Annotated in this window: 105 protein-coding genes, 3 tRNA genes, 3 rRNA genes and 1 pseudogene (2 of these 112 running past the window's edge); 48 read left to right on the forward strand and 64 right to left on the reverse strand. The window is 68.2% G+C overall.

Annotation, left to right across the window (positions count from 1 at the left end; all coding sequences use genetic code 11):
• The 5 genes from mmsB to LQ938_RS10775 all read right to left on the reverse strand — a co-directional run.
• Positions 1–1,206, reverse strand: the 5' portion of a protein-coding gene (mmsB, locus tag LQ938_RS10755) for a multiple monosaccharide ABC transporter permease (protein ID WP_223720593.1). It extends 39 nt beyond the left edge of the window; 1,206 of the gene's 1,245 nt are visible here — the first part of the coding sequence; its start codon is at positions 1,204–1,206; its stop codon lies beyond the left edge, outside the window.
• Between the two features lie 23 nt (positions 1,207–1,229).
• Positions 1,230–2,759, reverse strand: a complete 1,530-nt coding sequence (gene mmsA, locus LQ938_RS10760; RefSeq protein WP_223720592.1) for a multiple monosaccharide ABC transporter ATP-binding protein — start codon at positions 2,757–2,759, stop codon at positions 1,230–1,232.
• Between the two features lie 84 nt (positions 2,760–2,843).
• A complete protein-coding gene (gene chvE / locus LQ938_RS10765; protein ID WP_269216542.1) occupies positions 2,844–3,968 on the reverse strand; it encodes a multiple monosaccharide ABC transporter substrate-binding protein in 1,125 nt (374 codons plus the stop codon).
• 65 nt (positions 3,969–4,033) lie between these two features.
• Positions 4,034–4,726 (reverse strand): L-ribulose-5-phosphate 4-epimerase, encoded by a 693-nt coding sequence (locus LQ938_RS10770; protein ID WP_223720867.1) that lies wholly within the window; start codon positions 4,724–4,726, stop codon positions 4,034–4,036.
• Between the two features lie 170 nt (positions 4,727–4,896).
• Positions 4,897–5,913, reverse strand: coding sequence for a LacI family DNA-binding transcriptional regulator (locus tag LQ938_RS10775; protein WP_223720591.1), 1,017 nt, complete (start codon positions 5,911–5,913; stop codon positions 4,897–4,899).
• 174 nt (positions 5,914–6,087) lie between these two features.
• Between LQ938_RS10775 and LQ938_RS10780 the strand changes: the two genes are divergently transcribed.
• Positions 6,088–6,639 (forward strand): hypothetical protein, encoded by a 552-nt coding sequence (locus LQ938_RS10780; protein WP_223720590.1) that lies wholly within the window; start codon positions 6,088–6,090, stop codon positions 6,637–6,639.
• On the opposite strand, the gene LQ938_RS10785 is transcribed toward LQ938_RS10780, so the two are convergent.
• Positions 6,623–7,951 (reverse strand): M20/M25/M40 family metallo-hydrolase, encoded by a 1,329-nt coding sequence (locus LQ938_RS10785; protein WP_223720589.1) that lies wholly within the window; start codon positions 7,949–7,951, stop codon positions 6,623–6,625. The two genes, LQ938_RS10780 and LQ938_RS10785, sit on opposite strands and share 17 nt — an antisense overlap.
• A gap of 41 nt (positions 7,952–7,992) precedes the next feature.
• Between LQ938_RS10785 and LQ938_RS10790 the strand changes: the two genes are divergently transcribed.
• Positions 7,993–8,991, forward strand: coding sequence for a Gfo/Idh/MocA family protein (locus LQ938_RS10790; RefSeq protein WP_223720588.1), 999 nt, complete (start codon positions 7,993–7,995; stop codon positions 8,989–8,991).
• 2 nt (positions 8,992–8,993) lie between these two features.
• A complete protein-coding gene (locus tag LQ938_RS10795; protein WP_223720587.1) occupies positions 8,994–9,857 on the forward strand; it encodes an NYN domain-containing protein in 864 nt (287 codons plus the stop codon).
• Between the two features lie 62 nt (positions 9,858–9,919).
• On the opposite strand, the gene LQ938_RS10800 is transcribed toward LQ938_RS10795, so the two are convergent.
• On the reverse strand, positions 9,920–11,443 hold the full coding sequence (locus LQ938_RS10800) for a CitMHS family transporter (RefSeq protein ID WP_223720586.1): 1,524 nt from the start codon (positions 11,441–11,443) through the stop codon (positions 9,920–9,922).
• Positions 11,444–11,597: 154 nt separating this feature from the next.
• Here LQ938_RS10800 and LQ938_RS10805 point away from each other — a divergent pair, with 154 nt between their 5' ends.
• Together LQ938_RS10805 and LQ938_RS10810 are read left to right on the forward strand one after the other, a co-directional pair.
• Positions 11,598–13,274, forward strand: a complete 1,677-nt coding sequence (locus LQ938_RS10805; RefSeq protein ID WP_223720585.1) for a sensor histidine kinase — start codon at positions 11,598–11,600, stop codon at positions 13,272–13,274.
• The gene (locus LQ938_RS10810) at positions 13,271–13,924 is read left to right on the forward strand and encodes a response regulator (protein ID WP_223720584.1); all 654 of its coding nucleotides are present in this window, start codon (positions 13,271–13,273) and stop codon (positions 13,922–13,924) included. Before LQ938_RS10805 ends, LQ938_RS10810 begins: the two co-directional genes overlap by 4 nt.
• Before the next feature lie 12 nt (positions 13,925–13,936).
• Here the strand turns inward: LQ938_RS10810 and LQ938_RS10815 are convergent, their stop codons facing one another.
• The 4 genes from LQ938_RS10815 to LQ938_RS10830 all read right to left on the reverse strand — a co-directional run bounded on the left by LQ938_RS10815 (position 13,937) and on the right by LQ938_RS10830 (position 18,436).
• Positions 13,937–14,326 (reverse strand): DoxX family protein, encoded by a 390-nt coding sequence (locus tag LQ938_RS10815; protein ID WP_223720583.1) that lies wholly within the window; start codon positions 14,324–14,326, stop codon positions 13,937–13,939.
• A 126-nt stretch (positions 14,327–14,452) separates the two neighbouring features.
• On the reverse strand, positions 14,453–14,848 hold the full coding sequence (locus tag LQ938_RS10820; protein ID WP_223720866.1) for a DoxX family protein: 396 nt from the start codon (positions 14,846–14,848) through the stop codon (positions 14,453–14,455).
• Between the two features lie 35 nt (positions 14,849–14,883).
• A complete protein-coding gene (locus tag LQ938_RS10825; RefSeq protein ID WP_223720582.1) occupies positions 14,884–15,744 on the reverse strand; it encodes an LLM class flavin-dependent oxidoreductase in 861 nt (286 codons plus the stop codon).
• Between the two features lie 148 nt (positions 15,745–15,892).
• The gene (locus LQ938_RS10830; protein ID WP_223720581.1) at positions 15,893–18,436 is read right to left on the reverse strand and encodes an ATP-dependent Clp protease ATP-binding subunit; all 2,544 of its coding nucleotides are present in this window, start codon (positions 18,434–18,436) and stop codon (positions 15,893–15,895) included.
• A 141-nt stretch (positions 18,437–18,577) separates the two neighbouring features.
• On the opposite strand from LQ938_RS10830, the gene LQ938_RS10835 reads away from it, so the two are divergent.
• Positions 18,578–19,378, forward strand: a complete 801-nt coding sequence (locus LQ938_RS10835) for an EI24 domain-containing protein (RefSeq protein ID WP_223720580.1) — start codon at positions 18,578–18,580, stop codon at positions 19,376–19,378.
• A 65-nt stretch (positions 19,379–19,443) separates the two neighbouring features.
• On the forward strand, positions 19,444–19,599 hold the full coding sequence (locus LQ938_RS10840; RefSeq protein WP_223720579.1) for a hypothetical protein: 156 nt from the start codon (positions 19,444–19,446) through the stop codon (positions 19,597–19,599).
• A gap of 44 nt (positions 19,600–19,643) precedes the next feature.
• On the opposite strand, the gene LQ938_RS10845 is transcribed toward LQ938_RS10840, so the two are convergent.
• Both LQ938_RS10845 and LQ938_RS10850 read right to left on the reverse strand, forming a co-directional pair.
• Positions 19,644–20,108, reverse strand: a complete 465-nt coding sequence (locus LQ938_RS10845) for a DUF3817 domain-containing protein (protein WP_223720578.1) — start codon at positions 20,106–20,108, stop codon at positions 19,644–19,646.
• Between the two features lie 65 nt (positions 20,109–20,173).
• The gene (locus LQ938_RS10850; protein ID WP_223720577.1) at positions 20,174–20,629 is read right to left on the reverse strand and encodes a MarR family winged helix-turn-helix transcriptional regulator; all 456 of its coding nucleotides are present in this window, start codon (positions 20,627–20,629) and stop codon (positions 20,174–20,176) included.
• 52 nt (positions 20,630–20,681) lie between these two features.
• Between LQ938_RS10850 and LQ938_RS10855 the strand changes: the two are divergent.
• A pseudogene (locus tag LQ938_RS10855) lies at positions 20,682–21,793 on the forward strand (class I SAM-dependent methyltransferase).
• A 406-nt stretch (positions 21,794–22,199) separates the two neighbouring features.
• Here the strand turns inward: LQ938_RS10855 and acs are convergent.
• The gene (acs, locus tag LQ938_RS10860; RefSeq protein ID WP_223720576.1) at positions 22,200–24,185 is read right to left on the reverse strand and encodes an acetate--CoA ligase; all 1,986 of its coding nucleotides are present in this window, start codon (positions 24,183–24,185) and stop codon (positions 22,200–22,202) included.
• 358 nt (positions 24,186–24,543) lie between these two features.
• Between acs and LQ938_RS10865 the strand changes: the two genes are divergently transcribed.
• A complete protein-coding gene (locus LQ938_RS10865; protein WP_223720575.1) occupies positions 24,544–24,798 on the forward strand; it encodes a DUF4287 domain-containing protein in 255 nt (84 codons plus the stop codon).
• 49 nt (positions 24,799–24,847) lie between these two features.
• Positions 24,848–25,003 carry a hypothetical protein gene (locus tag LQ938_RS10870; RefSeq protein ID WP_223720574.1) on the forward strand — a complete coding sequence of 52 codons (156 nt, stop codon included), beginning with the start codon at positions 24,848–24,850 and terminating at the stop codon, positions 25,001–25,003.
• Between the two features lie 209 nt (positions 25,004–25,212).
• Here the strand turns inward: LQ938_RS10870 and nrdF are convergent, their stop codons facing one another.
• Genes nrdF through nrdH form a run of 4 tightly spaced genes read right to left on the reverse strand, consistent with a single transcriptional unit; the run spans position 25,213 to position 29,070 of the window.
• A complete protein-coding gene (nrdF, locus tag LQ938_RS10875) occupies positions 25,213–26,187 on the reverse strand; it encodes a class 1b ribonucleoside-diphosphate reductase subunit beta (protein ID WP_223720573.1) in 975 nt (324 codons plus the stop codon).
• A 28-nt stretch (positions 26,188–26,215) separates the two neighbouring features.
• Positions 26,216–28,372 (reverse strand): class 1b ribonucleoside-diphosphate reductase subunit alpha, encoded by a 2,157-nt coding sequence (nrdE, locus tag LQ938_RS10880; RefSeq protein ID WP_223720572.1) that lies wholly within the window; start codon positions 28,370–28,372, stop codon positions 26,216–26,218.
• Positions 28,354–28,833, reverse strand: a complete 480-nt coding sequence (gene nrdI, locus LQ938_RS10885) for a class Ib ribonucleoside-diphosphate reductase assembly flavoprotein NrdI (RefSeq protein WP_223720571.1) — start codon at positions 28,831–28,833, stop codon at positions 28,354–28,356. The genes nrdE and nrdI overlap by 19 nt, the downstream gene beginning before the upstream one ends.
• Before the next feature lie 3 nt (positions 28,834–28,836).
• A complete protein-coding gene (nrdH, locus tag LQ938_RS10890; protein ID WP_223720570.1) occupies positions 28,837–29,070 on the reverse strand; it encodes a glutaredoxin-like protein NrdH in 234 nt (77 codons plus the stop codon).
• A gap of 397 nt (positions 29,071–29,467) precedes the next feature.
• Here nrdH and LQ938_RS10895 point away from each other — a divergent pair, with 397 nt between their 5' ends.
• The 4 genes from LQ938_RS10895 to LQ938_RS10910 all read left to right on the forward strand — a co-directional run bounded on the left by LQ938_RS10895 (position 29,468) and on the right by LQ938_RS10910 (position 33,718).
• Positions 29,468–30,673: an MFS transporter gene (locus LQ938_RS10895; protein WP_223720569.1), complete on the forward strand. Its 1,206-nt coding sequence runs from the start codon at positions 29,468–29,470 to the stop codon at positions 30,671–30,673.
• 119 nt (positions 30,674–30,792) lie between these two features.
• A complete protein-coding gene (locus LQ938_RS10900; protein ID WP_223720568.1) occupies positions 30,793–31,551 on the forward strand; it encodes an alpha/beta fold hydrolase in 759 nt (252 codons plus the stop codon).
• Complete coding sequence (locus LQ938_RS10905; RefSeq protein WP_223720567.1) at positions 31,548–32,717, forward strand: acyl-CoA dehydrogenase family protein; 1,170 nt, start codon at positions 31,548–31,550, stop codon at positions 32,715–32,717. Before LQ938_RS10900 ends, LQ938_RS10905 begins: the two co-directional genes overlap by 4 nt.
• On the forward strand, positions 32,714–33,718 hold the full coding sequence (locus LQ938_RS10910) for an aldo/keto reductase (RefSeq protein WP_223720566.1): 1,005 nt from the start codon (positions 32,714–32,716) through the stop codon (positions 33,716–33,718). The genes LQ938_RS10905 and LQ938_RS10910 overlap by 4 nt, the downstream gene beginning before the upstream one ends.
• A gap of 10 nt (positions 33,719–33,728) precedes the next feature.
• Here LQ938_RS10910 and LQ938_RS10915 read toward each other — a convergent pair whose 3' ends face one another.
• Complete coding sequence (locus LQ938_RS10915; RefSeq protein ID WP_223720565.1) at positions 33,729–34,001, reverse strand: metal-sensitive transcriptional regulator; 273 nt, start codon at positions 33,999–34,001, stop codon at positions 33,729–33,731.
• Positions 34,002–34,033: 32 nt separating this feature from the next.
• On the opposite strand from LQ938_RS10915, the gene LQ938_RS10920 reads away from it, so the two are divergent.
• Genes LQ938_RS10920 through LQ938_RS10930 form a run of 3 tightly spaced genes read left to right on the forward strand, consistent with a single transcriptional unit; the run spans position 34,034 to position 36,155 of the window.
• On the forward strand, positions 34,034–35,308 hold the full coding sequence (locus LQ938_RS10920) for a DUF445 domain-containing protein (RefSeq protein ID WP_223720564.1): 1,275 nt from the start codon (positions 34,034–34,036) through the stop codon (positions 35,306–35,308).
• A gap of 17 nt (positions 35,309–35,325) precedes the next feature.
• A complete protein-coding gene (locus LQ938_RS10925; protein WP_223720563.1) occupies positions 35,326–35,688 on the forward strand; it encodes a gamma-glutamylcyclotransferase family protein in 363 nt (120 codons plus the stop codon).
• Positions 35,685–36,155: a SixA phosphatase family protein gene (locus LQ938_RS10930; RefSeq protein ID WP_223720562.1), complete on the forward strand. Its 471-nt coding sequence runs from the start codon at positions 35,685–35,687 to the stop codon at positions 36,153–36,155. The genes LQ938_RS10925 and LQ938_RS10930 overlap by 4 nt, the downstream gene beginning before the upstream one ends.
• Positions 36,156–36,160: 5 nt before the next feature.
• Here LQ938_RS10930 and LQ938_RS10935 read toward each other — a convergent pair whose 3' ends face one another.
• From LQ938_RS10935 to galU, 8 genes are all read right to left on the reverse strand, one after another.
• Positions 36,161–36,958 carry a methyltransferase domain-containing protein gene (locus LQ938_RS10935; RefSeq protein ID WP_223720561.1) on the reverse strand — a complete coding sequence of 266 codons (798 nt, stop codon included), beginning with the start codon at positions 36,956–36,958 and terminating at the stop codon, positions 36,161–36,163.
• Between the two features lie 181 nt (positions 36,959–37,139).
• Positions 37,140–37,256, reverse strand: a 5S ribosomal RNA gene (gene rrf, locus LQ938_RS10940).
• A 106-nt stretch (positions 37,257–37,362) separates the two neighbouring features.
• Positions 37,363–40,460: ribosomal RNA gene (locus tag LQ938_RS10945) — 23S ribosomal RNA — on the reverse strand.
• Between the two features lie 413 nt (positions 40,461–40,873).
• A 16S ribosomal RNA gene (locus LQ938_RS10950) occupies positions 40,874–42,394 on the reverse strand.
• The 16S, 23S and 5S rRNA genes sit together here, the layout of an rRNA operon.
• Before the next feature lie 644 nt (positions 42,395–43,038).
• Positions 43,039–43,114: transfer RNA gene (locus LQ938_RS10955), tRNA-Ala, on the reverse strand.
• Between the two features lie 50 nt (positions 43,115–43,164).
• The gene (locus tag LQ938_RS10960) at positions 43,165–44,052 is read right to left on the reverse strand and encodes a large exoprotein (protein ID WP_223723027.1); all 888 of its coding nucleotides are present in this window, start codon (positions 44,050–44,052) and stop codon (positions 43,165–43,167) included.
• Positions 44,053–44,112: 60 nt separating this feature from the next.
• On the reverse strand, positions 44,113–44,748 hold the full coding sequence (locus LQ938_RS10965; protein WP_223723026.1) for a GNAT family N-acetyltransferase: 636 nt from the start codon (positions 44,746–44,748) through the stop codon (positions 44,113–44,115).
• A gap of 19 nt (positions 44,749–44,767) precedes the next feature.
• Positions 44,768–45,652, reverse strand: a complete 885-nt coding sequence (gene galU / locus LQ938_RS10970) for a UTP--glucose-1-phosphate uridylyltransferase GalU (RefSeq protein ID WP_223723025.1) — start codon at positions 45,650–45,652, stop codon at positions 44,768–44,770.
• Positions 45,653–45,692: 40 nt separating this feature from the next.
• On the opposite strand from galU, the gene LQ938_RS10975 reads away from it, so the two are divergent.
• The 3 genes from LQ938_RS10975 to mscL are packed head-to-tail and all read left to right on the forward strand — an operon-like array spanning position 45,693 to position 47,081.
• Complete coding sequence (locus LQ938_RS10975) at positions 45,693–46,286, forward strand: 5-formyltetrahydrofolate cyclo-ligase (RefSeq protein WP_223723024.1); 594 nt, start codon at positions 45,693–45,695, stop codon at positions 46,284–46,286.
• 20 nt (positions 46,287–46,306) lie between these two features.
• Positions 46,307–46,630 (forward strand): FmdB family zinc ribbon protein, encoded by a 324-nt coding sequence (locus LQ938_RS10980; protein WP_223723023.1) that lies wholly within the window; start codon positions 46,307–46,309, stop codon positions 46,628–46,630.
• A 31-nt stretch (positions 46,631–46,661) separates the two neighbouring features.
• On the forward strand, positions 46,662–47,081 hold the full coding sequence (gene mscL / locus LQ938_RS10985; RefSeq protein WP_223723022.1) for a large conductance mechanosensitive channel protein MscL: 420 nt from the start codon (positions 46,662–46,664) through the stop codon (positions 47,079–47,081).
• A gap of 209 nt (positions 47,082–47,290) precedes the next feature.
• On the opposite strand, the gene LQ938_RS10990 is transcribed toward mscL, so the two are convergent.
• Positions 47,291–51,007 carry an AAA family ATPase gene (locus LQ938_RS10990; RefSeq protein WP_223723021.1) on the reverse strand — a complete coding sequence of 1,239 codons (3,717 nt, stop codon included), beginning with the start codon at positions 51,005–51,007 and terminating at the stop codon, positions 47,291–47,293.
• Positions 51,008–51,184: 177 nt separating this feature from the next.
• Here LQ938_RS10990 and LQ938_RS10995 point away from each other — a divergent pair, with 177 nt between their 5' ends.
• The gene (locus tag LQ938_RS10995) at positions 51,185–51,703 is read left to right on the forward strand and encodes a methylated-DNA--[protein]-cysteine S-methyltransferase (RefSeq protein ID WP_223723020.1); all 519 of its coding nucleotides are present in this window, start codon (positions 51,185–51,187) and stop codon (positions 51,701–51,703) included.
• A gap of 22 nt (positions 51,704–51,725) precedes the next feature.
• On the opposite strand, the gene LQ938_RS11000 is transcribed toward LQ938_RS10995, so the two are convergent.
• Both LQ938_RS11000 and LQ938_RS11005 read right to left on the reverse strand, forming a co-directional pair.
• Positions 51,726–53,342: a solute symporter family protein gene (locus LQ938_RS11000; protein ID WP_223723019.1), complete on the reverse strand. Its 1,617-nt coding sequence runs from the start codon at positions 53,340–53,342 to the stop codon at positions 51,726–51,728.
• Positions 53,339–53,692: a DUF485 domain-containing protein gene (locus tag LQ938_RS11005; protein WP_223723018.1), complete on the reverse strand. Its 354-nt coding sequence runs from the start codon at positions 53,690–53,692 to the stop codon at positions 53,339–53,341. Before LQ938_RS11005 ends, LQ938_RS11000 begins: the two co-directional genes overlap by 4 nt.
• A gap of 132 nt (positions 53,693–53,824) precedes the next feature.
• Here LQ938_RS11005 and LQ938_RS11010 point away from each other — a divergent pair, with 132 nt between their 5' ends.
• Together LQ938_RS11010 and LQ938_RS11015 are read left to right on the forward strand one after the other, a co-directional pair.
• The gene (locus LQ938_RS11010) at positions 53,825–54,682 is read left to right on the forward strand and encodes a LuxR C-terminal-related transcriptional regulator (RefSeq protein WP_223723017.1); all 858 of its coding nucleotides are present in this window, start codon (positions 53,825–53,827) and stop codon (positions 54,680–54,682) included.
• 170 nt (positions 54,683–54,852) lie between these two features.
• Positions 54,853–55,203: a histone-like nucleoid-structuring protein Lsr2 gene (locus LQ938_RS11015; protein ID WP_223723016.1), complete on the forward strand. Its 351-nt coding sequence runs from the start codon at positions 54,853–54,855 to the stop codon at positions 55,201–55,203.
• Positions 55,204–55,290: 87 nt separating this feature from the next.
• On the opposite strand, the gene LQ938_RS11020 is transcribed toward LQ938_RS11015, so the two are convergent.
• From LQ938_RS11020 to LQ938_RS11035, 4 genes are read right to left on the reverse strand one after another with little or no spacing between them, the layout of a single operon-like run.
• Positions 55,291–56,073 (reverse strand): hypothetical protein, encoded by a 783-nt coding sequence (locus LQ938_RS11020; RefSeq protein ID WP_223723015.1) that lies wholly within the window; start codon positions 56,071–56,073, stop codon positions 55,291–55,293.
• A 7-nt stretch (positions 56,074–56,080) separates the two neighbouring features.
• Positions 56,081–57,247, reverse strand: coding sequence for a hypothetical protein (locus tag LQ938_RS11025; protein WP_223723014.1), 1,167 nt, complete (start codon positions 57,245–57,247; stop codon positions 56,081–56,083).
• The gene (locus LQ938_RS11030) at positions 57,247–57,543 is read right to left on the reverse strand and encodes a hypothetical protein (RefSeq protein ID WP_223723013.1); all 297 of its coding nucleotides are present in this window, start codon (positions 57,541–57,543) and stop codon (positions 57,247–57,249) included. The genes LQ938_RS11025 and LQ938_RS11030 overlap by 1 nt, the downstream gene beginning before the upstream one ends.
• On the reverse strand, positions 57,540–57,857 hold the full coding sequence (locus tag LQ938_RS11035) for an SAV_915 family protein (protein WP_223723012.1): 318 nt from the start codon (positions 57,855–57,857) through the stop codon (positions 57,540–57,542). The genes LQ938_RS11030 and LQ938_RS11035 overlap by 4 nt, the downstream gene beginning before the upstream one ends.
• A gap of 160 nt (positions 57,858–58,017) precedes the next feature.
• Here LQ938_RS11035 and treS point away from each other — a divergent pair, with 160 nt between their 5' ends.
• The 3 genes from treS to LQ938_RS11050 all read left to right on the forward strand — a co-directional run bounded on the left by treS (position 58,018) and on the right by LQ938_RS11050 (position 61,635).
• Positions 58,018–60,285, forward strand: coding sequence for a maltose alpha-D-glucosyltransferase (gene treS, locus LQ938_RS11040; RefSeq protein WP_223723011.1), 2,268 nt, complete (start codon positions 58,018–58,020; stop codon positions 60,283–60,285).
• A gap of 75 nt (positions 60,286–60,360) precedes the next feature.
• Positions 60,361–60,567, forward strand: coding sequence for a three-helix bundle dimerization domain-containing protein (locus LQ938_RS11045; RefSeq protein ID WP_223723010.1), 207 nt, complete (start codon positions 60,361–60,363; stop codon positions 60,565–60,567).
• A gap of 15 nt (positions 60,568–60,582) precedes the next feature.
• Positions 60,583–61,635: a glycoside hydrolase family 76 protein gene (locus LQ938_RS11050; RefSeq protein WP_223723009.1), complete on the forward strand. Its 1,053-nt coding sequence runs from the start codon at positions 60,583–60,585 to the stop codon at positions 61,633–61,635.
• On the opposite strand, the gene LQ938_RS11055 is transcribed toward LQ938_RS11050, so the two are convergent.
• Positions 61,607–62,227, reverse strand: coding sequence for a TetR/AcrR family transcriptional regulator (locus LQ938_RS11055; RefSeq protein ID WP_223723008.1), 621 nt, complete (start codon positions 62,225–62,227; stop codon positions 61,607–61,609). The two genes, LQ938_RS11050 and LQ938_RS11055, sit on opposite strands and share 29 nt — an antisense overlap.
• Positions 62,228–62,372: 145 nt before the next feature.
• Between LQ938_RS11055 and LQ938_RS11060 the strand changes: the two genes are divergently transcribed.
• Positions 62,373–63,227, forward strand: coding sequence for an alpha/beta fold hydrolase (locus tag LQ938_RS11060; RefSeq protein WP_223723007.1), 855 nt, complete (start codon positions 62,373–62,375; stop codon positions 63,225–63,227).
• Positions 63,228–63,352: 125 nt separating this feature from the next.
• Here LQ938_RS11060 and LQ938_RS11065 read toward each other — a convergent pair whose 3' ends face one another.
• A complete protein-coding gene (locus tag LQ938_RS11065; protein ID WP_231341321.1) occupies positions 63,353–63,952 on the reverse strand; it encodes a hypothetical protein in 600 nt (199 codons plus the stop codon).
• Between the two features lie 354 nt (positions 63,953–64,306).
• Here LQ938_RS11065 and LQ938_RS11070 point away from each other — a divergent pair, with 354 nt between their 5' ends.
• Entirely contained in the window at positions 64,307–65,854 is a 1,548-nt protein-coding gene (locus LQ938_RS11070; protein WP_223723005.1) for a molybdopterin-dependent oxidoreductase, read from the forward strand.
• A 399-nt stretch (positions 65,855–66,253) separates the two neighbouring features.
• The gene (locus LQ938_RS11075; protein WP_223723004.1) at positions 66,254–66,952 is read left to right on the forward strand and encodes a hypothetical protein; all 699 of its coding nucleotides are present in this window, start codon (positions 66,254–66,256) and stop codon (positions 66,950–66,952) included.
• Between the two features lie 138 nt (positions 66,953–67,090).
• On the opposite strand, the gene LQ938_RS11080 is transcribed toward LQ938_RS11075, so the two are convergent.
• Positions 67,091–67,162 (reverse strand) — tRNA-Arg (locus LQ938_RS11080).
• A 153-nt stretch (positions 67,163–67,315) separates the two neighbouring features.
• A complete protein-coding gene (locus LQ938_RS11085) occupies positions 67,316–68,698 on the reverse strand; it encodes an LLM class flavin-dependent oxidoreductase (protein WP_223723003.1) in 1,383 nt (460 codons plus the stop codon).
• Positions 68,699–68,913: 215 nt separating this feature from the next.
• On the opposite strand from LQ938_RS11085, the gene LQ938_RS11090 reads away from it, so the two are divergent.
• Positions 68,914–69,888: a nuclear transport factor 2 family protein gene (locus tag LQ938_RS11090; protein ID WP_223723002.1), complete on the forward strand. Its 975-nt coding sequence runs from the start codon at positions 68,914–68,916 to the stop codon at positions 69,886–69,888.
• A 129-nt stretch (positions 69,889–70,017) separates the two neighbouring features.
• Here the strand turns inward: LQ938_RS11090 and poxB are convergent, their stop codons facing one another.
• Positions 70,018–71,751 (reverse strand): ubiquinone-dependent pyruvate dehydrogenase, encoded by a 1,734-nt coding sequence (gene poxB, locus LQ938_RS11095; protein WP_223723001.1) that lies wholly within the window; start codon positions 71,749–71,751, stop codon positions 70,018–70,020.
• A gap of 477 nt (positions 71,752–72,228) precedes the next feature.
• On the opposite strand from poxB, the gene LQ938_RS15485 reads away from it, so the two are divergent.
• Entirely contained in the window at positions 72,229–72,363 is a 135-nt protein-coding gene (locus LQ938_RS15485; protein ID WP_263317697.1) for a hypothetical protein, read from the forward strand.
• 107 nt (positions 72,364–72,470) lie between these two features.
• Positions 72,471–72,749 (forward strand): Fe-S cluster assembly protein HesB, encoded by a 279-nt coding sequence (locus LQ938_RS11100; protein ID WP_223723000.1) that lies wholly within the window; start codon positions 72,471–72,473, stop codon positions 72,747–72,749.
• Positions 72,750–72,933: 184 nt separating this feature from the next.
• Here LQ938_RS11100 and LQ938_RS11105 read toward each other — a convergent pair whose 3' ends face one another.
• The 7 genes from LQ938_RS11105 to LQ938_RS11135 form a co-directional block, all read right to left on the reverse strand.
• Complete coding sequence (locus LQ938_RS11105) at positions 72,934–76,338, reverse strand: error-prone DNA polymerase (protein ID WP_223722999.1); 3,405 nt, start codon at positions 76,336–76,338, stop codon at positions 72,934–72,936.
• 61 nt (positions 76,339–76,399) lie between these two features.
• Positions 76,400–78,151 (reverse strand): DNA polymerase Y family protein, encoded by a 1,752-nt coding sequence (locus LQ938_RS11110; protein ID WP_223722998.1) that lies wholly within the window; start codon positions 78,149–78,151, stop codon positions 76,400–76,402.
• Between the two features lies 1 nt (position 78,152).
• Positions 78,153–78,854, reverse strand: coding sequence for a hypothetical protein (locus LQ938_RS11115; RefSeq protein ID WP_223722997.1), 702 nt, complete (start codon positions 78,852–78,854; stop codon positions 78,153–78,155).
• 87 nt (positions 78,855–78,941) lie between these two features.
• Positions 78,942–79,502 carry a cysteine hydrolase family protein gene (locus LQ938_RS11120; RefSeq protein WP_223722996.1) on the reverse strand — a complete coding sequence of 187 codons (561 nt, stop codon included), beginning with the start codon at positions 79,500–79,502 and terminating at the stop codon, positions 78,942–78,944.
• Between the two features lie 60 nt (positions 79,503–79,562).
• Entirely contained in the window at positions 79,563–80,060 is a 498-nt protein-coding gene (locus tag LQ938_RS11125; protein WP_223722995.1) for an HNH endonuclease, read from the reverse strand.
• A 304-nt stretch (positions 80,061–80,364) separates the two neighbouring features.
• Positions 80,365–81,276, reverse strand: coding sequence for a M23 family metallopeptidase (locus tag LQ938_RS11130; protein WP_223722994.1), 912 nt, complete (start codon positions 81,274–81,276; stop codon positions 80,365–80,367).
• Between the two features lie 236 nt (positions 81,277–81,512).
• Entirely contained in the window at positions 81,513–82,214 is a 702-nt protein-coding gene (locus LQ938_RS11135; RefSeq protein WP_223722993.1) for a metal-dependent transcriptional regulator, read from the reverse strand.
• Between the two features lie 100 nt (positions 82,215–82,314).
• Between LQ938_RS11135 and serC the strand changes: the two genes are divergently transcribed.
• Positions 82,315–83,427, forward strand: coding sequence for a phosphoserine transaminase (serC, locus tag LQ938_RS11140; protein ID WP_223722992.1), 1,113 nt, complete (start codon positions 82,315–82,317; stop codon positions 83,425–83,427).
• A gap of 101 nt (positions 83,428–83,528) precedes the next feature.
• On the opposite strand, the gene LQ938_RS11145 is transcribed toward serC, so the two are convergent.
• Positions 83,529–84,302 carry a DUF3027 domain-containing protein gene (locus LQ938_RS11145; RefSeq protein ID WP_223722991.1) on the reverse strand — a complete coding sequence of 258 codons (774 nt, stop codon included), beginning with the start codon at positions 84,300–84,302 and terminating at the stop codon, positions 83,529–83,531.
• On the reverse strand, positions 84,286–84,669 hold the full coding sequence (locus tag LQ938_RS11150; protein WP_223722990.1) for a cold-shock protein: 384 nt from the start codon (positions 84,667–84,669) through the stop codon (positions 84,286–84,288). Before LQ938_RS11150 ends, LQ938_RS11145 begins: the two co-directional genes overlap by 17 nt.
• 110 nt (positions 84,670–84,779) lie before the next feature.
• Here LQ938_RS11150 and LQ938_RS11155 point away from each other — a divergent pair, with 110 nt between their 5' ends.
• The 6 genes from LQ938_RS11155 to LQ938_RS11180 all read left to right on the forward strand — a co-directional run bounded on the left by LQ938_RS11155 (position 84,780) and on the right by LQ938_RS11180 (position 91,495).
• Positions 84,780–85,055 (forward strand): multidrug ABC transporter ATPase, encoded by a 276-nt coding sequence (locus LQ938_RS11155; protein WP_223722989.1) that lies wholly within the window; start codon positions 84,780–84,782, stop codon positions 85,053–85,055.
• A gap of 3 nt (positions 85,056–85,058) precedes the next feature.
• On the forward strand, positions 85,059–86,786 hold the full coding sequence (locus tag LQ938_RS11160) for a helicase-associated domain-containing protein (RefSeq protein ID WP_223722988.1): 1,728 nt from the start codon (positions 85,059–85,061) through the stop codon (positions 86,784–86,786).
• A 55-nt stretch (positions 86,787–86,841) separates the two neighbouring features.
• Complete coding sequence (locus tag LQ938_RS11165) at positions 86,842–88,497, forward strand: DNA repair helicase XPB (RefSeq protein ID WP_223722987.1); 1,656 nt, start codon at positions 86,842–86,844, stop codon at positions 88,495–88,497.
• A 137-nt stretch (positions 88,498–88,634) separates the two neighbouring features.
• Positions 88,635–89,327, forward strand: a complete 693-nt coding sequence (locus LQ938_RS11170) for a response regulator transcription factor (RefSeq protein ID WP_223722986.1) — start codon at positions 88,635–88,637, stop codon at positions 89,325–89,327.
• A gap of 131 nt (positions 89,328–89,458) precedes the next feature.
• Positions 89,459–91,093, forward strand: coding sequence for a sensor histidine kinase (locus tag LQ938_RS11175; RefSeq protein ID WP_223723035.1), 1,635 nt, complete (start codon positions 89,459–89,461; stop codon positions 91,091–91,093).
• Positions 91,094–91,207: 114 nt separating this feature from the next.
• A complete protein-coding gene (locus LQ938_RS11180; RefSeq protein WP_223722985.1) occupies positions 91,208–91,495 on the forward strand; it encodes a WXG100 family type VII secretion target in 288 nt (95 codons plus the stop codon).
• Between the two features lie 60 nt (positions 91,496–91,555).
• Here LQ938_RS11180 and groL read toward each other — a convergent pair whose 3' ends face one another.
• The 5 genes from groL to LQ938_RS11205 form a co-directional block, all read right to left on the reverse strand.
• A complete protein-coding gene (groL, locus tag LQ938_RS11185) occupies positions 91,556–93,175 on the reverse strand; it encodes a chaperonin GroEL (protein WP_223722984.1) in 1,620 nt (539 codons plus the stop codon).
• Positions 93,176–93,549: 374 nt separating this feature from the next.
• The gene (locus tag LQ938_RS11190) at positions 93,550–93,753 is read right to left on the reverse strand and encodes a cold-shock protein (RefSeq protein ID WP_223722983.1); all 204 of its coding nucleotides are present in this window, start codon (positions 93,751–93,753) and stop codon (positions 93,550–93,552) included.
• 192 nt (positions 93,754–93,945) lie between these two features.
• Positions 93,946–94,491 carry a LytR C-terminal domain-containing protein gene (locus tag LQ938_RS11195; RefSeq protein ID WP_223722982.1) on the reverse strand — a complete coding sequence of 182 codons (546 nt, stop codon included), beginning with the start codon at positions 94,489–94,491 and terminating at the stop codon, positions 93,946–93,948.
• A gap of 107 nt (positions 94,492–94,598) precedes the next feature.
• Positions 94,599–94,916 (reverse strand): DUF3263 domain-containing protein, encoded by a 318-nt coding sequence (locus LQ938_RS11200; protein ID WP_374197482.1) that lies wholly within the window; start codon positions 94,914–94,916, stop codon positions 94,599–94,601.
• A 9-nt stretch (positions 94,917–94,925) separates the two neighbouring features.
• Entirely contained in the window at positions 94,926–95,945 is a 1,020-nt protein-coding gene (locus tag LQ938_RS11205; protein ID WP_223722981.1) for a DUF2332 family protein, read from the reverse strand.
• Between the two features lie 96 nt (positions 95,946–96,041).
• Between LQ938_RS11205 and msrB the strand changes: the two genes are divergently transcribed.
• A complete protein-coding gene (msrB, locus tag LQ938_RS11210) occupies positions 96,042–96,452 on the forward strand; it encodes a peptide-methionine (R)-S-oxide reductase MsrB (protein WP_223722980.1) in 411 nt (136 codons plus the stop codon).
• 20 nt (positions 96,453–96,472) lie between these two features.
• A complete protein-coding gene (locus LQ938_RS11215; protein WP_223723033.1) occupies positions 96,473–96,991 on the forward strand; it encodes a nitroreductase family protein in 519 nt (172 codons plus the stop codon).
• Between the two features lie 113 nt (positions 96,992–97,104).
• Here the strand turns inward: LQ938_RS11215 and LQ938_RS11220 are convergent, their stop codons facing one another.
• The 3 genes from LQ938_RS11220 to LQ938_RS11230 all read right to left on the reverse strand — a co-directional run bounded on the left by LQ938_RS11220 (position 97,105) and on the right by LQ938_RS11230 (position 99,210).
• Complete coding sequence (locus LQ938_RS11220; protein WP_223722979.1) at positions 97,105–98,067, reverse strand: DMT family transporter; 963 nt, start codon at positions 98,065–98,067, stop codon at positions 97,105–97,107.
• A 56-nt stretch (positions 98,068–98,123) separates the two neighbouring features.
• Positions 98,124–98,196 (reverse strand) — tRNA-Thr (locus tag LQ938_RS11225).
• A gap of 78 nt (positions 98,197–98,274) precedes the next feature.
• On the reverse strand, positions 98,275–99,210 hold the full coding sequence (locus tag LQ938_RS11230; RefSeq protein ID WP_223722978.1) for a DsbA family protein: 936 nt from the start codon (positions 99,208–99,210) through the stop codon (positions 98,275–98,277).
• A 209-nt stretch (positions 99,211–99,419) separates the two neighbouring features.
• Here LQ938_RS11230 and LQ938_RS11235 point away from each other — a divergent pair, with 209 nt between their 5' ends.
• Entirely contained in the window at positions 99,420–100,523 is a 1,104-nt protein-coding gene (locus tag LQ938_RS11235) for an ABC transporter ATP-binding protein (RefSeq protein ID WP_223722977.1), read from the forward strand.
• A 67-nt stretch (positions 100,524–100,590) separates the two neighbouring features.
• Positions 100,591–101,907: a DUF4032 domain-containing protein gene (locus LQ938_RS11240; RefSeq protein ID WP_223722976.1), complete on the forward strand. Its 1,317-nt coding sequence runs from the start codon at positions 100,591–100,593 to the stop codon at positions 101,905–101,907.
• A 68-nt stretch (positions 101,908–101,975) separates the two neighbouring features.
• On the opposite strand, the gene LQ938_RS11245 is transcribed toward LQ938_RS11240, so the two are convergent.
• From LQ938_RS11245 to cysS, 3 genes are read right to left on the reverse strand one after another with little or no spacing between them, the layout of a single operon-like run.
• Positions 101,976–102,617 (reverse strand): NAD(P)-dependent oxidoreductase, encoded by a 642-nt coding sequence (locus LQ938_RS11245; protein ID WP_223722975.1) that lies wholly within the window; start codon positions 102,615–102,617, stop codon positions 101,976–101,978.
• Positions 102,618–102,632: 15 nt separating this feature from the next.
• A complete protein-coding gene (rlmB, locus tag LQ938_RS11250; protein ID WP_223722974.1) occupies positions 102,633–103,637 on the reverse strand; it encodes a 23S rRNA (guanosine(2251)-2'-O)-methyltransferase RlmB in 1,005 nt (334 codons plus the stop codon).
• Positions 103,627–105,039, reverse strand: a complete 1,413-nt coding sequence (cysS, locus tag LQ938_RS11255) for a cysteine--tRNA ligase (protein WP_223722973.1) — start codon at positions 105,037–105,039, stop codon at positions 103,627–103,629. The genes rlmB and cysS overlap by 11 nt, the downstream gene beginning before the upstream one ends.
• Before the next feature lie 62 nt (positions 105,040–105,101).
• Here cysS and LQ938_RS11260 point away from each other — a divergent pair, with 62 nt between their 5' ends.
• Entirely contained in the window at positions 105,102–106,025 is a 924-nt protein-coding gene (locus LQ938_RS11260; RefSeq protein WP_223722972.1) for a DMT family transporter, read from the forward strand.
• A gap of 3 nt (positions 106,026–106,028) precedes the next feature.
• A complete protein-coding gene (locus LQ938_RS11265) occupies positions 106,029–106,487 on the forward strand; it encodes a GNAT family N-acetyltransferase (RefSeq protein ID WP_223722971.1) in 459 nt (152 codons plus the stop codon).
• Positions 106,488–106,656: 169 nt separating this feature from the next.
• Here LQ938_RS11265 and ispD read toward each other — a convergent pair whose 3' ends face one another.
• Together ispD and LQ938_RS11275 are read right to left on the reverse strand one after the other, a co-directional pair.
• Positions 106,657–107,874 carry a 2-C-methyl-D-erythritol 4-phosphate cytidylyltransferase gene (gene ispD, locus LQ938_RS11270; protein ID WP_223722970.1) on the reverse strand — a complete coding sequence of 406 codons (1,218 nt, stop codon included), beginning with the start codon at positions 107,872–107,874 and terminating at the stop codon, positions 106,657–106,659.
• A gap of 15 nt (positions 107,875–107,889) precedes the next feature.
• On the reverse strand, positions 107,890–108,372 hold the full coding sequence (locus LQ938_RS11275; RefSeq protein WP_047547577.1) for a CarD family transcriptional regulator: 483 nt from the start codon (positions 108,370–108,372) through the stop codon (positions 107,890–107,892).
• 176 nt (positions 108,373–108,548) lie between these two features.
• Here LQ938_RS11275 and LQ938_RS11280 point away from each other — a divergent pair, with 176 nt between their 5' ends.
• Entirely contained in the window at positions 108,549–109,025 is a 477-nt protein-coding gene (locus LQ938_RS11280; protein WP_223722969.1) for a DNA modification methylase, read from the forward strand.
• Positions 109,026–109,084: 59 nt separating this feature from the next.
• Here the strand turns inward: LQ938_RS11280 and LQ938_RS11285 are convergent, their stop codons facing one another.
• Both LQ938_RS11285 and LQ938_RS11290 read right to left on the reverse strand, forming a co-directional pair.
• On the reverse strand, positions 109,085–109,768 hold the full coding sequence (locus LQ938_RS11285) for a response regulator transcription factor (protein ID WP_223722968.1): 684 nt from the start codon (positions 109,766–109,768) through the stop codon (positions 109,085–109,087).
• The gene (locus LQ938_RS11290) at positions 109,765–111,051 is read right to left on the reverse strand and encodes a sensor histidine kinase (RefSeq protein WP_223722967.1); all 1,287 of its coding nucleotides are present in this window, start codon (positions 111,049–111,051) and stop codon (positions 109,765–109,767) included. The genes LQ938_RS11285 and LQ938_RS11290 overlap by 4 nt, the downstream gene beginning before the upstream one ends.
• 166 nt (positions 111,052–111,217) lie before the next feature.
• Here LQ938_RS11290 and phoU point away from each other — a divergent pair, with 166 nt between their 5' ends.
• Positions 111,218–111,880 (forward strand): phosphate signaling complex protein PhoU, encoded by a 663-nt coding sequence (gene phoU / locus LQ938_RS11295; RefSeq protein WP_223722966.1) that lies wholly within the window; start codon positions 111,218–111,220, stop codon positions 111,878–111,880.
• Between the two features lie 66 nt (positions 111,881–111,946).
• Here the strand turns inward: phoU and LQ938_RS11300 are convergent, their stop codons facing one another.
• The gene (locus LQ938_RS11300; RefSeq protein ID WP_223722965.1) at positions 111,947–112,696 is read right to left on the reverse strand and encodes a phosphoglyceromutase; all 750 of its coding nucleotides are present in this window, start codon (positions 112,694–112,696) and stop codon (positions 111,947–111,949) included.
• A gap of 49 nt (positions 112,697–112,745) precedes the next feature.
• Here LQ938_RS11300 and LQ938_RS11305 point away from each other — a divergent pair, with 49 nt between their 5' ends.
• Positions 112,746–113,522: the 5' portion of a class I SAM-dependent methyltransferase gene (locus LQ938_RS11305; RefSeq protein ID WP_223722964.1), read on the forward strand. Its footprint extends 42 nt past the window's final position; the window shows 777 of its 819 coding nt (coding positions 1–777); the start codon lies at positions 112,746–112,748; the stop codon falls past the right edge of the window.

Raw genomic sequence — 113,522 nt, forward strand, 5'->3', positions numbered from 1 at the left:
GACGGCGAGGAGCAGAACGAGGCCCTTGACGGCCTGCTGCCACTCGATGCCGATGCCCATGATCGACATGCCGTTGTTCAGCACACCGATGATCAGACCACCGATGATCGCACCGCCGATGGTGCCGACACCACCCTGCACCGCCGCGCCACCGATGAAGGCGGCGGAGATCGCCTCGAGCTCGAAGCCGTCACCGGCCTTCGGGCCGGCGAGGTTCAGGCGAGCCGTGAAGATGAGGCCGGCGAGCGCCGCCAGGAAGCCCATGTTGACGAACAGCCAGAAGTCGACGCGACGGGTCTTGATGCCCGACAGTTCGGCGGCGTGGCGGTTGCCACCGATCGCGTAGATGTGACGACCGAACACGGTGCGGTTCATCACGATGCCGTAGACCATCACCAGCACCGCGAGGATGATCAGCGTGACCGGGATGCCCTTGTACGAGGCGAGCGCCCAGGCGAACCAGCCGATGACGACCGAGATGAGGGCGAGTTTCAGCACGAACCACGCGAGCGGCTCGGTGTCCTGACCGTACTTCTGTCGGCCCCCGCGTGTGCGGAACTGCTGCACGATGAGCGCGACGATCGCGACCGCGCCCAGCACGAGCGTGAACAGGTCGAGGTCCGCCGCACCGAACACGTCGGTGAGGAAGCCGTTGCCGAGCGCACGGTACTCGTCGGGGAACGAACCGATGTTCGCGTTGCCGAGCACGACGAGCGCGAGGCCGCGGAAGATCAGCATGCCGGCCAGCGTCACGATGAACGCGGGAATGCCGACGAAGGCGATCCAGAAGCCTTGCCACGCACCGACCAGCGCGCCGATGCCGAGCGAGAGGATGACCGACAGCCACCACGGCAGGCCCATCTGCACCGCGAATACGCCCGAGACGGCGCCGACGAACGCGGCGACCGATCCGACCGACAGGTCGATGTGACCGGCGATGATGATCATCACCATGCCGATGGCGAGAACGAGGATGTAGCCGTTCTGCACGACCAGGTTCGAGATGTTCTGGGGCCGCAGCAGGATGCCGTCGGTCATGATCGCGAACAGCGCCACCACCGCGATGAGCGCGATGAAGATGCCGTTCTTGCCGAGGTCGCTGAGCACGTGGGTCAGCCAGCGGGTGAACCGGTTCTCGGTGGGGTTGACGAGGCCGCCGGCGGCGGTCGACGAGTCGCCCGGGGAGGGGGTGATGTCATTCGACATGAGTGTGAGTCTCCTGCAAGCCCCTAGCGGGGCTTCTCCATGGTCATGAGCTTGAGGACGGATTCGGGGGTGGCCTGCTCGATCGGCAATTCACCGGTGATGCGACCCTCGGAGAGGGCGTAGACGCGGTCGGAGATGCCGAGCAGCTCGGGCAGCTCGGAGGAGATCACGATGATCCCCTTACCCGCGGCCGCGAGCTTGTTGATGATCGTGTAGATCTCGTACTTCGCTCCGACGTCGATCCCGCGAGTGGGCTCGTCGAGGATCAGCACGTCGGGATCGGAGTAGATCCACTTCGACAGCACGACCTTCTGCTGGTTGCCGCCGGAAAGCTTGCCGGTCTTGGCGAGCACGTTCGGGGCCTTGATGTTCATGCTTTTGCGGTACTCGTTGGCGACCTTGAACTCTTCGTTGTCGTTGACGAGCCCTGCCTTCTCGAGCTTCTTCAGCGACGCCATCGAGACGTTGCGCTTGATGTCTTCGATGAGGTTCAGACCGTAGGTCTTGCGGTCCTCCGTCGCGTAGGCGAGGCCGTTGTCGATGGCTTCGGAGACCGAGCGCATCTTGACCTCCTTGCCCCGCATGAAGGCCCGGCCGGTGATGCGGGTGCCGTAGCTCTGACCGAACAGACTCATCGCGAACTCGGTGCGGCCGGCGCCCATGAGGCCCGCGATACCGACGATCTCGCCGGCGTTGACGGTGATCGAGACGTCGTCGACGACGACGCGGGTGGGGTCCTGGGGGTGGTGCGCGGTCCAGTTCTCCACGCGCAGCAGCTCTTCGCCGATGTGCGGTTCGTGATCGGGATAGCGGTGCTCGAGGTCGCGACCCACCATGTCCTTGATGATGCGGTCCTCGGTGACGTCCGCCTTCGCGATCGTCTCGATGGTCTTGCCGTCACGGATGACGGTGACGGTGTCGGCGACCTTTTTGATCTCGTTCAGCTTGTGGCTGATGATGATCGACGTGATGCCCTGGCCGCGCAGGCTCAGGATCAGCTCGAGCAGGTGATCCGAGTCGTCGTCGTTGAGGGCGGCGGTCGGCTCGTCGAGGATGAGCAGCTTGACTTCTTTCGAGAGCGCCTTCGCGATCTCGACGAGTTGCTGCTTTCCGACACCGATCTGCTTGACCGGTGTCGTCGGGTTCTCGCGGAGTCCGACGCGCTTCAGCAGCGCGGCGGCCTCCTGGTTGGTCTTGTTCCAGTCGATGATCCCCAGCGCGTTCTTGCGCTCGTTGTTGAGGAAGATGTTCTCGGCGATCGACAGGTACGGGCTCAGCGCCAGCTCCTGGTGGATGATGACGATGCCCTTCGCCTCGCTGTCGCGGAGGTTCTTGAACTGCACCTCCTCGCCCGCGTAGACGATCGTGCCGTCGTACGTGCCGTGCGGGTAGACGCCCGACAGCACCTTCATCAGCGTGGACTTCCCCGCGCCGTTCTCGCCGCAGATCGCGTGGATCTCTCCACGCTCGACGGCGAAGTTGACGTTCGACAGCGCTTTCACGCCGGGGAACGTCTTGGTGATGCCACGCATCTCCAGGATGTGCTCGACCATCCGTACTCTCCTTGCCAGGTTGCCTGGTCGGTCGGGCCCAGCCGGGCGGCTCGCGCCGCCCGGCTGGGCCGTCTCATTGCGGTATTAGCCGCCGATTTCGTCTTCGGTCCAGTAGCCGCTGTCGACCAGCGTCTCCTTGATGTTGTCCTTGACGACGATCTGCGACTCGAGCAGGTACGAGGGAACGACCTTCACGCCGTTGTCGTAGTCCGTCGTGTTGTTGACCTCGGGCTCTTCGCCGTTGAGGATCGCGGCCGCCATGTCGACGGCGACCTTGGCCAGCTCACGCGTGTCCTTGAAGATCGTCGCGTACTGCTCGCCCGCGTTGATCGCCTTGACGGAGTCGAGCTCCGCATCCTGACCCGAGATGATGGGCCACTCTGCGCCGGTCGAGTATCCCGCGCCCTCGAGCGCCGAGATGATGCCTCGCGAGATGCCGTCGTAGGGCGAGAGGATCGCGTTGACCTGCGTGCCGTCCGAGTAGTTCGCCGTGAGGATGTCTTCCATGCGGCTCTGGGCGGTCTCGCCGTCCCAGCGGAGCGTGGCGACCTGCTGGAAGTCCGTCTGACCCGACTTCACGACGAGCGTGTCGTCGTCGATGTAGGGCTGGAGGACGTCCATCGCACCGTTGAAGAAGAACGTGGCGTTGTTGTCGTCGGGCGAACCGGCGAACAGCTCGATGTTGAACGGGCCCGCGGGGGCGCCGTCGATCGGGGTGCCGTCGAGCTCGACGAGTCCGAGACCGTTGAGAACCGACCACGCCTGCTGCTGACCGACGACGAAGTTGTCGAAGGATGCGTAGTAGTTGACGTTCTCGCTGTCGCGGATGAGGCGGTCGTAGGCGATGACGGGGATGTCGGCGTCTGCGGCACTCTGCAGCACCTCGGAGAGCGTGGTGCCGTCGATCGAGGCGACGATCAGGGCCTTGGCGCCCTTGGTGATCATGTTCTCGATCTGCGAGACCTGCGTGGGGATGTCGTCTTCTGCGTACTGCAGGTCGACGGTGAACCCCTGGTCCTCGAGCTGGCTCTTGACGGCGTCGCCGTCCTGGATCCAGCGCTCGGAGCTCTTGGTGGGCATTGCGACGCCGATGAGGCCGCCGTCGCTCTCGCCACCGCTGCCTCCGGTCGAGCCGCCGCCGCATGCGGAGAGCATGAGGGCGCCGGCGGTGAGGGTGGCCGCAGCGAAGAGGATCTTCTTGGCTTTCACTGTCGTTCCTTTCCAGGTGACTGCACTGTCTTGGTGGGTGTTTCGGGTGACCGCGCCCAGGTGGGCTACCGGCGGTCGTCGGTGTTCTGTCCGTACACGTTCTGGTATCGGGAGTAGAGCGCGTCGATCCGTTCCTGAGGGAGCGGGACGAGCGCACCGCCCTCACGGGCGATGTGTACGGTTCGGGCGGCGTCCTCGCACATGACGGCCGCTTTCACGGCGTCTCGCGGGCTGACGCCGATCGTGAAGGGGCCGTGGTTCTGCATCAGCACGGCGCGGGAGCGGTGACCGCGGAGAGTGTCGACGATCCCGCGGCCGATCGAGTCGTCGCCGATGATCGCGAACGGTCCGACCGGGATGGGCCCCCCGAACTCATCGGCCATGCCGGTGATGACGCAGGGGATCTCTTCACCGCGCGCGGCCCACGCGACGGCGTAGGTCGAGTGCGTGTGCACGACCCCGCCGACCTCGGGCATGTTGCGGTAGACGTAGGCGTGTGCGGCCGTGTCGCTCGAGGGAGCGCGGTCGCTACCCGGGGTGCCCTCGACGACCGCGCCGTCGAGCGTGCACAGGATCATGTTCTCGGGGGCGAGGTCATCGTAGGTCACGCCGGAGGGCTTGATCACGAAGAGATCGGCACCGGGAACACGGCCGGAGACGTTGCCGCCGGTCCAGACGACGAGGCCGTTGCGCACCAGTTCGGCGTGCAGCGACGCGACATCGGCGCGGACCCGGGCGATCGCCACTTCGGTCTTCACCCCGGTGACGTAGAGGTCGCGCTCGTCGGCGGATGCGGACACGGGTTGACTCCTTCGTCTGTCGTAACCCCGGTGTGACGATCAATGTGACCGTTCACATTGCGCCACTGTAGCCCACGACCGCGGGCGGGTTTCAACCTGTGCTGGTCTCGGATTGATAACGGCCGGAATCAGCGCGGGAGAAGCGCCGCGGACGAACCGCGCACGATCAATTCCGGCACGATCGTGCTCGCCGCCGGCTCCACGCCGTCGGCAGGACCGAGCAGCAGATCGACGCAGCGACGCCCGAGTTCCGCGAAATCCTGCCGCACAGAGGTCAGCGGCGGCCAGAAGTGCGCGGCCTCCGGGATGTCGTCGAACCCCACGATGCTGATGTCGCCGGGCACGTCCAACCCCTCCGCCCGCACGGCGTGCATGAGCCCGAGTGCCATCTGATCGTTCGAGGAGAACACCGCGGTGAAGTCACGAACGCGCAGCAGTTCCCGGCCCGCGTAGTACCCGAAGTCCGCCGTCCAGTCCCCCAGGATCGGCGCCGTCGTGGGAATGTCGTGGGCGCTCATCTCCTCGAGGAATCCCCGCATCCGCGCCTCGGCCTCGATCCAGTCCTGCGGGCCGGCCAGGTGGTAGATGCTGCGATGCCCGAGTTCGATCAGGTGCCGCGTGGCGAGGCGCGCGCCCGCGATCTGGTCGACCGACAGCGCGTGCTGGGGATCGAGCTCGGGCGACTGCAGGGTCACGTACGGAATGTCGAGGGGCTGGGCCTCGAGGGCCCGAAGAACGCGCACCTGGGGCGCGATCACCACCAGGCCCTCGATCGACTGCGCCGTCAGATGCGCGAGGCCCGCGGGAATCGATGCCGGGTCGTTCGGCACGATGTTCGCCGTGCTCACCCAGTAGCCGCGGGCTCGCGCGGCTTCTTCGATCGCCGCGATGCTCGACGCGGGGCCGTACTGCGTGCTGGAGGCGGAGAGGATTCCGATGGTCTGCGACCTGCTCGTCACCAGGGCACGAGCGGCGCGGTTCGGGCTGTACTGCAACCGCGTCATCACCTCGATGACGCGCTCGCGCGTCTCGGGCCGGATGCTCGGGTGGTTGTTGATCACGCGCGAGACCGTTTGGTGCGAGACCGCCGCGAGGCGCGCGACATCGCGGATGCTGGGTCTGCGACCCGCCGCCTCGTCGCTCATGGGGTCGGTCTCCGTTGATGGGGGATGTGCACGGTCACACGCCTGCACACATTATGCACAGATCACCGTATCCCGGCTCCGGAATGTGACAGTCACACGGCCGAGCCGCCTGTGGAGGAATCGAATGTGACTTGTCACATTCCGCCGCCGCGACCGGAGGCGTAGCCTGTGCACATGGCGGACTTCGCCCAGCATCTTCCTCTCAGCCAGCGAGCCGGCGTCGACGAATCGAACGTCAGCTCGGATCGTCGCGCGGCTGTCGCAGACGTCGTCGTCGAGGCCGCCCGCATCCTGGGCATCGCCACGCACGACGACGCGGCGCACCAGGCGCGTGCGCGTCGCTTCCTCGACGAAGCCGGTCTCGGCACCGGTGCCACGGGCGGCTCGGCGACCGACCTCCGGCATCTCGCGGAGACGCTCCGGACGGGCCGGCGCCGCCGCATCGGGATGCTGGTGAACGCCGTGCGGGCGCTTCTGGTGCTCGCCGACACGGTCGGTGTCGCACCGCACCTGGATCCCGCCGTCAGCGGAGCGGTCGCTCTCGCCGCCGAGGGCAAGGCCGCCTTCGCGCGACGCGCGGTCCTGCGCGGCCACACGGTGCGGGCCACCGACGAGGGCTGGGGCTTCGGCTACGGGCCGGTGCTGCAGGGCACGGGGCGCAGCATCCTGCGCTTCATCCTCGAGCTCGAGGACACCCCGCCGCAGCCGCTCAACTCGCCGCGATGAGGTCCCGGTAGAAGCCGATCCCGCGAAGCCACACGTCGACGCGGATGCTCTCGTCGTGCGCGTGCAGTGCGTCGCGTTCGGAGCGCGTGAGGTGGAACGGCGTGAAGCGGTAGACGTGCGGGCTGATGGCGGTGAACCATCGGCTGTCGCTCGCACCGAGCTGCAGGTACGGCGTGGCCACGATGTCGGGGTCCAGCGCGGAGGCGATCGCGCCGGCCAGCCGACGCCACGGTTCACCCCGCCACGGCGACACCGGCGAGGGATCGGTGCCGTGGCGCACCTCGATCTCGATACCGTCGTCCGCGATCACACGGTGCAGGCGCGCCGTGGCGGAAGCGATGGTGTCCCCGGTCAGCAGCCGGATGTTGACGGCCGCCCGCGCGGAGGTCGCCAGCACGTTCTCGGCCGGTGCACCCTGCAGTTCGGTGGCGACGGCGGTCGTTCGGACGAGCGCGTTCGTCTCCGGCCCGAGGTGTGAGAACACGGCCGCGATCAGCGGGCCGGTGACGCCGAGACGGCGGAAGAGGATCGCCAGCGCACGCGGCGCGTGCGGCGCGACGGTGGTCAGCATCGCGCGCACCGGCGGGCTGATGCGCCGCGGGAAGGGATGGCGCTGCAGCCGCACGATCGCCCGCGCCAGCCGCGCGGTCGCCGGCATCGCAGCGGGCGTCGAGGCGTGACCGCCGATCTCGCGGGCGGTGAGCCAGGCGGTCATGATGCCGCGCTCCGCCACCCCGATCATCGCGGTGGCACGCGCGACGCCCGGGAGCACGCCGTCGACGACCGCGCCGCCCTCGTCGAGGACGAGTCCGGGCCGTACACCCCGGGAGCGCAGCAGGTCGACGATCGCGCCGGCGCCATCCCCCGCCGTCTCCTCGTTGTGCCCGAACGCGAGATAGACGTCCCGCGCGGGGACGTGACCCTCGGACACGAGGGCCTCCACCGCTTCCAGAATCGCGACGAGCGCGCCCTTGTCATCGATCGCCCCGCGGGCGACGATCCGCGCATCCGTTCCCTCGTCGACGATGTCGGCGCCGAACGGATCGCGGCTCCACTCGGCGGAGACGACGGGAACGACGTCTTGGTGCGCCATGAGAACGAGCGGGTCCGCGGCGACGCGCCCGGGCCAGCGGTAGAGCAGCGCGTGCCCCGACACGACGTCTCGCTCGAGGTGAGCGTGCGTCGCGGGATAGAGGCGCTCGAGCGCGCGCTGGAAATCATCGAAGACGGCGAGGGCCGCGGCATCATCCGGCGCCGCGGAGACCGTCGGGATGCGCAGCAATTCGCGGAATCTCTCCAGAGCGCTCGTCACGCGCCGAGCCTACTGGGGTGGCCCCCGAGTACGGTGGGGAGATGACCGCCGATCACTCCCCCGGCCTGCGCTGGGGCATCCTCGCCACGGGTGGAATCGCCCATCAGTTCACGTCCGACCTCCGCACGGCGGGGCTCGATGTCCGCGCCGTGGGGTCGCGTTCGGCCGCCGGCGCAGAGGCCTTCGCGTCCGAGTTTGAGATCCCCCGCGCGCACGCGTCGTACGAGTCGCTCGTCGCAGACGACGACATCGACATCGTGTACATCGCGACGCCGCATCCGATGCACGCCGAGAACGCCCTCCGCGCGATCGAGAACGGCAAGCACGTGCTCGTCGAGAAGGCGTTCACGCGCGACGGCGACGAAGCGGCATCGGTGCAGTCGGCCGCCGAGGCCGCCGGAGTGCTCGCGATGGAGGCGATGTGGACGCGATACCTGCCCCACATGATCCGCATCCGGGAGCTCATCGCGGCCGGAGATCTCGGCGAGCTCCGGGTCGCGCACGCCGACCACAGCCAGAAGCTGTCGGCCGACCCGAACCACCGCCTCAACGCGCTCGAGCTGGGCGGGGGCGCGCTCCTCGACCTGGGCATCTACCCCGTGTCGTTCGTCTGGGATGTGCTCGGTGCACCCACGTCGATCTCCGCGCACGGCCGCCTCGGCGAAACGGGGGCCGACACCGAGGTCGCGACCGTCTTCACGCACGCGGGGGGCGCCGTGTCGACCACGGTGTCGTCGTCCCGCGCTGCGGGCCCCGTGACCGCGCACGTCGTCGGCATCGAGGGCCGGATCGACATCGATCGCACCTGGTACGCGCCCGCATCCTTCCGACTCACCCGTCCCGACGGCACGGTGGCGGAAGAGTACGTGTCGACGATCGACGGGCGCGGGATGCAGTTCCAGGCGCTCGCCGCGGAACGGTTCATCGCCGAGGGGCGCCGCGACAGCGATCTGCTCCCGCTCGCCGAAACCGTCGCCATCATGCGCGCACTCGATGACATCCGCACGCAGATCGGCGTGCGCTACCCCGGGGAGCACTGACCATGCCCGATCTGACCATCCCTCGCGTCGCGGTCTACCTCGACTTCGACAACATCGTCATGAGTTGGTACGACCGCGTGCACGGTCGGAACGCCTACTCCCGCGATCGGCAGCGGATCGCCGAGAACCCCAAGGACCCGGAGATCGCCGAGAAGCTCGCTCGCGCCACGGTCGACGTCGGCGCGATCATCGACTACGCCGCCTCCTTCGGAACCCTCGTGCTCACCCGGGCGTACGCCGACTGGTCATCGCCGGTGAACGCCGAGTACCGCTCGCAGCTCGTCGCGCGCGCGGTCGACCTCGTGCAGCTGTTCCCGGCCGCCGCCTACGCCAAGAACGGCGCCGACATCCGGCTCGCGGTCGACACGGTGGAAGACATGTTCCGCCTGCCCGACCTCACGCACGTCGTGATCGTCGCCGGCGACTCGGACTATGTGCCGCTCGCCCAGCGCTGCAAGCGGCTCGGGCGCTTCGTGGTCGGCGTGGGGGTGGCGGGGTCGACGGCCAAGTCGCTCGCCGCTGCCTGCGACCGTTTCGACTCGTACGACTCGCTTCCCGGGGTCGGTTCTCCCGAGCCGACGAAGAAGGAGGAATCGGCCTCTCGGGCGCGGGCGCGCAAGCGGTCCGTCGACCCGGCGACCGATCTGCTCGAGCGAGCACTGCGGCTGGAGAACGACAAGGACCCCGCGCAGTGGCAGCACGCGTCCGCGGTGAAGAGCCTCATCACGCGGCTGGATCCCTCGTTCACCGAGAAGGCGCTCGGGCACCGCAGCTTCACCGAGTTCATCTCCGCGCATCCCGACATCGCCGAGATGGACGACACCGACAACATCGTCCGCATCCGGCTCGTCGCCGATAAGCGCTGACGGCTGGAACGACCGGAACGGGGTCGACGGGGCACTCGCCCGGTCGACCCCGTTCTGCGTCGTCAGGTGAGGAAAGGGATGACGCCGGTCAGCACGCCGACCGCGAGCATCACGAGCGACACGATCGTCGCGCGCCACAGCACCTTCTTGTGGTGGTCGCCGAGATTGACGCCGGCGAGCGAGACGAGCAGCAGGATCGCCGGCACGAGCGGGCTCTGCAGGTGCACCGGCTGGCCGGTGATCGATGCCCGTGCCATCTCGACCGGGTCGATGCCGTAGGCCGAGGCGCTCTCGGCGAGCACGGGGAGGATGCCGAAGTAGAACGCGTCGTTCGACATGAAGAACGTGAACGGGATCGAGAGCACACCGGTGATCACCGCGAGGTAGGGCCCGAGGGAGTCCGGAATGACCTGGGTGATCCAGTTCGCCATCGCCGTGACCATGCCGGTGCCGTTCAGCACGCCCACGAGCACGCCCGCCGCCAGCACCATCGACACGACGCCCACGATGCTCGGGGCGTGCGCCACGATCTCGTCGGCCTGCGTCTTCAGCTTCGGGAAGTTGATGATGAGGGCCACCGCAGCGCCGACCATGAACACGAAGGCCAGCGGGAAGACATCCATGACGAGCAGCACCATGACCGCGAGGGTCAGCGCGAGGTTGAACCAGATGAGCTTCGGCCGGAGCGTCGCCCGGTTCGGGTCGAGCATCGTGTCGGCCATCGCGGTGTCGGCCGTATCGACGAGCTCGGATGCGGCCACTCCCCGCCGCCCGCCGGCGACGGTCACGATGTTGCCGGTGCGCAGCAGCGCCCGCGCACCCACCGTGCGGTCGGCCCCGCGGAACACCCGCGGCGCCCGGAGCGGGCCGTCGCCGGAGGACACGAGGCGCGACGTGTCGACGCTGCCCGCGAGGCGGCGGCGCTCGGAGAGACCGAGGAACCAGGCGAAACCGAGCGAGACGATGATTCCGGCGATGAGGGCCGGCACCATGGGCACGAAGATGTCGGTCGGCTGCAGCCCGAGCGCGGCGGCCGCGCGGACGGTCGGACCGCCCCACGGCACGATGTTCAGCGTGCCGTTCATGAGTCCCGCGACGCAGGTGAGTACCACGGGGCTCATCCCGAGCCGCAGGTAGATCGGCAGCATCGCCGAGGTCGTGATGATGAAGGTCGTCGACCCGTCGCCGTCCAGCGACACGGCGCCGGCGAGGATCGCCGTGCCCAGCACGACCTTCGCCGGGTCATCGCCGAGCAGCCGGGTGATCGCGCGGATGAGCGGGTCGAAGAGGCCGACATCGATCATGATGCCGAAGTACATGATGGCGAACATCAGCAGCGCGGCCGTCGGCGCCATCGAACTGATCGCGTCGATGACCATGTCGCCGAGTCCGAGACCGGCGCCCGCGAACAGACCGAAGATCGTCGGGACGACGATGAGCGCGACCATCGGCGTCAACCGTCGCGTCATGATCAGCGCCATGAACGTGAGGATCATCGCGAATCCGAGGATCACGAGAATGGTGTCGGACGGAACGAACGCGACCGCGTAGTCGGCGGCCTCCGTCCGGGGGACGATCGTGTGCATCGCGACTCCTTCGTCGTGGTGAGGCGCGGGTCCGGGCGCCGTAGGGGGTTCGGCCGATGCTAGGCCGCGGCGTCATCCGCCGCCCGCTTGCTCGCATTCCCGCACGTTGTGCGCGTAGCGTGTGTTCTGCGCATTGTGCGCAGAGGAGGCGATGATGCGCTTCGCGACGCGGATGCTGATCGTGCAGGTGGCGACCCAGGTCGCCGTCGTGGCGGTCTGCGCGGCCGTGTTCCTCGCCATCGGCGTCCAGCAGCTGCGCGAGGAGGCGGAGTCGTCGGCGTTGAACATCGCGCGCACGGTCGCGGAGGACGCGCAGGTACGGCAACTCGTGGCCGCCGCATCCGCCGCGGATGCTCCTCCTCCCGCGTCCGAGCTGCGCGCCGGACCGCTGCAGGCGTACGCGCTCGCGGTCACCGACCGCGCAGATGGCCTGTTCGTCGTCATCTCCGACGTGCGCGGCATCCGCCTCGCGCACCCGAACCCCGACCGGATCGGCGAGCAGGTCAGCACGAGCTTCGCCGAGACGCTCGCCGGCCGCGAGGTCGTGACGTGGGAGACGGGCACGCTCGGCGAGTCCGCGCGCGCGAAGGTCCCGATCCTCCCGCCGGGCGGAGGCGCTCCGGTCGGCCAGGTCAGCGTCGGGTTCGAGCCGGCCAGCGTCTTCGACGATCTGCCCGCGCTCCTCGGCGGAATCGCGCTCGCCGTCGGCGCGGCCGTCGCGGCCGGGCTCGTCGTCGGCCTCTTCATGCGGCGACGGCTCGAGTCCGTCACTCTCGGTGTGCAGCCCGAAGAGCTCGTGGCGCTCGTGCAGACGCAGGCCGCGGTTCTGGCGAGTTCCGGTGACGGGATCGTCGCGCTCGACACCGCGGGAGTGGTGCGCGTGTGCAATCCGGCCGCGGCGCGGATGCTGGGCCTCGCCGAGGCCGCCTCGGGCAGCTCGTTGTCTGCTCTTCCCCTCGACGACGACGTGCGGCGCGCGCTCGGCGGCGAGGGCGCACCGGGCGGGATGGTGATCGGCGATCGGGTGATCTACATCGATGTGCTCCCCGTCCTGCGCGCGGAGCGGACGCTCGGGACCGCCGCTGTGCTCCGCGATCGCACCGACCTGATCGCCCTCAGCGAGCGCCTCGAGAGTGTGCGCACGATGAGCGACGCGCTGCGGGTGCAGCGCCACGAGTTCGCCAACCGCCTGCACGCGGCGACGGGCTTGATCGACGCCGGGCGCGCGCACGAGGCCAGAGACTTTCTGCGCGACCTCGCCGGGGATGGCGGCACGGGGGCGCCGGAACACGGGTGGACGTCGGGCGAGCGGATCTCAGACCCGCTTCTCCGCTCGTTCCTCGGAGCGAAGGCCATCGCAGCGGCCGAACGTGGCGCGACGCTCACGATCGGTGAGGACACCCTCCTCTGGGGGCAGGTCGCGGAGGCCGAAGACGTCGCCGCGGTGCTCGGCAACCTGATCGACAACGCCGTCACCGCCGCGGTCGGCGGCGACCGCACGCCCACCGTCGAGGTCACCCTGCTCGACGACGGCGACACCCTGGTCGTCACCGTGGCCGACTCGGGCCCGGGCGTCGCCGATCCATCGGTCGTGTTCGCCCCGCGGAATCCGGATGCCGCCACCGCGGACGCCCACCCCGAACCACCCATCGACCGGGTGCACGGCCTCGGCATCGGCCTGCCGCTCTCGCGCGATCTGGCGCGTCGGCGCGGCGGAGACGTCTGGCTCGTGGACGCCGGAGGGCCGGCGTCCGGCGCCGTCTTCGGTGCGCGGTTGCCGGGCGTCATGACCGGTCGCGCGGCGACGGCGTCTCAGGAGGAGAAGCAATGACCGACATCCGGGTTCTGATCGTCGACGACGACTTCCGCGTCGGCGGCATCCACCGCGACATCGTGGCGGACCGCGCGGGCTTCACCGCGCTCGATCCGGTGCGGAGCATCGACGCGGCGCGCGCCGCCCTGCGCGCCGACACCCCCGACCTCCTGCTCGTCGACGTCTATCTTCCGGATGGCGACGGCATCGACCTGATGCGCACCTCGGGCATCGACGCGCTCGTGCTCTCGGCGGCATCGGATGCCGCCACGGTGCGCCGGGCGCTCCGGTCCGGCGCGCTCGGCTATCTCGTGAAGCCGTTCGACACCCGGGTACTCGGCGAGCGGCTCGATCGGTACGCGCGCTACCGCAACCTCATCGACGCCGATCGCGCGCTGTCGCAGGAGGAGATCGACCGCGCTGCGGCGATCGTGCACGGGGCCGGCGACGCCGCATCCGTGTCGCGGTCGGCGACCGAGCAGCTCATTCTGGGCACGCTCGGCGTCGAGGAGGCGTCGGCCGCCGAGATCGCCGAACGCGCCGGGATCTCCCGGGCGACGGCGCAGAGACACCTGTCGACGCTCGCGACCCGCGGGCTCGTCGAGGTGGGGCTCCGTTACGGTGCGACCGGGCGACCCGAGCACCGCTACCGGGCACGGGTCTCCTGAGCCGCTCGGGTGTCAGGCGCGCGGGGTGCGCGTGCTCCAGAGCGCCCACGCGATGAGCACCGGCTGGAAGAAGAGCCGCACGAGACGCTTCACGTCGGTGTCCAGACCGAAGCCGTCGCGGCGGTACGTGAACTGCGCGATGTTGCCCGGGAAAACGGCCGCGAAGAAGAGGGCCAGAACCGTGCCGGCGCTGCGACGGTGTCGAGGCAGGGCGACCAGCGAGGCGCCGAGGGCGATCTCGGCGACGCCCGACGCGAGCACGACGGCGTCCTTGTCGAGCGGCACCACTTCGGTCGTCCAGTCCGGCACTTGCGCCTGGAATTCCTTCCGGGCCCAGAACAGGTGGCTGACGCCGGCGAACACCATGGCGGCTGCGAGCAGCCAACGCGCGAAATTCCTCATGTCCTCAGTCCACTCCCGAACGCGGCTCGTGTCGAGCCCGAATGTCTCGCGACGCGCTGTGCTGACCGGCGGACGCCCGTCAGCGCGACATCGATGCCGATGCCGGTGTCGATGCCGATGCGCTGGTCAGGCGCGGCGACCGGACCCGCCCGTGGCCCACAGTGCCCAGACGACCAGCACCGGTTGCAGGAACAACCGTCCGAAACGCGCCCGATCGGTTCGCATCAACGGCGCGGGCCGGCCCGTTCGCCACTGGTGGACGTTGCCCGGGAACACCGCCACGAAGAACGCGGCGATCGCGTAGCCCGCGATCGCTCGCCGCGGCGGGGGCAGGAGCGCCGCGGCGCCGAGAGCGATCTCCGCCACGCCGGAGCCGACGACGATCGCATCCGTGCTCGTGTGGAGCATCCGCGTCGCCCACTCCGGCACGACGATGCGGTAACCGCGGCGCCCCCACGTGAGGTGCGACACACCCGCGGCCGTCAGCAGCGCGGCGAGCGCGAGGCGTGCGATGGTTCGCAACACGGAACGGATGCGGTGCCCACCGCGTCCGCGCCTCACGCGCCGGCCTGTTCTGCGGCGTCGCGTGCTGCGGCGTCACGTGCTGCGGCGTCCTGTTCTGCGGTGTCGCGTGCTGCGGTGATGGCGGCGGCAGCCGCGTCGATGAAACGTGCGTAGGCGTCGGGGCTGTCGTCGGCGGGAATGGCCCGCAGCACGACCTCGTCGACGGCGCCGAGATACGGCACCAGACCCGCCGCGATGCCGTCGTCGCCCGGCGCGGGAAGGACCGTGGACTCGACGCCGACGCCCAGCCGGGCGAAGTTCGCGGCGTAGTTCGGGTAGGTGGCATATCGCGCGGCCTCTTCCCGCATCCGCTCGATCCCCGCGGCGTCGACCGCCGCGCGAACATACAGGCACACCCGTGCGGCGGGCGCGAGATCGTGCGCGTCACGGCTCTGCTCGGCGGCAACCGCGGGCGGAAGCCACGACAGCAGCGGACCGTCGGCCTCGCGGGCGGCGAGTGCACGCATCCGCGGCCCGAGGGCCCCGACCACGAGGCCGACCGCCTGTCGATCGCGGATGCGGCGGACGCCGTCGCGCACGAGCGCGAGCTGGCCGGTCCGGGCGGCGCCCGAACCGAGCCCGATCCGGATGCGGGAATCCGGCGCGTCGATGCGCGAGACGGCGTCGGAGATCTCGCTCGGGGCGCGGCGGTCGAGCGGCACGACCCCGGTGGCGAGGACCAGACGCTCGGTCACGGCGGCGGCCGCCGCGAGTGCGGCGAGGGCATCGCCGTCCGGGGTGTCGTTGACCCAGAGCGCGTGGAAGCCGGCTCGCTCGGCGGAACCGGCGATCCGGGCGATGAGGGCGGGGCCGAGCGACCCGGCGACGCCGAGCGAAATGGTGGCGGATGTCATGTACCGAGCTTGCGCCCGGAGGCCGCATCCGGCGCACAGGACTCGCCCTCCGCCGTCCGACGCGCCGCCCCGCAGACCCGCAGGCGCGCAGCCCGGCAGATGACGAAGAGCCCGGGGCGGTGGGCCCCGGGCTCTTCATCCGTGATCGTCAGGCCGCGTCGGCGAGCACGCTCACCGACGCCACGACCAGCTGACCGCCGACCGCATCCACCCGCACCGCGCCCCCGTCGCCGAGTTCGCCGCTCACGAGCAGGTCGGCGATGCGGTCATCGATCTGACGCTGGATGAGGCGGCGGAGCGGGCGCGCGCCGTACTCGGGCTCGTACCCGCGGTCGGCGAGCCAATCCACCGCCGACTCCGACACCTCGAACCCGATCTCGCGGGCTCCCAGTCGACCCTCGGTCGTGGTCAGCATGAGCGACACGATCTCGCGGAGCTGCGGGCGATCGAGCTTCCGGAACAGCACGATGTCGTCGATGCGGTTGAGGAACTCGGGCCGCATGGCCTCCCGCACCTTCGCCATGACGCGATCACGCAGGTCGCCCTCGGAACCGAACCCGGTGGCGCCGCCGCCGTCGGCGATGAAGCCGATGGCCCCCGACCGCGACGCGAGGAATTCGGCACCGATGTTCGAGGTCATCACGATGACCGTGTTGCGGAAGTCCACCGTGCGCCCCTGGCCGTCGGTCAGGCGCCCGTCGTCCAAGACCTGCAGCAGCAGGTTGAACACATCCGGGTGCGCCTTTTCGATCTCATCGAAGAGCACGACGGCGTAGGGATTCCGACGCACGCGTTCGGTCAGCTGTCCGGCCTCGTCGTATCCGACGTATCCGGGAGGAGCACCGACGAGCCGCGATACCGTGTGGCGCTCGCCGAACTCGCTCATGTCGAAGCGGATCACCGCGTTCTCATCGTCGAACAGCGACTGCGCGAGGGTCTTGGCGAGCTCGGTCTTCCCCACGCCGGTGGGGCCGAGGAACAGGAACGACCCGATCGGGCGGTGCGGATCGCCCATCCCGGTGCGATTGCGCCGCACCGATGTCGCGACGGCCGTGACGGCCGCATCCTGGCCGATGACGCGGTTGTGCAGCTCCTGCTCGAGAGTCGCGAGACGCTCGCGCTCGGACTCGGTGATCCGGTTCACGGGGATGCCGGTCGCCCGGCTGATGACCGCCGCGATCTGCGGTTCGTCGACGACCGCATCCGGGCGCTCGGACTGAACGCTCGTGGCCTCGTCGATCCGGCTGCGAACGCGCGTCATCTCATCTCGCAGGCGCGACGCCTCCTCGTACCGTTCGGCGGCGACGGCAGAGTTCTTCTCCGCCTCGAGCACCGCGAACTCCGCCATCAGCGCGGCCGTGTCGACCCCCGCGCCGAGGCGCAGGCGCAGACGCGCGCCGGCCTGGTCGATCAGGTCGATGGCCTTGTCGGGCAGCACGCGATCGGTGACGTAGCGGTCGCTGAGTTCGACGGCCGCGGCGAGCGCGGCATCCGTGTACGTGACACGGTGGTGCTCTTCGTACGCCGGCCGCAGGCCCTTCAGGATCTCCACGGCGTCCACGATCGACGGCTCACCGACCCGCACCGGCTGGAAGCGGCGTTCGAGCGCCGAGTCCTTCTCGATGACGCGGTACTCCTTGAGCGTCGTGGCGCCGATCAGGTGCAGGTCGCCGCGCGCGAGGCGCGGCTTGAGGATGTTGCCCGCGTCCATCGCGCCGTCGCCACCGGCGCCCGCACCGACGACGGTGTGCACCTCGTCGATGAACACGATGACGTCGCCGCGGAGGTCCGCGATCTCGTCCATCGTCTTGGTCAGGCGCTCTTCGAAGTCGCCGCGGTACCGCGCGCCGGAGAGCATGGCCGCGAGGTCGAGCGAGATGACCCGCTTTCCGCGCAGTTGCTCGGGCACGTCGTCGGCGACGATCGCGCGGGCGAGGCCCTCGACGATCGCGGTCTTGCCGACGCCCGCTTCACCGATCAGCACGGGGTTGTTCTTCGTGCGACGGCTGAGGATTTCCACGGTCTGCTCGATCTCGTCGGCCCGGCCGATCACCGGGTCGAGCTCCCCCGCGGCGGCGCGCGCCGTCAGGTCGTCGCCGTACGTGTCGAGCATCGTGGCGGCGCCGTCACGTGCCTCGGTCGCGTCCGTTCCCGGCGCGACGGGCTCCCGGAGTCCCTCGGTGAGGGCTTCGGCCGTCACGCCGGCGTCGGCGAGCACCCGGCCGGCCGGGCTGTCCTGCGCGAGCACGAGCGCGAAGAAGAGGTGCTCGGGATCGATGTAGGTCGACCCCGAGGAGCGTGCGACCTGGAAGGCGTGGAACAGCGCGCGTTGCACGGATGTGGTCAGCACGGCCGTGTCGACATCGGCCGCCGGCCCCTCCTGCGGGAGGCGCTCTTCGATCGAACGCTCGATCGCGTCCGGGTCGGAACCGACGCGAGCGACGGCCTCGCGGGCAGACGCGTGCTGGACGATGGCGTACAGAACATGCAGCACGTCGAGTTCGTGCTGACCGCGCGCGAGCGCGAAGCGTCCGGCGTCCTGAAGGATCTGCTGCGTACCCATGCTGAGGAACCGACTGAGGTCGATCGACCGCGCCGCGCGAGCCTGCTCGCCGCGCAGGTAGCGGCTGAGGAACTCGTCGAATGCGCTCTGGCCGTCGGTGTCGGACGGGCCCGTGACGTCTTCGGGCATGTATGCCTCCTGGGGGCAAGTGAGTGGGGGTGGCTCAACTATATTTTGCGTAGTTGAGCACGGTTCTATCAAGTTAAACGGTCCCGCGCTCGCGCTATTCCCAGATACTCTCGAATCCATCCCGCAGCCGGAGGACTCCCGATGACGCACGTCGAACATCCCCGCCGCGATGGCGTCGTGTCGGAGTTCTTCGCGGGAGTGCGCACCCTGCTCGGCGGCTTCGGATGGTGGCGCGTGCGACCGGGGCTCATGCTCCTCGGCCTCGTCCCCGCCGCCGTCGTGAGCCTGGTGCTCGCGGCGGCCCTCGTCACCCTGGGATTCTGGATCGCCCCGCTCGCCGAGACCCTCACCCCGTTCGCGAACGGGTGGGACGCGCCGTGGCCGTTCGTGGTCCGGATCGCCGCCGGCACCGCCGTGTTCGGCGCGGCGCTCCTGCTCTCCGCGACCCTGTTCACCGCGTTGACGCTCCTGATCGGCGAACCGTTCTACGACCGCATCTGGCGCGGCGTGGAAGCCGCGGAGGCGCCGGGCGAACCGCTCGACACGGACGGCGGCTTCTGGGCCGGGATCGCGGACGCCGCATCCCTCATCCTCCGCGGCATCCTGGCCGCGATCATCGCCTTCGCCGTCGGGCTGATCCCGTTCGTCGGCGGCGCGCTCGGTGCAATCACGGGCATCCTGCTGTCGGGCTGGATCCTCGCCGACGAACTGTCCGGACGAGCGCTCACCGCGCGCGGTATCGACCACCGCGCACGACGACGGATGCTGCGCGCACACCGTGCGCGCGCGTTCGGCTTCGGCGTCGCGACGCAGCTGTGCTTCCTCATCCCGCTGGGCGCCGTTCTGACCATGCCGGCGGCCGTGGTGGGAGCGACCCGGCTCGCGCGGGACGTGCGGCCGCCCGCATCCGCGATCCCCGGCGCCCCGCCGTCGTCGTCCTAGCGGTCACGAGACACGGAAGTGCGTCGAAGCGGATACGCTGGGGGCAGTCTTTGCGAAGGAGTTCCATGTTCATCGTGTCCCTGCTGCTGTTCCTGCTCGGGATGTTCGCGTTCGGCATCTCCTTCTCGCTCGAGGGATTCCAGGCGATCGTCTTCGTCTCCGGCATCCTGCTCATCTCGCTGGCGATGGCACTGCCGATCCACGTCCGCCGCGCTCGATAAGGACCGCGCGCGATAAGCGCCGCGCTCGATAAGAGCCGCGCCCGTCAGCTGCGTCCGCCGGGAGGGCCCGCGTTCAGCAGCACGACGTACGCGAGCACGACCAGCACGAACATCGCGATTCCGAACGCCCACGGGTGGTTCAGCAGCATCCGCAGAAGCCGGTCATGCCACCGCGCGTCGCGCGGGTCGGCGGTCTCCGTGCGGCGCCATTCGCCGCTCAGGCGTGATGTGCGGTGCAGCCAGAGCTCGGTAGGGATCGTCGCGTAAGGAATCACGGCGCTGCCGATGGCGAGGATCGCGGCACCCGCCGACCAGCGCTGATTCTTCGCGACGATGATCGCGGTCGCGCCGTAGGAGAGGAACACGAAGCCGTGGATCGCGCCGCCGATCGTGACCGCGATCGGCGCATCGGCCGTCGCACGGATGATCAGCCCCGCGATCAGAAGCGTCCAGGAGACGGCTTCGGCGATCGCGAGAGTACGGAACAGCGCCAGGGGCGTGCGGAACACGGGCATCCTCCACGGCGTCCGCGGGTCGGGTGCGATCGCCGCTCCCCACGCTAGCGGAGATAGCTTCAGTGTTCCTGAAGGTTCTCTCCGAACGGCGCTTCGTGCAGTCCCCGGAGTGCGGTCGTGAGTTCGGGCACACCCCCACCGAAGACCCGGTCGAGGGCCGCGAGCTGCTCATCGGCCGCCGCGAGAGCCTCGGTTCCCTTCTCGGTCACCCGGAGGTCGGAAGCAGAGCCGGCGTGCGCCATGACGTCCTCGACGAATCCCTCGGCGGCGAGCGCTTTGACCGCGGTGTGGGCGGTCTGCACCGTGATCTGCGAACGGCGCGCGAGCTCCGAGAACGAGATACCGGGCGTCGCCTGAACGTGGGCGAGCAGCCCGTACTTCCGGGTCGTGAGACCGAGGGGCTTGAGTGCGGCGTTGAGACGGCCGTCCCAGACAGAGGCGACCGTCAACAGCGAGATCACGGGACTGAAGGGAGGTCGCCGACCGGCGGCTTGCGCCTGCGGCGAGTCTGGCATCATCCCATGCTACCGGCGCGCCCGACCGCGGGCCGGGCAGTAGCGTGGACGGGTGACATTCTCCTTCGATGCCCTGCGACGCTGGCCCGACATCGAAGGGCCGGATCAGCTCGCGGTGGATGCGGCGGACCGCCTGATTCTCGACGAATCCGCCGCCGCCCGCGCTGATCTCCCCCGCACCGACATCGCTGTCATCGGCGACGGATACGGAGCGATGACCCTCGGAGCGGCCGACGCGGGCACGGACGGCGTCGTGCGCGTGCACCAGGACTCCCTGCTCGGCGAACGTGCGCTCGCAGCGAACGGGGAACGCACCGGACTCACGGATGCGGTCGCATCCGTTCCCCTCTCCCCGAGCTGCTGCGCGGCGCGCGCGTCGTCCTGCTCCGGCTGCCGAAGTCGCTCGATGAGCTGCGCGACATCGCGGGAGCCATCGCCGCACACGCGGCACCCGATGTCGTGGTCTTCGCCGGCGGCCGCCTGAAGCATATGTCGGTCGGCATGAACGCCGTCCTCGGTGAGAACTTCTCCCGCGTCGACGTGACCCACGCCCGACAGAAGTCGCGGGTGCTCATCGCTCAGGGCCCCCGGAACGGCCGCGACCCGGAACCCCGTCGCGCGACCCACGACGGGCTGGTCGTCTGCGGCTTCGGCGGCGTCTTCGCCGGCACGTCCATCGACATCGGCACGCGATTCCTGCTCGAGCATCTGCCCGAGACGATCCCCGCCGAGGGCCGAGTCGTCGACCTCGCTTGCGGGTCGGGTGTCGTCGCCGCGTGGCTGGCCCGGCGGCATCCGGAACTCTCCGTCTACGCGTCCGACCCGTCGGCGGTGGCCGTCGCCTCCGCCCGCGCAACGGCCGCCGCGAACGAGGCCGGCGATCGGATCACGGTCGTACGCGACGACGCGCTCTCCGCGCTCCCCGACTCGAGCGCGTCGTTCGTCGCCCTGAATCCGCCATTCCACTCCGGCACCGGGGTCGACACCAGGCTGGCCGCGCACCTGTTCGCGGATGCCGCACGGGCACTCCGGCCGGGCCGCGAGCTGTGGACCGTGTGGAACTCGGCGCTCCGCTACCGCGGTGAGCTCGAGCGGATCGTCGGCCCGACCCGGCAGATCGCGCGCAACGGCAAGTTCACCGTCACCGCATCCGTCGCCCGCTGATCCCGGCGCCCCTCGCCCCTCACCCAGCCGGCAGTCTCCCCTCCGCCTCTCTCCGCTGCGCCGCCTCCCTCCCCTCGCCGCTCCCCCCTCGCCGCTCCCCCCTCCGCCGCTCCCCCCCTCCGCGTCTCTCCCCCCTCGCTGCCTACCCGGCACCCAGCGCCCTTCACCCTCCACCCCATGTCCCACTTTTTGCCGCAATAGCGGTGCCAGAGCGGCAAAAGTTGGGACATGCTGCGCGAATAGTGGGACATGCCGACGCAGCAGTTCGGCAGGAGGTGGGTCAGCAGCCGGGGCCGGTGCCGGGCCAGGGGCCGGCGCCGGACCAGGGGCGGCGCCGGACCAGGGCCGGTGCCGGACCAGAGGCGGCGCCGGACCGGGGCGGGGCCGGACCGGCGCGCCGCCGGGATCAGCGGCCGAGGTGGATGCGGACGATCTCGGCGATCCTCGGCGGAACGGTCTCGTCCTGCAACGAAGTCGTGTCACCCAGCGGTCGGCCGTCGACGAGGTCGACGAGGAGTCGGCGCATGATCTTGCCGCTGCGGGTCTTCGGCAGGTCGGGCACCGTGAACACGAACTTCGGCTGCGCAACCGGGCCGATGGAGGTGCGGACGTGCCCGCGCAGCTCGGCGGCCTCACCATCGCCCGTCACGAACGCGGCGATCGCCTGGCCCGTGAGGTCGTCGGCCACCCCGACGACCGCCGCCTCGCCGACCTTCGGGTGCGCGACCAGAGCGGATTCGATCTCGATCGTCGACAGCCGGTGCCCCGAGACGTTGATGACGTCGTCGATGCGGCCGAGCACCCAGAGGTCACCGTCGTCGTCGAGCTTCGCCCCGTCTCCGGCGAGGAAGAATCCCTGATCCGCGAACCGCTTCCAGTACGAGTCGCGGTACCGCTCCGGGTTTCCCCAGACCGTGCGGGACATGCCCGGCCAGGTGCCGTCGATGACGAGCAGTCCCCCACCTCCCGGCCCGACGTCGCGTCCGTCCGCGTCGACCACGCGTACGGTCAGTCCGGGCAGCGCGGTGAGTGCCGATCCGGGCTTGAGCGTCGAGACTCCGGGCAGCGGCGCAGCGATCGCCCCGCCGGTCTCGGACTGCCACCAGGTATCGACGATCGGGGTTTCGCCACGACCGAGATACCGGTGGAACCACACCCAGGCCTCCGGGTTGATGGCTTCGCCGACCGTGCCGAGCAGGCGGATGTGCGACAGGTCGTATGACGCGGGCGGCCCACCGGGGTACCGGCTCATGAGCGAGCGGATGAGGGTCGGCGCCGTGTAGTACGTCGTGACGCCGTAGCGCTCGAGGATCTGGAAGTGCCGCTCCCACGACGGGGTGTCGGGAGTGCCCTCGTAGAGCACGCTCGTCATCCCGTTCAGCAGCGGCCCGTAGGTCTCGTAGCTGTGCGCCGTGACCCACGCGAGGTCGGCCGTGCACCAGTACACGTCGGTCTCGGGTTTTGCGTCGAATACGGCCCAGAACGTCCACGCGACGTGCGTCAGCCATCCGCCCGTCGTGTGCACGAGACCCTTGGGCTTTCCCGTCGTGCCGCTCGTATAGATGATGAAGAGCGGCGTCTCGGCGTCGAAGAACTCCGGTTCATGCACGTCGGATGCGCCGTCCACCACGTCGTGCCACCACACGTCGCGGCCCTCGGTCCACGGCACATCGTCGCCGGTGCGACGGATGACGAGCACGTGCTCGATCGACTCGACGCCCGCAACGGCCGCATCCGCCTGGTGCTTGACCGGCACGGCCTGGCCGCGGCGGAACTGTCCGTCGGTCGTGACGAGGAGCTTCGCGCCGGTGTCGTCCACTCGGAACCGCACGGCCTCCGCCGAGAATCCGCCGAAGACGAGCGAGTGGATGGCGCCGATGCGCGCGGTCGCGAGCTGGATGATGACCGTCTCGATGAGCACGGGCAGGTACACGACCACCCGGTCGCCCACGCCGACCCCGAGTGCCGTGAGCGCATTCGCCGTTTTGGCGACCTCGCTCTGCAGCTCGGCGTAGGTGATCGTGCGGCGGTCACCGCGCTCGCCCTCGAAGTGGAAGGCGACCCGGTCGCCGTGGCCCGCGGAAACGTGTCGATCGACGGCGTTGACGGATGCGTTCAGCTTTCCGCCGGCGAACCATTCCGCGGCCGGCACGCTGTCGCCATCCGTCGGCGTCCAGGAGTGCGCGGTGTGCCAGGGCTCCGCCCACTCGAGCGCGTCGGCCCGGTGGGTCCAGAACGTCTCCGCATCCTCGCCCGCGCGCTCGACCCATTCCCGGGTGATCCATTCCGGCGTGACGTTCGCCTGCGCGGTGAACGCGGCCGGCGGCGGGAACGTGCGTCGCTCCTCGAGGAGGCTGCGGATCGTGTCGTCGTGCGGGGCGTGCGCGGTCATGCTCGGCTTCCGGGTCGGGGGCGGTTCCGGTGGTGGTGCGTCCGGCCCGGACGCTGCGACGCGACGCGGGTCCGGGCTGTGCTTCCAGCATCCGGGGTCGTCCCGCAGGACCCAAAACGGGTGACGACGTGTGACGCCCACCCCGCCCCGCCCGCATCCACTCGCCCCGCACTCGCGCGTCGCGAGATTCGGAGATGCGACGAGATTCGGAGGGTTTTCGCGCGAAGCCTCCGAATCCGGTGACATCTCCGAATCCCGTGACGGCGACGGCGCCGCAGACACAGCCCCAGACACAGACGCGTGCACGTGCACGAAGGACGCCGCAGACGACACACGGATGCTGCTCTAGCCTGGGCGCATGAGCACGCACAGAGTGGTGGCCCCCGACCTCACCGGCGCGGAGAAGCCCAAGGGCCCGGCGTCGTACTTTCCGAGCATCGAGAAGACCTACGGTCGGCCGGTGCAGGAGTGGCTGGATGTGGTGGTCGAACAACTCGATGCGGGCAAGACCCACATGGCCGTCGTCACGTCACTGAAGGACGATCACGGTCTCGGCCACGGGCACGCGAACGCGATCGTCGCCTACGCGAAGGCTGCGCTCGCGAAGAGCTGAGGCCGCGGTGGCCTGTCGGCGCGACGGCGCGGGCCGCTAGGCTCCGGGCATGATGGCAAGTCTCGGTGGATGGCACATTCTGATCCTGCTCGGCTACGTTCTGGTGATCGCACTCATCGTCGTGGTGGCGGCACTCGCCGTCCGCTGGGCCGTCCTGTCGGCGCTGAAGGCGCACACGAGATGGGTCGACGCGGGGAAACCGTGATCGTCGCGGCGCGTGGTTCGAACGCCGGTCAGCGTCGCCGGATCGCGGCCGCGATGCCCACCGCGCACGTGAAGACGAACAGGCCGATGAGGCCGGCGAGGAAGTACACGACTTCGAGGGTTTCCCTGTCCACAGGGCCAGAGTAGAAGTCCCGCAGACAACACAGATGGGGCGGATGATGAACATCCGCCCCTTCTGTGTTGCTCGACTCAGAAGTCCCAGTCGTCGTCTTCCGTCGCCTCGGCCTTGCCGATGACGTAGGACGAACCCGACCCGCTGAAGAAGTCGTGGTTTTCATCAGCGTTCGGCGACAGGGCCGAGAGGATCGCCGGGTTCACGTTCGTGACCGTGGCGGGGAACATCGCCTCGAAGCCCAGGTTCATCAGGGCCTTGTTCGCGTTGTAGTGCAGGAACTTCTTGACGTCCTCGGTCAGGCCGACCGCGTCGTAGAGGTCCTGCGTGTACTGCACCTCGTTGTCGTAGAGCTCGTAGAGCAGCGAGAACGTGTAGTCCTTGATCTCGTCGCGCTCGGGCTGGGTGAGCTGCTCCATGCCCTTCTGGAACTTGTACCCGATGTAGTAGCCGTGCACCGACTCGTCACGAATGATGAGGCGGATGATGTCGGCCGTGTTCGTGAGCTTCGCCTTCGCCGACCAGTGCAGCGGCAGGTAGAAGCCCGAGTAGAACAGGAACGACTCGAGCAGGGTCGACGCGACCTTGCGCTTGAGCGGCTCGTCGCCACGGTAGTAGTCCATGACGATGTGCGCCTTCTTCTGAAGGTTCTCGTTCTCGGACGACCAGCGGAACGCGTCATCGATCTCGGGCGTCGAGGCGAGCGTCGAGAAGATCGACGAGTAGCTCTTCGCGTGCACCGACTCCATGAAGGCGATGTTCGTGTACACCGCCTCTTCGTGAGGGGTGATCGCATCCGGGATCAGCGACACCGCGCCGACCGTGCCCTGGATGGTGTCGAGGAGCGTGAGCCCTGTGAACACCCGCATCGTGAGCGTCTGCTCGTCGGGCGTCAGCGTGTTCCACGACTGGATGTCGTTGGACAGCGGCACCTTCTCGGGCAGCCAGAAGTTGTTCACCAGGCGGTTCCAGACCTCGAGGTCCTTGTCGTCCTGGATGCGGTTCCAGTTGATCGCCTGGACGGCGGTCAACAGCTTGAGCTTCTCGGTCATCGTTCCTTCTCGCAGTTCGCAGCGACCGTCAGAGCATGCAGCTGACGCACTCGGACATGTCAGTGCCCTCGAGCGCCATCTGCCGCAGGCGGATGTAGTAGATCGTCTTGATGCCCTTGCGCCAGGCGTAGATCTGGGCCTTGTTGATGTCGCGCGTGGTCGCGGTGTCCTTGAAGAAGAGCGTCAGCGACAGACCCTGGTCGACGTGCTGGGTGGCCGCGGCGTACGTGTCGATGACCTTCTCGTAGCCGATCTCGTACGCGTCCTGGTAGTACTCCAGGTTCTCGTTCGTCATGAACGGAGCCGGGTAGTAGACGCGACCGAGCTTGCCTTCCTTGCGGATCTCGATCTTCGAGGCGATCGGGTGGATCGAGCTCGTCGAGTTGTTGATGTACGAGATCGATCCGGTCGGCGGCACGGCCTGCAGGTTCTGGTTGTAGATGCCGTGCTTCTGGATCGAGGCCTTCAGCTCGGCCCAGTCGCCCTGGGTCGGGATGTGGTGACCGGCGAACAGTTCCTGCACGCGTGCGGTCTGCGGCACCCACTCCTGCTCGAGGTACTTGTCGAAGAACTCCCCCGACGCGTAGGTCGAGTCGGCGAAGCCGTCGAAGGCGTGTCCGCGCTCGATGGCCAGCGCGTTCGACGCCTTCAGCGCGTGGAACAGCACGGTGTAGAAGTAGATGTTCGTGAAGTCGATGCCCTCTTCGGAGCCGTAGTGCACGTGCTCGCGCGCCAGGTATCCGTGCAGGTTCATCTGACCGAGGCCGATGGCGTGCGAACGGTCGTTGCCGTCTTCGATCGAGCGCACCGAGCGGATGTGGCTCTGCTCGCTCACCGCGCTGAGCGCCCGGATGGCGGTGCTCACGGTGCCACTGAGGTCGCCGCCGTCCATCGCGAGGGCGATGTTCATCGAACCGAGGTTGCAGGAGATGTCCTTGCCGATCTCGGCGTAGGAGAGGTCTTCGTTGTAGGTCGTCGGCGTGTTCACCTGCAGGATCTCGCTGCAGAGGTTCGACATGTTGATCCGGCCCTTGATGGGGTTGGCCTTGTTCACCGTGTCTTCGAACATGATGTACGGGTAGCCGGACTCGAACTGGATCTCGGCGAGCGTCTGGAAGAACTCGCGGGCGTTGATCTTCGTCTTCTTGATGCGCGCGTCGTTGACCATCTCGCGGTACTTCTCAGTGACCGAGATGTCGCCGAACGGCACTCCGTAGACCTTCTCCACGTCGTACGGGGAGAAGAGGTACATGTCTTCGCCGTTCTTGGCGAGTTCGAACGTGATGTCGGGGATGACGACACCGAGCGACAGCGTCTTGATACGGATCTTCTCGTCGGCGTTCTCACGCTTGGTGTCGAGGAACTTCATGATGTCGGGGTGGTGGGCCGAGAGGTACACCGCACCGGCACCCTGACGCGCTCCGAGCTGGTTCGCGTAGCTGAAGCTGTCTTCGAGGAGCTTCATGACGGGGATGATGCCGCTGGACTGGTTCTCGATCTGCTTGATCGGCGCACCCGACTCGCGGATGTTCGACAGGAGCAGCGCCACGCCGCCGCCGCGCTTGGAGAGCTGCAGCGCGGAGTTGATGCCGCGGGCGATCGACTCCATGTTGTCTTCGATGCGGAGCAGGAAGCAGGAGACGAGCTCGCCGCGCTGCGCTTTGCCCGTGTTCAGGAAGGTCGGCGTGGCCGGCTGGAAGCGGCCCGAGATGATCTCATCGACGAGCTGCAGCGCGAGCTTCTGGTCGCCGTCGGCGAGGCCGAGCGCCGTCATCACGACGCGATCCTCGAAGCGCTCGAGGTAGCGCTTTCCGTCGAACGTCTTCAGCGTGTAGCTCGTGTAGTACTTGAAGGCGCCGAGGAAGGTCTCGAAGCGGAACTTCTTTCCGTACGCGAAGTCGTTGATCTGCTGGATGAAGTCGATCGGGTACTTGGCGAGCACACCGGGCTCGTAGTACTCCTTCTCGACGAGGTAGTCGAGACGCTCCTGCAGGGAGTGGAAGAACACGGTGTTCTGGTTCACGTGCTGCAGGAAGTACTCCTGAGCCGCGCGCTTGTCGGCGTCGAACTGGATCTGCCCGTTCGCGTCGTAGAGGTTGAGCATCGCGTTGAGGGAGTGGTAATCGAGCCCCTCGAAGCGGGCATCGGACTTGAAGCCCGTGTCGGTCAGTACTGCTTCCACCATCGTTCTAATCCTTCGCTGATGCGTTCGACGTCTTCTGGCGTGCCGAAAAGTTCGAGCCGGTACAAGTGCGGCACACGGCACTTGCGGCTGATGATGTCTCCGGCGAGGCAGTAGGCCGCGCCGAAGTTCGTGTTGCCTGCGGAGATGACTCCCCGGATGAGGTTCCGGTTCTGCTCTCCGTTGAGGAACCGGATCACCTGTTTCGGTACCGCACCCTTCTCCTCACCGCGTCCTTGGCCGCCCCCGTAGGTGGGGGTGACCAGAACGAACGGCTCGTCGATGACGGGCACGGGGTCGGTGGGACGGAGCGGGATCCGCACCGCCCGCTTCCCGAGCTTCTCGATGAAACGCGCCGTGTTACCCGACACGCTCGAGAAGTAGACCAGGAGCGGGGTGGTGGAGCGGTCGCCCGTCCCCTCGGAGGCAACCGCGCCGACGTGGTCTGCGACAGCGGTTGCCATTACTCAGACCAGCCGGGATGCCAGCTCGTCGATCTTGTCGGGACGGAAGCCCGACCAGTGGTCCTCGTCCGTGATGACGACGGGGGCCTGCAGGTAGCCGAGGGCCTTGACCTGCTCGAGGGCCGCGGGGTCCTCGGAAAGGTCCAGAACGTTGTACTCGATGCCCTTGGAGTCCAGTGCGCGGTAGGTCGCGGTGCACTGCACGCAGGAAGGCTTGGTGTAGACGGTGATAGCCATGTGAACCGGTCTTCTCCCTTCGGTGATGAAGATGTTCCGGCTGTGGTGCTGCCGGGACCTCAATACTACATATGGGTACGGGTGCCCGGAAGCACCACAAGGGGTAGTAGTTACATCGGTGTCATTTTCCACCGTTGTCCCCATCTACAACACAGGTTTTCCACCGTTTCATCCACAGGCGACGGCGTGTCGCGGACCCTGTGAAATCGCAGATCCAGGGCCCGATCGCTCCTTTTTCGAGAAGTAATCCACAGGTCCGACGCTACGCCGGGCCACCGACATCCGAATTCTGACCCCGCCCACGTCTCGGCGTGTCGCAGCGGTGTCCGCGGGGTGTCCTCGTGGTGTCCGCCCGTGCCGCTCGGCGGCGGGCACGGCGGCGCGATACCGTTGTGCAGTGGCGGGCTATCGGGATCTCTTACGTACTCCGGGCGTCGGGCGAATCATCGCCGCCCAGCTGACGGCCCGGTTCCCCAACGGCATGACCAGCCTCGGCATCCTGCTCCACATCGAGTTCGTCACCGGCTCGTACGGTGCGGCCGGACTCGTGCTCGCGGCGACCTCGGTCGGACAGGCCATCGCCGGGCCCGTCACGAGCCGTTGGATGGGCCTCTGGGGCATGCGGAAGGTCATCACGCTCACGATGTTCGTGTGCGCGGCGGCGATCGCCGCGATCGCGCTCATCACGATGGAACTGCCGGGGTACATGGCGCTCGGGTTCATCGCCGGACTGTCCACTCCCCCGATCCAGTCCGCCGCGCGGACGATCTACCCGAAGCTCGTGAACTCCCGCCAGCTCACCCCTCTCTACTCGCTCGACGCGTCGCTGCAGGAGATCATCTGGATCCTGGCGCCCGTCGTCATCACCCTCGTGGCCACCCAGGTCGGCACCTGGGAGTCCCTCATCCTCATCGTGGTGATCCTGATCGGGGGCGGCGCCTGGTTCGTGCTCTCCCCCGAGGTCGGCCGCGTCCGCATCCCGCGCAGCAAGCGCCGATTCGGCAAGGTGCTGGCGCGCCCCACCGTCCTGCTCGCCACCGTCATCGGGCTCCTCCTCATCGGCGCCTGCTCGGCGGTCGAGGCCGGCGTCGTCGCGACCTTCGGCCACGGGGGCCTCGAAGCCGGTCTCGTGCTGGCGATCTTCTCCGTCGGCAGCCTCGCCGGCGGCCTCTCCTTCGGACACATCCCGATGGGGCCGTGGGCGATGGCGCGGCGGATGACGATCGTCGCGGTCGGACTCGCCCTCACCATGATCTCGCTCGATGTCTGGTGGCTGAGCGGCACGCTCTTCCTCGCCGGCATCGGAATCGCTCCGGCCCTCGCCGTGCTGTTCGCGATCACGTCCGCGAGCGTCAAGTTCAGCGACACCGCCGAGGCGTACGGCTGGGTGGGCACCGGGCAGCTGATCGGCGCGGCCGCGGGCTCCGCCGTCGCCGGGTTCCTCATCGACGGGGTCGGCCCCCAGGGCGCCTACATCGCCGCCGCGGTCTTCGGCGTCGCGGGCGTCATCGTCTCGGTCGTCTTCGTCCGCGGCTTCCCCGATCTCCGCCACCGGGATCCGAGCCCCATCCCCGACACCGAGCCGACTCACATCATCACCTGACCGCCTTTCGTCGATCGCACTTTCCGGAAGGAACGGAGGGGAGCGAGGATGCGGCGGGGCCCGTCACAGCGCGCAACACGCACGGCGCAGCCCATCGGGTTCGGCTCTACGCTCGAGGTATGCCCGCTTCCGTCGTCCTGCCCCGTCTCGCCTGGGGAAGTCCTGCCGCCGACCGTCATGCGCTGCTGATCCACGGCCTCGGCTCGTCCGCCGCCCTGATGTGGCGCTACGGCACGGCTCTGGCTGAAGACGGCTGGTACGCCGTCGCCGTCGATCTGCGCGGTCACGCGCAGGCGCCGCGCGCGCTCGATTACTCGATCGCGGCGTACGCCGCCGACGTTGCCGCCACGACCTCCGAGCGCGCAAACCCGTGGGATCTCGTCATCGGGCACTCTCTGGGAGGCGCCGCCGCCGTTCGCGCGTCGGCCGATCACCCGGACTGGACCGCGCGGCTCATCCTCGTCGACCCCGCACTCCATCTCCTGCCCGCCGACCGCGAGATCGTGCGCAACAGCCAGGAGGCCGCGTTCGCCGATCCGACGCCCGAAGCGGTGCGCGCCCAGCATCCGCGCTGGCACCCGCAAGACATCGAACTCAAGGCGACCGCGGCGCAGCAGGCCAGCGTGTGGGCGGTCGAGCAGACCAACGAGCAGAACCCGCAGTGGGACGAGCGCGACGCCGCTGCGCGCCTCGCGGTGCCGACCCACGTGCTCGGATCCGACCCGGCCGTCTACAGCATCTTCACCGGCGGCACCGCCGCGGAGGTGCTCGCCTCGAACGACCGCATCACGATGTCGATCGTGGAAAAGGCGGGCCACTCGCCGCACCGGGATCGCCCGGCCGCCACCGTCGCCGCGCTCCGGAAGGCGCTCGCATGACGTTCGACGCGGCCCGGTATCTTCCCGACGATCTGCTCGAACGCATCCGCTCGCGCGCGGCCGGCGTCGATCGCGACAACGTCTTCCCGGAGGACGACCTGCGCGAACTCCGCGACGCCGGTTACCTCTCCATCCTCGTGCCCGCCGACCGCGGAGGTGCGGGGCTAAGTCTGGCCGAAGCATCCGTTCTCCAGCAGCGCCTCGCGACGGCGGCGCCCGCCACGGCGCTCGCGATCAACATGCACCTCGTCTGGACCGGGGTCGCGAAGGTTCTGCGCGATCGCGGCATCGACGACCTCGCGTTCGTGCAGACCGGGTCGGTCGCCGGCGAAGTCTTCGCCTTCGGCATCAGCGAGGCCGGCAACGACCTGGTGCTGTTCGGCAGCGGAACGGATGCGGTCCCCCGCGCCGACGGCTCGTACGCCTTCACGGGCACGAAGATCTTCACGTCTCTCTCCCCCGTCTGGACGCAGCTCGGCCTGCACGGGTTGGATACGACATCGCCGGATGGCCCCCAGCTCGTGTACGCCTTCGTGCCGCGGAGCGACGCCGTCGTGACGCGCGATGACTGGGACACGGTCGGAATGCGCGGCACCCAGTCTCGGACGACGGAGCTCCACGGCGCCGTCGCGCCCGCCGAGCGCGTGGTGCGCCGGATCACCCCCGGGCCGAACCCCGATCCGATCGTCTTCGGAATCTACAGCGTCTTCGAGATCCTCGTGGCGTCGGTCTACACGGGGATCGCGCGACGCGCCCTCGACCTCGCCGTCGATGCCGCACGCACCCGCCGGTCGAAGAAGACCGGGCGGGCGTACAGCCAGGACGGCGACATTCGCTGGCGGGTGGCGGAGATGGCCCTCGCCTACGACGCCCTCGGCCCGCAGCTCGACGCCCTCGCCCACGACGTGGATGCGGCGACCGATCACGGTCCGCGCTGGTTCTCGCTGCTCGCCGGCCTGAAGCACCGCGCTACCGCCACGGCCAAGCAGGTCGTCGACGAAGCCATCCTCGTCGCCGGGGGGTCGTCGTACTTCTCTTCGAATGAGCTCGGGCGCCTCTACCGAGACGTGCTCGCCGGCGCTTTCCACCCCTCCGACCCCGAGTCGGCGCACGCGACCGTCGCGTCCGCCTGGCTCGGTCCGCTCGACGAACAGGAGTCGCGATGACCGCGATCGACAGCATCCGACTCGGCGACGATCTCGTCGTCAGCGCCCTCGGTTACGGCGCCATGAGCCTCAGCGATGTCTACGGCCCGGTGGACGACGAGACGGCTCTCGCGACGCTGACGCACGCCGTGGACCGGGGGCTCACGTTCGTCGACACCGCCAACATCTACGGGGCCGGCCGAAGTGAGCGGACCATCTCGCGCCTGATCGCCACCCGTCGCGACGACATCGTCCTCGCCACGAAGTTCGGCATCGACGGCGGACGGATCGGACGACGCGGGATCCGCGGCGACGCCGCCTACGTGCACGAGCAGATCGATGCGAGCCTGCAACGGCTCGGAACCGACCACGTCGACCTCTACTACCAGCACCGCGTCGACCCGAACGTACCGATCGAGGAGACGGTCGGCGCGATGGCCGAGCTCGTCGCAGCGGGCAAGGTCCGCCATCTCGGGTTGTCCGAAGCGACGGCCGACGAGATCCGGCGGGCCCACGCCGTGCATCCGATCGCTGCCGTGCAGACCGAGTGGAGTGTCGTCAGTCGCGACGTCGAGCTCTCGGTCGTGCCGACCGTGGCAGAGCTGGGTATCGGTTTCGTGCCGTATTCGCCGCTCAGCCGCGCGTGGCTGACCGACGGCTTCGCCCCAGAACAGATCGGCGACGGCGACGGCCGGCCGAAGTTCCCGCGGTTCCTCCCCGAGAATCTGGCCGCCAACGCTCCGCTTCGCGCCGACTATCTCTCGATCGCCGCACGGCACGACCTCACCGGCGCCCAGCTCGCGCTCGCCTGGCTCTACACGCGCGCAGACGCGATCGGGGTCTCGATCGCACCGATTCCCGGATCCCGGTTCGCCTCGCACGTGGACGAGTGGATCCCGGCGGTCGCGGTGAGACTGGATGCGGCCGCCATGCAGGAGCTCGACGGTGTCGCCGGCCGGATCGCGGGCAACCGCAGTTTCGACCCGAACTGGACGAGTCAGCGCGGCGACCTGGTCGGCTGACGTCGAGCGGTTACTTGCCGGAGAAGTCGAACGCTTTCAGTAGCTCCGCGACCGCTTGGTCGCGGTCCTCTCCACCCGCGTCGAACATCTCGGTCACGTGGGTGCGGAGGTGGTTCTCGAGCAGCAGCTTGTTCAGCGACTCGAGCGAACGTTGGATGGCGCGGGACTGCGTGATGACATCCATGCAGTAGTCCTCGGCCTCGATCATCTTCGAGAGGCCCCGCAACTGCCCCTCGAGGATACTGGTGCGGTGGAGCGCGCGCTTCTTGATGTCGTCGATCACGCGTTCAGAGTACGCCGTGCGAGGATGGCCGAATGGCCCGCACACCGATGGCTCTGCTGAGCGCCGCAGACCAGGAACGCGCACGCGGACTGCGTCTGATGAAGGGCATCGCTCTCGGCGCGCTGATCGCCCTCGCGGTCGTCTTCGTGATCGCCTTCTCCCTGCAGGGGCGCTTTCCCTGGCTCGCGTACGTCCGTGCGGCGGCCGAGGGCGGAATGGTCGGTGCGCTCGCGGACTGGTTCGCCGTCACGGCGCTCTTCCGACGCCCCCTCGGACTGCCGATCCCGCACACCGCGATCATCCCGACCCGCAAGAACGAGATCGGCCGCACGCTCGGGGAGTTCGTCGAGACGAATTTCCTTTCCGGCGACGTCATCCGCGCCCGGCTCTCCGCGACCCCGATCGCCGCGCGTCTCGGCGAGTGGCTGCGCACCCCCGAGCACGCCGAACGCGTCGCCTCGGAGGCCGCGACCATCATCGCGAACGTCCTCGAGGCACTCAGCGACGAAGACGTGCAGGACGTCATCACCGACCTCGCCCGCGAACACCTGATCGTCCCCGAATGGGGCCCGCCCCTCGGGGGCTGGCTCGAGCGGCTCGTCGCGACCGGCGCGCATCACCAGGCCGTCGACCTCGCCGCCGACAGCATCGGCACGTGGCTCGAGTCGAACCGCGACGCGTTCGCCGGGCTCCTGTCGCGCCGGCTGCCGTCGTGGGTACCGTCGATGGTGCACAACCTGATCGACGAAGCCGCCTATCACGAGGCCGTGAAGTTCACCGCGGCGGTGCGCGCCGACCCGGAGCACCGCGCGCGTCTCGCGATCGACACGTACCTCGAGCGCCTCGCCGATAACCTTCAGCACGACCCCGAGACGATCGGACGCTTCGAGGACGCCAAGACGACGGTCTTCGATTCGCCGCGCGTGCGGGAGCTCGCCGCAGACGCGTGGACGACCGCGAAGAACGGTCTCGTCACGGCTCTCCACGACGAAGACAGCGGCCTGCGCCGCCGGGGCGCCGCGGCGCTCGCGGAGATCGGCGATCGCCTGGTCACCGATGAGACCGTGCAGCGCCGGGTCGATGGCTGGGTGACGGATGCGGCGGTCTTCCTCGTCGAGCGCTACCGCCACGACATCGCGTCGGTCATCACCGACACGGTCGAGCGCTGGGACGCGGCGGAGACCAGCGAGAAGATCGAGCTCATGGTCGGGCGGGATCTCCAGTACATCCGCCTGAACGGCACGATCGTCGGATCTCTCGCCGGACTTCTGATCTTCACGGTCGCGCACGCGATCTTCGGCGCGTAAGGCGATAGCGTGAGCGCGTGCCCGGCTCCGCAGACCAGCTGCTCTTCGCATACGGCACGCTTCTGCGCCCGACCACGCAGCTCGATGTCTTCGGGCGGCTGGTTCACGCCGACGACGACATCCTCCCCGGGTACGCGCTGCGCTACTGCGACGGCGAAGATCCCCGGGCCGCGGACCCTGCGGCGCACACGGTTCTCCCCCTCCTCCGTCCGACCGGCAGTGAGCTCGACAAGGTGCCCGGACAGCTGTTACATCTGAGTCCGGACGAGCTCGATGCGGCCGACGAGTTCCAGGTGCCGTTGTACCGGCGCGCACGCGTGACGGTGGCCAGCGGGCGTCGGGCCTGGCTCTATCTCCGCAGACCGGAGGCGACCGCATGATCGAACTGACGATCGCCCGGCACGCGGATGCGGCCTGGGGATCCGCCACGCAGACCGATCACGACCGGCCGCTGAGCGCGAAAGGACGACGTGACGCCGCCCGGATGGCGACCGTCCTGCAAGAGCAGTCGCCGCACGCGTGTCGAGTCATCTGCAGCACCGCCGTCCGCGCCCGCGACACGGCGGCGGTCTATGCGCACGCGCTGGGGGTTGCCCTCGAGGAGGACGAGCGACTCTACGGCGCCGAACCGGACGCCCTCCTGGCGGTCGCGGGAGGAAGCGGCACCGACCGCATCCTGCTCGTGGCACACGATCCGGGGCTCAGCTCTCTGGCCTTCGCTCTGACCGGTACGGTCACGGGGATGCCGACCGCGGCGATCCTCCACCTCCAGTGGGCGTCGGCCACCTGGGCCGAGGCGCTCGGACGCTCACCGGATTCCTGGTCGTTCGACCACCCGTCACGCTGAGGGCGTCAGCCGGCGGCGATGATCTCTCCGTGGGGCATGAGGAACCATCCGTCGGGCGCTTCGGCCCACGCTCGCCATCCCGCGGCGATGCGTTCCAGCCCGGCCCGATCGGTGACCCCGAGTTCGACGGCGTGCTGAGCGAAAGACGACTCCAGGGCACGCTCCGCCCAGAGACCGCCCCACCACGCGCGGTCCTCGTCGTTCTCGAACAACCAGAGCGATGCGGATGCGGTGATCTCGGAGAAGCCGGCCTCGCGCGCCCAGGACTTCAGCTTGCGCCCCGCGGACGGGTCGCCCGCGACGAGCCGGTGTACGCGCAGGTAGACGTCGTGCCACTCGGCGAGGGCCGGCAGGAGCGGGTACCAGATCACTCCCTCGTAGTCGACGTCGCGCGCGGCGACGACACCGTCACCGACGACCCGTCGGAACTCGCGCAGAGCGTCGACGGGCCGGGCGAGGTGCTGCAGGACCTGGTGGGCGTGCACGATGTCGAACGATGCATCGGCGTGCGACAGCGCGTAGGCGTCGTCGGTGTCGAAGGTCACGTTGCCGACGTGCTCGGATGCGGCGTACGCGCGTGCGCGTGCCACAACATCGGCTGCGGCGTCGATACCGATGACCTCTGCCGGCGCCACGCGCCGAGCGATGTCGACCGTGATCGTGCCGGGGCCGGCGCCCACGTCGAGCACTCGCGCGCCGGGAACGAATCGGCTCTCCACATACGCAGCGGAGTTGTCGACGGTGCGCCACTCGTGTGCGCGAAGCACGCTGGCGTGGTGTCCGTGGGTGTAGCTATCGGCCATGAACCGAGACTAAGCGAGCGGGGGATGCCGCTCGCTCATGTGACGAAAACGCAAAAACGGGCATTGTCGCGCGATGATCGCGTAACAATGCCCGTCGGCAGGAACACTCCTTCTGGAGGGTGTCCGTAACGCAGGAAAGGCCACCCGTCACTGGGTGGCCTTTACTGTTTTGTGAAAAGAAGTCCGGCGGTGTCCTACTCTCCCACAGGGTCCCCCCTGCAGTACCATCGGCGCTGAGAGGCTTAGCTTCCGGGTTCGGAATGTGACCGGGCGTTTCCCTCTCGCTATGGCCGCCGAAACACTATTGATGTTTCAGTCTGCATAACAACAGTATTGTGTTGTTCTGCGGTTCTCGACCGTACATCGAGAACCACTCAGTGGACGCGTAGCACCATAAACGGTGTGTTATCAAGTCATCGGCTTATTAGTACCAGTCAGCTGCACACGTTACCGTGCTTCCACATCTGGCCTATCAACCCAGTAGTCTGGCTGGGAGCCTCTCACCCGAAGGTATGGAAGTCTCATCTTGAGGCCGGCTTCCCGCTTAGATGCTTTCAGCGGTTATCCATCCCGAACGTAGCTAATCAGCGGTGCTCCTGGCGGAACAACTGACACACCAGAGGTTCGTCCAACCCGGTCCTCTCGTACTAGGGTCAGATCCTCTCAAACTTCCTACGCGCGCAGCGGATAGGGACCGAACTGTCTCACGACGTTCTAAACCCAGCTCGCGTACCGCTTTAATGGGCGAACAGCCCAACCCTTGGGACCTACTCCAGCCCCAGGATGCGCGAGCCGACATCGAGGTGCCAAACCATGCCGTCGATATGGACTCTTGGGCAAGATCAGCCTGTTATCCCCGAGGTACCTTTTATCCGTTGAGCGACAGCGCTTCCACAAGCCACTGCCGGATCACTAGTCCCGACTTTCGTCCCTGCTCGACCTGTCAGTCTCACAGTCAAGCTCCCTTGTGCACTTACACTCGCCACCTGATTGCCAACCAGGTTGAGGGAACCTTTGGGCGCCTCCGTTACTTTTTGGGAGGCAACCGCCCCAGTTAAACTACCCACCATGCACTGTCCCTGAACCGGATTACGGTTCGAAGTTAGATATCCAGAGTGACCAGAGTGGTATTTCAACAACGACTCCACATTCACTAGCGTGAACGCTTCACAGTCTCCCACCTATCCTACACAAGCCACACCGAACACCAATACAAAGCTATAGTAAAGGTCACGGGGTCTTTCCGTCCTGCTGCGCGTAACGAGCATCTTTACTCGTAATGCAATTTCGCCGAGTTCGCGGTTGAGACAGTTGGGAAGTCGTTACGCCATTCGTGCAGGTCGGAACTTACCCGACAAGGAATTTCGCTACCTTAGGATGGTTATAGTTACCACCGCCGTTTACTGGGGCTTAAATTCAGAGCTTCGCTTGCGCTAACCCCTCCTCTTAACCTTCCAGCACCGGGCAGGCGTCAGTCCGTATACATCGTCTTGCGACTTGGCACGGACCTGTGTTTTTAGTAAACAGTCGCTACCCACTAGTCTCTGCGGCCTCCAAACGCTTTCGGAGCAAGTCCTTATACGTCGAAGGCCCCCCTTCTCCCGAAGTTACGGGGGCATTTTGCCGAGTTCCTTAACCACGATTCTCTCGATCTCCTTGGTATTCTCTACCTGACCACCTGAGTCGGTTTGGGGTACGGGCAGCTAGAACCTCGCGTCGATGCTTTTCTTGGCAGCATAGGATCACCCACTTTTTATCCGCATCGTGTCTCAGCCTTAACGAGTGACGGATTTGCCTATCACTCGGCCTACGCACTTGCACCAGGACTACCATCGCCTGGCTTGGGCTACCTTCCTGCGTCACACCTGTTAATACGCTAACCGCACCAGAACGGGGTCGAGCGTTAGACCGGCCGGCATCCCCGAAGGGATCCACTCAGCCGGGTTAGGACTCTTAGCACCACTGGATTAGCTTGGGCGGTTCTTCGCCGGTACGGGAATATCAACCCGTTGTCCATCGACTACGCCTGTCGGCCTCGCCTTAGGTCCCGACTTACCCAGGGAAGATTAGCTTGACCCTGGAACCCTTGGTCTTTCGGAGGACGTGTTTCTCACACGTCTTTCGCTACTCATGCCTGCATTCTCACTCGTGTAGCCTCCACGGCTGGTTCACACCGCCGCTTCGCTGGCCACACGACGCTCTCCTACCCATCAACACGGCTGGACCACGAAGGCCTACCAAAAATGTCAATGCCACAACTTCGGTGGCGTGCTTGCCCCGTTACATTGTCGGCGCGGAATCACTTGACCAGTGAGCTATTACGCACTCTTTCAAGGGTGGCTGCTTCTAAGCCAACCTCCTGGTTGTCAAAGCAACTCCACATCCTTTCCCACTTAGCACGCGCTTAGGGACCTTAGTTGGTGGTCTGGGTTGTTTCCCTCTCGACTATGAAGCTTATCCCCCACAGTCTCACTGCTGCGCTCTCACTTACCGGCATTCGGAGTTTGGCTGACGTCAGTAACCTTGTAGGGCCCATCGGCCATCCAGTAGCTCTACCTCCGGCAAGAAACACGCAACGCTGCACCTAAATGCATTTCGGAGAGAACCAGCTATCACGAAGTTTGATTGGCCTTTCACCCCTATCCACAGCTCATCCCCTCAGTTTTCAACCTAAGTGGGTTCGGTCCTCCACGACGTCTTACCGTCGCTTCAACCTGGCCATGGATAGATCACTTCGCTTCGGGTCTAGGACACGCGACTGAATCGCCCTATTCAGACTCGCTTTCGCTACGGCTACCCCACACGGGTTAACCTCGCCACGTATCGCTAACTCGCAGGCTCATTCTTCAAAAGGCACGCTGTCACCCCTACTAAGGAGGCTCCAACGGTTTGTAAGCAAACGGTTTCAGGTACTATTTCACTCCCCTCCCGGGGTACTTTTCACCTTTCCCTCACGGTACTTGTCCGCTATCGGTCATCTGGGAGTATTTAGGCTTATCAGGTGGTCCTGACAGATTCACACGGGATTTCTCGGGCCCCGTGCTACTTGGGATACTCTTCACGCCAAGGCAAGGCATTTCGACTACGGGGTTCGCACCCTCTATGACCAGCCATTCAAGACTGTTCGTCTATACCTTCTTGTCACGTCGACCACTCGGCAGAATGATCAAAAAAGTCCCACAACCCCCAACATGCAACGCCTGCCGGCTATCACACACGCTAGGTTTAGCCTGATCCGGTTTCGCTCGCCACTACTAACGGAATCGCGGTTGCTTTCTCTTCCTGTGGGTACTGAGATGTTTCACTTCCCCACGTTCCCTCTACCCGCCCTATATATTCAGGCGGGAGTCACTAGGTCGGCACGCCGCCCAGCGGGGTTTCCCCATTCGGACACCCTCGGATCAAAACTTGCTTATCAGTTCCCCGAGGCTTATCGCAGATTGCTACGTCCTTCTTCGGCTCCAGATGAAGGCATCCACCGTTTGCTCTTAAAGACTTGAAATCACATGAGTTTAAATCGTTCTCGACCGAACCCCGAAAGGTCCAGCATGAAATTGACTAATGATCTTTAAGATCATCTATAAGAACCGGTCAAAGACCGGTTCAAAGATGCTCGCGTCCACTGTGTAGTTCTCAAAGTACGGGCGGTACCTCCCCCACCAGCACCAAGTGACAAGCAGAAAAGGCCCAGAAGTCCCAGTCACACACCCAAAAGTGTGCACCCGGTCCCTCAGGACCCAACAGCGTGCATGTGCAACCAACCTCACCCCAAACCGTTCCGACCACGAAAACGCGATGTACTAAATCCAAAGATCAGCTGAAAGCACCTCATCAAATGTTCCACCCATGAGCTCCCAGCAGAAACATTCGTTCTGATCTGGGCTCTGTCACCCCAAAGGGTGCAGTGCTCCTTAGAAAGGAGGTGATCCAGCCGCACCTTCCGGTACGGCTACCTTGTTACGACTTAGTCCTAATTACCGATCCCACCTTCGACGGCTCCCTCCACAAGGGTTAGGCCACCGGCTTCAGGTGTTACCGACTTTCATGACTTGACGGGCGGTGTGTACAAGACCCGGGAACGTATTCACCGCAGCGTTGCTGATCTGCGATTACTAGCGACTCCGACTTCATGAGGTCGAGTTGCAGACCTCAATCCGAACTGGGACCGGCTTTTTGGGATTCGCTCCACCTCACGGTATTGCAGCCCTTTGTACCGGCCATTGTAGCATGCGTGAAGCCCAAGACATAAGGGGCATGATGATTTGACGTCATCCCCACCTTCCTCCGAGTTGACCCCGGCAGTATCCCATGAGTTCCCACCATTACGTGCTGGCAACATAGAACGAGGGTTGCGCTCGTTGCGGGACTTAACCCAACATCTCACGACACGAGCTGACGACAACCATGCACCACCTGTAAACGAGTGTCCAAAGAGTTCCGTATTTCTACGGCGTTCTCGAATATGTCAAGCCTTGGTAAGGTTCTTCGCGTTGCATCGAATTAATCCGCATGCTCCGCCGCTTGTGCGGGTCCCCGTCAATTCCTTTGAGTTTTAGCCTTGCGGCCGTACTCCCCAGGCGGGGAACTTAATGCGTTAGCTGCGTCACGGAATCCGTGGAATGGACCCCACAACTAGTTCCCAACGTTTACGGGGTGGACTACCAGGGTATCTAAGCCTGTTTGCTCCCCACCCTTTCGCTCCTCAGCGTCAGTTACGGCCCAGAGATCTGCCTTCGCCATCGGTGTTCCTCCTGATATCTGCGCATTCCACCGCTACACCAGGAATTCCAATCTCCCCTACCGCACTCTAGTCTGCCCGTACCCACTGCAGGCCCGAGGTTGAGCCTCGGGATTTCACAGCAGACGCGACAAACCGCCTACGAGCTCTTTACGCCCAATAATTCCGGATAACGCTTGCGCCCTACGTATTACCGCGGCTGCTGGCACGTAGTTAGCCGGCGCTTTTTCTGCAGGTACCGTCACTTTCGCTTCTTCCCTGCTAAAAGAGGTTTACAACCCGAAGGCCGTCGTCCCTCACGCGGCGTTGCTGCATCAGGCTTGCGCCCATTGTGCAATATTCCCCACTGCTGCCTCCGTAGGAGTCTGGGCCGTGTCTCAGTCCCAGTGTGGCCGGTCACCCTCTCAGGCCGGCTACCCGTCGACGCCTTGGTGAGCCATTACCTCACCAACAAGCTGATAGGCCGCGAGCTCATCCCTGACCGAAATTCTTTCCAACTACCGACCATGCGGCCGTAGCTCATATCCAGTATTAGCAGCTGTTTCCAACTGTTATCCCAGAGTCAGGGGCAGATTGCTCACGTGTTACTCACCCGTTCGCCACTGATCCAGAAAGCAAGCTTCCCTTCACCGTTCGACTTGCATGTGTTAAGCACGCCGCCAGCGTTCATCCTGAGCCAGGATCAAACTCTCCGTAAAAGAAAAATACTGACCAACCGGAATAAGGTCGGACAGCGAGTTTGAACTGACCAAAAGGATGCCATTACTGACAATCCATAACGCCAACCCCCAAAAAGGAGATTGGACTTGATCCAAAGGAATCTCCCTAGCCAAAGCTAGACGAGGTTATTTGGCATTTGACAAGTGCACGCTGTTGAGTTCTCAAGGATCGGACGCTCCCACCAGCTGACCTCACGGCCAACCCCGCAGGGCAACTTCACAATCGTATGGTCCGTTTCAGTCTCTGTCAACTCGGCGTTTCCGCCGGTTTGCGGTCACGTACCGGAGTACTCGACCGACTGAATCGGGCCTCCCTTCACCGACACACACCAGGAGGCGTGATGTTTAGAAGGGGGTTGTCGCTACTTGAGGGGAACGGGGCTTCAGCCTCTCCGTTCTTCCCTGTGGGGCGAACAAGTAAGAATTTACGTGGATCCCGGGGAGCGGGCAAATCCCGCCATCCCCCCGGGCGTGTCGCCCGTCTTTCCGCGGATCCGGGCCGCTCGTGCCGGATCCGCGCCCCGTGACGGCTCGGGACTCGACGATGGCGGTCACTCCCCGTGGCCGGTCGCACCGCCCGATAACGCAAGAAGACCCCCGACAAGCGGGGGTCTTCTTTTCGTTGGTGGACCTGAGGGGATTCGAACCCCTGACCTCCTCGATGCGAACGAGGCGCGCTACCAACTGCGCCACAGGCCCAAGAACCTCAACTACGTTAGCACGCACGAAACGGGCGTTCGTGCCACCGATCAGCCGGCCGCGCGGTGCTGCAGCATCCGGCGCACGTGCTCTTCGATCTCCGCGTCATCGACGTATCCCATCCGGGAGAACGCGGATGCGGCGGGCGCTGCTTCGACCGGACGCGCGGTCTCGATCGGGGTCGGCGCGGCCTTATCCGCCTGCACGCGCTTCGCCTCTTCGAGAGCTGCTCGTCGGAGTCGCTCTCGCGCGTCGGCGGCATCGCGCATGACCGCCGCAGCGGAACCCGCGGAAGAACTCAAGGGGCGCGGCAGCGTCCGCGGCTGCCAGGTCGGGCGATGCTCCACGGGCAGCGCCACATCCTGCACCTCGGCCACTCGGACCGCGGGCGCGACGACGGTCGCCCGCACCGCGGCACGGACGGCTACTCTCGCCATCCGGTGGAGGGTGTACGCGCTCAGCAGCACGCCCACTCCCCCGACCCACGCGAGTGTCGTCGCCCCCGCGGATATCCAGAGCCACACTCCGACGCCGGTCGCGAGCAGGGAGAGCCCACCCACTGTCGTCGCCGTCAAGCGGGCTGCTCGACGCGCTCGCACGATTCGCGCGGCCGGCGCCGCACGAACGGCTCTCGCCTCGGCCTTCGCCAGCTCGAGTTCGACGCGCGCACGTTCGAGTTCCGCTCGCTCCTTCTCGGCCTGCGTGCGACGGGCAAGCTTCTGCTGGGCGAGCGCGGTCCGTGCGTTCAGCTCCAGCCGCACTTCCTGCGGGGTCTCACTGGTCTCCGCGAGAACGCGGAGCGCCTGATTGAGTCGCACGGCATTGCGCTCGGACGCGTTGAAGAGGTGCCGACTGTGCCAGCTCGGCAGCAGATAGAGCATCCAGAGCGCGACCGCGACGAGGAAGATCACCCCGCCGCCCCACACCTGTCCGCCCATGCGGTCAACGCTAGGCGACGAGGCCGCGCACATCGCGCAGGGCGGGGCGTGTCGCGACGCTCATTCTCCGGCGGCCGCGCGGTCTTCTGGCGGAATGTCGGCCCAGTCCTTGGGCACCCGGTTCTCCGCCCAGCGCGCCAAGACCCCCTGCGGGACGTCTTCGCGCACCAGGGCGAACGCGTAATGGTCTCGCCAGTCGCCATCGATGTGGATGTACCGCCGACGAAGCCCCTCGTACCGGAACCCCAGCTTCTGCACGATGCGGAGGCTCGCGTGGTTCTCCGGACGGATGCAGATCTCCATCCGGTGCAGACGCATCTCCTCGAAGCACATGTCGGTCGCCATCGCCACTGAGATCGGCGTGATGTCGCGGCCGGCGTACTCCCGTGAGATCCAGTAGCCGATCGTCGCGGACGCGAGCGAACCGCGCGCGATGCCCCACACGTTGAGCTGACCGGTGACCTGCCCGTCGTACTCCATGACGAACGGCACCCCGGCGCCGTCGCGATGCTGCTGCAGAAGGCGCCGGATACCGATCTTCATGTCGAGCGAGACCGCACCATCCGGGCTCGTCGCCTCCCAGGGGCTCAACCAGGACCTATTGGTCATCAGGTGGTCCTGAAGAACGCGCGCATCGCGATTGCGGATGAGCCGGATCGACACCGGCCCGTACGTCCGCGATGCCGTCAATTCCACGGTGGGGTGTCCTGACTGGTCAGAGACCGGCCGCGAAGTCCTTCAGCCACGGGCGCAGCTCCGGGCCGAGGTCGTCGCGATCGGAGGCGAGCTGCACGATCGCCTTGATGTAGTCGAGCTTGTCGCCCGTGTCGTAGCGACGGCCACCGAAGATGACGCCGTACACACCCTTCTCCGGGTCGATCGCCAGTTCCTGCAGAGCATCGGTGAGCTGGATCTCGCCGCCCTTGCCGGGTTCCGTGTGCTCGAGCACCTCGAAGACGTCGGGCCCGAGGACGTACCGGCCGATGATCGCGAGGTTGGACGGAGCGTCTTCCTTCTTCGGTTTCTCCACCAGACCGGTGACCTTCACGATGCCGTCGTCATCGGTCGCCTCGACCGCGGCGACACCGTAGAGGTGCACGCTGTCGGGGTCGACCTCCATGAGGGCGATGATGCTAGCGCCGCGCTTGTCGTACTCCGAGAGCATTGTGGTGAGCAGCGGATCGCGCTCGTCGATCAGGTCGTCGCCGAGCAACACCGCGAAGGGATGGTCGCCGACGTGGGCCTGCGCGCGCAGCACGGCGTGCCCGAGTCCCTTGGGCTCGCCCTGACGCACCATGTGCACGTCGGCGAGGTCGGAGGAGTGCTCCACCTTGGCGAGCTTGTCTTCGTCGCCCTTCTCACGCAGTTTCGCCTCGAGCTCGGGCATCGAATCGAAGTGGTTCGCAATGTTGTTCTTGTTGCGACCGATGATGATGAGCACGTCGCTGATGCCGGCATTCGCCGCTTCTTCGACGACGTACTGGATGGCGGGCTTGTCGACCACCGGCAGCATCTCTTTCGGCATGGCCTTCGTGGCCGGCAGGAAACGAGTGCCGAGACCGGCAGCGGGGATCACGGCTTTAAAGGGCTTATGCGACATGGGCCGATCCTATCGGGCGGGGGAACTTAGACTCGTCTGCATGTCGGACGTGATAGATCAGGCCAAGCGGGCGCTGCGAGCGGACCTGAGGGAACGTCGTCAGAACCTCACGGATGCTGCCCGGGAGGCCGCCGCCGGGGGTATCGCCGAGCAGCTCGACGCGCTCGTGGCCGCCACCGGTGCGACGAGCGTCTCGTGCTTCCTGTCGATGACGACCGAGCCCGACACCCGTCGTTTCGTCCGCGGGGCCGTCGGACGCGGCATCCGCGTGCTCCTCCCCGTCACCCGCGTCGACGGATTGCTCGATTGGGCCGTCGCGACCGCCGACGGCGAGATCGCCGAGGGCCTGTTCGGACTGCCCGAGCCCGTCGGCGAACTGCTCGGGCCGATCGCGGTCAACGACGTCGACCTCATGATCATCCCCGCCGCCGCAGTCGACCGGCACGGGATGCGGCTCGGCTGGGGACGCGGTTACTTCGACAAGACGATCGGCTCGATGGAGGGCTGCCCGCCGGTGTACGCGGTCATCTTCGACTCCGAGCTCGTCGACGACGTGCCCCGCGACAAGCACGACCAACCTGTTTCCGGCGTCGTGACGCCGACCCGTACCGTTGACCTGCGTCGCGCAGGCTGATTACCCGTTCCAGGAGCACGATGCCCACCTACGCCTACGCCTGCAAGTCCTGCGGCCACCGTTTCGACGCCGTTCAGGCGTTCTCCGACTCGGCGCTGACCGAGTGCCCCGTCTGCGGGGGTGAGCTGCGCAAGCAATACGGTTCGATCGGTGTCACCTTCAACGGATCCGGTTTCTACCGCACCGACTCCCGGGCAGCGGCCGGCGGCTCGTCGAGCTCGAACGGCTCGTCGAACAGCGAGAAGAAGTCCGACTCCAGCAGCTCCACGGGTGGTGGGTCGGGCGCGAGTTCGGCATCATCGACGTCAGGGACGACGTCGTCTTCCGCACCCGCGGCATCCTGACCGTCTCGCCCGACATCGATAGGAGCATCTGATGATCAAGGGTTTCAAAGAGTTCATCATGCGCGGTAACGTCATCGACCTCGCGGTCGCTGTCGTCATCGGCGCGGCGTTCACCGCGATCATCAACGCGATCGTCACGGGGCTCATCAACCCGCTGATCGGCGTGATCTTCCAGCTCGGCGACATGTCGACCTGGGTGTGGGCCGTGCCGACGCTCTCGGGTAGCACGTCGAACTTCCTCATCGGACCGATCCTGACCGCGCTGATCAACTTCGTGGCCGTTGCGGCGATCGTGTACTTCGTGTTCGTCTTCCCGATGAACAAGTGGAAGGAACGCCAGGCGGCCCGCGCGGGCGTGACCGAGCCCGAGGAGTCGAAGCTGCCCACCGAGCAGGAGCTCCTCATCCAGATCCGCGACCTGCTCGAGAAGCAGAACAAGCCCTCGCTCTGAGACCACTCAGCGCCGCGCGATTCGCCCCGCGAGCGCCTTAGTAATGCGGGGGAACGTCACGCCGCATCCGCTCATCGTTCGGACCTCCGTCCGACGGGGCGGATGCGGCGTCGTCGCGTTCGGGAAGGTCCGGGGCGTCGACGGCCCCGGGCGCCGGGGTCAGCTTGGCCCGTCGCGATCCGCGTACCCGTTCGACGCGCTGACGCGGCTCACTCGATGACATCGATCGGCTGGGTCGAGGCGTGCTCTCCGCCGCCGATCCCGAGCAGACCCGCGACGCGTGCCGCGACGGAGGCGGGATCGCTGTACAGGTCGAAGGCGTGCACGCGCACGTAGTGCCAGCCGAGGCGGCGCAGGATCTGGGGGCGCAGGCGCAGCGATTCGCGGAGCGACTCGTCCCGGGTCTCCGGATCGCACTCCACCACGACGGCCTTGCCCTCGTGATGGGCGACCAGCGGCAGGAGGCCGCGGTAGTCGATGTCGACGTCGACGCCCAGGGCCCGGAGCTCGCGGGCGAGGACGCGCGTGGTCGCGTCGGCGAGATCTTCGAGTCGGTGCTCGCGATCGCGCGCGGCCACTCCCCCGAGGATACTCATGAGTGTGGCGGCGCCGTGCTCGAGCCGGCCGTCTTCGAAGGCGGTCGGTCGGATCGACGAGACCACGACCATCGAGCGACGGGCACGGGTCATGCCGACGGTCAGCAGTCGCTCACCGTCGGGGGTGGAGAGGTCGCCGAAGTCGCTGAGGACGCGGCCGTGCTTGGTGAGACCGAACCCGAGCGACAGAATCACGCGGTCGCGGCTCTCTGCGACGGATTCCTCGAGGGTGAGCACGGCGAACGGCTCGGCGGTGTCGCGCGAGACGAACTCCGCGACGTCGGAGCGTCCCGCGAACGCCGCGTCGACGGCCGCACGGATGCGTTCCGCGTGCCGGCGGCTGGGAGTGACGACCATGAGCGACTCGGCGCCGCGCTGCACTGCGTGCTCGATGACGAGCGTCACGATGCGGCGGACCTCCGCATCCGGACTCTCGACCGCACCGGAGATGGGATCGGGGGTTCCGGTGCCGCCCTCGACGTAGTCGATGCTGAGGCTGCCGCGTCCGAGATAGGACCCGGCCCACGGGAGGGAGACGATCTCGCCGCCGTAGAACGCGTCGTTCACGAGCCGGGCGAGGTCTTCGCCGCCGGCCCGGTACGAGCGCGTGAGGGTGGCGACGTCGACGAGTCCGGCGAGGCGCTCGAAGACCGAGGTCTCATCGAACGGCTCATCGAATTCGTCGGACTCGGTGCGAACCCCGGCCCCCACCGCGAACGGGGTGGGCTTCTGCGTCACCGGGTCACCGAACACGACGACCTGGCGGGCGCGGCGAAGCGCAGGGGCGGCCTCAGCGAGGCAGAGGGCAGCCGCATCCGCGATGATCACGACATCGAAGGCCGGGGCCTCGGGAATGTCGGGCACTTCGTACGGCGACGCGAGCCACACCGGCGCGAGGACTTTGAGGAGTGTCGGCGCCGTGCGGACGAGCTGGTCCGGATCGGAGACACCGTTCTTCAGCGCCTGCTTGAGCGCGGCCGCTTCACCGGCGTAGTCGACGATGCCGATCTTCCATTGCGTGGCGAGCTGGGCAGCCAGGAGCGGACCGGATGCGGCCGCGTGCGCTTCGTCGACGAGCCGGAAGTCCCGTTCGAGCCGGTCGAGCACCGCAGTGTTCGCGCCGAGCAGCGCGCGGTCGGTGCGCAGCAGGTGCTCGAGGGCCGACTGCCACCACGCGAACTCGAGCTCGGCGGAGACGTGCTCTTCCGGTACGTGCCGCACCGAGAGCTCGGTGAGCAGCGGGGCGAGGCCGGCGCGATCGAGCTCGCTGCGGAGCGTCGCGCGCTCGACCAGGTTCTCGAAGTACTCGGACTCGGCGCCAAGGCCGGCCAGCGTGCGCATGAGGTGGGCGACGGGCAGTGAGGCGAGGCGCGCAGACTCCCGGCGACGCAGGATCTCATCGAGTTCGCCGAGCTGCGCGTGCACGCGCTGCCAGGCGACGTGCACGTCCGCCAGACCGGTAGGCACCTCGGGCATGACGCCCGCCTCGACCAGCCGCTGCCAGTCGGCGCGCTGCTGCTGGATGCGGACGAGGGCCTCGTACATGTCGCCGACGTGGACGCCCGCACGCACGTACTCGCGCGACAGCCGCTTGAGCCGGCGACGGTTGGCACTGCTCATCGACGCGGCGTCGCGCTTGGGCGAGTGCGCCTGGATGAGCTCGATCAGGGGGCGCTCGAACACCGACGGCGAGAACTTGTCGAGCGTCTCGCGGATGCCCTGCAGCAGGCGTAGGTACTCGCCGAGTTCGTCGACCGTGCGGAACGGCCGCATCCGGGTCTGCGCGATGAGCTCGTAGCCGCGCTCGAGCAGGTTCGGCACGTCCTGTCCGCTGAGTCGACCGGCGACCGCGTGCGCGGCGCGGGCCGCAACGGTCGTTTCGAACGAGACGCCGTACCAGGGCGAATCGTCGGGGCCGAAACGGAACTCGCCGAGTTTCGCCGCGGCCACGAGCTTCGCGGCTGCGATGTGACGGTTGTCGCGCAGGCGCTGCAGCGTCGCGATGTCGAAGCGCGCGGTGGTCGAGGGCGCCGTGTCGAGAGTGGTGAGCTCGGTGAGCCGGCGCACGACATCGAGCGCGGACGCGCCGAGGCTCGGATGCTGCACGGTCAGGGCACCGCGGTAGTCCCGGAGCACCGTGCGCAAACGCACGAGCGCGTCGTCGATGTCGGACACCTTCGGCTGCGTGGCCTTCTCGTTGCGGCCGATCGCGCGGATGAGGTCGCGGTGCAGCTGGCGCGGGGTGACCGCGAGGCCGTCGAGACCGATGCCAGCGAGCCGGTGGCGCACGCCGTCGAGCGTCGAGCGGCGAGCGCTGACGACCAGCACCCGCTTTCCGCTCTGCACGAGGGCGCCGACGGCGTTGATGACGGTCTGCGTGCCGCCCGTTCCGGGCAGCGTGTGCACGGCGAGCGAGTGCCCGGCGGCGATGCGCGCCAGCACGGCTTCCTGCTCGGCATCCGCGTCCAGAAGAAGCGTGTCGGCGGCCGGAGTGCGGTCGTCGGGGCTCGTCACCGTGGGCAGTGCCGGACGCAACGAGAGTCGCTCGCGATCCGCGATGTGTCCGCCGAGGGCGTTCAGCACCGGGTGGTCGAGGTCGGCCGTATCGCGCGCCATCCCCGAGCCGACGTCGGCGAAGGTCGAGACGACGAGCCGCGGCGTGACGGTGAAGGTGGGCACGTGCGTCGTCAGCGCGCGCAGGTGGTCGATGACCGGCTGCGGGCGGAAAACGTTGCCGTCGTGCGCGAGGGACGCGAGGGCCACCGGGTCGAGGTGGATGCCGAAGTGCGTGCCGAGCGCGCGAACCAGCTCCGGGTTCACGGTGAACGCGCCGCGGAGCTTCAGCTCGAAATCGGTGTGATGGCGGCGGATGGCCAGCGGACGGAGCAGCACCGGCGCCGTGCAGACGATCCCGCCGATGCGCCAGGACGCCATCCCGACGGCGAGCGCCACCGTCTCGAGGCCGCGGGCCGTACGCAGTTCGACGTTCTTCGCCGTGATGCGCTCGGCCGCCAACCGTGCGGTGCGAAGCGCCACCTCGTCGCGGTACAGGTTCGACAGAAGAGTGGAGCGGCCGGTCAGGAACTGCGGCAGGCTCCCCGGGTGGGCCTTGTTGATGTCGATGCCGTGCTCGGACGTGTCCTCGTAGAAGAGGAGTGTCGACTTGCCACCCAGTAGCGCCGCCTGCGCGCGCACGCGGGCGCGCTCGGGCTCCGCCGCATTCGCCACGCTGACCCCGGGCTCGGCGACGCCAAGATCGCCGGGGCGAACGGGATGCGTCGCCTCGACGTCGTCCTTGCCGGCTGTCGCCGTACCTTCTCCACGCCACACACGAGTCACCTTAGGCGTGAGAACGCCGCCTACCGCTCATTCCCGCCCGGGTTTCGCGCTATTGGGCGACTCGCCGGTCTGATCGGCTGTTCCTCCCCAGGCGACGAATCGTCCCGATCCATCCCCCACTCGCCGCTTCGCCGATCGGATGCGAGTGTCCGCCGCAATGATGGGGATATGACGACCGCGACCTTCCGCATCCACCCGACTCCGGTGGGCGATGCACTCCTTCTCCATTCGGCTGCGGGCCTGATCGGGCTCGAGATCCTCGACGCACCCCTCGGTGCCGCGCTCGAACCGTGGGTCGGCGCGCTCCGCTCCGTCCCCGTGCACGACGAGGCCGCGGGAGATGAGACCGCCCGGCAGCTCGATGAGTACTTCGACGGCGATCGGTCGGACTTCGATCTGCCGGTCGATCTGTCGGCGGTGAACGGGTTCCATCGGCTCGCGCTCGAGGCCGTGCGCCGCATCCCGTACGGCGAAACCGCCAGCTACGGCGAAGTCGCCATCTCCGCCGGCACCGCAGGCGCCGCGCGCGCCGTCGGCACCGCCTGCCGGCTGACCCCGATCTCGCTCGTCGTTCCCGTCCATCGCGTCGTCCGCGCCGACGGGTCGATCGGCGAGTACGGCGGGCGACCTGAGATCAAGCGCTACCTGCTCGATCTCGAGGGCACGCATCGTCCGGCGGGCGTGTAGGCCGCCCGCCGGACGATGTCGCTCAGTGGTCGGTCGCCTTCTCGGCGCCGAATCCCGTCAGCGATCGCACGTCCATCTCCGCAGCCTTGCGGGGGTCTTCGACCCGGCGAGACGTCACCGACCCGAGCCAGCCGAGGAAGAAGCCGAGCGGGATCGACACGATGCCGGGGTTGTTCAACGGCCAGATCGCCACGCCGACGTTCTTGAACACGCTCGTCTCCGTCCCCCAGAACACGGGCGACAGCACGATGAGGATGATCGCCGCAGCGAGGCCGCCGTACATGCTCCACACCGCACCGCGGGTCGAGAACCGACGCCAGAACAGCGAGAACAAAATCGTCGGCAGGTTGGCCGATGCCGCCACCGCGAACGCGAGTGCCACGAGGAACGCGACGTTCTGACCCTGCACCCCGATCCCACCGATGATGGCGAGGATGCCGATGACGATCACGGTCCGTCGCGCGACCTTCACCTCACCATCCGGCGGCACGTTGCCCTTCTTCACGACGCTCGCGTAGATGTCGTGAGCGAAGGATGCCGCGGCCGTGATCGTGAGACCCGCCACCACCGCGAGGATCGTCGCGAAGGCGACCGCGGAGATGAAGCCGAGTAGCACCGGGCCTCCGAGGTAGAGCGCGAGGAGCGGCGCCGCGGAATTGACCCCGCCCGGGGCAGCCGCGATGGTCTCCGGCCCGACGAGCGCACCGGCGCCGTATCCGAGCACGAGGGTCAGCAGGTAGAAGAGGCCGATGAGCCAGATGGCCCAGACGACGGATCGCCGCGCCTCTTTCGCGGTGGGCACCGTATAGAAGCGCATCAGCACGTGCGGGAGTCCGGCCGTACCGAGCACGAGAGCGATCGCCAGCGAGATGAAGTCCCACGGGTTCTTGCCGTACTGGAGTCCGGGGCCGAGCACCTTGTCACCCTGCGGCGACGCGGCGACCGCGCTCTCGAGGAGAGTGTTGAGGTTGAACCCGTTGATCGCCAGCACCCACACCGTCATCACGACCGCGCCGCCGATGAGCAGGAACGCCTTGACGATCTGCACCCAGGTGGTTCCCTTCATTCCGCCGATCAACACGTAGACGATCATGAGGAGCCCCACCACGGCCACGACGATCGACTGACCGATCTTGTCGTTGATCCCGAGCAGCAGCGACACGAGGCCACCGGCGCCGGCCATCTGCGCGAGCAGATAGAAGAAGCACACGGCGAGTGTCGTGATGGCCGCCGCCATCCGGACCGGGCGCTCTTTGAGGCGGAAGGAAAGCACGTCGGCCATCGTGAATCGGCCGGTGTTGCGCATGAGTTCGGCGACGAGCAGCAGCGCGACCAGCCACGCCACGAGGAAGCCGATCGAATAGAGGAATCCGTCGTAGCCGTTGATGGCGATCGCGCCGCAGATACCGAGGAAGGATGCCGCCGACAGATAGTCGCCGGCGATGGCGAACCCGTTCTGCGGTCCGGTGAAAGAGCGGCCCGCGGCGTAGTAATCGGCTGCGGTCTTGTTGTTGCGTGATGCGCGAATGACGATGAACAACGTCACCGCCACGAACGCCGCGAAGATGGAGATATTCAGGACGGGGTCGTTCTCCACGGTCTGCACGGCCGTGTGGATGGCGCCGAATACGTCGTTCATGCGTTGCCTCCGGTGCGACGCTCGAGGTCTTCACGGATTGCGCGTGACTGCGGGTCGAGTTTCTTGTTCGCGTATGCGACGTAGCCCATCGTGATGGCGAAGGTCGTCACGAACTGCCCGAGTCCGAGCAGAAGCCCCACGGTGATGTCTCCCGATACGCGCTGCGACATGAATTCCCCCGCGAAGGAGGAGAGCAGCACGTAGGCGAAATACCAGACGAGGAAGGCGATGGCGAGCGGGAACACGAAGCTCCGCTGACTCTTCTTCAACCTCTGGAACTGTTCGGACTCTTCGACCGCGATGTAGTCGACACCGTCGTGCGATGCCGATCGATCATGCTCGTCAGTCATGTGGCCTCCTTGCCTCATGGCGGTGGCGCATCGTTGCGCCGTCACCCCCGCGGCAGGTTCTTGCCCGGTGGTATGGTCGACGCTACGAAGACCGGCGACGATGCCGACACCTCCGGAAGTAGGTAGCGCAGCGTGGTGCACCTCGGCTCCATCAGCGGTCAGCAGCTCCTTTCTCGTGCCGTCCACGACCTCGTGCGACGCACGCGCTTTCCCGTGGCCTTCGGCGGACTCGTCGAAGATCACGCCGTCCGCGTGACGTCGATCGTCGGCGCGCGGGGGCGCAGTATCGAAGGCCTGATCGTCGAGAAAGCCCGCGGACTCGGGGGGCGCGCGCTGATCGAGGGGCGACCACGGCTGACGCTCGACTACCGCACTGCGCGCGGCATCACCCACGACTACGACCGGGCGATCCTCGGCGAAGGGATCGCAACGCTGTTCGCGGTGCCGGTGGTCGCGGCCGGACGCGCGCGGGCGATGGTCTACTGCGGATCGTGGTCGGAATCGGCGGTCGACGAGGGCGCCGCTCGACCCGCGCTCCGGATCGCCGACGAGTTCGCCACCGAACTCCGCATCCGGGATGAAGTGTCTCGCCGCCTCGACCAGGCGTCGTCGGGAACGGCCCCCGACGCGGACGGGCTCGACGGTGCCGCACGGGAAGAGGTGCGCGAGAGCTTCGCCGAACTGCGCAGCATCGCGGCGACCGTGACGGATGCGGAATTGCGCGCGCGCCTGACACATGTCGAGCAGCGCCTCGCCGCTGTCGCCCGCGGCGACGCCGCACCATCGGACCCGGCAGTGCAGCTGTCACCGCGCGAAGTGGATGTGCTCGCCTGCGCCGCGCTCGGCGCGACGAACTCGGAGATCGCCGCGGAGCTCGCGCTACGAGAAACGACGGTGAAGTCCTACCTCGGCGCCGCGATGTCGAAACTCGACGCGTCGACGCGGCACGCAGCGGTTGCAAAAGCGCGCCGCGCGGGCCTCCTCCCCTGACCCACTCCCTTCACGCGCCACAGCTGCACGCTTTCCACGTCGTATTCCGCGCATTCACGACACAGGAACCGGGGAATGCCGGGTGCGGAGAATGCGAAAAGCCATACCGCACAGGAAACGATGTTGTGCAATTCGGCAAGCGCTCATAATTTGCGCACTAAGGTGGCGACATGGCACGCAGAATTGTTCATCAGCTTGTAGACGACTTCGACGGATCGGTTCTCGAGGTGGGTGAGGGCGAGACCGTCCTTTTCTCCCTCGACGGCACCGCATATGAGATCGACCTGTCCAGCGAGAATGCGACCGCTCTTCGTGAGGCGTTCGCCCCGTACCTCTCCGCCGCACGCAGCGTCTCATCGTCGCGTTCTAGCGGGTCGAGCAGCGCGGGTCGCCCGCGTCGCCGCGCGGAGCAGCGCGACTACACCGAGATCCGCGCGTGGGCGAAGGCCAACGGGCACCAGGTCTCGGAGCGCGGTCGGGTTCCTTCCGCGGTGCTCGAGGCATACGACGCCGCGCACTGACCGCAGTGTTCGCGCGCAGCCCGTTTGCGGTTGACGCGCGAGCACTGATCTGTTCGGAACGGGCACCCGGGTGTCGTGCGGGGGACCTCAGCGGCGGGCGCGCAGCGCATCCTCGACGCGGCGCACGGCCGCGACGCCACCCTCGGCGAGCGCGACGCGCTCCGCGGGGCGTTCGAGGTAGAACCGCACGATAGCCGCGACCTCGTTCGGATCAGAACCCAGCGCGAGCATCGGCGCGAGAACCGGGCGCCCTGCTCCCCCGCGCGGCACGAGCGACAGCTTCGCCACGGGGCCGGCGGCGACGCTCACGTCGGCGAGATCTTCCCAGCGCCAGTCCACGCCCGCGGAGCCCCGGATGCCGCGCAGCCGCTCGGTCGTCAACTCCAACCCGGCGGGCACCCGCACCCGCCACAGCTGCACCGCGAGAGTCACGAGCCCCAGGATCCCAAGCGCGTAAGGGGCGCGGGAGACGATGCCGCCCGACATCGTCGGAAGGCCCTGGGTGTCGACGACAAGCTGCGCGATCCCGGGAAGAAGAAGCGCGACCGCGACGGCGAACATCGGGAGGGTCGCTGCGGCGGGAGGAGCGAATCGCAGGCCGGCCGCATCCTCGTCCACGCGCACGACCCGGGGTTCGATCGCACCGAACATGCGGTGGAGCGAGATGCCGATTGTCAGGATCGTGACCGCCAACGCGCCCATCACCAACCGGAATCCCCCTCGGCCATCGGCGACGGCGAGGAACGCCGGCAGCAGGGCGACCGCCGTCACCAGCCACGCCAATGCCCGCGGGTTCCGACCGTTCGGGTACACCGGCGCCCGCTGCCCGTCGGCGGGCAGCACCCGGGGACTCATCCGCTGCAGGCTCATTCGCTCATCATCCCCCGGGCACCGGGCGAGAACGGGGCGAGGGAGGGGTGTATCCCTCGAGACGTGGCGGTCCGCCGGTGAAGAAGTCGTCGATCGTCTCACGGGAGTCCAGAGGCACCGCCGCTTCCCACAACCAGCGCGCGCCCGATCCGACGGCGATGCCGCCGACCACGACACCGCCGATGACCCAGCCGACCGGGTTGCTGCCGAGCGCGACCGCGATGCCGCCGGCAGCGGCGCCGCCGGCGAGCCCTCCCGCCGCCCCGCCCGCTGCCTCGGCGACACCGGAGCTGAGCGAACCGCCATCCGCCACATCCGAGGCGATCGAGACGACCTCGAGAACCGTGCCCGCGACGGGGATGACCTTCGCGAACCGCGAGACGCGACCGATCTGCTCGGCGATCTCTTCGGCACCCGCGGCCATCGCTCTCGGGTCGGCCGCCTCGGCTGCCGCACGAACCGCAGGGTTACCCGACCGCAGCTGGTTCCGGAAGGTCTCGGCCGAATCCTGCAGCGTGTCGTGCTGCGTGCGCCACTCGCCGAGGGTGTCGCTGTTGAACCGGTCGTAGCCGTCCAGCACCGCACCGGCCAGATCGTCGTTGCCGGGCGCAGACAACGCGTCGACGGTTCCGGAGAGTTCTCGCAGCTCCTCGACCCGCTCGACGAGCGGAACGATGTTCTCACCGATCCAGACGTCCAGCTGACCCATGGTCGTTCCGACCTGGGTGCCGAGGTCGTTGTAGCTGGCGACCTTGTCGGTGTAGTCCTCGTACTCCTCGAGATCCTCGGCGGGAGCGCCGGGCGCCGGGCAGTACTGCAGATTCGTCGTCGGCGGGAAGACCGTGTCGCCCACGACCTGGAGGCCCACCTCCCCCGCCTGGAACAGAAGCGTCTCGAAGTCCTCCTGTGCGCGTTCGAGACGGTTCGCGTAGGCACGGAAGACCTCGGTCGCGTCGCCGAGGAACCCGGGAACGCCCATCGCGCGGCTCCGAACCGTCCCGACCGTGTCACGCCAGGAACTGCCCGATTCTCCGGTCCAGTAGTAGTTCGAGTCGCTCCAGACGGCGGTCAGCTCGACGTCCGTGTCGGTCATGCTCGATTTCACGGAGTCGAGCCAGTCCGCGACGGCACGCACGCTCTCCGGCGAGCCCGGCATCTTCACCTGGATCGACATCAGCCCTCCAGCTCCGCCTCGAGGCCGGACAGGTCGTCGGCGATTTCCGCGTCCGCGGCCAAGGAATCCGCCAGTACCTCGTTTGTGATCGCGGCGATCAACCGCACCGCGCCGGCGTACTCGTTCGCCGCTTCCGCGCCGGCAGACGAGATGAAGCCGATCATGGCGGATGCGGCGCCTGCATCCGCCGGTCCCGGAATGTCGGCGAGAGCCGCGTCGAGGTCGTCGACGTAGGTCACGACGTCGCCCATCCGCCGTTCCATGTTGTCGCGGTCGATGTAGATCGGATCGCTCATGCGAGACGCCCGTCGACGATCTGGGTGAACGGGATGTCGAGATCGAACGCGACAACGTCGAATGGCTGACCCTCACGGATGGTGCCGAGTTCGGAGGTCATCAGCAGCATCCACGGCTGGTTCTTGCCGCACTTGTCAGCGAGGCGATCGAGCGCCGTGTACGCGAGGAGTCCGCGGCGACCGTCGGCGAGCTTTCGCACGACGGCCATCTGCCCCTCGCTCTCGGGGTTGTCGATCAGCGGCAGATAGAGCGCCGGCGGCACGATGACCTCCGGCTGCTCGATATGTGCGTCTTCTCGGATCCAGCGCGCCATCCGGTTCCCCCCACCTCGACTCGTGTGCCGACGAGTCTAACCAGGGCGTGCGGCCCGGAAGACCCCCTGTGCACGAAGCGTGCACCGTCGGCAAGTCCGCGCGCGCAGGTGCGCGGACCGCCTAGCGTTGCAGTACCACCTCCTCTTCCGAAGGGATCTGATGAGCGACTCCGAGGACCAGCTGCCGGACGAGATCAGCTACGACGAACAGCGGTATCCCGCTCGTCCGCGTCGGCTCCGTCCCCGCGATCAGCTGAAGCGGAGTGCGGTCAAACGCTTCACGGCCGACCCGCGCACCGCGAACGGCACGAACCCGGCGTACGTCGAGTGGCTGGTGCGTCAGTCGATGCTGAAGGATGCGGACGTGCTCGGCCGTCAGCTCTCCGGTCAGCCGTCGATGTGGCGAAACCCCTATGCGCGCCCGGATGCGCGCCGCGCGATCGAGACCACGAACGTCTGGTTCACGGCCTACCCGATCTCGCTCATCACCCGCCCCGGTGAATCGTTCCTGCAGTCGCTCGGCGACGAGGCCCTGTGGGAGGCGTTCGAGGCGATCGGCATCACCGGCATCCACACCGGTCCGGTCAAGCGCGCCGGCGGCATCTCCGGATGGCAGGAAACGCCGAGCGTCGACGGTCACTTCGACCGCATCAGCACGCAGATCGACCCCGAGTTCGGCGATGAGAACGCCTTCCGCCGCCTCGCGGACGTGGCCGATGCGCACGGCGGCAGCGTCATCGACGACATCGTTCCCGGCCACACGGGCAAGGGCGCGGACTTCCGTCTCGCCGAGATGGCGTACAAGGACTACCCCGGGATCTACCACATGGTGGAGATCCCGCCGGAGGACTGGAGCCTTTTGCCGGATGTGCCGGAGGGGCACGATTCGGTCAACCTCGATCGCGACCGGGAGCGCGAGCTGAGCGAGCGCGGCTACATCATCGGCGAGCTGCAGCGCGTCATCTTCTATACGCCCGGTGTGAAAGAGACGAACTGGAGCGCGACCTCCCCCGTCATCGGTCCGGATGGTGTCGAGCGCCGCTGGGTGTACCTGCACTACTTCAAGGAGGGCCAGCCGTCGATCAACTGGCTCGACCCCACTTTCTCGGGCATGAAGCTGGTCATCGGCGATGCCCTGCACTCGCTCGGCGACCTCGGCACGAGTGCGCTGCGCCTGGACGCGAACGGCTTCCTCGGTGTGGAGAAGAGCGCGGAGGGTCTGCCGGCCTGGTCGGAGGGGCACCCGCTGTCGCAGGCCGCGAACCACATCATCGCCGGCATGGTGCGAAAGGTCGGCGGCTTCACCTTCCAAGAGCTCAACCTGACGATGGAAGACATCCGCGACACGGCGGCCGTCGGCGCAGACCTCTCTTATGACTTCGTGACGCGTCCCGGCTACCACCACGCGCTCGCGACCGGCGACACCGAGTTCTTGCGCCTCGCGCTCACCACATCGCTCGCGACCGGAGTCGAGCCGGCCCAGCTCGTGCACGGGATGCAGAACCACGACGAACTGACCTACGAGCTCGTGCACTGGGCGACCACGCACCACGAGGACGTGTTCCCGTTCCGACACGGCGAGATCACCGGCGGCGAGCTCGCGCGGCTCGTGCGCGCGGAGCTGACCGAGGTCCTCACCGTCCGCGCCGACTACAACCTGGTTTTCACGCAGAACGGCATCGCGTGCACGACGGCGTCGCTGATCGCGGCGACGCAGGGCTTCGAGCGGCTCGGAGACATCACCCCGGATGCGGTCTCCGGCATTCGGGCCGCGCACCTGCTGCTCGCGAAGTACAACGCCTGGCAGCCCGGTGTGTTCGCGCTCTCCGGCTGGGACCTCACCGGGTCGCTGACGCTGCCGGCCGGTGAGGTCGCAGGACTCATCGCCTCGGGCGACACCCGCTGGATCGAGCGCGGCGCGCACGACCTGCTCGACGTCGCTCCCGAGGCGACGCGCTCGCTCGCCGGCGTACCGCGCGCGCAGGCGCTCTACGGACCGCTTCCCGACCAGCTCGGCGACCCGGACTCGTTCGCCTCGCGACTTGGCGGGCTTCTCCGCATCCGCGAAGAGTCGGACATCGCGATCGCGTCGCAGATCGACATCCCGCAGGTGGCGCACCCGAGCATGCTCGTGATGGTGCATCGCCTCGACGGCGGGGATGCGGCGAAGCGCGACGCGGCGATCCAGATCACCGTGCTCAACTTCTCGGCCGAGGCCATCGATGGCACGGTGCGCTCGGAGAGCCTCGTGCCGCGCTCCCCCGTCACCGATGCCGAGAGCGGCGAGAACGTCGGGCGCGTGGACGATCTGCAGAGCTTCCCGCTGCACCTCGGCCCGTACGAGGGACGGTTCCTCGTGCTCGGCGAACCCGAGGTGGAGGAATTCCACCCGATCACCCGGGCGATGCCGATCATTACGGGCGTCTGAGCGCCGGGCGCCGCCCGGACTTAAGCACGGCGCGGGCCCTTTTGCCGAACGGGGTCGGCGGGTACCGTATCTGCCATGCAACGTGAGACCGATGAGGCTTCGCAGATCGACGCCGTCGTCCACCGTCTGGGCGAACGTTTTCCCGATATCGATCCCCCGGTCATCGAGGCCGCGGTGTCGTCGAGTCTGAGAGATCTCGCCGCCGCACGCGTGCGTGATTTCGTGCCGGTACTCGCGGAGCGTTCGGCGAAGCAGAAGCTTCGGCTCCAGGCGTCGGCGTAACGCGGCGGTAGCAGCGTGAGTGTCTGGGACGCTCGCGCTGACGTCGCGCAACTGAGCATCGACCGTTTCTTCGGGGCCGGCGAGCGCCGGATGGTGCACACGACCTACCCGCCGCGGCTTCGCGAGCCGTTCCACTACTGGTGGCTCGCACACCTCGTCGACGTGCGCCTCGACGCCTTCGCGCGCACGGGGGCGAGCGCCTGGGCGGGTAATGCGCGTCGGGTGGCGCGCAGCATCCGGAACCGCAACCACGGATCGCTGTTCAACGACTACTTCGACGACATGCTCTGGTACGCGCTCGCGCTCGACCGGATGCACACGCTCACGGGCGATGAGCGCGCGGGTGAGAACGCTCGGGCGCTCTGGGAGCACTGCGTGCAGCACGGCTGGAACGACACGCACGGCGCGAGCATGGCGTGGCGGAAGCAGCAGCTCGACTACAAGAACACGCCGGCGAACGGTCCGTTCGTGATTCTGTCGGCGCGGCTCGGGGCACGCGGCGACGCGCGGGCGCTCGAGTACGCGGGCCGGGGATTCGAGTGGCTGACCACGCGGATGCGGGGTGCCGACGGCATGGTGCTCGACGGTGTGAACCGCGCGGGCGACGGCCGCGTCGATGGGTGGCGGTTCACCTACAACCAGGGTGTGTACGTCGGTGCGGCCACCGCCGTGTTCGAGGCGACGGGTGACCGTGCGCCCCTCGGGCGGGCCTTGGAGACCGCATCGGCTGCCATCGCGCAGTTGACGGCGGGCGGGGTGTTCGTCGGCGAGGACGACGGCGGAGACGCCGGGCTGTTCCGCGGGATCTTCTACCGCTACCTGGGTGGGTTATTGCCTCACATGGGGGCGGATGCGGCGGCCCCGCTCGCCGACTTCGTTCGCGGGAGCACGGATCAGCTCTGGGCGCACGGGCTGCGCGACGGGCGACTGCTCGCGGGCGATGACTGGCGCGAGCCGGCGACGGGGCGCATCGCGCTCTCGACGCAGTTGAGCGCGGTGATGGCGCTGGAGGTGCGGGCAGCTCTGGAGCGATCCGAGCTCACGCCGCGCGAGTCGGCCGCACGATGACGCTGATCTGCCGTCGAATCTGATCCAGGATTTCGGGCGGGGTGCGCGGGAGGTACACGCTCGCGGTCGTGGTGACGTGGATGATCGACGTGATCACGCGGGCGAGGGTTGCCGCATCCGACGTGGTGATGCCGACGTCACCGGCGAGGACACCCGCGATTCCTTCTTCGAGCTGCACAGCGATGGCGAGGCCGGTGCGGCGATGGGTCTCGGTGGGGTCGCCGAAGACGAGTTCGTTGAGGTAAGTGCGGCCGTTTTCGGGGTGCTCGCGGATGCATCCGACGACCGGCTCCAAAAGCGCGAGCACGGTACCGACCGTGTCATCACCCTGGCAGCGACGCGCCGCCGCGAGGCCGTCGTCGATGGCGTTCTCGAACTTCTGGTTCTGCACCAGGATCAGCAGCTCCGCCTTTGTTACGGCGTAGAGGTACAGGGTACCGATGGCGACATCGGCGCGGTCGGCGATCTGCTGGGTCGTGACTCGCCCGACGCCGCGTTCGGCGAACAGCGCTCGCGCCGCATCCATGATCCGTCGTTGTTTGTCTGCCTTTGCTCGTTCTCGGCGGCTCGGCCGATTCGGATTCTCGGTCATGACGTCCTCCCCTTGACAACTTTACTGAGTCGCCTCATAATTGAGCTTACTCGGCTCGCGGCGCGAAGGCCACCGCAGATTGAGGTCTGGTGCTGGTCACAGCGGCAGAGCGTCTCACCATCCGGCCCGATCAAGGAGATTTCTCATGAGCACCACCCCCGCCATCACCTCTTATGCATTGGCACCGGCCAAGACCGTTGCGGTCGGCGGTCAGACCTTCGCCTACCGCGAATACGGGCCGGAAGAAGAGGTTCCCGTCGTCTTCTTCGTGCACCTCGCCGCGACGCTCGACAACTGGGACCCGCGGATCGTCGACGCCATCGCGAAGACCCGCCACGTGATCACCTTCGACCAGCTCGGCGTGGGCGCCTCGAGCGGCACCTTCCCCGACACTCTCGAGAAAGCGGCCGAAGACGCGTACTCCTTCATCACGAAGGGGCTCGGCTACACGAAGATCGACCTGTTCTCGTTCTCGATGGGCGGCATGATCGCCCAGGACCTGGTCGTGAAGCACCCGACGCTCGTCCGCAAGCTCGTGCTCACCGGCACCGGCCCGCGCGGCGGCAAAGACATGGACAAGGTCGTCGGCACGACCTACTGGGACATCCTCCGCGCCACGCTCACCCGTTCCGACCCGAAGGAATTCCTCTTCTTCAACCGCGACAACGCCGGCAAGAAAGCCGCCAAGGCGTTCGTCGAGCGCCTCAAGGAGCGCACCGTCGATCGCGACAAGGCGATCAGCACCAAGGCATTCCAGACCCAGTTGAAGGCCATTCAGCGCTACGGTCGGTCCGCCCCGTCAGACCTCTCTGTCATCACGCAGCCGACCCTCATCGCCAACGGCGACAACGACCGGATGGTGCCCTCCGTGCTCTCCGAAGATCTGCACGCGCGGATCAAGGGGTCCGAGCTGATCATCTACCCGGACTCCGGCCACGGCGCCATCTTCCAGTACTGGGAGAAGTTCGCCCCGGTCGCCGCGAAGTTCCTGAGCAAGTAAGTCCGGTGCCCGCCGACGGCGCCCGCACGACGGTCACGACCGGCGTTGGGCGTCGGCGGGGCGGGCAGCGGGCGGCGACCGTCGATGTCTTGAAGCGGGTGGGCGAAAACTGCCGACGTGCGCTCTCAGCGAGTACGGTGCGCTGCGGCCGATTCAGCCGCGCGAGCGCGTCGACGTCCGCGCCGCGTAGTGAGGTCCGGATTTGCGGCCGAACGGACGAACGGCTCCGGAAGGAGCTTGAACAACCAGTTCAGATCACCCCAGCCCGTCGCTTTATACATCGAGTAGATCGCCCACCACAGCAGGAGACCTCCCGTGAGCCACGGAAGGATGCCTGTGAAGGCGGTCGTGTGAACGACGTTGTTGGACATGATTCCGGTCGGCCGGTAGCTCGCAGGGGCCGTGCCATCGACGCCTACCGCCCCGTCCAAGTAGATGTCGTGCTTGACGATCGTCCCGTCATGACTCGTCCATGTTCCGACGGGCCGGCATCCCCGGCGGGGCGAATCCTCGCAGTACTCCTCCGTGAACGTCCCCCAGATGATGGGCTCGCCTGCGTCAACGACTGATGCAACGAAAAGCGCTGCTAATACGCCCGTCAGGGCGACGGCGAACAGATGAAAAGCGATCTGGCCCACGCGCCGCAGTCGACTCTCGAGCTGACGCCGGCTCGTGACGTACCGGTCATACGCGGCGTGGGGAGAGGCCGCAGTCGGCTCCGGCATGATTGCGACATTAGTGGAAGCTGCGACTCCGGCCTGTCTTCCGGCCCGCGCCGCGCTGCTCGTGGATGGCTGCGACCCGTCGCGTTCCTCCGGCAGGCCGTCGCCGCGCCCGTTCAGCGTGTTGCGCTGCGCTCCGTCCACGCACTCTTCCGTGTGGACTCCGCGGCGGCGAAGCTCCCTCCCCTGAAATCTGCGATCTCCTCGAAAGTGCCGGACTGAAGGCGCAGGCAGCCGTGAGGCCGTCCGCATCCGTAGGCGACTGCGTTGTCATTTGCCCCGGGAAGAACTCGTCAGTGGACACGTGGGTTCCGGCACGATCATCGCAGCAATAGGACCGCGGACTACAGTTCACGCATGAGCATCCCCCGCGGCTGGTCCGCGCTCGTCGGCATCGTTTCGGCCGCGGTGACGTTGGCCGTCGCTGAACTGGTGTCGGTGGTGGTCGGCCCCGGCGGGAGCCCGATGGTCGCGGTGGGCGCGTGGGTCATCGATCTCGTGCCGCCGTTCGTGAAGGACACCGTGATCGCGCTGTTCGGCACGGCCGACAAGATCGTGCTCATCGGCGTGCTGGGGCTCCTCGTTGCGGGGCTCGCTGCCCTCGCGGGGATCGCGCAGTACCGACGGCCGCCGCTCGGTGTCGTGCTGCTGGCCGTGGTCGCGGGAATCGGCGCACTCGCGACGGTCACCCGACCGGACTCCTCGGGAATCGACGCTCTGCCCAGTGTGATCGGGATGCTCGCCGGGGCGGCCGTGCTCATGCTCGCGACCGCGCGACTGAAGGCGTGGCGCGACGTCGCCGCGCCCACGGAACCGGGCGCGGTGAGCGCCGCGCCATCCCGGCGTGCTTTCCTCCGCATGGTCGGCGTCGCCGGCGTGGCGACCGTGGTCGTTGGACTCGGGTCGCGGGCCTTCACCGCTGCGACGGCCGCGGTGACCGCCGTGCGCGCGTCTCTGACGCTGCCGTCGCCCGCCGTCGCCGCGCCCCCGGTGCCGGCATCCGCATCTCTTGATGTGCCTGGCCTCAGCCCGGTGATCACGCCGAACGCCGATTTCTACCGCATCGACACCGCTCTTCAGGTGCCGTCGGTCGATCCCGCCGAGTGGTCGCTCCGCATCCACGGCATGGTCGAGGAAGAGGTCGTGATCACCTGGGCGCAGCTCATCGCGCTCCCGCTGGAGGAGCATGCGGTCACTCTCTCGTGCGTCTCGAACGAGGTCGGCGGCGACCTCATCGGCACCGCGATGTGGCTGGGATATCCCCTCCGCGAACTCCTCAAGCGCGCAAGGCCACAGGCGGGGGCCGACATGGTGCTCTCGCGCAGCATCGACGGGTTCACCGCCTCAAGCCCGCTCGAAGTGCTGCAAGAGGAGGACCGCGCGTGCCTGCTCGCCGTCGGGATGAACGGCGAGCTGCTGCCGCTCGATCACGGCTTCCCGGTGCGGATGGTGGTGCCCGGTCTCTACGGCTACGTGTCGGCGACCAAGTGGGTCACCGAGCTCGAGGTCACGACGTTCGACGCCGAGAAGGCCTACTGGTCCACGCGCGGATGGAGCGAGCGTGGCCCGATCAAGACGGAGTCGCGCATCGACGTGCCCCGTTCCGGGCAGAGCGTCACCGCAGGAACAGTGACCGTCGCGGGAGTCGCGTGGGCACCACACACGGGCGTTGCGAAGGTCGAGGTGCAGATCGACGGCGGCGAGTGGCAGGAGGCGCGACTCGCGCAGGCGGTCAGCGCGGACACCTGGGTGCAGTGGGTCTTCGAGTGGGAAGCGGCAGCCGGCTCGCACGACATCGCGGTGCGGGCAACCGACGCGACCGGGTACACGCAGACTGAGGACGAAGCGGCGCCCGCGCCCGACGGGGCGACGGGATGGCATCGGCGGACTGTGTCGGTCGGCTGAGCAGGGATCGGACTCCCGGTAAGCCGCAGCGCTCGGGATCGACTCCCCACGGCGATCTGAGACGCCTCTGGAGGGACTCGAATCCAAATCGCCGCGTATCCAGTACATCCAGCAGCGACTTCTCGGAACTACGCGGGTTCTTCAGAGTCCGGCGACATCAGGGGCTAGCTCGGGCATCGTCCAGAGTCATTTCGCGAGGGCCGCGCCAACATCATCGATACCGACAGCTAGACACAACGCGGACATCGCGCGCCTCGAGCGCCTCCCGCATGCAGGGTTGCAAAGCCCTGGGCTTATCACGGGATTCGCCCCGCCGAGAAATACCAGCCATGTAGCATCCGGCGCGGCCTCGCTCTCGCGAAGAGAGATGACCGCGCATGGCACCGATAGTGTTCTCGCATGTCTCAGACGTGGTTGGACTATGTGGGGCCGCTCGCCACCGCGGCGTCTGCCGCAGTCATCGCCTGGCAAGCCTGGTTGACGCGAAGCGCCTTGAAAACATCGCAAATTGCGCTCCGGGAGAGCCAGATCTCACGCGTTGAAGCGCAAGCGCCCCGTCTGTCGGTCTACGCCGCTGGGGTAGACCCGGAGCCAATGTGGCTTGTTCACGCACCAGGAGCGATGCACCTTGACGCAGTTTCGATTCCCAATTCGCACGTGTTCAAACTGCCGCGAGACGCCGATCAGGAAGTCATTCTGGGAGCGAGTTTCATGTTCTCAAATGATGGACCCGGAAATGCGATCCTTACCGTCGAAGACGACAGCGGAGACGTCTTCTCCGAGATGCTGGCTATTGTGGGTGAGGGTCAACGCTATGAGTACTGGGTCAAGAAAACGGTCGCGGAGTGGGTTCGCTTGCTTCGACTCGGTGGGCAGCAGCGGATCAGTCGCCTCACCGTTCGATACGAAGGATCGCGCGACTCCGACGTCTCCGAAGCTCACGTGATTGAAGTCCACGGGAACGCCCTCCGCCCCGTCGTGGACGCGGAAGGCGACTGGCGCGTGATCGATTACTCAGACGCAGAGCGCGTGGTTGGCTCAGTACTTCCTACAACGCGTACCTACTGGAAGTCACGAACTCGAAACGAGACCTTTTAGTCGAAGCAGTACGTCAAGGACAATCGCATCAGCGGCATGCGATGGCGACTCACGCGGACGTATAGCGGCTCCGGCTGACAGATATTGCTCAGAGCGGGCAAGAACGCCTCACATTCCATAAGGAACGAATCGAGGCTGTGCCCCTGGAGGGACTCGAACCCCCAACCGTTTCCTTAGGACGGAACTGCTCTTCCATTGAGCTACAGAGGCTGGCGATCCAAGTCTAGCCGCCGGCGGGCGTCCGCATCCGCCTGCCGTTCGGGGCGTAATCGTACGTTCGGGGCGCGAAAATCGAGCCCCAAACGCGGGAACGTGCCCCAAACCCAAGAAACACAGCAGCCCGAGCAACGAACAACAAAGACCTCACCCCGAAACGGCCTGCCCGACCTTGAACCGCGCGCCGTGGTGCTCGGCAGGGAGCCGGTCGCCGCGACCGTGCAGCTTGTGGCGGAGCGTGCCCTTGGCGTACTCCTCGGGGTAGGCGCCGCGGCGGCGGAGCTCCGGGATGATGAACTCCACGATGTCCTCGAATGTGCCGGGAGTGATGGCGTAGGCGAGGTTGAAGCCGTCCACATCCGCCTCCTCCGCCCAGGCCTGCAGCTCGTCGGCGATCTCTTCCGGGGAGCCGACGATGAGCGGGCCGAGGCCGCCGATGGCGCCGAGCCGCGCGATGTCGCGGACCTTCCACTCGGTGCCGTCTTCGTTCGCGGTCTGGAAGTTCGCGACCGCCGACTGGATCGCGTTGCTCTTCACATTGCCGATCGGCTCGTCGAGGTCGTACTGCGACAGGTCGATGCCCATCCAGCCCGACATGAACACGAGCGCACCCTCTTCACTCGCGTAGTTCAGGTAGTCGGCATACTTCGCCTGCGCTTTCTCGGCCGTCTCGTCGGTGATGATCGTCAGCAGCGTGTAGATCTTCGCCGAGTCGCGGCTGCGACCCGCGGCCTCGAGGGCGTCGCGGATCTTCTTCACCGTGCCGGCGAGCGCGGTCTTCGTCGGCGCGGCCACGAAGATCGCCTCGGCGTTGCCTGCGGCGAACGCGATCCCCCGCGGCGACGCCCCGGCCTGGTAGATCACCGGCGTCCGTTGCGGCGACGGCTCACTCAGGTGAATCCCCGGCACCGTGTAGTGCGTGCCGTAGTGGCCGATCTCGTGCACCTTCGCCGGGTCGGTGAAGACGCCCGTCTCGCGATCGCGCACGACGGCGTCGTCTTCCCACGATCCCTCCCACAGCTTGTAGAGCACCTCGAGATACTCGTCGGCCACGTCGTAGCGCTGGTCGTGCTCGAGCTGATCGTCGTGCCCCATGTTGCGCGCGGCACTCGGCAGATAACCGGTGACGACGTTCCAGCCGACGCGACCCTTCGTCAGGTGATCGAGCGTCGAGAGCCTGCGGGCGAACGGATACGGATGCTCGTACGCCGTGCCCGCGGTGATCCCGAAGCCCAGATGCTCGGTGACCGCCGCCATCGCCGACACCAGCAGAATCGGATCGTTCACCGGCACCTGCGCGCCGTGCCGGATGGCGGCCTCGTTCGAGTCTCCGTACACGTCGTACGTGCCCAGCACATCCGCGATGAAGATGCCGTCGAAGCTCCCCCGCTCAAGCAATTTCGCGAGCTCGGTCCAGTACGACAGGTCTTTGTAGCGCGACGACTGGTCGTCGGGGTGCCGCCACATTCCCGAGGACTGGTGGGCGACACAGTTCATGTCGAAGGCGTTGAAGCGGATCTGCTTGGTCATGCCAGCATCGTGCGACGGCACCGTCCGTCGCGTCGAGCCGAGGGACACGGGGCGTCACATCCCGCGCCGCGAAAGCGCGCTCCACCGCGCGAAATCGCGGAATTCGGGCAGCCCAAGCCGCCCCCACCACCAGCATCCCGTGCCGCACCGAACCCATGGCCGCCCCACAGGTTTCCCTTTAGCTCTTCCCAGGATCGGTCACCACGGTGAGACCTATGAGCACCCACAGATCCCCCCGATCCCTGTTCACCGGCGCCACCATGATCCTCGCAACCGTCGCCGTCCTCACCGGCTGCGCGGCCGCCGCCCCCGCCCCGTCAACCGGCGACGCATCGCCCGGCGCGACGACCGCATCCACGATCCAGGATGGCGGCACTACCGCCGACCGCACCGACACCGCGACGGAGAGTGCGAACCTCGAGATCGTCACCCGCCTGATCACCGATGCGTTCGCCGACCCCTCCTCGACCACCGCGACGGGCACGGCCGAAGAACTCGTCGCCGCCGATGCCCTCGCGCACGGCGACGGCCTCGCCCCCGGCCCCGACGGACTCCTCGCCCAGTTCACCGCCGCACACACCCGCATCCCCGGCGCGCAGGCCGTCATCAAGCACACCGCGGCCGATGGCGACCTCGTCGCCGTGCATTACCAGATCACGGCCACTCCCGACGATGAGCGCACGGGCGAGGCGGCGGTCGACCTCTTCCGGGTGACCGACGGCACGGTCGTCGAACGCTGGTCGTTCGATCAGACGGTGCCCACCGGAACCCCGGCCAGCGGCAACACCAACACGATGTTCAGCGACCTCTACGAGCCCGCCGACGACACCTTCGTTCCCACGGAAGAGCAGGAAGAAGCGAACCGCGAGCTCGCCGTCGGCGCTTACAACACGCTGTTCCGCGACCAGGACCCGAGCATCCTCGACACCGCGTTCGACCCGGCCTACCTGCAGCACAACTCGGTCGCACCGAACGGCACTGAAGCGCTGAAGTCGTTCTTCTCCGGAGGCGCGGCGTTCCCGCCGAACGAGTCGGTCATCTCGCTCTCCGACGGCGACCTGGTGTGGACGTTCTCACAGCCGGTCGGCGCCGCATCCGGAGACGCGTTCGTCGCGGCCGACATCTTCCGCGTCGACGAGAACCTCATCCGCGAGCACTGGGACGTGGTCCCGACGACCCCGGCGAGCTGACTCCTTCTCCCGGTCGTTCGGGGCCGGGCTACGGGCCCGTTCGGGGCACGAACCTGCGGTTGGGGCATGAAAATTGCGCCCCGACCGCAGTTTTGTGCCCCAAACCCGTTGAACGAGCGCGGGCGAGGGTCAGTGGAACAGGCGTCGCCAGAGGTTCGTGTCAGCGAGGTCGAGCAGCTCGTTCCCGCGACCCGACAGCACCGTGCGCAGCGCCCACAGCGAGAATCCCTTCGCCTGCGCGAGCGTGATGGTCGGCGGCACCGACAGTTCTTCGCGGGCGACCACGACGTCGACGAGCACAGACCCCGGGGCGGCGAGAGCCCGACGGAGCGCCCCCTCGAGATCGGCGGCCTTCTCGACCCGGATGCCGGTGATCCCGACCGCCTCGGCGACCGACGCGAAGTTCGGATTCTGAAGATCGGTGGCGTAGTTCACGATGCCCGCGGCCTTCATCTCGACCTCGACGAAGCCGAGCGACGAGTTGTTGAACACGACGATCTTGATCGGCAACGCGTTCTGCGTGATCGAGAGCAGATCGCCCATCAGCATCGCGAGCCCGCCATCACCCGCGAGCGCGATGACCTGACGATCGCGGTCGACGGCCTGCGCACCGAGCGCGTGCGGCAGCGCATTCGCCATCGACCCGTGCGTGAACGAACCGATCAGACGGCGCTCCTTCGTCATCCGCAGGTACCGCGCCGCCCAGATGACGGGCGTGCCGACGTCGGCGGTGAAGACCGCATCCGGATTCGCGAGCTCGTCGAGCAGCCGCGCGACATACTGCGGGTGGATGGGCTCCTTGCCGTCATCGTTCGCGAGGCCGTCGAGCTCGCGCCGCGTCTTGGCATAGTGCTCCACGCTGTCTTTCAGGTGCGCGCCGTCTCGACCGGTGCGAAGCAGCGGATGCAGCGCCGCCGCCGTCGCTCCCACATCGCCCACGAGGCCCGCATCGATCGGCGTGCGCCGGCCGAGCTGCTCGCCGCGGATGTCGACCTGCACGATCTTCGCCTTGTCGGGATAGAACTGCCGGTACGGGAAGTCCGATCCGAGGATGAGCAGCGCGTCGCACTTCTCGATGGCCCGGTAGCCCGACGTGAACCCCAGCAGACCCGTCATTCCGACGTCGTAAGGGTTGTCGTACTCGATGTGCTCTTTGCCGCGGAACGCGTGCACGATCGGGGCCTGCAGTCGTTCAGCGAGCGCGAGGACCTCCGCGTGCGCACCGGCGACCCCGGCACCGGCGAGGATCGTGACCTTCTCGGCACCGTCGAGCAGCGCGACCGTGTGCGCGAGCTCAGCCTCCGACGGCACGATCACGGGCTTCGCCGCACGGATGGGGGCGCTGTCGCGCCGCGCGGGAGCGTCGGAGAAGAACACGTCGCCCGGCACCACGACGACAGCAACCCCGCGCTTCTCGATCGCCGTCCGCATTGCGATCTCGAGCACCCACGGCAGCTGCGACGGATCGCCGACCATTTCGCTGTAGACGCTGCACTCGCGGAAGAGTTCCTGCGGATGCGTCTCTTGGAAGTAGCCGCTGCCGATCTCGGCCGAGGGGATGTGCGAGGCGATCGCCAGCACGGGCACCCGCGAGCGCTGCGCGTCGAAGAGACCGTTGATGAAGTGCAGGTTGCCCGGTCCGCAACTGCCCGCGACGACCGCGAGCTCGCCCGTGATCTCGGCCTCCCCCGCCGCGGCGAACGCGGCGGCTTCTTCGTGCCGCATGTGCAGCCACTCGATGCCGTCCTCCCGCCGAAGGGCGTCGGTGAAGGCGTTCAGCGAGTCGCCGGGCAGACCCCAGACCCGTGTGACACCGGCGGAGCGAAGCGTGCGGACGAACAGTTCTGCGACGTTTTCGGCCATACCCTCACGCTAACCGCGGGCGCCCGGTCATGGGAGGGATGGTGAGGACCGGGCGGGGCGACTATCGTCGCCGCCCGCATCCGGGCCGCGCCCGCCGATGGCGCCCGTTTCCTGTCGTGGCGCCAGATTCCTGTCGCGGCGCCCGTTTCCTGTCGTGGCGCCAGAAAATCGTGGCGCCGGAACAGGGAACTGTAGCCATCGCGGTCGGGGCGAGAGAGCCGGTGTCTGCATCCGGGCCGTTCCCGGCTCGTTTCGCGGACGCGCTTGTTTTCGGCTGCCGCGCCACAGATCTGGCGCGCGTCAGCAGGAAACAGGCGCGCGGTCCAATCGGGGCCCCGTGGATCGCTCCGCGCCGACGATGCGCGGAATCACGCGGATCCTCCGGACGGACGGGTCCACTCCCGCCCGGGTGGACCGGCGAGCAGCGCGATCCGCACTGATGAGATCGGATCACCGACCCGACCCGGAGGTGGTTCCATGTTCGTCTTCGTCACGCTCAGCATCTTGATCGCCCTCGCCGCCGCCGCGGGCTCGGTGCACGCGGTCATCACCGACCGGCCGGCCGCACGGCGACACGTGGGCGACTACGACTCGCGCCGACCGTCGCCGTGAGCCGGACGCACGTGTGAATAACCTCCACATCGCCGTCTGAGGTTGATCCGGCCGCGGATTCTCGGAATCGTGGCCGGTCCGCAGTCATCGATCGAAGGGAGAGCACCATGCTCACACTTACCGACAACGCGGCCACGGCGGTCAAGACGATCTCGTCGCAGATCCCCACGGAAGGCGGCGGTCTGCGCATTCGCGACACCGGCCCCGACACAGGCTTCGAACTCGCCCTCGCGACAACCCCCGAAACCGGCGACGCCGTCGTCGAAACCGACGGAGCCCGCGTCTTCGTCGACTCCTCGGCCAGCGACGCCCTCGGCGACCGTGTGCTCGACGCCGACATCAGCGAAGACGGCTCGGTGCGCTTCGCCCTCGGCGTGCGCGACTGAGACCCCGCGCGAAGGGCCCGGAGACTCGTTCTTCGGGCCCTTCGCCATGTGCGGATGCGGGCGTCGCGCGGGCGCGGGCGCGGACGTCGTGAGGGTCGGATGCGGACGCGGGCGTCGTGCGGGCGTCGTCGGGATGCGGGCGTCGTGCGGGCGTCGTGGCGCCGCGCGCTCCCGCATCCGCTGCTCATCGGAAATCGCGGGACTGGTGCTGCACCCCCACCCGCAGGTCTTCGAACCCGTCGGCGACGAGGTTCGTCACCCCCTCGACGGATCGCTCCAGCATCCCTCGCACGATCAACGCCGGGGCATCCCGCACGAGTCGCCGGTGCCGGTTCCACACCCCGACCGAGCAGATGACGTTCACGAGGCCGTGCTCGTCTTCCAGGTTGATGAACGTGATCCCGGATGCGGTCGCCGGCCGCTGCCGGTGCGTGACGAGACCCGCGACCTCCACCCGACGCCCCGTCTCGTGCGTCCGCAGCCCCCGCGAGGTGAGCACCCCGCGGGCATCCAGTGCGGGGCGGAAGTGCGCCATCGGATGGTCGTCGGTGGAGATTCCCGTCGCCCACAGGTCGGACGCGAGCAACTCGTAGCTGGACGGGTCGGGAAACAGCGGCGGCTGCACGGAGATGAACGATCCGGGCAGATACACCACGCGGTCCTGCGCGGCCGAGCCCGCCAACCAGATGGCTTCGCGCCGCGTGTGGCCGAAGCATCCGAAGGCTCCCGCCGTCGCGAGCGCCTCGAGCTGGGCGACGGTCAGGTCGGCACGGCGTACGACGTCGTGCATGTCACGGTAGGCGCCCTCGCGTTGCCGCTCCGCGACGATGCGCGCCGCGACCGCCGCCCCGATGCCCTTCACCGCCGCGAGCCCGAGGCGCACCGCGAAGCCGCCGTCGCGGCGATGCGCCGCCGACTCGTCGGGCGCCGCCGGATCGAAGTCCCGCACCGGCGGTTGCTCCCCCCGGCACGAATCGAGCCCCGTCGCTGCCGCGGAGTCACCGATCGTCTCGAGGGTCGCCTCTGCGCCGGAGAGCTGCAGGTCGGGCCGGCGCACCTCGACGCCGTGCCGTCGCGCGTCGGCCACAAGGGTCGCGGGCGAGTAGAAGCCCATGGGCTGCGCCCGGAGAAGGCCGGCGAGGAACGCACCGGGGTAATGCAGCTTGATCCACGAGCTGGCGTAGACGAGCAGCCCAAACGAGAGCGAATGGGACTCCGCGAACCCGAAGTTCGCGAACGCCTGGATCTTGCGGTAGATCGCGTCGGCGTCTTCTCCGACGATCCCGTGCCGGCTCATCCCCGCGTACAGCTTGTCGCGGAGGGACTCGATACGCTCCTGCCCCCGCTTGGACCCCATCGCGCGGCGCATGAGGTCGGCGTCCTCGCCGGAGAGGTCTCCGACCACCATCGCCATCTGCATCAACTGCTCCTGGAAGATCGGGATGCCGTGCGTGCGCTCCAGCACCGGCTTCAGATCCGGATGCGGATACGTCGTCTTCTCGAGCCCCAGCTTGCGGCGCACGAACGGATGCACCGCGCCCCCCTGAATCGGACCGGGACGGATGAGCGCGATCTCGATCACGAGGTCATAGAACCGCCGCGGCTGCAGCCGGGGCAGCAGACCCATCTGCGCCCGGGACTCCACCTGGAAGACACCGATCGAATCCGCCCGGCAGAGCATGTCGTAGACGGCCGCTTCGTCTTTCGGGAGCGAGCGGAGCTCCCACTCCTCGCCGGTGGTGTCACGGATCAGGTCGAAGCAGTACTGCAGGGCAGACAGCATCCCGAGTCCGAGCAGATCGAACTTCACGAGCCCCATCCAAGCGGCATCATCTTTGTCCCACTGGATGACGGTGCGCCCCGGCATGCGGGCGTGCTCGATGGGGGCCACCTCGCCGACCGGTCGCTCGGTCAGCACCATTCCCCCCGAGTGGATGCCGAGATGCCGCGGCGCTTTCAACAGCTCGGTCGCGTACGCGATGACCTGGTCGGGGATGTCATGGTCGGGCGCGCTGTCGAGCGATGCCCCCCAGCGTTCGACCTGCTTCGACCAGGCGTCCTGCTGCCCGGGCGAGTACCCGAGCGCACGCGCCATGTCGCGGATCGCGTTCTTCGGCCGGTACTGGATGACGTTCGCGACCTGCGCCGCCCGATCGCGCCCGTAAGTCGTGTACACCCACTGGATGATCTCTTCGCGGCGGTCGGAATCGAAGTCGACATCGATGTCGGGCTCTTCTTCACGCAGGCTCGACAAGAACCGTTCGAACGGCAGGTTGTAGTAGATCGCGTCGACCGCCGTGATGCCCAGCAGGTAGCAGATGGCACTGTTGGCCGCGGATCCTCGCCCCTGGCACAGGATGCCGCGGGTCTTCGCCTCTTGGACGATGCCGTAGACGATGAGGAAGTACCCGGGGAAGTCCTTCATCTCGATCACGTCGAGCTCGCGGGAGATGCGCTCACGCTGACTCGTCGTGAGATCGGGATAGGTGGCGGGCACGGCATCCCACACCAGTTTTCGCAGCCAGGTCATCGGCGTGTGCCCCTCCGGAACCGGCAGCTTCGGCAGCGCGGGCGTCGCCTTGCGGAGCGGAAAGGCGAGCTCGTCGGCGAGGGTCACCGTGCGCGCCACAGCACCCGGGTAGCGCGCGAACCGGGCCGCCATCTCGGCGCCCGAACGGAGGAACGCGCCGCCGTGCGCGGGCATCCACCCGTCGAGCTCGTCCATGCTGCGGTTGGCCCGCACCGCCGCGATGGCGGCGGCCAGCAGCCTCCGTTCGGGCACGGCGTAGTGCACGTTGCCGGTCGCGAGTAGCGGCAGTCCGCGCTTCGCGGCAAGGCCCGCGAGGATGTCGTTCGTCTCGGTGTCGCGCGGATCGCCGTGGTCGATGAGTTCGACATGCACCGCATCCGCCCCGAACAGGTCGACGAGCAGATCGAGTTCGTGTGCCGCCGCCGCGGGTCCGCCGGCGGCGAGCGCCTGACGGACTCCGCCCTTACGACATCCGGTGAGCACCGCCCAGTGCGGGTCGCGAGGGCCCCCGGCCTGCTCGGCGAGCTCAGCAAGGTCGTAGACCGGACGCCCCTTCTCCGCCCCGCGCAGCTGTGCGTGCGTCAACGCGCCGGCCAGGCGGTGATAGCCCTCCTGCTGCCGTGCGAGCACGACCAGGTGACGCCCGATCGGGTCGGGCTGCCCCTTCTGCGGCGCGGGGAGTTCGAGCGAGAGCTCGGCGCCGAACACGGTCTGCACGCGCCGTTCCTCGGCCGCTTCTGCGAACCGGACGATGCCGTAGAACCCGTCGTGGTCTGTGACTGCGAGCGCGTGCAGGCCCAGTTTCTCGGCCTGTTCCACGAGCTCTTCGGGAGAGGACGCCCCGTCGAGGAACGAGTACGACGAATGCGCGTGCAGTTCGGCGTACGGAACCACCTGTTCGGGGCGCTCGATCGGCGGCGGCACATAGGCCCCTCGTTTGTGGGACCAGGCCGGGCTGTCGCCGCCATCCGCCCCCGCGGGAGCTCCGCGAGGCCGACGGGTGTCGCTCAGGGCGCGCTCGAGTTCGGACCACGAGATCGGGGGGTTCTGCCATCCCACGGGTCGGTCCTCTCTGGGGTGTTCGGTCTTGCGGCGGACTCACGCCCGCCTCGGATGCGGATCAGTCGTACTTCGCCTCGGCGCTCCACCCCGCTTCTTCGTGCACGAGCAGCCACGCCTCTTGGGCGGCGTCGACGACCTGGAACCGGTGTGCGACGCGGCGGCGCACCGCATCCCACTCCCGCTCGATGACCGGCCACGGCCCCGCCCACGAGAGCACCCCGCGCCGGGCACCCTCGACGGCGATCGCGGCGGGTGGCGCCGACAACACACCGCGGGCATCGACCGACACGCGCTCGCCCCGCGCGTCTCGCACGTCGGCCGGGCGCGGCTGGGCGTACACGGTCGTGGGCAGCGGCGAGGGAAGCGACCCCGGCCACGGGCGGGACGGATCACGCGCCGTCGTCGCCCGGTCTCCCCACGGCACGAGCACCTGGCGTTCCTCGAGCCAGCGCCCGCCGCCGACGACCGGCGTCACGACCCCACGATGCCCGAGAATCGCCTGCACGCGCGAGAGGGCGTGGTGCACCTTCTCGCGTTCCCCCGCCCCGAACAGCCCGGCGACGTGATGAGCCGCGTCATCGACCGCCTCGGGAGCGATCCGCACGCGAGTCACACCGCTCCGGAACTGCTGTTCCTCGGCCAGCTGCCAGCGCACCCGGTCGATTACCGCGGGCGCATCGAACGTGCCCGGATGCAGCCATACCCGCTCGCTGCGTTCGCCGCGGTCGCCGCGCAACTCGACGCGCAGCTCGGTGCAGACCAGGCGCTCGGCGTCGAGGCGGGCGATGAACTCCTCGGCCGCTACACGCATGCCGAACGCCGCCTGTTCGGCGATCTCGACGGGCGGATCGAACGCGACCTCGCGATGCAACTCGGGCGGCGGCACTCGCGGCTCCACCGGCCGGGAGTCTCCCCCCGCCGCCATCGACTGCAGGTGCACGCCGCGCTCGCCCAGCCGCTCGCGCACCCGGTCGGCCTCAAGCGCGGCGAACGCCCCCAGCGTGTGCACGCCCAGCCGCGAGAGCAGGTGCGTCAGATCGCCCGCGATCGACGCGCCGGATGCGGCATCGACGAGCGCCGCGACCGGCAGCGGCGCGAGGAAGTCTGCGGCACGACCCGCCTGCACCACCCGGATCGGATCATCGACACGGGTCGCCGCCCGCGCCGCCTGCTCGGCCGTGAACGGACCGTCGGCGACCCCGACCCGCACATCGCCGATGCCCTGCGCGAGCAGCGCCGCCCGGAGCGTGTCGGCCGCCGCCGACTCGCCGCCGTAGTACCGGGCGGGCCCCCGGGCGCGAAGGGCGCAGAGCCCGGGACGAATCACCTGCACGTTCGGGGCGAGCTGCTCGATCGCGGCGACCAACGGCGAGAAGACCCGGTGGTCGCGCGCCGCATCGGCCGTCACGATCTCGAGCCGCGGGCAGTGCGCCTGCGCGTCACGCCGGCGCTGCCCCCGCCGCACCCCTTCGGCACGGGCCGCCGACGAACACGCCACGACCAGGTTCTTCTCGACCACCGCGATCGGCAGATCATCGTCCGCGCCGCTGAGGTGATGCGCCTCGGGCGTTGCTGCGCCGGACGTCACGCTGCCGGGCGTCACGGTGCCGGGCGTCACGGTGCCGGGCACCGCCGCTCCCACCGCTGCCCTGCCAGCGGGCATCGCCGGCTCCGACTCTGCCGCCTCGGGCTCCGCCGCACCAAGGGCCGCCTCGCGCGTCGCCGCACCAACGGCGGCACGCTCACGGCGCACCGCCACGACCGGCCAGTCGGGGATCCAGAGCACGAGACTGCGGATGGGTTCGGCCATCTCACCCCACCGCCCGCATCGGAAGGGGCACGGCCATCGGCGCGCCGAGCGGAGCCGCCATCGGGGCGAGCGCCCCCTCGCGGTCGGGCAGCAGCATCCGCGCCCGACGCGGCACCGGCGAGCGCCGCGACAGCACCGAGACGGTGACGGCACGTGACGTGAGGTAACCGTGTCCGTCGCCGAGTCCGCTCCACTCCGGCTCACCGATCTGCAGCGAGGCCTCGGCCTGCGGCCAGACCCCCTGCACGAGCAGCGTCGCCCCGCGATCGCGAAGACGTGCCATGAACCGCGAGGCCTCGGCATCCGACACCCGCCCGCCCGGACGCACCGCCACGACCGGCATCACCTCGGCGAGGGTCGCGGCGACGCTCAGCCATCGGGGACCGGGGTCGGGAACCAGCACGAGCCGCTCGAGCGCGACACCGAGCGAGGCGGCCGCCTCGGCGCCGAGCTCGGGCATGCCGATCGCCGCACACCAGGAACCCTCGCGCGAAGGACGCGCCATCAACGACAGCAACAGCGATGACGACGGAGAGACGGAATAGGCGGCACCGGCGCGAAGCCCCCCACCGGGAAGGAGCGCGGCGAGCGACGGATGCGTCGGCAGCACCGCCGCATCCATGCGCAGACCCTGCACGCGCTCGAGCTGCGCGCGGAGTCGGCGGACCTCGCCGACAGCGTCTTCTCGCACGATCACCTTCACTCCGACAGGCTAGAACGGATGTTCTAACTATTCAACGTCGGATTCGAAGATACGATCGACCACCGACATCGCGTCGGCGCGCCCAGGTCAGCCGGCGAGTTCTGCCGTCGTGCGGATGCGGGCGAACCCACCCTGCTGCAACACCAGGGCGGTATCGGCCATCAGCTCGGCCGCCGAACGGGTCACGGTGCCGAGACCGGAGATCTCGGCGGAGAGATCGAAGGTGCGCGTCGCGTCGAGCACCACGGTCGTGTCGTAGCCGAGGTTTCCCGCCATCCGCGCCGTCGTCTCCACGCACATGTTGGTCTGGATGCCGCACACCACAACCTCGTCGATCGCCTGCGCGGTGAGCCACGCGTGCAGATCCTGATCACCGTAGAACGCCGAGTTCACGGCCTTCGAGATGCGGAGGGCCGCCGGTGCGGCCGCAACTGCGTCGACGAGCGCATTGCCCGGAGAATCCGGATGCAGCGGCGAGCCCGGTGACACGGAATCGTGACGCACGATCACGATCGGTTCGTCGTTCGCGGTCCACGCGGCGATCAGTGCGGCGACGTTCGCCTCGCATGCCGGGTTCGCGGTCGGTCCCCAGAACGTCAGGTCGTCGAAGCCGCGCTGCATGTCGATCACCAGGAGAGCTCGAGTCATGAGCCCATCCCATCACGCCGCTCCGACCCCGGCGCCGCTCCCCCGGGATTCACTTGCGGGTCAGGCGGCGAGAGCCAGGTACGGCTCCCAGCACGGGTCGGCGCGCTCGGTGCCGCGCACGGTCCACTGTCCGCCGCGCGGCACGCCCGGCACCATCCGCAACGACCACGACATCTCCTGCGGCGTGCGGTCACCTTTCACGTTGTTGCAGCGCAGACAGCAGGCCACGAGGTTCTCCCACGTGTCCTTGCCGCCGCGAGAGCGCGGCTGCACGTGATCGATCGTCGAGGCCGCCTTGCCGCAGTACGCGCAGCGGTGACCGTCGCGACGCAGCACGCCACGGCGCGTGACCGGCACGCTCTGCCCTCCCGGGATGCGCACGTAGCGCGTCAAGACGATCACGGCAGGACGGTCATAGACCTGCGACGTGCCCCAGACGGGGTCTTCGTCGATCTGCTCGATGATCGTGGCTTTCTCGTTCATCACGAGCACGAGGGCTCGTTTGAAGGAGACCACGGCCAATGGCTCGTAGCCCGCATTCAGCACCAGTGTGCGCATTCCTTTGTCCTTCGAATAGGCCGGGACGGCTTCGCGGATATTCGATACAGCTGACGACGAGAGGCACGGAGGGATGAAAAAAGGCGCTGTCTTATAGACAGCGCCTAGGACGCACGGGTACCCCGTGGCATCCGATCACCCGATGCCGAAGAACGAGCAGGCCGAGCGCATCCATGGTTCGGATGCGTGGTGTCCCGCCCATCGGCTCCTCCGCTTTCTCTCAGCGTCGAGATCAGGGTAACCCACCGCGACACGCGCGGGGCGCATGGCGGGATGAACGACGGGTGACGGGTGTCGAGAAAGGTCAGCCGGCGTTGGAGAGCAGCCAGGCGTACGGGTCGACGTTGCCGCCGTTCAGCCGCACCTCGAAGTGCAGGTGGTTGGCCGTGGACGAACCGGTGCTGCCCATCAGGCCGATGATCTGACCGGCTTCGACGTACTGGCCGGGCGTCACGAGAACGCCGCCGTTCATCATGTGGCCGTACGTGGTGGAAACGGTCTGGCCGTTGATCACGCTGTCGAGCACGACCGCGTTGCCGTAGCCGTAGTAGTTGCCGGCGACCCGCACGGTTCCGGCGGCGGCCGCGTACTCGGGGGTGCCCTGCGCGCCGAGGAGGTCGACGCCCTGGTGGTAGCCGTCGGCGCCGAATCCACGACCCACGCGGATGGCCGACATGTCGACCGGCCAGCGCACGGTGCCGCTTCCCGGGGCGACCATCGTGAGGTCTACCGAGGCGCGGGAGACGGATGCAGCGGATGCGGAAGAGGCGGCGGTTGCGGCGCGCGCTGCGGCAGCCTCAGCGGCCTTCTTCTTCTCGATCTCTTCGGACGTCGTCGCGGAGTAGCTGTCGCGGGAGAGCTCGGTGGTCGTGACGTCGGACGCGATGACCAGGGACTGCGCGTTCTCGGCGGCGACCTGCTCGATCGTGACGGCATCGGTCGTCGGGTTCAACGCGGCGTAGGCGGGCAGCGCGACCGTGGCGACGAGGCCACCGACCATGCTCAGGATGACGACGCTGCGCAGCGGCTTGCGGAAGCTCTGGCCGAGAGCCGAGCGGGCGGATGCGGGGCGGCCGGACCGGACGATCGTCGTCGAGGTACGAGCCACTCGACGCTTCGCCGAGCGTGCGACGTCGCGCATTCCGCGGCGACTGGTCGCAGGACTCGCCGCGTCGGCGTCGGGTGCGCTCGATGACGCGTCGTTCTGATCAGCCAAATTCATCCTCCGTCGCCTCCACGCGGTTGCGTCAGCTCGTCGGCATTCGTTTCGGGCACGATATGCGAGTTTCACCGCGCGGACGACGAGCCATCAGAGGCAGTTCGAGCGGGGTCCGACGGCGGGCTTTCTCGCCTGTGGACTTTCCGAGGCTACCGAAAAATAACGAATAAGTCACGTTGCGGCCATCCGGCGAGACGTCTCCCGGCCTGGGGAGGAGGGGTGCGAACGCGCTCTCAGCGGCTCTCGTCGACCAGGAAGATGTGACCCGCGACCTCGACCGGCAGCTCCAGGCCCTCGTCGGAACCGTCCATCTCCACGAGGACGTAGCCCTCGTTGAAGCGGTACGAACCGGCGGCTCCCGGCATGACGCCCGCGGCGCGCAGCTGCTGCAGCAGCTCCGGATCGACCTGCGCCGGCTCGGCGAGGCGGCGCACCGTGCCCTGGATCGGACCCCCGGCAGCCTCGATCGCCCGGACCAGTCCGACCACGCCGTCCTCGAACGTGACCGACGGCAGATCGCCCAACTGGTCGAGGCCGGGGATCGGGTTGCCGTACGGCGATTCGGTGGGGTGCCCGAGCAACTCGACGAGGCGGCGCTCGACCTGCTCGCTCATCACGTGCTCCCAGCGGCACGCCTCTTCGTGCACGTAGGCCCAGTCGAGCCCGATGACGTCGCTGAGCAGACGCTCGGCGAGACGGTGCTTGCGCATCACGTCGACGGCCTTCTGCCGACCGGCTCCGGTGAGCTCGAGCGAGCGGTCGTCCGAGACGATGACGAGGCCGTCGCGCTCCATCCGCCCGATCGTCTGCGAAACGGTCGGGCCGGAGTGCCCGAGGCGCTCCGAGATCCGCGCGCGCAGAGGAATGATGTTCTCCTCCTCGAGCTCGAGGATCGTGCGCAGATACATCTCGGTGGTGTCGATGAGATCGGTCATGAATGTGTTCCTCGACGTTCGAAGCGGGGTAAGGCAAGCCTATCTGGCCGCACCGACACACGGCCGGGCTCGCGACCGGCGCAGTCATACAATCGGAGCCATGTCCCACGTCGTGCTTCCCCGCGAGATCCTGCCCGCCGACGGACGCTTCGGCTGCGGCCCGTCCAAGATCCGCCCGGAGCAGCTGGCCGCTCTGGCCGACGCCGGCGCGGTCGCGCTCGGCACCTCGCATCGCCAGGCCCCGGTGAAGAATCTGGTCGCGAGCGTTCGCTCGGGCCTCTCCGAACTGCTGCGACTGCCGAACGGCTACGAGATCATCGTCGGCAACGGCGGCTCGACCGCGTTCTGGGACGCCGCCGCCTTCGGGCTGATCGAGCGGCGGGCGCAGAACCTCGTCTTCGGCGAGTTCGGCGGCAAGTTCGCCTCCGCCGCAGCCGCCCCCTGGCTGGAGGCCCCCGACGTCCGCAAGGCCGCCCCGGGAACGAGCGCGACCCCCGAGGCCGTCGAGGGCGTCGACGTCTACGCCTGGCCGCACAACGAGACGTCCACCGGCGTGTCCACCGAGATCCGTCGCGTGCAGGCGGATGCGGGCGCCCTCACCGTCATCGACGCGACGAGCGCCGCCGGCGGCATCGACTTCTCCGTCACCGAGAGCGATGTGTACTACTTCGCGCCGCAGAAGAACCTGGGCTCCGACGGCGGCCTGTGGTTCGCCGCGGTCTCGCCGGCCGCGATCGAACGCATCGAGCGGATCGCCGCATCCGGACGCTACATCCCCGAGTTCCTCAGCCTGAAGAATGCGCTCGACAACTCGCGCCTGCAGCAGACGCTCAACACCCCGGCGCTCGCGACGCTCGTGCTGCTCGACTCGCAGCTGTCGTGGATCATCGGCAACGGCGGGCTGCAGTGGGCCGATGCGCGCACGCACGAATCCTCCGACGCGCTGTACGCGTGGGCGGAGGCATCAGCGGTGGCGACGCCGTTCGTGGCGAACCCGGCCGACCGCTCGCCGGTTGTCGTGACGATCGACTTCGATGAGACGGTGGATGCGGCTGCCCTCGCCGCGAGCCTTCGCCAGAACGGCATCGTCGACACGGAGCCGTACCGCAAGCTCGGCCGCAACCAGCTGCGCGTCGCGACGTTCACCTCGATCGATCCCGAAGACGTGCGTCAGCTGATCCGCTGCATCGACTTCACGCTCGAGAACAGCTGACCCGCGCCGAGCCGCCCCTGTGCCGCCGAGCCGCCCCGATATGCCGCGCGCACACCGGGGTGGCTCGCGGATAAAGGGTGGGTCGGCGGAGCGGGAACTCGCTAGCGCGCGTCGTCCTCGTCGTCCTCGTCGTCTGCGTCTTCGTCGAGCTCGTCGATGTCGACACCGTCGACATCGCCGGCGTGCAGGATCGACGATCCGTCCTCGTCAAAGTCGGATGCATCCGTGTCGTCGAAGTCGTCGAGGTCGTCCGACTCCTCGTCGGAGTCCTCGTCGCTCTCGGAGTCGTCGCTCTCGTCATCCGCGGCGCCCGCGGCTTCGGCCAGAGCGGCCTGCTGCACGTGGTACTCGGCCAGACGCGTGGCCCACGGCACCCACTCGGGAGCCAGGAGCGCGCCCGCGCCAGGCATCAGCTCGACCTCGAGCACGGTCGGCTCGGAGCCTTCGACGACGGCGAGCGTCACGGTCCAGTACCAGCCCGGGTACCCGGGAAGCCGGTTGTGGAAGCGGAGGGAGACGGCGCCGCCCGGCTCGACCGCGTAATCCGCGGCAGGGCCGACGGTCGCGGCGGGAGTGATCTCGTGCAGCGCCTCGAGCGCGAGATCATGCGCAGCGAGGAGCCGCGGATCGGGCTCGGCGGGCGTCTGCACGATCGCCTCGGCGGTCTCGACGACCTCGGCGGCCTCGAGTTCTTCTTCGGCCTCGGCCGTCTCGACGATCTCGCCGGCAGCCTCGAGCACCTCGACGACGTCCTCGGCGATCTCCGCATCCGCCTCGGACGCCGAGACGTCGGCGGTCTCGTTCCGAGCGTCGCCCTCGTTCAGAGAGTCACCCTGCACGCCCTCGGGCGCATCGGAATCAGGCGTCGAGGTCATCGGCTACCTTGCGCAGCACGGCCGCGATCTTCTTGGCGTGCGCCGCACTGGGGTACCGGCCGCGACGCAGGTCGCCGCCCATGTCGTCGAGAAGCTTCACGAGGTCTTCGATGATGATCGCCATATCGTCGGCGGGCTTCCGCGCGCGCTTGGCGAGGCTCACCGGCGCTTCGAGCACCCGCACCGAAAGCGCCTGCAGTCCGCGCTTGCCGTCGGCGACGCCGAACTCGAGCCGGGCACCCGCCTTCAGAGCCGTCGCGCCCTGCGGTAGGGCCGTGGCGTGCAGGAAGACATCCTGGCCGTCATCGGTGGTGATGAAGCCGAAGCCCTTCTCCTCGTCGTAGAACCTGACCTTGCCGGTGGGCATGCGAACCTCGCTGAATCATGCGCCCACGAAATGCGGGCACGACGGAACCGGGATCGGAAGACCCCCTTGACCAGACTACGTCACGGGCACGAGGCACTAGGCTGAGGCCGATGAGTACACCCACTCCGACCGACGATGTGCCAGTTCGTCGTATCGACCGCATCCTGGCGTTCATCTCTCTCGGTCTGCTCATTCTGTCGGTCGCCTGCTTCCTGGCGATCATGATCGCGACCGCGACGGGTTCGGACCACGAAGATTTCGGTACCGGAATCTGGCCGGTGGTCGGCGTGATCGTCTACATCGCTCCCCCGCTCGCCTTCGTCGCCATGGTCGCGCTGATCATCATGGCTTTCACCCGAAGGGCTCGGGCCAACCGAGGGAACTAACCGGTGGGCGACTCCTCCGACGAACGCGCGCTGGCAACGATGCTGGCGGCCTCCGATGATGCTGCGCTCGCGGACCTGTTCGCCGCACGCCGCGTGCCCGTGCCGAACCCGGCGCACGACTTCTTCGACATCTCCGCGGCGCTTCTCGCGGAGAACGCGATCGACAAGGCTCTGATCCGCCTTCCCGGCTCCCTGCTGCGTGCGTTGGCGGATGCGGATGACGCGGGTGTCGCCGCATCCGATCGCCCCGCTCTCACCGAACTCGCGCTCGTCGACGCAGACGGTCGCCCCTTCCACGTCGTGGCCGCGCGCTTCCGGGCGCTGCAGAGCGCTCCGCTGCCGACCGCGCACGGCCCTGCCACCGAACCCGAGCCGTCCGACGAGCGGGTCACCGCTGCCGCGGGCGAGCGCGCGTTCTCGGCGGTCGCGGCCCTCGCCGATGTCGTGGTCGCCGCACTGTCGGCGCCGCTCGGCCGCACCGGTTCCGGCACGGTGAGCGTGGCGGAACGTCGACGCCTCGTCGATGACGGTGCCGTCGCCGACGGAGACGAACTCGACGACCTCCTCGTGCTCGGGGCGGATGCGGGACTCCTCGATGACGGTGAGCGCCTCTGGAGCGCGACCGACGACGCTGCGGCCTGGCTGAGCGAATCGACGGCGTCGCGCTGGGCGGAAGTCGCGCGCAGCTACGCCGCACGTCTGCCCTCTGCCGTGCGGACGGTCGACGGCGGGTTCCTCCCGCCGGACGCCTGGCCCGCGTCGTATCCGCTCGATCCCGATTGGCCCGCACGCGCGACCGCGCTCATGCGGCGAGGGCGCCGCTGGGGCATCCTCACCGAGAACGGCAGCGAGCCCGCCTGGACGACCGCGCTGCGTCGCCACGGCGAACCCGACATCGAGGCGCTCAGCGCTCATCTGCCCCCCGAGGTGGATCGCGTCTACCTGCAGGCCGATCTCACGGCGATCTCCCCCGGTCCCCTCGTTCCGGCCGCGGAGCAGCGGCTGCGTTCGATGGCGGTCCGCGAGACCCGCGCGCAGGCGACGACCTACCGGTTCACGGCGGAGTCGCTCACCGCGGCGGTCAGCGCCGGCGAGACCCCCGACACCATCCGTGCGTTTCTCGGCGAGCTGTCGCTCACGGGCATTCCGCAGCCGCTCGACTACCTGATCGAGACGACGGCGTCCCGACACGGCCTGCTGCGCGTGTCGACCGACCCGGCGTCCGGGCGCACGGTGGTTCGCAGCGCCGACCCGCAGTTGCTCGCGACGATCGCCGTCGACCAGGCGCTCCGCCCGGTCGGACTCGTGCACGACGGCGCGACGCTCGTCTCCCGCGCCTCGCGCGACACCGTCTACTGGTCGCTGTTCGACGCGCGCTACCCGGTGGTCGCCGTCGGCGACGACGACGGCGTGCAGCGGCTCTCCCGTCGCAGTTCGCGAGATATGTCGACCTCGGCCGACGCGGCCGAACGCTACGCACGCCTCATCCAGACCCTGCGCCTGGCGCACGGCCCCGACGCCGACGCCGCCTGGCTGGAGCGCGAGCTCGAACAGGCCGTCCGGGGGCGGACCCTCATCGAGGTGGACGTGCGGTTGCCGGATGCCTCGACCCGCACCTTCATCCTCGAAGCGACCGGAATCGGCGGCGGACGCCTGCGCGGCCTGGACCGCGCGGCGGATGTGGAACGCACCCTGCCCCTCAAGAGCATCGCCGGGGTCCGCCGCGCGTGACGACACGTGGCGACACGGCCTTCGGGCATAGCTCTCGCCGGTAGACTGGCGCGTTATGGCTGACGGACCCCTCATCGTCCAGAGCGACCGCACGGTGCTCCTCGAAGTCGCGCATCCGCGCGCCGAGGACGCGCGGCACGAACTGGCCGTTTTCGCGGAACTCGAGCGCGCGCCCGAGCACATCCACACATACCGCATCACGCGCCTGGGCCTGTGGAATGCGCGGGCCGCCGGACATGCCGCAGAAGACATGCTCGCCACGCTCGACCGCTGGTCGCGTTTCCCGGTGCCGCCGTCGGTATCGACGGACATCCGCGAGACCGTGACCCGCTATGGGCGTCTTGTGATCGAACGCGGCCCGTACGGCGACGAGGAGTCGGCGCTCATCCTCCGCTCCACCGACGCTCCCGTCCTCGCGGAGGTCGCTCGCAACAAGCGCATCCAGCCGCTCCTGATCGCGCACCCGAGCCCCGACACGTACGTCATCGACCCGTGGGCCCGCGGTCACATCAAGCAGGAGCTGCTGAAGATCGGGTGGCCGGCCGAAGACCTCGCCGGGTACACGCCCGGCACGCCCCATCCGATCGAACTCCAGGAAGACGGGTGGACGCTGCGTCCGTACCAGCGGAAGGCCGTCGACATCTTCACCGATGGCGGATCCGGGGTCGTCGTGCTGCCCTGTGGCGCCGGCAAGACCCTCGTGGGCGCGGCGGCGATGGCCGACACGAAGACCACCACGCTGATCCTCGTCACCAACGCGGTCAGCGCGCGGCAGTGGCGCGACGAGCTCCTCAAGCGCACGACGCTCACCGCCGAAGAGATCGGCGAGTACTCGGGGCAGGTGAAAGAGGTCAAGCCGGTCACGATCGCGACCTACCAGATCCTCACCGCGAAGAGGAAGGGCGAGTACGCCCACCTCGCCCTGCTCGACGCGCTCGACTGGGGCCTCGTGGTCTACGACGAGGTGCACCTGCTGCCCGCCCCCGTGTTCAAGCTGACCGCCGACCTGCAGGCGCGCCGCCGGCTCGGCCTCACCGCGACGCTCGTGCGCGAAGACGGTCGCGAAGGCGACGTCTTCAGCCTGATCGGGCCCAAGCGCTTCGACGCGCCCTGGAAGGAGATCGAGGCTCAGGGCTTCATCTCCCCCGCCGCCTGCTACGAGGTGCGTGTCGACCTCCCCGCCGACGACCGTCTCGAGTACGCCGCCTCCGCCGATGAGGACCGCTACCGGCTGGCGGCCACCGCATCCGCGAAGATCAGCGTCGTCCGCTCGCTCGCCGAGCGGCACGCCGGCGAGCAGATCCTCGTGATCGGGCAGTACCTCGACCAGATCGACACGCTCGCCGAAGCGCTGAACGCGCCGAAGATCACGGGCGCCACGCCCGTCGACGAGCGCGAACGGCTCTACCAGGCGTTCCGCGTGGGCGAAGTGCCCCTGCTCGTGGTGTCGAAGGTGGCGAACTTCTCGGTCGATCTGCCCGAGGCATCCGTCGCCATCCAGGTGTCGGGATCGTTCGGCTCCCGGCAGGAGGAGGCCCAGCGCCTCGGCCGGCTGCTCCGCCCGAAGACGAACGGCCACACGGCGAGTTTCTACACGCTCATCGCCCGCGACACGGTCGATCAGGACTTCGCGCAGAACCGGCAGCGGTTCCTCGCCGAACAGGGATACAGCTACACGATCCTGGATGCGGACGCCCTCGCCGCCGCATGAGAGGCACGTGACGGCGCCCTCGGCGACTCTCGAATGCGCCGGTGGCACGCCAATTCTCATGTTCACCATCAGCGGACAGACCCCTCGTGCGGGCGATTCTCCAGCCAGCGCATCGACGAGGTCACCATAATGAACACATGACCGCACCGCGCATCCTCGTCGTCGACGACGAACCGAACATCCGCGACCTGCTCATCACGAGCCTGAAGTTCGCCGGGTTCCAGGTCCGCGCCGTCTCGAACGGCGCACAGACGATCTCGGCCGTCCTGGAAGAAGAGCCCGACCTCATCGTGCTCGATGTGATGCTGCCCGACATGAACGGGTTCAGCGTCACCAAGCGCCTGCGAGAGGCCGGCTACACGGCGCCGATCCTCTTCCTCACGGCGAAGGACGACACGGAAGACAAGATCACCGGGCTGAACGCCGGCGGCGACGACTACGTGACCAAGCCGTTCTCGCTCGACGAGATCGTCGCCCGCATCCAGGCCATCCTCCGCCGCACCATGCAGGCCGACGAAGAGTCCGTCATCCGCGCCGGTGAGCTCACGATGGACCAGGACACGCACGACGTCTTCGTCGGCGACGCGCAGATCGAACTCAGCCCGACCGAGTTCAAACTGCTCCGGTACCTCATGCTGAACCCGAACCGGGTGCTGTCGAAGGCGCAGATCCTCGACCACGTCTGGGAGTACGACTTCAACGGCGACGCCGGCATCGTCGAGAGCTACATCTCGTACCTCCGCCGCAAGATCGACCCGCACTCCACCGACGCGCTCATCCAGACCAAGCGCGGCTTCGGTTACATGCTCAAGGCCGGCAAGTCCGCCTGAGCGGAGGCATCATCCTGGGCGACAACGACGGTCTCACGCGCTGGTGGCGCGGCATCAGCCTCCGCGCGAAGGTGACCGGGGTCACTGTCGCCGTTCTCGCGATCGGCCTCGTTGCCGCGGGGCTCGGCACGATGGTGTTCCTGCGCACCACCCTGCTCGCGAACCTCGATACGACGCTCACGCAGCTCTCGCGCGGGCCGGTCGCGAACACCCTGTTCGATGTGACCGTCGACGACGGTGACGTGGAGTTCACCGAGAAGGACGGTGCGCCGAGCACCGAGTACTTCCTCGCGATCTACGACGCGGAGGGGAATCCGCTGATCAGCGGCGGCGGAGACGATGGCGAGGAAGGGCCGGACTACCCGGAATCCGTACGCTTCGATCTCGCGTACGCGACACAGCTGCAGGTGTTCGAGCTGACGAACGCCGCGGGCACCGAGTTCCACGCGACCTACGTGATCACGCCCGTTTCGGGCACGACGCAGTCGTTCACGCAACTCGTCGCCATTCCCACGACCCAGACCGAGCGGGTCGTCGCGACCTATCTCGGCATCTACACCTTGCTCGCGCTCGTGACGGTGATCGCGAGTGCGTTCCTCGTGCGCTGGGTCGTCACGCTCACTTTCCGCAGCCTCGGCCAGGTCGAACGCACCGCCGAGGCGATCGCCGGCGGCGACTTCAGCCAGCGGATGACCGACATCGAGCCCGAGACCACCGAGGTCGGGCGGCTCAAGCGCGCGATCAACGCGATGCTGGGGCGCGTGGACGCATCCCTCTCGGAGCGCGACGCGACCGTGCGCCAGATGCGTCGCTTCATCGGCGACGCGAGCCACGAACTGCGCACTCCGCTCGTGACCGTCCGCGGATATGCCGAGCTGTACCGGATCGGGGCGATCCCGGACGCCGAGGCCACCGGCCAGGCCATGGGACGCATCGAGAAGGAGGCCATGCGCATGACGTCGATGGTCGAGGATCTGCTCGCCCTGGCGCGACTCGACGAGCGTCGCGACGTCGTGCTCAGCCCGATCGACCTGCGCCCCATCGCCCGGGACGCGGCCCTCGACGTCAGCGCCGCTGCTCCTCAGCGCGCGATAACGGTGCTCGACGCCCACAGCGAGCGCGACGGGACGCTGCAGACCCCGCCCGTCTCGATGACGGCGCTCGGCGCGGAGTCCTCCCAGAAACGTCGGGGATCGGTACCGACCGCGGCGATCGGGCTGGCCTCGCGGCTCCGGCGCCGTCCGCGCGGCGAGACCGGCGAGATCGCCGCGCTGCCGGTGACCTTCGAAGAGGTGCGCGCCACGATGCCCCCCGTGGTCCTGGGCGATGAGAACCGCATCCGGCAGGTGGTCGCGAATCTGCTCGGCAACGCGCAGCGCTTCTCCGCCGCCGACTCCCCCATCGAATTGCGGGTCGGCACCGACGACGCGGCACGTACCGGGTGGATCGAGATCATCGACCACGGCGAGGGCGTTCCCGAACCGATCCGCGAGCAGATCTTCCAGCGCTTCTGGCGCGCCGACACCTCACGTGCGCGCGAGACCGGTGGGTCCGGCCTCGGGCTCTCGATCGTCGCCTCGATCGTGGAGACGCTGCACGGATCGGTCGCCGTGACGGATACGCCCGGGGGCGGCGCGACCTTCCGGGTGTCGCTGCCGCTCGCGGCCGACCGCGAGGCGGCGGCCCATCTGCTGATCGAGACGCAGCCCATCGAACCTCTCCCCGGTGCACTGCGTCCCACACAGGGCGACGACTCCGATCGCTGACCGTTCCTCCCCAGGCACCGGCCCGGGCGGGCCTGTCCACGGTGTGCACGGAACGCCAACGGCCGCCGCATCCGGGTCCGTACCGTGAGGGTTTCCGAGCAGAGGAGGAAACCCATGGCCGTCTTCGCCGTCGACAGCGACGCCGTTCTCACCGCCACCACCGCGATTCGCGGAACCGTCGATCGTTTGCAGAGCGAGTCCGCGTCGCTCATGGCGCAGTTGCACGCGCTGCAGGCGTCGTGGACGGGCACCGCATCCGGCATGTTCCAGGGCAGCATCGAGCAGTGGCGCGGCGCGCAGCGGGGCGTCGAGGATGCCCTGGCGTCGATCAACCTCGCACTGTCGGCCGCCGGCCAGCAGTACGCCGAAGCAGAACAGGCCAACATGAGCCTGTTCCGCTGACCGCACGAACGACGGATGCCCCGGTCCGAGGACCGGGGCATCCGTTTCGTTCTGTGGGCTTTAGAAGTCCATGCCACCCGTCGGGTCGCCGGCCGGAGCCGACGCCTTCTCGGGCTTGTCAGCGACGACGACCTCGGTGGTGAGGAAGAGCGCCGCGATGGAGGCGGCGTTCTGCAGCGCGGAGCGCGTCACCTTGGCGGGGTCGATGATGCCCTGTGCGAACAGGTCACCGTACTCGCCGGTCGCGGCGTTCAGGCCGTGTCCGACGGGCAGGTCTGCGACCTTGTTCGCGACGACACCGGGCTCGAGACCGGCGTTCAGCGCGATCTGCTTGAGCGGGGCCTCGATGGCGACCTTGACGATGTTCGCACCGGTTGCCTCGTCGCCCGTGAGCTCGAGGGTCGCGAACGCCTTCTTGCCGGCCTGGATGAGGGCCACGCCACCGCCGGGGACGACACCCTCTTCGACGGCCGCCTTCGCGTTGCGAACGGCGTCCTCGATGCGGTGCTTGCGCTCCTTGAGCTCGACCTCGGTCGCCGCACCCGCCTTGATGACGGCGACGCCACCGGCGAGCTTCGCGAGACGCTCCTGGAGCTTCTCGCGGTCGTAGTCGCTGTCGGTGTTCTCGATCTCGCGACGGATCTGGGTCACGCGACCCTCGATCTGAGCCGAGTCGCCCGCACCTTCGACGATGGTGGTCTCGTCCTTGGTGATGATGACCTTGCGTGCGCGGCCGAGCAGGTCGAGCGTCGCGTTCTCGAGCTTGAGACCGACTTCCTCGGTGATGACCTGGCCACCGGTGAGGATGGCGATGTCCTGCAGCTGCGCCTTGCGACGGTCACCGAAGCCGGGAGCCTTGACGGCGACCGACTTGAAGATGCCACGGATCTTGTTCAGCACCAGGGTCGCGAGAGCTTCGCCCTCGACGTCCTCGGCGATGATGAGGAGTTCCTTGCCGTCCTGGATCACCTTGTCGACGATCGGCAGCAGGTCCTTGATGTTCGAGATCTTCTGGTTCGCGATCAGGATGTACGGGTCTTCGAAGACCGCTTCCTGACGCTCCGGGTCGGTCACGAAGTAGGGGTTGAGGTAACCCTTGTCGAAGCGCATGCCCTCGGTGAGCTCGAGCTCGGTGCCGAAGGTGTTGGACTCCTCAACGGTGACCACACCCTCCTTGCCGACCTTGTCGATCGCCTCGGCGATGAGCGCGCCGATGGCCGGGTCTGCGGCGGAGATCGACGCGGTGGCGGCGATCTGCTCCTTGGACTCGATCTCCTTGGCGTCGGACAGGAGCGCCTCGGTCACGGCCGCGACGGCCTTCTCGATGCCGCGCTTGAGCGAGATGGGGTCGGCGCCTGCGGCGACGTTGCGAAGGCCCTCGCGAACAAGTGCCTGAGCGAGGACGGTCGCGGTGGTCGTGCCGTCACCGGCGACGTCGTCGGTCTTCTTGGCGACCTCCTTGACGAGCTCCGCACCGATCTTCTCGTACGGGTCGTCGAGCTCGATCTCCTTGGCGATCGAGACACCGTCGTTCGTGATCGTGGGGGCGCCCCACTTCTTCTCGAGAACGACGTTGCGACCGCGGGGTCCCAGAGTCACCTTGACCGCGTCGGCCAGAATGTTGAGGCCGCGCTCGAGGCCGCGACGGGCCTCCTCATCGAAAGCGATGATTTTTGCCATGTGTGGTCGTCCCTCCCGGACGTTGGGCTTACCGTCAGTTAGCACTCATCAAACGTGAGTGCTAACTCATTCTGGCACTCACCCCCGGGGAGTGCAAGCTGCCGCGGGGCGTCCCACCTCGCCCACGGCGAACACGATTCCGGATACGGGCGCCCCCGCGCCGCCGCATCCGCCCCCGCCTTCTCCCACTCCCCTCCCCCCGCCTCTCTTCCATCCGCGAGACGGGATCTTCGCGCCGAGACAGTGGGGTTACCCCGCTGTCTCGGCGCCCCGATCCCGTCTCGCGGAAGGGTGAGCGGAGTGGGGACGCGGCGGGCGGACGCGCAGCGACCCCCGGCGCCCGAGGGGCAACGGGGGTCGCGGATGCGGAAGGGTCAGGCGAGAACGCGCACCGACTCGGCCTGCGGGCCCTTCTGGCCGCTGCCGACGGTGAACTCGACGGCCTGGCCCTCTTCCAGAACACGGAAGCCGGTCATGTCGATGTTCGAGTAGTGCACGAAGACGTCCTGGCCGTCACCCGACGTGATGAACCCGAAGCCCTTTTCGGCGTTGAACCATTTGACGGTGCCCTGTGCCATGCGAATCTCCTGAAGCGTTGAATACCACTTCATCGTATGGAGCCGGGAATGGCCGGAAAGGCCCGATCCGGCAGTGTTGACACCCGTGGCGCACAACGTTTACGCGGCCGAAACACAGGCCTCTCGGCGGGGGCGCCGACAGCCCCGCGCCGCGGCCGTGCGTCGAATTCGCCGACGGCCGGCGGGATGCCGTCAGGACGCGGGCGTCGCGGACGGAGTCGCCCCCGCGGCCGTGCGGTCCAGCCCGATCACGACGGTGAGCAGTTTGTTCTGGCTCTCGTCGAGGTCGGCCGTTCCGGGGTCGTCGATCGGCTGATAGACCTCGCTGAGCGCGACGGCCGCGCCGCCGATGACGTCGGCGAGCCCGCGGGCCGCCGCTTCGTCGGCGGGGAACGCGTAGTAGACGGTCGTCTCCGCGAAGTCCGACGTGCTGGCCTGGCTCGGCAGCACCGTGTCGGCGTTCCAGCCGGCGGCGACGATCTGATCCTTCATGGTGGTCGCGAGGCCCGACTCACCCGTGGCGTTCAGCACGTTGACCGCGAACGACGTGTCGATGGTCGCCTCTGGCTCGGCCGTCGCGGTGGGCGTCGGTGTGGACGCGGGAACCAGCGTGATGCGCCCCGAGACGATCAGGCTGCCGAAGATTCCGATCCCGACGAGCAGGATGGTCGCCACGAGCGCCCACAGGATGATGACGCCCGAGCGCAGACGGGGATTCTCGGCCCGGTGAGCGCCCACGCGCCCGGATCCTTCCGGGAGATCGTCGAAGCGATCTCGGGAATAGGTCTCACGCGGCACCCCCCGATGCTACCCGGGCGAGCGTGGGGATCCGACGCGACGGGCCGTCAGCCGGCGGAGCGTACGCCGCGCGTGGCTCGTTCCCGGCGCCGTTCGTCCCGGATGCGGCGCAGTCGCGCGACCAGCATGGGCTCGTGCGCGAGCGCGGCCTCCGTGTCGATGAGGCGCCCGAGCAGTTGGTAGTAGCGTGCCGGGGCGAGGCCGAGCTCCGACCGGATCGCCTCTTCCTTCGCTCCCCCGTGCGCGCCCCAGCGGGACTCAAACGCGAGGATGGCCGCATCCCGATCGCTCAAGCCCTGCACGTCGACCGCGGACTCCTCGAGCGCCGGGCGCGCGGTCGTCGGATCGGAGTCGGTCAGGGGCACGATCTCACGCTAGCCGCGGTCGGCGTCGATGCCGCGACGCCACTCCACGGAAGCGCCGAGCGGGTCCACGGCGGCCAGGACTTCGCCGTCGAGTGCGAGCGCGAAGCGGGATGCGGGCCAGCTCGCCGCGTCGATCGGCGTCGTCCATCCGTTGTGCAGCGCGGGAGCGTCCAGCGTCACCCATCGTCCCGCTCCGCGTGCGGCGGCGATGGCGGCGTGCCGCCGGCGGCCGGGCACGTGCGCGAGGACTCCCGGGGTCGTGACGACGAGCGTGGCGCCGGCGGGAGCGGATGCGGCGAGCGCGGCGAGCGCGTCGGCATCCGTCGCATCGGCCGTCTCGAGGTGCGGAGGATCCGCCGCAGCGATGTCGGCCGCGGCGTCGATCCGCTCGCGGCGACCCGTTTCGCCCGGCCAGACCAGATCCGTGAGCCACGCCCGGTCGGCCGGTCGGCGCACATCGAGCGGGGCGAGGTCGATGCCCGCACGCCAGACGATCTCGGGAAGGCCGGTGGGGGGTTCACCGCCGATCCAGGTCGATTCGAGCGTCACGGTGCTCGGCCCGCTCACGGGATCGATCGCGTGGACGTGACCGTCCGGCATCCGGTACCGGTACGAGAACCGGTCCGGGTAAAGGCACAGGCCGGCGCTCGCCCCCACTTCGAGAAGAGCGATCGGGCCGTCGATGAGATCCAGCGCCGGCAGGAGCGCCGCGCAGCGCAGGGGCTCGTTGGTCTGGATGCTGCGGATGCGGCACTCCGCGACCAGCGCATCCGCGTGCGCCAGCACCCACGCACCCCATGCGGTCGGCGGATCTTCGGGAGCGCCCAGCATCCGACTCACCGCGAACACGAGCGGAGGCTGCCGGTGCGTGTCCGGGATCTGTGCGAGCACACGTGCGACACCGGCGTCATCCCGCACGGTCTCCGCCCACGCGCCGTACAGCGCCGAACGGCCCGGAGCTTCGAGACGGGCGAACCGCTCGTAGCGCTCGATCACGGCGACCCACTCGCCCTCGGTTGCCGCACTCACCGAACCATTGTGGGCGCTGTGCGGGCGAACTCGTCGGTAACACCCGGAACAGGTACGCGCGGAACGGGGTTGAATAGAACCGACGAAGGGAAAACTGTGAGCTACGCGGTGAACAAGTCCGACGAACAATGGCGCGACGAGCTGGGCGACGAGAAGTTCGCCGTGCTGCGCGAGTCCGCCACCGAGCGCGCCTGGACGGGCGAACTGCTCGATGAGAGCCGCGCCGGCCTCTACGCCTGTGCCGCCTGCGGGGCAGAACTCTTCCAGAGCGGAACGAAGTTCGACTCGCATTGCGGATGGCCGAGCTTCTACGAGTCGGTGCGCCCCGAAGCGGTCGAGCTCATCGAAGACAACGCCCACGGGATGGTGCGCACCGAGGTGCGCTGCGCGAGTTGCGGGTCCCACCTCGGCCACGTGTTCCCCGACGGTTTCGGCACCCCCACGGGTGACCGCTACTGCATGAACTCCCTCGCCCTCGAGTTCACCCCCGAGGCGGACGACAAGTGACCGCGACCGCCGCGGAGGCGATGCTCGCCCGGCGGTCGATGTCACGGGTGACCGACGAGGCCCCCAGCCGCGAGCAGCTGCTCGCCGCGATCGCTGCGGCCGGACGCGTCGCCGACCACTCGTCGATGCGGCCGTGGCGGCTGATCGAACTGCGCGGCGACGACCGCGAACGCCTGGGTCGCGCCATCCACAAGGCCGAGCACAAGCGCGGTCGGTCGACCAAGCCGCTGCGCGCACCGCTGCTGATCGCCGTTGTCGCCTCGGTGCGCAAGAGCGGCAAGGTGCCCGACTGGGAGCAGGAGGCCGTGGCCGCAGGCGTCGCCCACATGCTCAGCCTCGCGCTCGACGAGCAGGGTTGGGGCGTCTTCTGGCGCACCGGCGAGTACACGCGCAGCAAGGCTGTCGCCAAGGCGCACAAGCTCGCGAAGAACGAGCGGCTGCTCGGTTGGCTCTACGTCGGCGGCAAGCCGGTGCGCGAGCGCGAGACCCGGCGCAAGACGATCGACCCGGAGTCGTTCCTCTCTGCCATGCCCCGCTGACGCGGCGGCACCACCGTCGCAGGATCGCGTCATCCGCGCAGAGTCCTTCCGGAAAGCTGCGACCTCGGCGCGATTCTGCGAAGTTCGGGTGCCCCTCGACCGGGGCAACGCGTTCAGCGGCGACGCCAGCGCGGGACGACGGCGATCACGACGCCGACGAGCGCGAGTGCGACGGCCGTCAACGCCAGCGCGAGCGGGGGGCCGGAGTGCGCCGGCCAGATCGCGTCGATGACCACCGACGTCAGCAGCAGGCCGACGACGGAGCCGAGCCCGAGTTGCAGAACGCCCGTGTGCCGCACGAGCGCCGCCGACAGGAAGATGTAGACGACGCCGATCGCGCCGCCGAAGTACACCCACGGATCTGCGGGGAGTGAGGCGGGGAGACCCACGAAGGCGATCCGGATGCCGGCGGCCACCAGGAGCGCGAGCGTTCCCCCGATGAAGTTCACGAGGGTCGCGGTCAGCGGACTCTCGACGACGTGACGCAGCCGCCCATTCGTCGCCTGCTGCCAAGCGATGCCGGCTCCGGCGAGGAAGGGGAGAAACAGCATCCACGCCGGTACTCCGGAGGGCCCCTCGCCGAGCAGCGAGATGACCACGGCCACCACGGCCAAGCCGCCGCCGAGCAGGCGTCCGACGGTCACCGGCACGACTCCCGCGGGCCCGTATCCGGCGCGGTCGAGCACGACGCCGTTCACCGTCTGACCCGCCACGACGCCGACCGTGAACGTGGCGACGCCGATGACCGCGACGGTCAGGCCCTGACTCGCGACCGTGAACGCCCCCGCGAGTCCGCCGATCAGCATCCAGAACGGGATGCGCCGCTCGCGCACCCCGCGCACCAGACGGCCGAACCCTGCTCGGCCGGACGGCACGGTCGCCGAGAGCACGATCAGAATCGCCAGGCCCGAACCGAACGAGATCACAGCCGCGACGAACCCGTCGCCGATCGCCGCACCGAGTGCGCCGTTGATCTGCGCCTGCACGCTCGTCAGCACTCCGACCAGCACCGCGCCGCCGAGCGCCACCGCGAGCGGAAGCCGACGGGGAGCGGCGGATGCGGAACGAGACGTCACCGCACGATGCTACGCGGCGCTGAACGCCCCGCTCGCGGCGGCAGGATCCGATTCGGTGCCGGCTACAGGACTTGAACCTGCAACCCCCGTATTACAAGTACGGTGCGCTACCAATTGCGCCAAGCCGGCGAGGCCGCCAGTCTACCGGCGCTCGTCCGACCGGCCGTTCCCATGTCTCGGGCGCATCCGTCCCTGCGCCGCGAGGGCTCAGGACGAGGGCGTCGGGGTCGGCGTCGCGGTCGGGCTCTTGTAGTACGACTCGCTCGAGGTCGTCAGCACGAACTGCGCGAATTCCTTCGGGTCGTCGAGCTGGCCGAGGTACGGCTCGCCGTTGACGAGGATCATCGGCGCACCGGTCAGGGTGAGTCCGTCGGTGCCGGGGATTCCGGCGACGGCCTGGTCGGTCGCTGTCTTTGCCCAGGCCATGTACTCACCGCCCTCGATGCAGGCGCGAACACCCTTCGGGTCGGTGACACCGGAGGTCTGCGCGAGCGTCGCCAGGTCGGCGTCCGAGAGGCCGTCCGAGTTGGCGTCGGGCTGCGCGTCCAGCAGGGCGTGGTTGAACGCGAACACCTTGTCGGGTGAGTGCGAGGCCACACACGCGGCAGCGCCGGCCGCCCGCAGCGAGTACTTCGTGCCGTTCGACTTCGCGGTCAGCATCGCGACCGGGTAGTACGTGAGAGTCGCCGCACCCTCGGTGACCCAACCGGAGAGCTGCGGGGCGTTGGCGAGTTCGAACTGCTTTGCGCCCGGCGCCAGGTAGTCGACGTACACGCGGATGTCGGCGGTCGCCGCATCCGACGCCGTGGGTGTGGGAGTGGCCGCGGGGGCATCCTCGCCCTGCGCAGTGGCGGCCGCATCCGGAATCGTCGCCGACCCGAGAGCGACACCGGCAACCGAAGTGATCGCGAATCCGCCGTGGTCCTCACCGACGGGTGCTGCCTGCGACGGGCCCGTGGACGAGCCCACCGCGAAAACGACGGCTCCGACGACGGCACCGACCATCACGACGGCACCGATGACGAGAACGCCGAGCCGGATGCGGCTGAGCCGCGTATGGCGAGCCCGCACCTGCTGCGCCTTCTCGCGCACGGCCTCACGGCGGTCGCGCTGAGCCGGAACGTTCGAATCGTCGTTGGACATGGAACCTCTGATAACGCACGAGACCGGCCTCGCCGGCGCGGCCGCACGGGTGAACGGCCCTGTCGATGCTAATCAGCGCACCTGGGAAATGCCCAGACGCGCGTGCCATACTGGCACTGCGCCCAATGAAGGGCGTGCGGGCCAAGCCCCCGCATATTCCATCACTACGGATCGTCCGGCACGTACCTGCCGGTGAAGGAGAAGAAACAATGGCGTCCGTCACGTTCGACAACGCAACCCGTCTGTACCCCGGAGGCACCCGCCCCGCCGTCGACAAGCTGAACCTCGAAGTGGGCGATGGCGAGTTCCTCGTCCTGGTCGGCCCCTCCGGTTGCGGTAAGTCCACCTCGCTCCGCATGCTCGCGGGCCTCGAAGAGGTCAACGCCGGCCACATCCGCATCGGTGAGCGTGACGTCACCGACGTTCCGCCGAAGGACCGCGACATCGCGATGGTCTTCCAGAACTACGCGCTGTACCCGCACATGACCGTCGCCGAGAACATGGGCTTCGCGCTGAAGATCGCGGGCGTCGGCAAGGATGAGCGCGCCACCCGCGTGCTCGAAGCCGCCAAGCTCCTCGACCTCGAGCAGTACCTGACCCGCAAGCCCAAGGCACTCTCGGGTGGTCAGCGTCAGCGTGTCGCGATGGGCCGCGCGATCGTCCGTCAGCCGCAGGTGTTCCTTATGGACGAGCCCCTGTCGAACCTCGACGCGAAGCTCCGTGTGCAGACCCGTACCCAGATCGCGTCGCTCCAGCGCCGCCTCGGTGTCACCACGGTCTACGTCACGCACGACCAGACCGAGGCCCTCACGATGGGCGACCGCATCGCCGTTCTGAAGGACGGCGTGCTGCAGCAGGTCGGCTCGCCCCGCGACCTGTACGAGAAGCCGAACAACGTGTTCGTCGCCGGCTTCATCGGCTCCCCTGCCATGAACCTCTTCCCGGCCGACCTCGCCGACGGCGGCGTCCGCTTCGGCACCGAGATCGTCCCGCTCGACCGCGACACCGTCGGCCGCGCCAATGGCAGCCAGGTCACCGTGGGCGTTCGCCCCGAAGACATCGAGGTCGGACCGGTCGACGGTCAGGGCCTCACGGTTCAGGTCGACCTGGTCGAAGAGCTCGGCGCCGACGGCTACCTCTACGGTCACACCGAGATCGGCGGCAAGCGCTCCGACATCGTGGCCCGCGTCGACGGCCGCAACCACCCGAACGCGGGCGAGACCGTGACCCTGGCCGCCAAGCCGGGCCACGTGCACGCGTTCGACATCGAGTCGGGCGAGCGCCTGAACGACAAGGCCATCGCTTCGGCCTGATCGCACCTCGGGGGCGGCGCGGTGGATCCTCGGATCTTCCGCGCCGCCCTTCTTTCCACGGAGGAACATGTCTGAATCTCTGACCATCACTGCGAGCTCCGTCGACCCCGGACTGCTCGCGCTGCCCTGGTCGACGCCCCTGTCGGACTGGTCGAGCTCAGACATCGTCTACCTCCCCAAGGGCATCTCCCGCCACCTCGTGCGGTTCGCGACCCTCTCCGGACGCGTGATCGCGGTGAAAGAGACCACCGCCGAGATGGCGCGTCGTGAGTACGACATGCTCGGCAACCTCGCGAAGCTCGACGTGCCGTGCGTGGAGCGCTTCGCGGTCATCGGCGGGCGAGCGGATGCGGACGGCAACCCGCTCCCGGCGGCACTCGTCACCGCGCACCTCAAGTTCTCGCTCCCCTACCGCGCGCTCTTCACCCAGGTGCTGCGCCCGAACACCGCCGCCCGACTCGTCGATGCGCTCGCGGTGCTCCTCGTCCGACTGCACAACGTCGGATTCTTCTGGGGCGACGTCTCCCTCTCCAACACCCTCTTCCGCCGCGACGCCGGAGCGTTCGCCGCGTACCTCGTCGACGCCGAAACGGGCGAGCTGCACGACCGCGGCCTCACGCGCGGGCAGCGCGAGCACGACCTCGACATCGCCCGCATCAACATCGCCGGCGAGATCATGGACCTCGAGGCGGGCGGGCGGCTCGAGGGCGGCGTCAACGCCCTCGAGGTCGCCGACGGCATCGTCTCGTCGTACTACTCGCTATGGAAGGCCCTCACCGATCAGGAGACGTTCTCGGTCGACGAGTCGTGGCGCATCACCGAACGCGTGCAGCGTCTGAACACGCTGGGCTTCGATATCGGCGAGATGTCGATGGAGACCGCACCGGACGGCACGCGCGTGTCGATCCAGCCGAAGGTCGTCGACGCCGGACACCATCAGCGCCGCCTGCTGCGCCTGACCGGTCTCGACGTGGAGGAGAACCAGGCTCGGCGTCTGCTCAACGACCTCGACGAGTTCCGGGCCCGGATCTCCCGCATCGGGTCGGATGAGGAGATGGTCGCGCACGAGTGGCTGACGCGCGTGTTCGAGCCGGTCGTGAAGGCGATCCCCTACGACCTGCGCGCGAAGCTCGAGCCCGCCGAGGTGTTCCACCAGGTGCTCGAACACCGCTGGTACATGTCGCAGGCACGGGGCCGTGCCGTGCCGCTCGCCGAGGTGCTGACGAGTTACATCGACGACGTGCTGCGCCACCGTCGCGACGAGGCGACCGTCATGGGACCCACGACCGAGACCATGACGATTCCCGTTCTGACGACAGCATCCGATGACGACGTCACGAGCGACGACGTCGACGAAGAGATCGACTGGCGCGACCTCGTCTGACGGCAGACCGGCATCACCGCGGCCCTCCCGCGGGACCCCACAGAAGGTCCCGCGAGAGGGCCTCGGCGTCAGTAGCCGACGGCGAAGTTCTCGCGCGAGTGGCGGGGGTTCTCGATCTCATCGAGCACGGCGACCGCGAGGTCGGCCCCCGAGATGAAGGACTCGCCCTCCGCGTCCACGACGAGCGCCTCGCCGCCGTCGCGGTACGACCCGGTGCGCTCCCCCGGTGCCCACGCGCCGAAGCCGCCGGCCGGGTGCACGTAGAACCAGTCGCGGCCCGAAGTGTCGGCCTGCAGGTCCTCGAGGATGTCGACAGCCTCGCGGGCCTCGGGCTTGAACTCATCGGCGAAATCATCGGTGTCGATGAGGCGCGGTCCGCCTTCCGCGACGCGGCTTCCGCCCGCGCCGCCGACGACGCCGATCCGCACGTCATCCGGAAGCACCGATTTCAGCTGCGCCATCGCGGGGCGCACGAGCCCGAGCATGTCGCCGCGCGCGGCGACGGCCGACACGAGCACATCGACGCCCTGCAGTTCGGTGACGAGGCTCGGCACATCGAGCAGTGTGCCCTCGATGTAGGTCGCGTGCGGCACGCGCTCGGCCGGCACCGTGCGCGCGACCGAGAGCACCGTGTGACCGCGCTGCACCGCCTCCGCGACGATGTGGCTACCGGCGTAGCCCGTTCCTCCGAGAACAACGATGCGGGTCATGATGTGCTCCTTCGGTCAGTCGCTGAGCGACGCGCGGAGCGTCGACACCTGGTACAGGGCGACGGATGCCGCGATGCCGGCGTTCAGCGATTCGGTCGCCCCGGAGATCGGGATCGACACGATCTGGTCGCAGGTCTCGGTGACCAGGCGCGACAGCCCCTTGCCCTCGGAGCCGACGACGATCACGACGGGTCGGTCGGCGAGCTTCAGAGCGGGCAGCGACACATCGCCGCCCCCGTCCAGGCCCAGCACGAACACACCCTGCTTCTTCAGGTCCTTCAGCGTCGCGGTCAGGTTCACGGCCATCGCGACGGGCGTACGGGCCGCCGCACCGGCGCTCGTCTTCCACGCGGCCGAGTTGACGCCGGCGCTCCGCCGCTGCGGGATCAGCACGCCGTGACCGCCGAACGCGGCCGTCGAGCGGATGATCGCACCGAGGTTGCGGGGATCGGTGACGCCGTCGAGAGCCACGAGCAGCGGCACTTCGTTGCGGTCGATGATCTGCTCGAGCAGGTCCTGCGGGTGCGCGTACTCGTACGGCGGCACCTTGAGCGCGACGCCCTGGTGCACGCCGTCGAAGCCGGCCATGCGGTCGAGCTCAGGGCGCGTGACCTCGAGCACCGGGATGCCGCGGTTCGTCGCGATCGACAGCATCTCTTTGACGCGGTCGTCCATCTCCACGCGCTGCGCGATGTAGAACGCGGTCGCGGGGATCTTGGTGCGGAGCGCCTCGAGCACCGAGTTGCGGCCGGTGACCGTCTCGGTGTCGTCGGCCTGCTTCGACCGGCCGCCGCGGGCGAGGCCGCCCGAGGGGCGGGGACCCGACGATGACGGCCGCCCGCCGGCCGCGGTGAAGCGCTCCTGCGCCGCCTTCCGCTTGCCCGCGGGGTGCCACGCACGGTCCTCCGCCTTGGGGGTCGGGCCGCGTCCTTCGAGGGAACGCTTGTTCTTGCCGCCCGTGCCCTTGGTGGGGCCCTTCTTGCCTTTTCCGGCGCCGGGGCGCCCTGGCTTATTTGCCATCGATACTCCAATGAGTTCCGTCCGGAGTGTCCTCCAGAGTGATTCCCGCAGCGGCGATCGCGTCTCTGACGCGGTCGGCTGCGGCCCAGTCCTTCGCGGCGCGCGCATCGGCGCGCTGCGTGATCATCGTCTGCACGAGGGTGTCGAGCGCGGTGGCCGACGGACCCGCGGATGCGGTCTGCCACCGTTCGCTGCGAGGGTTGAGCGCGAGGATGTCGAGCATGGCCGCCACGGCATCGGCCGCGCCCGCGATCTCGGTCGGGTCGGTGCCCGCATCCAGTGCCGTGTTCCCCGAGCGCACGTGCTCGTGGATCACCCCGATCGCGCGGGGCACGTTGAGGTCGTCGTCCATCGCGGCGACGAACTCGTGCGGCAAATCGGTCGCCGGGACGCGGTCGGCGTCGAGTACCCGTGCCGCCCGCTCCTGGAACGAGCGGATGCGGTCGAGCGCAGCATCCGCTTCGTCGAACGCCTTCTCCGAGATGTCGAGGCTCGACCGGTAGTGGGCGGCGCCCAGGGCGTAACGGATCACGAGCGGGTCGCGGACGGCGAGGGCGTCGGTCGCGAGCACGAAATTGCCCAGGGACTTCGACATCTTCTGACCGTCGACCGTCACCAGGCCGTTGTGCACCCAGTACCGCGCGAACGGATCGCCCGCCGCGGTGGACTGCGCGAGCTCGTTCTCGTGATGGGGGAAGCGCAGGTCGAGGCCGCCGCCGTGGATGTCGAACTCGCCGCCGAGATAGCGCCGCGACATCGCGGAGCACTCGATGTGCCATCCCGGTCGCCCGGCACCCCACGGCGCGGTCCAGACCGCATCCGCCGGTTCTCCGGGTTTCGCGCCCTTCCAGAGGGCGAAATCGTGCGGGTCGCGCTTGCCGCGGGGGTCTGCATCCGCCGCCGGCTCCATCGCGTCCAACGACTGATGGGTGAGCGCGCCGTAGGGCGCCCACGAGCGCACGTCGAAGTACACGTCACCGGAGCCGTCGGGCGCCGCATACGCGTGCCCGCGCTCGATCAGCGCATCGATGAGCTCGATCATCTGCGGGATGGACCCCGTCGCGCGAGGCTCGTAGGTCGGCGCGTCGATGCCGATCGCGGCGTAGGCGTGCGAGAACTCGAGCTCCATGCGGTACGCGAGGGCCCACCACGGTTCGTCGACCGTGGCGTTCGCGAGCACCTTGTCGTCGATGTCGGTCACGTTCCGCACGAACGTCACGCGGCCGAAGCGGTGGGCGAGCCAGCGACGCAGCAGGTCGAAGCTCAGCGCCGCGCGAAGGTGCCCGATGTGGGGCCCGGACTGCACGGTCGGGCCGCAGACGTACATCGTCACGTTCGCGGGATCGGTCGGCTCGAAGTCGCGCAGCGTCTGCGCTTGGGTGTCGTAGAGCCGAACCATCACGATCCCAGCCTACCGGCGGCCCCCGTCACGCCATCGTCATGAAGTGACGATAGAAATGAGGGATGCTGCCCGTGCTCGCCGTCGTCGCTGCGGCCGTGCTGTTCGGCACGACCGGCACCGCGCAGGCACTCGGCCCCGATTCGACCACCCCGCTCGGGGTCGGAGCCGCGCGACTGCTCATCGGCGGGACCGGCCTGGCCATCCTCGGGCTGCTCCTCGGACGGCGCCATCAGCGGCGTGAGGATGCACCCCGGAACCCGCGACTCTCCCGCCGGGCGGTCCTTCTGATGGCCGTGACCGGTGTCTGCCTCGCGGCGTACCAGCCACTGTTCTTCCTCGGCACGGCGCGGTCGGGCGTCGCCGTCGGCACCGTGATCGCCCTCGGATCGGCGCCAGTGCTCGCAGGACTCATCGAATGGGCTCGCACGCGCCGCATCCCGCGTCGGTCATGGGCGGTGGCGACCACCCTCTCCACGGCGGGGGTGGCGCTGCTCGCTGCGGCGGGCGGCGGCGCGGCGGGCGTCGACGCCCTCGGCATCCTCGGGTCGGTCGGGGCGGGTGCCTCGTTCGCGGTCTTCGCGAACGCCCAGCGGCAACTGCTCGATGACGGCTGGGACCCGTTCACCGTCGCGGGGGCGATGGGGCTCGGCTCGGCCGCATCCGCGCTGTTCATGCTGCCGTTCGCGTCGTTGGAGTGGCTGGCCGAACCCGCCGGGGCGGCGATGGCGCTGTGGCTGGGTCTCGCGACGATCGCCCTGGCGTACACGCTCTTCACCTGGGGCCTCGAACGGCTGACGGCCGCCACCGCCGCCACGCTCACCCTCGCGGAGCCCCTCACCGCGGCGCTCCTCGGGATCGCCGTGCTCGGCGAACAGCTCGCACCCCTCGCCGTGGTGGGGCTCATCGTGCTCGCTTCGGGCCTCGCACTTCTCACCTGGGGAGCGCGCGGCCGGCGCGAACCCCGACCGTTCGCGCTGGAGGGCTGACCCATGATCGACATCCGCGTGAGCGACCCGCGCACCTCGCCGGAGCGCGAACTCGTGATCGCGCACCTGGCGGGCATGCACGACTCGTCGCCGCCGGAGAGCGTGCACGCCCTCGGGATCGACGCGCTCGCGGGCCCCGGCCTCACGTTCTGGTCTGCGTGGGATGGTGCGGAGCTCGCCGGCATCGGTGCACTGAAGGTGTTCGAGGAGGACCGCGGCGAGCTGAAGTCGATGCGCGTCGCGGATGCGTTCCTCGGCCGCGGCATCGGGCGCCTGATGCTCCGACACATCGTCGCGGACGCGCAGTCGCGGGGTCTGACGAGTCTCTGGCTCGAGACGGGCAGCACGCCCGAGTTCGTTCCCGCGGCGGCGCTCTACCGCAGCGAGGGGTTCGTACCCTGCGCCCCGTTCGCGGACTACACCGACGACCCGTTCTCGCTCTACTTCACCCGCGCGCTCTGACCCTCCCCCGCGCGCGCCGTCCGGGCCATCCGCCTCCGGACCATCCGCGAGACGGGATCTTCGCGCCGAGACGGAGGGGTGACCCCACTGTTTCGGCGCGAAGATCCCGTTTCGCGGTCGGGGCGCGCGCGGGCGGCGCGGCGGAGCCGGCGGCGGAGCCGACGGGGCGTCAGGGGGCGGGGATGAGGAGGGCCACGGCGACGGCCGACACGCCCTCGGCGCGGCCGGTGAAGCCCAGGCCGTCGGTCGTCGTCGCCGATACCGACACCGGTGCGCCGCCGAGCGCTGCGGAGAGCACCTGTTCGGCTTCGGCACGCCGGGGAGCGAACCGCGGGCGAGCCGCCTGCACCTGCACCGAGACGTTCGCGATGCTCCAGCCTGCCTCGCCGATGAGCGCGTGCGTGCGGGCGAGGAACGCGTCGGCGTGCGCCCCGGCGTACTCGGGTCGGTCCGTGCCGAAGTGCGTCCCGATGTCGCCGAGGCCCGCCGCAGCGAGGAGCGCGTCGACGATCGCGTGCGCGATGGCGTCGCCATCCGAGTGCCCCGACAGGGCGGCCTCTCCGGGCCAGCGGAGACCCGCGAGCCACAGCTCCCCCGCGTCGGAGAACGCGTGCACGTCGGTGCCCACGCCCACGCGCGGCACGGCGGCCGGGCGTTCCAGCGTGACCGGGGCGGTGACCGGATGCGGCGCCGGAGGCGAAGCCACGAGGGAACGAGCGCGCTCAAGGTCGGTCGGCGTCGTGATCTTGAACGCCAGCGGATCGCCCTCGACGGCGGCGACCCGGTGTCCGGCGGCGGCGACGAGTGCCGCATCGTCGGTGAACTCGGCGTCCGCCACCGCGTACGCCGACTCGAGGATGTCGCGGTGGAACCCCTGCGGGGTCTGTGCCGCGCCGAGCTCGGCACGGTCGACGACACCGACGATCTCGCCGCCGTCGACGCGCTTGATCGTGTCGATCACCGGCAAGACCGGGACGGCTCCCCATCCGGTTTCGCGGATGGCGTCGATCACGCGGGTGAACTGCTCCGGCGGCGTCAAGGCGCGGGCAGCATCGTGCACGAGCACGATCTCGACGTCTGCCCACACACCGGAGAGCCCCGCACGCACGGACTTCTGCCGGGTGTCGCCGCCGGTCACCACCGAGATCAGATCCCGCCGGTCGCCGGCCGCTGCGTAGGCGTCGGTGAGCGCCTCGCCTTCGCGTCCGCGCGGCACGACCACGACGACCTGCGCGTTGCCGGGACCCGCGAAAACGCCGTCGAGGCTGTGGCGCAGGATGCTGTGGGTGTCGAGCCCGACGAACGCCTTGGGCAGGCGTTCGCCGAGCCGCGTCCCGGAACCCCCGGCGACGACGATGACGGCGACGCGCGGGACGGGCGCGATCATGACGGTGTCAGCGAATCAGCTGGCGAGGACCTCGTCGAGGAGGGTGCTGGCCTTCTCCTCGTCGGTCTTCTCTGCGAGCGCGAGTTCGGAGACGAGAATCTGCTTCGCCTTCGCGAGCATGCGCTTCTCGCCGGCCGAGAGGCCGCGATCCTGATCGCGGCGCCAGAGGTCGCGCACGACCTCGCTGACCTTGATCACGTCACCCGACGCCAGCTTCTCGAGGTTCGCCTTGTAACGACGGGACCAGTTGGTGGGCTCTTCGGTGAAGGGGGCACGCAGCACCTCGAACACCCGCTCGAGACCGTCCTTGCCGATCACGTCGCGCACACCGACCAGGTCGACATTGTCTGCCGGTACCTCGATCACCAGATCGCCCTGGGTGACGTTGAGTTTCAAGTACTTCTTGGTCTCGCCCTTGATGACGCGTTCCTTGACCTCGATAATCGTCGCGGCCCCGTGGTGGGGATAGACGACCGTTTCGCCAACCTCAAAAAGCATGGAGTTATGTCCTTTCGGCAGCCCCTAGGATACCACAGGGCATTGTGCGCTAAGGTTCGCTCCCGCAGCCCGGAGGGGCCGGGCGCCGCCTGACACCGCGCCGGAATTGCTCGAAGCGGCGCGGCCACGCCGACCCCGTAGAATGCTCACGAAGCCGTCTGCTCTCTGGAGGAACTGTGAAAACGCGCCTAATCGCGTCCATCGCCCTGGGCGCTGCCGTCGTCCTCGGAACGAGCGGATGCGCGATGCTCGCCCCGCAGAGCACGACGATCCAGTACTCCGCGTCCGACGGCATCAACGTGCCGGCCGGCAGTGGCCCCGTCGCCGTGCGGAACGCGCTCATCGTCGCGAACGAAGACGGCACCGAGGGCAACCTCGTCGCCGCGATCGTGAACCCGGGCGACAGCCCCGAGGTGCTGAACATCCAGGTCGGCGAGGGAAGCTCCGCCATCCCGCTGACCGTGCGGATGCCGGCCGCAACGACCAAGAGCCTCGGCGACGGCGAGACCGACCCGCTGCTGATCGAAGACCTCGACGCCGTTCCGGGCTCGACGGTCTCCCTGTACTTCCAGTCGGGCGACAGCGAGGGCGTCCGCATCGACGTTCCCGTCCTCGACGGTTCGCTCGACTACCTGGCGCCGCTCGCTCCCTGAGCCGCACCGAACGAGAAGAGGGCATCCCGATCGGGATGCCCTCTTCTCGTTTCAGACCGTCACGCCTCGAAGCGGTACCCGAGACCCCGAACGGTGACGAGCATCACCGGGTCGCCGGGGTTTTGCTCGATCCGTGAGCGGATGCGTTTGATGTGCACGTCGAGGGTCTTCGTGTCACCGAAGTAGTCCGTGCCCCACACGCGGTCGATCAGCTGGCCGCGGGTCAGCACGCGACCGGCGTTGCGCATCAGCACCTCGAGGAGCTCGAACTCCTTCAGGGGCATGTTGATCTCGGCGTTGTCGACCGAGACCGTGTGCCGGTCGATGTCGAGCACGACCCGGCCGCCCGCGAGCACACGCTCGTCGAGGTCCGCTTCCACCTGCGCGAAACGGCGCAGCACCGCCCGCATCCGCGCCAGCAGCTCCCGGGTCGAGTAGGGCTTCGTGACGTAGTCGTCGGCGCCGAGCTCGAGTCCGACGACGATGTCCACCTCGCTGTCCTTCGCCGTGAGCATGATGACCGGCACGGCCGAGGAAGCGCGGATCTGGCGGCAGACCTCGGTGCCCGGCATCCCCGGCAGCATCAGATCGAGCAGCACGATGTCGGCACCCCGCTCCCGGAACGCAGTGAGGGCGGTGGGTCCGTCCTCGGCGATCTCGACCTCGAAGCCTTCCCGCCGCAGCAGGTAGGCGAGCGGGTCAGCCAGGTCGGGTTCGTCCTCGACAATCAAGACTCGGGTCATTCGGTGACTCCGTTCATCGGTTCAGCGTTGATCTGTGCAGGGGCAGAAGATGCAGGGGCAGAAGATACGGGCGCGGGCATCGCGTCGGCGCCGGAGGCCTTCTTGGCTTTCTTGGCTCGACGCTTGGGACGCGCATCTTTGACGTTATCGAGCGGAGCGGGCGCGGCGGCGATCGGGAGCTGGATCGTGAAGGTCGACCCCCGCCCCACCTTCGACCAGATCCGCACCTCTCCCCCGTGCCGCTGCACGGCGTGCTTGACGATCGCCAGGCCGAGCCCGGTGCCGCCGGTGCGGCGGGACCGCGCCTGATCGGAGCGATAGAAACGCTCGAACACGCGCTGCTGATCTTCTTCGGAGATCCCGATCCCGCGGTCGGTGACGGTGATCTCCACCGCGTTGTGCACCTGCTTGACCCCGATGCCGACGCTGGAAGCGCGCGGCGAGTACGCGATGGCGTTCGCCACCAGGTTGCCGACCGCCTCGGTCAGGATCTGCTGGTCGCCGCGCACGTACAGGCCGCGCGCGCCGCCGCGAACCAAGGTGACGCCCGACGAGTCCGCCGCCAGCCCGTGCGCCTCGATCGCGGAGGTCACGACCGCATCGATCGAGATGTCGCGCACCTCGGCGAGCTCATCGGCAGACTGTAGGCGCGAGAGGTTCATGACACGCGAGGTCAGAGAGCCGAGGCGAGCGGCCTCCGCGTTCAACCGCGCCGCGAAGATCCGCACCTGCGCGGGGTCGTCGGCAGCCGACTCGATCGCCTCCGACAGCAGGCTGATCGCGCCGACCGGGGTCTTCAGCTCGTGGGACGTGTTCGCAACGAAGTCGCGACGCATCTGCTCGACGCGCTCCCGCTCGGTGATGTCGCGGATGACGAGCAGCACGAGCCGGGGCGAGAGCACCGTCGCCCGCGCGGATACGAGCCGGGGTTCGGCCGGCGTCGCCGCCCGGCGAAGCGTCAGACTCGCGCTCCCCATGCCGCCGCCGGCGCGCACCGAACGGGCGAGTTCGCGCAGCCGGTCATCGGGCAGCACTTCGCCGATCGCCATCCCGAACGCCTCACCACTGGCCGACGACGCACGCACGGTGCCGGATGCATCCACCACCACCGCGCTGTCATCCATCGCCGCGAGAACGTCGCTGACACCGTCGGGAACGGCCTCCGAGTTTCGCGCCACCGCGCGATCGCGGGCACGGAATGCCACCACGATCAGGATCGACACCGCCGCCCCGATCAGAGCACCGAGGAGCAGTGCCAGCAGCGCGAGCTGCGAGGAGTTCATGGCTCCAGCGTAAATGGATGATGAACCTGGACCGTTCAAGCCCCGGGTCTGCGGGCCCAGCCCGGGTACTATTCACTCCTGGGGCACCGTTCGTTAACCTTCGGCAGCGACAATCGCGAAGGTTGCGGCCACGTGCTGCTCATCGACCCCAGGAAGGTGCCCGTCCATGCGCGAGGTATTCCAGCAGTCTCTCGACGAAGTGCGCGTGCGCCTCGTCGAGATCTCCGAGCTCGTCACCGAGGCCATCGAGAAAGCGACCACCGCGTTCGGTACGAGCGATGTCGCGCTCGCGGAAGAGGTCATCGAGAACGACAACGTGATCGACGAGAAGGCCATCGCCCTCGACGAGCTCGCGATCGACATCCTCGCCCGTCAGCAGCCGGTCGCGAGCGACCTGCGGACGGTCGTCTCGGCGCTCCGGATCAGCGCGTCGCTCGAGCGGATGGGTGACATCGCCGAGCACATCGCTCAGCTCACCCGCATGCGCTTCCCCGACCGCGCCATCCCGCGGGGCCTGAAGAGCACGTTCACGAAGATGGGCCAGATCGACGTCGAGCTCGCCCGGCAGCTCACCGAGCTGCTGCGCACCCGCGACCTCGAGCTCGCGGAAGAGATCCGCAACGCCGACGACCGCCTCGACGAACTCCACGTCAGCGTCTTCGAGAAGGTGCTCAGCGACAGCTGGCAGGGCGAGACGTCGCAGACGGTCGACGCCACCCTCGCGAGCCGGTACCACGAGCGCTTCGGTGACCACGCGGTGTCGGTGGCGAAGAAGATCGTGTACCTCGCCACGGGCGACTGGGCACCGGTCAACGCCGACGAGGCCTGAGCGCCTCGCACAGAACGAAGAAGAGGGGCGGATGCAGCTGCATCCGCCCCTCTTCTTTCGTTCGTGTTACTTGCTGCCCTGGTTCGCGACCGCGGCCGCACCGGCCGCGGCGGCCTCGGGGTCGAGGTACTCGCCCGGGCCGAGCGGCACGAGGTTCTCGTCGAGGCGGTACACGAGCGGGATGCCTGTCGGGATGTTCAGCTCGGCGATGTCGTCGTCGCTGATGCCCTCGAGGTGCTTCACGAGTCCGCGCAGCGAGTTGCCGTGGGCGGCCACGAGGACGGTCTTCCCGGCCGTGAGGTCGGGCACGATCGCGTCGTCCCAGTACGGGAGCAGTCGGTCGATCACGAGCTTGAGCGACTCGGTGCGGGGAACGTCGCCGTCGATCCCGACGTAGCGCGGGTCGCCGATCTGGCTGTACTCCGACGCGTCGTCGAGCTCGGGCGGCGGCACGTCGAACGAACGGCGCCACAGCATGAACTGCTCCTGGCCGAACTCGGCGAGGGTCTCGGCCTTGTCCTTGCCCTGCAGGGCGCCGTAGTGGCGCTCGTTGAGTCGCCACGAGCGGGTCACCGGGATCCACAGGCGGTCGGCGGCGTCGAGCGCGATGTTCGCGGTCTGGATCGCCCGGCTGAGGAGCGAGGTGTGCACGACGTCCGGCAGCAGGCCGGCCTCGGCGAGAAGCTCGCCACCGCGCTGGGCTTCGGCTTTGCCCTGCTCGGTCAGGCGCACGTCGACCCAGCCGGTGAACAGGTTCAGCTCGTTCCACTGGCTCTGGCCGTGGCGGAGCAGGATCAGGGTATGAGGGGTGGTCATGCCTTCATGATATCGACCGGCTCTTCACTCGCGCTGGCATCATGGCCGTATGAACTCGGTGCCATTCGGACGCGTGACACGCGGCACCACCGGCACGAACCGGCTCCGCCGGATCGATCGCTGGATCGCTCGCCATCCGGTCCTCCGCCGGGCCGAACGCGAGCCGCTCGTCGTCGACCTCGGGTACGGCGCGAGCGGGGTGACGGCGCTCGAGCTCGAGGCGCGGCTGCACACGACCCGCCCGGACGTCACGGTGCTCGGACTCGAGATCGCGCCGGAGCGCGTCGCCACCGCGACGGCGCAGCTCGCGCAGGTGCGGGCGGGCGCGTCCCCCTTCCGCCCGGACGCGCGCGTGGCGTTCGCGCGCGGCGGCTTCGAGGTCCCCGCCTCGCAGCGGCCGGTCGTCATCCGCGCGTTCAATGTGCTCCGCCAGTACGACGAGACCGAGGTCGCCGCCGCGTGGGAGCGGATGGCGGCTCGGCTCGCGCCCGGCGGCATCCTGGTCGAGGGCACCTGCAACGAGGTCGGGCGGGTCGCGACCTGGGTCGAGGTGGGCGCGGACGCCCTCCCCCGGACGCTCACGGTGTCGCTCCGGCTCGCCGACCTGGAGTCGCCGCTGATCGCCGCCGAACGCCTGCCGAAGGCGCTGATCCACCGCAACGTGCCCGGCGAGCAGGTGCACGACTTCTTGCGGACGCTCGACCGCGAGTGGGAGCGCGCGGCGGCGCTCGGGGCGTTCGGTCCGGTCCAACGCTGGCGCGGGGCGATGCAGGCGATGGCGGATGCGGACTGGCCGCTGCGTCAGCGCTCGCGGTGGCGACTCGGT

Source organism: Microbacterium sp. cx-55, from assembly GCF_021117345.1.
Classification (GTDB): Bacteria; Actinomycetota; Actinomycetes; order Actinomycetales; family Microbacteriaceae; genus Microbacterium.

Coding starts and splice junctions, on each gene's coding strand:
- mmsA (WP_223720592.1), bottom strand. CDS start 2,759: ATGGTCGAGCACATCCTGGAGATGCGTGGCATCACCAAGACGTTCCCC.
- LQ938_RS10775 (WP_223720591.1), bottom strand. CDS start 5,913: ATGAGCGACGAGGCGGCGGGTCGCAGACCCAGCATCCGCGATGTCGCG.
- LQ938_RS10780 (WP_223720590.1), top strand. CDS start 6,088: ATGGCGGACTTCGCCCAGCATCTTCCTCTCAGCCAGCGAGCCGGCGTC.
- LQ938_RS10790 (WP_223720588.1), top strand. CDS start 7,993: ATGACCGCCGATCACTCCCCCGGCCTGCGCTGGGGCATCCTCGCCACG.
- LQ938_RS10795 (WP_223720587.1), top strand. CDS start 8,994: ATGCCCGATCTGACCATCCCTCGCGTCGCGGTCTACCTCGACTTCGAC.
- LQ938_RS10800 (WP_223720586.1), bottom strand. CDS start 11,443: ATGCACACGATCGTCCCCCGGACGGAGGCCGCCGACTACGCGGTCGCG.
- LQ938_RS10805 (WP_223720585.1), top strand. CDS start 11,598: ATGCGCTTCGCGACGCGGATGCTGATCGTGCAGGTGGCGACCCAGGTC.
- LQ938_RS10810 (WP_223720584.1), top strand. CDS start 13,271: ATGACCGACATCCGGGTTCTGATCGTCGACGACGACTTCCGCGTCGGC.
- LQ938_RS10815 (WP_223720583.1), bottom strand. CDS start 14,326: ATGAGGAATTTCGCGCGTTGGCTGCTCGCAGCCGCCATGGTGTTCGCC.
- LQ938_RS10825 (WP_223720582.1), bottom strand. CDS start 15,744: ATGACATCCGCCACCATTTCGCTCGGCGTCGCCGGGTCGCTCGGCCCC.
- LQ938_RS10830 (WP_223720581.1), bottom strand. CDS start 18,436: ATGCCCGAAGACGTCACGGGCCCGTCCGACACCGACGGCCAGAGCGCA.
- LQ938_RS10835 (WP_223720580.1), top strand. CDS start 18,578: ATGACGCACGTCGAACATCCCCGCCGCGATGGCGTCGTGTCGGAGTTC.
- LQ938_RS10840 (WP_223720579.1), top strand. CDS start 19,444: ATGTTCATCGTGTCCCTGCTGCTGTTCCTGCTCGGGATGTTCGCGTTC.
- LQ938_RS10850 (WP_223720577.1), bottom strand. CDS start 20,629: ATGCCAGACTCGCCGCAGGCGCAAGCCGCCGGTCGGCGACCTCCCTTC.
- acs (WP_223720576.1), bottom strand. CDS start 24,185: ATGACCGCGCACGCCCCGCACGACGACACGATCCGCAGCCTCCTCGAG.
- LQ938_RS10865 (WP_223720575.1), top strand. CDS start 24,544: ATGAGCACGCACAGAGTGGTGGCCCCCGACCTCACCGGCGCGGAGAAG.
- LQ938_RS10870 (WP_223720574.1), top strand. CDS start 24,848: ATGATGGCAAGTCTCGGTGGATGGCACATTCTGATCCTGCTCGGCTAC.
- nrdF (WP_223720573.1), bottom strand. CDS start 26,187: ATGACCGAGAAGCTCAAGCTGTTGACCGCCGTCCAGGCGATCAACTGG.
- nrdE (WP_223720572.1), bottom strand. CDS start 28,372: ATGGTGGAAGCAGTACTGACCGACACGGGCTTCAAGTCCGATGCCCGC.
- nrdI (WP_223720571.1), bottom strand. CDS start 28,833: ATGGCAACCGCTGTCGCAGACCACGTCGGCGCGGTTGCCTCCGAGGGG.
- nrdH (WP_223720570.1), bottom strand. CDS start 29,070: ATGGCTATCACCGTCTACACCAAGCCTTCCTGCGTGCAGTGCACCGCG.
- LQ938_RS10900 (WP_223720568.1), top strand. CDS start 30,793: ATGCCCGCTTCCGTCGTCCTGCCCCGTCTCGCCTGGGGAAGTCCTGCC.
- LQ938_RS10905 (WP_223720567.1), top strand. CDS start 31,548: ATGACGTTCGACGCGGCCCGGTATCTTCCCGACGATCTGCTCGAACGC.
- LQ938_RS10910 (WP_223720566.1), top strand. CDS start 32,714: ATGACCGCGATCGACAGCATCCGACTCGGCGACGATCTCGTCGTCAGC.
- LQ938_RS10920 (WP_223720564.1), top strand. CDS start 34,034: ATGGCCCGCACACCGATGGCTCTGCTGAGCGCCGCAGACCAGGAACGC.
- LQ938_RS10930 (WP_223720562.1), top strand. CDS start 35,685: ATGATCGAACTGACGATCGCCCGGCACGCGGATGCGGCCTGGGGATCC.
- LQ938_RS10935 (WP_223720561.1), bottom strand. CDS start 36,958: ATGGCCGATAGCTACACCCACGGACACCACGCCAGCGTGCTTCGCGCA.
- LQ938_RS10960 (WP_223723027.1), bottom strand. CDS start 44,052: ATGGGCGGACAGGTGTGGGGCGGCGGGGTGATCTTCCTCGTCGCGGTC.
- galU (WP_223723025.1), bottom strand. CDS start 45,652: ATGTCGCATAAGCCCTTTAAAGCCGTGATCCCCGCTGCCGGTCTCGGC.
- LQ938_RS10975 (WP_223723024.1), top strand. CDS start 45,693: ATGTCGGACGTGATAGATCAGGCCAAGCGGGCGCTGCGAGCGGACCTG.
- LQ938_RS10980 (WP_223723023.1), top strand. CDS start 46,307: ATGCCCACCTACGCCTACGCCTGCAAGTCCTGCGGCCACCGTTTCGAC.
- mscL (WP_223723022.1), top strand. CDS start 46,662: ATGATCAAGGGTTTCAAAGAGTTCATCATGCGCGGTAACGTCATCGAC.
- LQ938_RS10995 (WP_223723020.1), top strand. CDS start 51,185: ATGACGACCGCGACCTTCCGCATCCACCCGACTCCGGTGGGCGATGCA.
- LQ938_RS11000 (WP_223723019.1), bottom strand. CDS start 53,342: ATGAACGACGTATTCGGCGCCATCCACACGGCCGTGCAGACCGTGGAG.
- LQ938_RS11005 (WP_223723018.1), bottom strand. CDS start 53,692: ATGACTGACGAGCATGATCGATCGGCATCGCACGACGGTGTCGACTAC.
- LQ938_RS11015 (WP_223723016.1), top strand. CDS start 54,853: ATGGCACGCAGAATTGTTCATCAGCTTGTAGACGACTTCGACGGATCG.
- LQ938_RS11020 (WP_223723015.1), bottom strand. CDS start 56,073: ATGAGCCTGCAGCGGATGAGTCCCCGGGTGCTGCCCGCCGACGGGCAG.
- LQ938_RS11025 (WP_223723014.1), bottom strand. CDS start 57,247: ATGTCGATCCAGGTGAAGATGCCGGGCTCGCCGGAGAGCGTGCGTGCC.
- LQ938_RS11030 (WP_223723013.1), bottom strand. CDS start 57,543: ATGAGCGATCCGATCTACATCGACCGCGACAACATGGAACGGCGGATG.
- LQ938_RS11035 (WP_223723012.1), bottom strand. CDS start 57,857: ATGGCGCGCTGGATCCGAGAAGACGCACATATCGAGCAGCCGGAGGTC.
- treS (WP_223723011.1), top strand. CDS start 58,018: ATGAGCGACTCCGAGGACCAGCTGCCGGACGAGATCAGCTACGACGAA.
- LQ938_RS11045 (WP_223723010.1), top strand. CDS start 60,361: ATGCAACGTGAGACCGATGAGGCTTCGCAGATCGACGCCGTCGTCCAC.
- LQ938_RS11055 (WP_223723008.1), bottom strand. CDS start 62,227: ATGACCGAGAATCCGAATCGGCCGAGCCGCCGAGAACGAGCAAAGGCA.
- LQ938_RS11060 (WP_223723007.1), top strand. CDS start 62,373: ATGAGCACCACCCCCGCCATCACCTCTTATGCATTGGCACCGGCCAAG.
- LQ938_RS11065 (WP_231341321.1), bottom strand. CDS start 63,952: ATGCCGGAGCCGACTGCGGCCTCTCCCCACGCCGCGTATGACCGGTAC.
- LQ938_RS11070 (WP_223723005.1), top strand. CDS start 64,307: ATGAGCATCCCCCGCGGCTGGTCCGCGCTCGTCGGCATCGTTTCGGCC.
- LQ938_RS11075 (WP_223723004.1), top strand. CDS start 66,254: ATGTCTCAGACGTGGTTGGACTATGTGGGGCCGCTCGCCACCGCGGCG.
- LQ938_RS11085 (WP_223723003.1), bottom strand. CDS start 68,698: ATGACCAAGCAGATCCGCTTCAACGCCTTCGACATGAACTGTGTCGCC.
- LQ938_RS11090 (WP_223723002.1), top strand. CDS start 68,914: ATGAGCACCCACAGATCCCCCCGATCCCTGTTCACCGGCGCCACCATG.
- poxB (WP_223723001.1), bottom strand. CDS start 71,751: ATGGCCGAAAACGTCGCAGAACTGTTCGTCCGCACGCTTCGCTCCGCC.
- LQ938_RS15485 (WP_263317697.1), top strand. CDS start 72,229: ATGTTCGTCTTCGTCACGCTCAGCATCTTGATCGCCCTCGCCGCCGCC.
- LQ938_RS11100 (WP_223723000.1), top strand. CDS start 72,471: ATGCTCACACTTACCGACAACGCGGCCACGGCGGTCAAGACGATCTCG.
- LQ938_RS11110 (WP_223722998.1), bottom strand. CDS start 78,151: ATGGCCGAACCCATCCGCAGTCTCGTGCTCTGGATCCCCGACTGGCCG.
- LQ938_RS11120 (WP_223722996.1), bottom strand. CDS start 79,502: ATGACTCGAGCTCTCCTGGTGATCGACATGCAGCGCGGCTTCGACGAC.
- LQ938_RS11125 (WP_223722995.1), bottom strand. CDS start 80,060: ATGCGCACACTGGTGCTGAATGCGGGCTACGAGCCATTGGCCGTGGTC.
- LQ938_RS11135 (WP_223722993.1), bottom strand. CDS start 82,214: ATGACCGATCTCATCGACACCACCGAGATGTATCTGCGCACGATCCTC.
- serC (WP_223722992.1), top strand. CDS start 82,315: ATGTCCCACGTCGTGCTTCCCCGCGAGATCCTGCCCGCCGACGGACGC.
- LQ938_RS11145 (WP_223722991.1), bottom strand. CDS start 84,302: ATGACCTCGACGCCTGATTCCGATGCGCCCGAGGGCGTGCAGGGTGAC.
- LQ938_RS11150 (WP_223722990.1), bottom strand. CDS start 84,669: ATGCCCACCGGCAAGGTCAGGTTCTACGACGAGGAGAAGGGCTTCGGC.
- LQ938_RS11155 (WP_223722989.1), top strand. CDS start 84,780: ATGAGTACACCCACTCCGACCGACGATGTGCCAGTTCGTCGTATCGAC.
- LQ938_RS11165 (WP_223722987.1), top strand. CDS start 86,842: ATGGCTGACGGACCCCTCATCGTCCAGAGCGACCGCACGGTGCTCCTC.
- LQ938_RS11170 (WP_223722986.1), top strand. CDS start 88,635: ATGACCGCACCGCGCATCCTCGTCGTCGACGACGAACCGAACATCCGC.
- LQ938_RS11175 (WP_223723035.1), top strand. CDS start 89,459: ATGGTGTTCCTGCGCACCACCCTGCTCGCGAACCTCGATACGACGCTC.
- LQ938_RS11180 (WP_223722985.1), top strand. CDS start 91,208: ATGGCCGTCTTCGCCGTCGACAGCGACGCCGTTCTCACCGCCACCACC.
- groL (WP_223722984.1), bottom strand. CDS start 93,175: ATGGCAAAAATCATCGCTTTCGATGAGGAGGCCCGTCGCGGCCTCGAG.
- LQ938_RS11190 (WP_223722983.1), bottom strand. CDS start 93,753: ATGGCACAGGGCACCGTCAAATGGTTCAACGCCGAAAAGGGCTTCGGG.
- LQ938_RS11215 (WP_223723033.1), top strand. CDS start 96,473: ATGCTCGCCCGGCGGTCGATGTCACGGGTGACCGACGAGGCCCCCAGC.
- LQ938_RS11230 (WP_223722978.1), bottom strand. CDS start 99,210: ATGTCCAACGACGATTCGAACGTTCCGGCTCAGCGCGACCGCCGTGAG.
- LQ938_RS11235 (WP_223722977.1), top strand. CDS start 99,420: ATGGCGTCCGTCACGTTCGACAACGCAACCCGTCTGTACCCCGGAGGC.
- LQ938_RS11240 (WP_223722976.1), top strand. CDS start 100,591: ATGTCTGAATCTCTGACCATCACTGCGAGCTCCGTCGACCCCGGACTG.
- LQ938_RS11245 (WP_223722975.1), bottom strand. CDS start 102,617: ATGACCCGCATCGTTGTTCTCGGAGGAACGGGCTACGCCGGTAGCCAC.
- rlmB (WP_223722974.1), bottom strand. CDS start 103,637: ATGGCAAATAAGCCAGGGCGCCCCGGCGCCGGAAAAGGCAAGAAGGGC.
- LQ938_RS11260 (WP_223722972.1), top strand. CDS start 105,102: ATGCTGCCCGTGCTCGCCGTCGTCGCTGCGGCCGTGCTGTTCGGCACG.
- LQ938_RS11265 (WP_223722971.1), top strand. CDS start 106,029: ATGATCGACATCCGCGTGAGCGACCCGCGCACCTCGCCGGAGCGCGAA.
- ispD (WP_223722970.1), bottom strand. CDS start 107,874: ATGATCGCGCCCGTCCCGCGCGTCGCCGTCATCGTCGTCGCCGGGGGT.
- LQ938_RS11275 (WP_047547577.1), bottom strand. CDS start 108,372: ATGCTTTTTGAGGTTGGCGAAACGGTCGTCTATCCCCACCACGGGGCC.
- LQ938_RS11285 (WP_223722968.1), bottom strand. CDS start 109,768: ATGACCCGAGTCTTGATTGTCGAGGACGAACCCGACCTGGCTGACCCG.
- LQ938_RS11290 (WP_223722967.1), bottom strand. CDS start 111,051: ATGAACTCCTCGCAGCTCGCGCTGCTGGCACTGCTCCTCGGTGCTCTG.
- phoU (WP_223722966.1), top strand. CDS start 111,218: ATGCGCGAGGTATTCCAGCAGTCTCTCGACGAAGTGCGCGTGCGCCTC.
- LQ938_RS11300 (WP_223722965.1), bottom strand. CDS start 112,696: ATGACCACCCCTCATACCCTGATCCTGCTCCGCCACGGCCAGAGCCAG.